This window comes from Enterobacter sp. FB (assembly GCF_000805795.1).
Classification (GTDB): Bacteria; Pseudomonadota; Gammaproteobacteria; order Enterobacterales; family Enterobacteriaceae; genus Enterobacter; species Enterobacter roggenkampii.
The window spans coordinates 1-92,669 of sequence record NZ_JSZC01000018.1; the positions used below are offsets into that span (position 1 = coordinate 1).

The following is a 92,669-nucleotide window of genomic DNA, read 5'->3' on the forward strand; positions in this document are numbered from 1 at the left end:
AGGATCTGGATTTCGATCACGGCACGATCATCGTGCGGGAGGGCAAGGGCTCCAAGGATCGGGCCTTGATGTTACCCGAGAGCTTGGCACCCAGCCTGCGCGAGCAGCTGTCGCGTGCACGGGCATGGTGGCTGAAGGACCAGGCCGAGGGCCGCAGCGGCGTTGCGCTTCCCGACGCCCTTGAGCGGAAGTATCCGCGCGCCGGGCATTCCTGGCCGTGGTTCTGGGTTTTTGCGCAGCACACGCATTCGACCGATCCACGGAGCGGTGTCGTGCGTCGCCATCACATGTATGACCAGACCTTTCAGCGCGCCTTCAAACGTGCCGTAGAACAAGCAGGCATCACGAAGCCCGCCACACCGCACACCCTCCGCCACTCGTTCGCGACGGCCTTGCTCCGCAGCGGTTACGACATTCGAACCGTGCAGGATCTGCTCGGCCATTCCGACGTCTCTACGACGATGATTTACACGCATGTGCTGAAAGTTGGCGGTGCCGGAGTGCGCTCACCGCTTGATGCGCTGCCGCCCCTCACTAGTGAGAGGTAGGGCAGCGCAAGTCAATCCTGGCGGATTCACTACCCCTGCGCGAAGGCCATCGGTGCCGCATCGAACGGCCGGTTGCGGAAAGTCCTCCCTGCGTCCGCTGATGGCCGGCAGCAGCCCGTCGTTGCCTGATGGATCCAACCCCTCCGCTGCTATAGTGCAGTCGGCTTCTGACGTTCAGTGCAGCCGTCTTCTGAAAACGACAAACAGCCAGAAAGGCTGTTACAGGCGATTTGATCTGCAACCTATTGGTTAAATTAATGTATCAAAAACGATGGTTTTTGTGACAGTCTTGAAAAGTCCTGACTTCTCCCGAAAAATGACTCCCCTCATGTAACAAAACTCGTTACTGTATCAACATAACAATAACCCCATAACTAATTAGCGAGAAAAGAATGAAAATCGGCTATGCACGTAAATCTACGGGCACTGTTGCAAAGTTAGCGATGAGGCAGCCTTTTGTCTTATTCAAAGGCCTTACATTTCAAAAACTCTGCTTACCAGGCGCATTTCGCCCAGGGGATCACCATAATAAAATGCTGAGGCCTGGCCTTTGCGTAGTGCACGCATCACCTCAATACCTTTGATGGTGGCGTAAGCCGTCTTCATGGATTTAAATCCCAGCGTGGCGCCGATTATCCGTTTCAGTTTGCCATGATCGCATTCAATCACGTTGTTCCGGTACTTAATCTGTCGGTGTTCAACGTCAGACGGGCACCGGCCTTCGCGTTTGAGCAGAGCAAGCGCGCGACCATAGGCGGGCGCTTTATCCGTGTTGATGAATCGCGGGATCTGCCACTTCTTCACGTTGTTGAGGATTTTACCCAGAAACCGGTATGCAGCTTTGCTGTTACGACGGGAGGAGAGATAAAAATCGACAGTGCGGCCCCGGCTGTCGACGGCCCGGTACAGATACGCCCAGCGGCCATTGACCTTCACGTAGGTTTCATCCATGTGCCACGGGCAAAGATCGGAAGGGTTACGCCAGTACCAGCGCAGCCGTTTTTCCATTTCAGGCGCATAACGCTGAACCCAGCGGTAAATCGTGGAGTGATCGACATTCACTCCGCGTTCAGCCAGCATCTCCTGCAGCTCACGGTAACTGATGCCGTATTTGCAGTACCAGCGTACGGCCCACAGAATGATGTCACGCTGAAAATGCCGGCCTTTGAATGGGTTCATGTGCAGCTCCATCAGCAAAAGGGGATGATAAGTTTATCACCACCGACTATTTGCAACAGTGCCCGTGAAACGCCTTGATTCCGTGATACGACTCTGCAAAGCACCCCCAGAAAAAACAGGCGTACTTTACAGTAAAATGCAGTGTTAAAAAAGGGTGTTAGAAATTTAATCTCATGAATCCATGAGGCGGCTATTGGCACCTACTGTCACACCGCCACGGCGAAGATAACGCATCAGTGTTTCGGGCTTCTTCCATGTACCTTCCTGCATAATTTCAACCATAGACACCTGTTTTTCAGCCATATCTATGGCAGCACCAACACGCGCACTGTGGCCTGTCCACGTCCGGTAACGGCCTTTATTGGGGGTGGCATCACTCTTACCCAGCAGCGCCCAGGCGTCACTGAAAATCTTCTCCATCGCGGGCGCGGTTAGTGGCGTGGTAGTGATCCGCGCTTTGTTGCTCCGGTGTACTGGCGGGAAAAGTATCGCATCCGGGTGATCACGTAGTCCGGACGCGTCCAGCCAGTCATTGAGAACCGCAGTTGTCCGGCGGGAGAGCACCTTATCAAGTCCGGCGGCGGTCGTGATGGTTTTGGTGTGGGATACGTGAAGCGTTACAGTGTCACCAGTCTGTTCCAGATCGCGAACACGCACGCGGGACATTTCAGCCATACGCAACAGGGTATTGTAGGCCAGGAACAGAAAAGCCCGGTTGCGCAGATCCACCAGCCTGTCAGAGCGGGAGAGCAGCACGTCGAGAAGTTTCAGGTCATCCCAGCGCAGGGGCACTGCCTGGCCTGTGCGTTCGCCTTTTTCGGTTGCAGCTTCGCGCCGGATGCGCCGCATCGCCAGGGATACGCTTTTGTCATCAGATAGTTGCGGCAGTCCGCATTGTGACAAAAGCATATTGAGCATGGCGTAATGCTTTTCAATGGTGGTTGAAGCCAGATCCGCATCATGCAGTTGAAGCAGGTATTCGCGGGCAGCTTCCGGGGAGATCGGAAACCACGCAAGACCACGAGCGTGACACCAACGCGCCCAGGAGTGAAAGACCAGGCGCAGATCGCGCAGTGTATTAGGTGAGTAAGCACCCTGGTCATTAAGGAACTGCATGAAATTTTTGGCGGCTTCCTGGTACTCAGCACCAATATCACGAAGAAACATGCCAGAATTACCGGGGATAATAAGTTTACTCATGTAATCATTTCACCTCTATAAATTGGTGTCGCTACGCGAAAAAACAAAAAATGACAGGCTAGTTATCCGTGAGAATTTAAAATTTAAGCCCTTGATTCGAACCATGACTTTTTGAGCCTGTCAATACTGTTCATTTGATCAGTATCATATACTAACTTTAAATAATACTAATTATTTAAAGTTAGAAGGGGAAGATTTTTTTTGATACAATGGATCAAGTGAACAAAAAAGAAACCGTTTGATAAGCGGGATTTAGCAGCGTAAATCCAGGGTTTTGAAGAAGGTTTTCTAAATAAATTGACAATAAACTATAAGTTGATCCTTTACTCATTGTGTTGGGTGATGCTGCCAACTTACTGATTTAGTGTATGATGGTGTTTTTGAGGTGCTCCAGTGGCTTCTGTTTCTATCAGCTGTCCCTCCTGTTCAGCTACTGACGGGGTGGTGCGTAACGGCAAAAGCACCGCCGGACATCAGCGCTATCTCTGCTCTCACTGCCGTAAAACATGGCAACTACAGTTCACTTACACCGCCTCTCAGCCCGGTACGCACCAGAAAATCATTGATATGGCCATGAATGGCGTCGGATGTCGCGCCAGTGCACGCATTATGGGCGTTGGCCTCAACACGGTTTTACGTCACTTAAAAAACTCAGGCCGCAGTCGGTAACCTCGCGCATACAACCGGGCGGTGATGTGATTGTCTGCGCTGAAATGGACGAACAGTGGGGATACGTCGGGCTAAATCGCGCCAGCGCTGGCTGTTTTACGCGTATGACAGGCTCCGGAAGACGGTTGTGGCGCACGTATTCGGTGAACGCACGATGGCGACGCTGGGGCGTCTTCTGAGCCTGCTGTCGGCCTTTGAGGGGTCCGCTTGGAAAACGGAATCTATGGTCACTCCCGTTTTTGCAACACCGATTTTGACGACAAGTTGGCTTGCTTGAATCTATCCGGCGTCTGAATGGGATTTTATTCCCGCGCCTTGATGAGTTCCGCGCCTGATGAACCTCCAGAAAATATACGGCTTCAATGAGCCTTTCCGTTTTACAGGTTCCTCAACAGGCCGGTGGGCCGTTAGTATCATCAATATCAGTATTCGCAAAACCAGATCAGTAATTCTTTAAACCGGTGTATTTCTGCCGTTATGCTACATAAGTTTGCTGTCGTGCCGTTAGGGCCCAGGCTATTCTGGCCAGCTTGTTTGCCAGAGCACAAGTGACGACAAAGTTGCTTTTCCGGCACAGTAAATCCCTGACCCAATCGGCCAATTTGCCAGACTGGTGGGCTTTGTTGAATAAATCGAACTTTTGCTGAGTTGAAGGATCAGATCACGTATCTTCCCGACAACGCAGACCGTTCCGTGGCAAAGCAAAAGTTCAAAATCACCAACTGGCCCACCTACAATAAAGCCCTCATCAACCGTGGCTCCATAACTTTCTGGCTGGATGATGAAGCTATTCAGGCCTGGTATGAGTCAGCAACACCTTCTTCACGAGGCAGACCTCAGCGCTATTCTGACCTTGCCATCACGACTGTGCTGGTCATTAAACGCGTGTTCAGGCTGACCCTGCGGGCTGCACAGGGTTTTATTGATTCCATTTTTACACTGATGAATGTTCCGTTGCGCTGCCCGGATTACACCAGTGTCAGCAAGCGCGCAAAGTCGGTTAATGTCAGTTTCAAAACGTTCACCCGGGGTGAAATCGCGCATCTGGTGATTGATTCCACCGGGCTGAAGGTCTTCGGTGAAGGCGAGTGGAAAGTCAAAAAGCATGGCCAGGAACGCCGCCGTATCTGGCGTAAGCTGCATCTCGCCGTTGACAGTAAAACACATGAAATCATCTGCGCTGACCTGTCGCTGAACAATGTGACGGACTCAGAAGCCTTCCCGGGTCTTATCCGGCAAACCCACCGGAAAATCAGGTCAGCCGCCGCCGATGGCGCTTACGATACCCGGCTATGTCACGATGAACTGCGGCGTAAGAAAATCAGCGCGCTTATCCCTCCCCGAAAAGGTGCGGGTTACTGGCCCGGTGAATATGCAGACCGTAACCGTGCAGTGGCTAATCAGCGAATGACCGGGAGTAATGCGCGGTGGAAATGGACAACAGATTACAACCGTCGCTCGATAGCGGAAACGGCGATGTACCGGGTAAAACAGCTGTTCGGGGGTTCACTGACGCTGCGTGACTACGATGGTCAGGTTGCGGAGGCTATGGCCCTGGTACGAGCGCTGAACAAAATGACGAAAGCAGGTATGCCTGAAAGCGTGCGTATTACCTGAAAACACAACCCGCTACGGGGGAGACTTACCCGAAATCTGATTTATTCAACAAAGCCGCCAGGCACGGACAGCGTGACGGTCTGGGTGGCGGCCCACACGGGGGCAACAACGGCAGCGAGGGCGAGGGCGGCAAACAGTTTTTTCATGATGAACTCCTGTGATTAATAGAAAAATGGCATGACGTAGGGAAATCCGAGCGAGACCAGGACCAGCGCGGCCACGATCCAGAAAATGAGCTTGTAAGTAGCTCGCACTTGGGGAATCGCGCAGACCTCACCCGGTTTGCAGGCTTGCGCCGGGCGGTAGATGCGCCGCCAGGCGAAAAACAGCGCGACCAGCGCTGCGCCGATGAAGATCGGGCGATAGGGTTCCAGCACCGTCAGGTTGCCGATCCATGCCCCGCTGAACCCCAAGGCGATCAAAACCAGCGGCCCCAGGCAGCAGGCCGACGCAAGAATGGCGGCCAGCCCACCGGCGAAGAGCGCGCCGCGCCCGTTTTGTGGTTCAGGCATACGCTTGTCCTTTCAAATTTGGTTTGGATAGCTTAAGCTTACTTCCGTAGTTATGTACGGAGTCAAGCGATATGCAAATTAATTTTGAGAATCTGACCATTGGCGTTTTTGCCAAGGCGGCCGGGGTCAATGTGGAGACCATCCGGTTCTACCAGCGCAAGGGCCTGCTGCCGGAGCCAGACAAGCCCTATGGCAGCATTCGCCGCTATGGCGAGGCGGATGTAACACGAGTGCGGTTCGTGAAATCGGCCCAGCGGCTGGGCTTTAGCCTGGACGAAATCGCCGAGCTACTGCGGCTGGAGGATGGCACCCATTGCGAGGAAGCCAGCGGCCTGGCCGAGCACAAGCTCAAGGATGTGCGCGAGAAGATGGCCGACTTGGCACGCATGGAGGCCGTGCTGTCTGAACTGGTGTGCGCCTGCCATGCGCGGAAAGGGAACGTTTCCTGCCCGCTGATTGCGTCACTGCAAGACGGAACGAAGCTCGCTGCATCGGCGCGGGGGAGTCACGGGGTGACTACGCCTTAGCGTGCTTTATTTTCCGAATTCTGAGACGACCCCTTGATTTGACATAACCTCATGTATTTTAAGGTTTATATCTTTTAATCTGACAGGTTTAGTTAACAAAGGAGCCTGTCCGATAGAGTGTGCATCACTGTATGCGCTGATGAATATGAAAGGCGTGGATCGATTAGGATTCTGACTGCTACTAACAGTTGCATACAGCTCATCACCTGTCATGCCTGGCATTTGTAAATCACTCAGGACAACGTCATAAGGTTTACGCAGAAGCTTTTCCAGGGCTCGTTCAGGCGAGGTTGTAGCCTCGACAATGTATCCAGCATTAGTAAGCAGACTGGAAAGAGACGAACAGGCCATTTCATTATCATCAATAACAAGCAAGCTAAGAACGCCGAAGACATCTCCGGGAGCTGAAGCAGATACCTCAGCTGTTGCAAGGCTGCTATCTCCCAACTTGATAGGTATTCTTACTGTAACAGTTGTACCTACATTTACTTCACTAGATATATGAATAGTACCTTTTAATAGTCTGATTATCCCTGCAACAATAGCGAGTCCCATCCCAAATCCAGGTACAGTGGATTTCGAATCTACAACTCGTGTAAATGGTTTAAATATAAACTTTAGTTTGTCTTTAGGGATTCCCTTTCCGGTATCAGAAATGACAATATTTAACACCTTACCTTTTTCTATAAAGTAATCTACATTGACTTCCCCGCGCTCAGTGTACTTAATAGCGTTACTGGTTAAGTTTTCAATTACTTGATTAAGGCGTAGAGCATCTGTAAAAATCACTGCATCATTATTGTTTTTTATTTTAACTGTGACATCCTTTTTTTCATAAATAGCAATGCAATCCTGCACAGCGTTAGTAACAATTGCTTGCAAGCTATTATAGGTGTTTTTTATCTCTACAGATCCGTTGTCAATTTTTGCAAATTCAGCCAAATCATTTAACTGGCGCTCCATTTTCGAAACAGCAGTTTCAAGTCGTTCTATCTGACCAGATTTAATCCCTCCACTCAGATTATTGGTTACGACATCAATGATAGACACTATTGCCTGTAAAGATGTTCTGAGTTCATGGCCTACCATACCTAAAAATGCATTTTTACTGGCAAAAGCAGCCCGTTCTGATAGTAACAATCGGTTAATTTTACTTATGTAAATAAATAGGACAAAAAGAAGTAAGGAAATCAACCCACCTGTAATAAAAAGCAGAGTCCATAACTGCTGACGTTTGCTCCTGAAATCTTTAAGAGCGTCATTCCTTTGTGCTATTTCAGCCATATCAGCAAGATTTGTAACGGTTTTAGTTAGCGGTTTTATATCAGCTATGATTGTACTTATTTTTTTATAATCAGGGTGATTATGCGAAAGCAGCCCGTCTATGTCTTCAAGCTTTTTGTTTATCGAATCAATTGTTTCTTCATAGCCTTGCTGTTTATATAGAGGTGTAGTCGCCTCACTCTTTACATAAATAACATTCAAACGAGAATAAAGGATATCGAATTTAAGCCTAACATCGTCAATAGTATTATCGCTATTGATTAGCGTGTAAAGCTCATTCAACTGTATAATGAATTTTGCCACTGAGAAACCGTAGTTTTCTTGGGTGCCAGCGACGGTGTATAAATTTTTCTCCGATAAAAGACTGGTGTACTTAACAACACTAGACACAGTGAATGCTATCAACAAAAGCAGAGCAACCAAAATGATAAAGAAATTTTTTTTCATTTGAGCACCGTAATTTTGTCTATCTGCCAAATGAACCGTGCAAGATAGTGTGGCGTGTTAAGCTCAATATAATGTTCATCTAAAGGATATACCAAAAAATAAGGTCCAAAATCCCTTATTTGAAGCCTTTTTCCATCCATTTCTGTAGCCAATAAAATGTTATATTTTTCAACGTCATTCATGTCTACAATGATTTCATAATCATTCAGAGCATGGAATTTTAGCTTTGCTCCATTAGCGCCAGCGAGTTTTAAAACATAACTTAGGTCGACGCCCTTGAATTTTACTTTTTTACCGGTTGGCGTCCAAGGTGTTGTCGTTACGATGGTATCCCGTGGGAACGAATCAAACTGCTTTTCAGTAATCACATAACCTTTATCACTGTTAGCATTAGCGATTGAACCATCTATAACTATATCCCCAATATTGCTATATGCACTAATTGACAAAAGCATTAGGGATAAGAATGATATTATTTTAACCATAAAGATACTCCCTGTAATTATTTTCCACCATTTTAACCAGTTGGAAATCTTCACTACTCTGAATTTTTTCTAATCTTTTATTCCCAACATAAATCGACTTACAATTACTGTAATACTTTGTTCTTAATTCTGGCGGTATTGTATTAAACACGCATTCAGTAGGTACACCAAATCCAGCGGCTATATGCAATGCAGAGGAGTCACAAGTATAAACGTTGCTAGCATACTTAATTAGCGCTATGAAATCTTTCGTATGGGGTGAATACTTTGATATGTTAATATAATTTTTATGATTCACATCCACGAAACCTAGTACCGTTTTTCCTTCGCGCCTAGAAAGCATATCAACTATGTCATAATAGAACTTCGACGGTATACTTCTTATTTTTGTGCTAGCAATAGGTGCAAAAAGTGTGTAGTTTTCAAAAACTGGCGCTCCGAGATCAATATTGCCTAACCATTTATTAGATAGCTCATTATGGTTAACATCATCAAGTTTCACGCCAAGACCTTGGATAAAATAATCATGCATTTCCATAATATGGAAATCTGGAGAATATAGCTGATTTCCCACATCAATATTCAATGCAGTACAAGGCAATTTCTGAATATGAAAAGGCATGTAATGAAGCTCATCTATAACCGAGGATGCTAATTCATACAGTTCCTCAACATATGACGGTGCAGTCTCCGGTCGAATAAGCTTAATTTTAATCTTGGGATTCTTTTTTTTGATTGCTGACAGCACAGAAATCCCGACGATAGAATCACCTAATGTCACTCCCATGCCATTGATCACATTTAGGTGTTCTATTTCAGAGTAATCACTTGAGAATTTTTGTATATTCCAGTTTTTTATAAGACCATTGTTTAATGGTAAAATATTTTCATAGCTTAGCTTCTGATAATCGTAAGGTGCTACGATCAAACTATCGTTACTTATCAAGCTACCGGAATATTCAAGTAAATTTCTCATAATCTATCTGGCGAAATATTTTTCAATGTTAGATTTGATGATGCCTGATTTAATCGGCTTTTCGTATGGTCCCACAATGTCATAATCATGAATTGACTTTACAATTTCATCATCTTTTATACCAGATAGTTGACCTGTAAGAACGATTATCATTGCATTTTTATTTTTTGACGACCTTATAGCTTTAACCAACTTAAAGCTTGTTTCATCACCGATGATCCAGTCCAAAACATATGCGTCATACGGATTTGTTGCGACAGCTTGAGTAAGTTTTTTCAAGTTATCATAAGTATCTACTTGATAATAATCGTTCGAAAGGATTTCTTTTAAGCTTTCGGTGATATTAGCATCGTCATCAAGTAGTGCAATTCGATACTTAGTGCTGCTAATTACCTTTGGATTTATGACAATACTTTCTATGCTTCGTTTTGATTCATAAAGCAGTTCATCTTTTAAATCATTTGTCGGAAAAATGTTCCATTGGTCAGCTACTTTCAGTGCTGAGTATTCTGTGTTTACTTCCGAACCTTCAGGATAGAGGCATACCTTACAAGAGTGTTCACTGCGGCCATCGTTCCAGATCGCATCTTGAATTTCTTTATTATCCTCATAATAAATACGGAAAAACTCAATCATATCCATGCCAACGGATTGGACTACTTTTATGAGTTGCTGAACCTCCCACTTGGTCGCACCATTCAACTTCTTATAGCCCGCTGATGTAGTGATCTGTAGCACCTTACTTATGTAACTATTGTGCTTTACCTTGGAAATACCTTTTTTGGTCAATACCTTCGCCAGTACCTCTATCACTTTTGCATCATCGAGATCTTGCATTTTTATTACTCTGAATTTGGAGATTTTCTTGATTTTATCCTGCCAGTATTTTTTTTCAATTTTTTCAAACATCTCCAACATTTTACACTGCTGAAAAAGTCCTAAAAATTGGAATCATTCTTAAATCGATAATATAAGTTATAATTCTATTGAATACCCAACTTATAAGCGCTATTGTATTAATCAAATCATTAGCTCTTTAATAACCTAGCAGCGGCGTTCCCCGGTCAGGATAAGGAGGTGTTTTCTGTGACTGCGTAAAGAGATGACGTGCCGCGCCTGTAATGGGTAACACTCTCACTCCTCTGTATCGTTAAGCCTCCCGTTTAATCCTTCCCTGTCTCCCACTGTGCACCGCACGCGGGTGGCTTACTCATACCCAGGAGAAACAGCCATGAGCATGCAAACCGTCCACCGTAAGGCGCTGCGTCAGAATCCTTATTCAACTCTCGGCAAGCCGCCGCTACGCTCCTCCCGTGACCGTATCACGCGTGCCATTAATGGCACCTGGTCGCTCAGGGAGCTGCCGGATAACGTCCGAGAATTGCTAATTGAACGGGCAGCCCTGCGGGCAGAAATCACTACCCTGACTGTGAAAGCGCAGGGACTCAAAAAATCCGATGTATCCGTACTTATTGCCGACAGGCTGCGACGTATCGATGCAATCACCTCACTGCTGGAAAATAGGAAATGTAATGCCTGACATCACGCCTGCTCCGGCCTCACTGCTTGAAGCCGTATTCACCCCCATGACCGAGTACACGCACAACGTGTATTCGGTGAAGGGTGATCGGCTGGCAATGACGCTTACAAAAATCGGTGTTGCCCAAGCTAACAGCCAGGGCGACATTCAGTTATTTATCAACCCGGACTGTGCCACCGGTAAGGTACTGCTCTACAGAAAGGACTGACTATGTTAACCACTGCCGCGTTGTTTCAGCTCGCAATGCAGTGTGCTCCCGCCGTTCACCCCGATACCATCCACGACATCACCCGCACCGAATCCGGCTTAAATCCATATGCCATCGCTGAGATTGTCCCGGTAAAGGGCGGCAGGAGCCGCGTGATTTCTCATCTGCCTTCGTCGAAAGACGAGGCGCTAAAAATTGTGGAGGCCATAAAGCAGAAAAAGCACCGTTATTCAGTAGGGCTGATGCAGATAACCAGCACCAACTTCCCGCAGTTCGGCGTAAGCGCCGAATCCATGTTTAACCCCTGTGACAACATGACTGTTGCCGCGAAAATCATCACCGACTGCTATCAACGAGGAGGAACATTACAGCGCGCCCTGAGCTGCTATTACTCAGGCAATTTTGAAACCGGCCAGCGCCCGGAAAGCGCGTTCGGCAACACAAGCTACGTACAGCGTATTGGCTACGTTGTGCCCTCAACGCGGGCAGAACAGCAGACAGCATCTCCCTCATCCGGGGAAGCGCCTGCCGTCCCGTCCGACAACACTGTTTACCCGGATAGCGTCATACGCGGCGTAATTCCGGCACCCGACACCACCCCGACCAGCATCGCTGCTTATCCGCCACATGTCGTGCGCGGCGGCCTCGCTGTGTCTTCTGATTAAGGAAGAGATCATGACTTTACGTACTATCAAAACCGCTGCAACCCGCCTGATTGCCGCATTTTCCGCCCTGTCTGCTGTTCCAGCAATGGCGGCCAGCGCTGACCAGGCATTTCAGAAAGGCAGTGACGCCATTAACTGGGTCTTCCTCGGCCTAACTGGTATGTCAGTCGTCACGATCAGCTGTGCGGTGGCCTTTATCGCCTACAAGATGCTTGTTGACGGCAAGGCCTGGCACGATCTCCAGCGCGTGTTCTGGGCGGGTGTCCTGCTCGCCGGGGCGTCCGGGTTCGGTGCCTACTTCGCCGCCTAAGGAGGCAGCATGGCCATCCTCAACAAGGCGCTGACCCGACCGGCGGCGCTGTGGGGGGTCCCGCTTGTCCCCCTGCTGTTCACCCTGTGCATCCTTACCCTGGCGGCCGTCTGGTCACGTTTTTACTGGCTTCTCCTGCTTCTCATACCTGCCTTTATCGAGCTGAGACGGCTGGCAAAAGAGGACATTCATTTCTTTGACCTGAAGTTGCTGGCGTTTAAAACGCGCGGCAACCGCGCGGCGACCCGGCATTTCGGGACAAAGGCGCTTGTCGCAAACCAGTACGACGCCATAGACGTTACGGAGTTTATAAAACATATGCGGCTCAACGAGAGTATCCCGCTGTCCCGCTATCTCCCCTGGTCTTCCCACCTGCACGAGCAGGTGGTGAAGAACAAAAAAGGTGACTTTGTCAGCACCTGGGAGATCGGCGGTACCATTTTTGAATGCGAGGATGAACATTACCTCGCCACCCTGGACATGCAGCTCAACAACGTTATCCGCTCCTTTGAGGGGCTACCCGTTACCTTCTATACCCATCTGGTGAGCGACGAATTTACCGACACGCTTGAATGTGAATCCGGGATTCCGTTTTCAGATGAAATCGCGCGTCTGTTTTACGCCTCCCGCGAGGGCAAACCTTTCTACCAGCGTCATCTCTTCTTCACCGTCTGCTTCAATCCGCACACCGGCATTGAGCGGGCGACCATGAAACAGAAGTCCCTGGGCGAACGTAAAACCCTGCTCGACAATGCCCTGCAGGTGATGCAGGAGCACCGGCAAGCGATTGGCACGGCGCTGTCACGCTACGCGGCGCGGCCGCTTGGCACTTATGAGGAGAACGGGCACGTGTTCTCCTCCCAGCTGGCGTTTTACAACTTTCTGATCACCGGCAGGTGGCAGAAAGTCCGCGTCACCCGCACGCCGTTTTATGACGTGCTGGGCGGCACGGATATTTTCCCTTCCACCGACATTGGCCAGGTCAGCCACACCGACGGCCAGAGCTACTTTCGCGGGCTGGAAATCAAGGATTACAGCACTGAAACCATCACCGGGCTGTATGACTCGCTTCTTTATGCCCGCTGCCGGTACGTGTTCACGCAGTCCTATACCTGCATGGGTAAGGATGAAGCGCGGGGCTGCATCCGCACCATCGAGAAACGCCTGAAGTCTGCCGAGGATGATGCGATCTCCCAGCAGGAAGACCTGAAGGTCGCCCGCGACATGCTTCAGTCCGGCATTATTTCATTCGGGAAATATCACCAGACGCTTATTGTCAGCGCCCCAACCAGCGAGCAGGTTATCCGGGACACCAACACTCTGGCGGATACCCTGAAGGATCTCGGTTTCATCATGACCCTGTCCCGCGAGTCGCTGTCGGCGGCGTATCTCGCGCAGTTGCCGGGTGTGTATCACCTGCGCCCGCGTCTGGTGCCGGTGAGCAGCCTCAACTACGCCGAAATGGTGTCGTTTCACAACTTTCACCCGCACAAGCGGGACGGGAATGCCTGGGGGGAGGCGATTGCCGTTGTTCCGACCCCGTCCGGGGGGTGTCAGTACGTGAATCTGCACAACAGCCAGGCCGATGTTGACGAGTTCAGCGAGAAGCCGCCGGGTAACACCATGCTGCTCGGCAGTACCGGGACGGGGAAATCGACCCTGCTGATGATGTTCCAGCATCTGATGCAGAAATACCGGCGTCCTGAGTCGTTTGCGCCGGGGGCGACGAAAAAGCGCTTCACCTCGGTGGTCTTTGATAAAGACCGTTCGGCGGAAATGTCGATACGCCTCCAGGGCGGCTCGTACTTCCGTTTCCGTTCAGGCGAGAAGACCGGCCTTAACCCGTTTGCGCTTGCTCCAACGAAACGTAACCGCAACTTCCTCAAGAAGCTGATGCGAATGATTTGCACAAGGGACGGCAAACCGCTCGACCCGCGCGATGAAGAACGCCTCAGCGAGGCAGTGGACACCATCATGCTGGACTACCCGCCTGAGCTTCGTCGCAACGGCATCACCCGCATGCTGGAAGTGCTGCATGAAGCCCCGACGAAGGACGCACGGATGAACGGGCTGCGCATCCGTCTCCAGCAGTGGGCGCAGGGCGGGGAGTTTGGCTGGGTGTTTGATAATGACGTGGACACCTTTGATATCGACAATATTGATAATTTCGGCATCGACGGCACGGAGTTCCTGGACGACAAAGACGTGCGCAGCCCGCTCACCTTCTACCTGCTCTACCGCGTGACCAGCCTCCTCGATGGCCGCCGCCTGGTCATTTTCATGGATGAATTCTGGAAATGGCTTCAGGACCCGGAGTTTTCAAAATTCGCCCTCGACATGCTGAAGGTCATTCGAAAGCTCAACGGCATTTTCTTCCCGACCACGCAGTCGCCGGAGGAGATGTGCAAGCACGAGATCTCGGCGGCCATTATCGAGCAGTGTAGTACCCGCATCTTCATGGCGAACCAGCAGGCGAAGGAGTACGACTACGTGGACATGCTGCGGGTGCCGAAAGCGGTTTACGACATCGTGACCACCCTCGACCCCTACGCCCGCCAGATGGTGATCATGAAATCTCCGCTGCGGCGTGGTGACGTGCGCCCGTATATCGCACAAATCACCCTCGACCTCTCCGGGCTAGGTCGCTACACGAAGCTGCTCAGCGCCAGTGCGGACAACCTGAAAATTTTTGACGAGATCTGGCAGGAGGGTATGAAGCCGGAAGACTGGAAAGACGAAATGCTGAGACGTGCCGTTTAATCACAAAAGGATAACACCATGAAACTGAAAACCACCCTGACGGCGCTGACCGTCGCCTTGTGTCTCTTTCACGTCCCGGCTCAGGCCGGTATTCCCGTTTTTGATGAAGTAGCCAACGCCAGCAACATCCAGCAGTGGGCGGAGAAGCTCCAGCAGTGGCAGCAGACGGTTCAACATTATCAGTCGCAGATGAACGCTTATAAACAACAGCTGGCAACGGCCACCGGTATTCGGGACGTCCAGGCATTCCTGAATCAGGCAAAAAACCTGACGGCTGACATTAAAAATCTGAAAAACAGGGGGATTTCCTTAAACGATCTGTTAACCGGCTCAGGCGGGTCTTATGCTGGGGAACTAAACAGGCTGTATGACAAATACAAACTGTTCGACAACTGCCCGGAGAACGCCAGCGAGGCGTACCGGGATAGCTGCAAACAGATGCTCCTCAATCAGGCGGTGTCCGTCGAGGACACTTCTGACATCCAGGAAAAAATTTCCGACACGCTGAGCGATATTAGTAATCTCGCCAGTCGCATCGAGAATGCGAAGGACAGTAAAGAATCGCAGGATCTGGCGAACGTAGTGTCCGCGAGGAGTATCCAGCTGAACGCCCTGACCACTCAATGGGAAATGTCGGTCAAACAAAGTGAGATGCGCAACCAGCTGCTTGCCGAACAACGCCGCAAGGCGCAGGCCGAGCAAATGCGCACAGCTCCAATCGCAGACCTTAACTAACAGGTGACCCCATGAAACTGAAGACACTGACCTTTATTGTTCTGGCCTCAGTGGCCGCGCTTACTGGCTGCAAGGATAAAACCTCCGTAGACTGGTATATGGCACACCATGACGACATGCTGGCGAAATACAGGGAGTGCATTTTTAATCATAATTTTGTGCCCACCGATTGCCAGAATGCACGCTCCGCCCTTCACCGTGAAAAAGCTAAACCTGATGTTGCCGAAGGATATAAGCAAATCCTGAAAGACCTTGATAAAGCTCGCGTGCAAGAGCCTATTGCTGACCTGAATTAGCGACAGGAGAACGCACCATGAGTGGAATATTCGTCGGATTAAACAGCCACATCATGGAGGGGTTTGACAGCGTGCTCACCAGCGTGGCCGCCGATACGGGGGGTGGATGGCACACCTGTTCTCCGTCGCGGTGCTCTCGCTGTACATCACGTGGCGCGCCTACCAGACGATGGCAGGCAAGCTTGTCCGCCCCTTCGAGGAGATCGTGTGGGACGTGAGCCGGATGCTCATCATCATGATTTTCGTCACCAACGCCGGAGGCTATCTCGATCTGGTTTCGGATGCCATCACCGGCCTGCGGGACGGATTCAGCGGCGACGCGTCGATCTGGGCGCGGCTGGATACGGTCTGGGAAAAGGCTCAAGCACTTGGGGAGAAGCTTTACTCTTATGATGATTCAACCTATGTCGCTCTAAAAGGCACTCTGGCGCAGTTTCTGGTCTGGGCAGGCGTCATGTTACTGGTAGGCATCACGGCCATCATTAACCTGATAGCCGAACTGGTGATGCTGCTGATGCTGGCGACCGCCCCGATCTTTATCTACTGCCTGATGTGGTCGTGGTTCCGGGATATGTTCAGCAACTGGCTCAGAATTATTCTGGGCTGCATCCTTACATCCCTGTTCAGCGGCATCGCCCTGACGGTGGTAATGGATTACCTGGACTACATCCTGGCGGGCGCCACAAAAGCATCCGATGCCAACTACCTGACTCTGGCCGTTCAGGTCTTCCTCGGCACGGCGGGTGCCGCCGCCGTGATGGTCCTGACCTATAAGCTGGCCGAGGCGCTTGCCGGTGCATCCGCACAGGGTGCCGCGCAGGCACTTGCCGCGTCGGGAATAGGTTCAGCCCGTCAATCCGCCTCCTCCGCAGCCGGTGCGGTGGGGATAAAGCCTCACAGAACCTTAACAGTACCGGCAGCGCAACGGCCTCGTCTGCCTCCACGGCCTCCCACGCCACCGGCGATGCGCGCAGCCGCAGCCGCGCCGCCGTTCAGCGGATGCAGGAACGCTACCAGAGATAACCCAGTCTGACTGAACTGCGGACGCCGCAACGGCGTCCTGCGGCTTCGTCACGTCTTTACCACAGGAAAAACACCATGAAATACGGCATCACGCTGCTGATGCTGTGCCTGCTTGCAGGCTGCGCACAGCGAAACACCCAACTTCCGCCCGTGTCGGGCAACCCGGAGCCGGTCAATTCCCCGGCCATTATTCAGGAGTTAACCCCCATGTCTGAACTTACCGCCAAAGCCCTGAGCGACTCGCGCTCGTTTGAGAACGCCATTCTTGAGCGGGATATGCGCATGAAAAAGGCGGGCTGGATCGTGGCGGCGCTCGCCGGTCTGCTGCTCGTCTTCGCCCTTGCCGCCCTTATCCTGCTGCTACCGCTCAAAACCACCACCGTGGAGCTGTACACGCTCGACCGTCAGACCGGGCGCATCGAGCGCGTCACCACCGTCGGCGAGGACAAGCTGGACACCTCCGAGGTGCTCAATCTCTCGCAGACTGCGTCCTACGTGAAGCGCCGCGAGGGGTACAACTATTTCGCCCTTCAGCAGGACTACAGAGAGACGCAGATGTTCAACAGCGACGAGGTCAACAAGGAATACCTCGACTGGTTTAACAGCCCGGACGCGCCGGACGCTGTGTTTCAGCAGGCGGCCTATGTGGTCACGGTGGAAGTCCTCTCCAACGTACCGTCAGAGGGCACCGGCTCCAGCATGGTGGAGATGCTGCGCATCAAGCGCACCATTCGAAAGGTCAAGGACAACACCGAAACGTATGATTACTGGACGGTGCGCATGACCTACCGCTATTTCCCGCAGAAGAAAATGACGGCCTCCGAGCGCGAGGTGAACCCGTTCGGCTTCATCGTCACCAGTTACCAGCGGTTTAAGGAGAAAAGCGATGAATAAGGTACTGATGTGTGCCCTCCTGCTGACCGCCGCGTCAGCATGGGGTGCGGCGACACCGCACGGCAGCGCCTATGACAGCCGCATGCAGAACATCCCCTACAACAGCCAGAACACGACAGTGATTAACACGCGGGCGGGTTACATCACGACGCTGGTTTTTGACGCCGACGAGGAGGTGATCACCGCCACCGCTGGTTTTCCGCAGGGCTGGACGATCACATCCGACCGTAACCGCGTGGGGATTAGCCCCGCGCCGGTGAAGCAGCCGGTAACGGATGCGGACGGCAAAACCGTCCAGAAGATTTTCACCCCCACGCAGCAGGACTGGCAGACCAACCTGTTTGTGACCACCACAAAGCGCGACTACAGCCTGATGCTGAACGTGATCGATAACGATCGCGAGGCGGGAAATCTGGCCTTTGTGGTGCGCTTCAGCTACCCCGACGATACCCGCAGGCAGAACGACGCAGCCCGCCTCGCCCGTCAGCAGGAGCTTCAGGCCGCGCAGGAGAAAGAACGCATTCAGTTTGCCCTGAAGAAATCCACTGCGCCGCGCAACTGGAACTACACCCGCAGGGTGGCGGCAGGTTCGGAGTCGATCACCCCGGATTTTGCGTATGACGACGGCCGGTTTACCTATCTCGGCTTTTCACCGCAGAAGCTGATCCCGTCGCCGACCGTCATCGTCGGCGGCAGCGAGCAGGTGATCACCCCGACCTTCAGCACCGAGGGTAACTACCGGGTGATGGTACTGCGCTCTCTTTCTCCACGCTTTGTGCTGCGCTACGGCAGCCAGGTCGTGGGGATTGAAAACGGCAGTTACGGGAAAGTCACCGTGGCGAACGGCAGCACCGTCTCACCGGATGTGAAACTGGAGAGCAAATGATGAACGAACAGGAAGACATTAAAACCGCCGCCGAACTGGAGGCGGAAGCCCGCGAGCGGGCGCGGGCAGAGATTGACGGCGATAAACCCGCCGCAGGCGCGGTGCCACCCGGACAGCCACAGGTGGTGCAGCACGCGAAACGCCGCAGCCGCCGCACGCTCGTGCTGGCCGCCATCAGCCTGGTGTTACTGGTCATTATCGCCACCGGCGGGGATTACCTGATGGCGAAACTGAAGGGTGACGGCAGCGGGAAAAGCGCGAGCCATGAACCGGAATCGCACGCCACCTCCCCCGCCCGCGAGCGCAATAACCTCGGACGGGATCTGAACCCGCTGGGACAGCTGGCAGACACAACCGGCCAGGAGAAGACTACTCCGACTGATACCGCCGCGCCACCGCAGGCATCACCGCCCCCCCTGACGTTTGACAAGGTCAGCGCCCTGGCAGACAGCGCCCCAACCACTGCAAGCAGCGCCCCGAAAAGCACGGCCAGCAGTAACGTATCACCTGCGGGCAGCGCGTCCGCGCCAGGCTCTGCAACACCCGCCGGGCAGTCGCAGGATAACGGGCTGGCGCGCATTACCGGCGTGAAGCGGCTCGGCCTCGATCCGGATTTGTACATTCCGGCCGACCGGCATATCCCCTGCGCGATGATGCAGCGCTTTGTATCGGACGTGGGCGGGCGCTTTAACTGCCTTATCAGCGAGGACATTTACAGCGCCAGCAACGCCGTGCGCCTTATCCCGGCAGGCACTGAGGCGCGCGGCCTGTACCGCACCGGCACGCTGAAAAACGGGCAGGGGCGTCTGTTCCTCGCCATCACCGAGCTACGCACGCCGGAACCCGGCCGCCTGGTTATTCCGATGGTTGACAGCCAGGCCGTGGGGGCGCTGGGCGAGAACGGCGTCGCGGGCTGGATAGACAATCACTGGCTGGAGCGGATAGGTAATACCCTCCTGCTCGGCACGGTACAGGACTTTGCCGCTGCGGCCTCCGGCTCGTCGCCGGGCAAGGATCGCAACACGGACTACACGGAGAACACCCGCGCGGCCACGGCGGAAATGGCAAAAACGCTCCTGGAAAACAGCATCAACATCCCGCCGACGATGTACCTCAACCAGGGTGACGTGATTGGCCTAGTCACGGGGGCGGACATTGATTTTTCAGACGTCTACAGACTGCGCATGAGGTAAGCGATGGACGATAAACTGACTGATACCCCGTCAGAGGGCAACGTCGCGCTGTCACACCTGCGCGTTCTGTTGTTCGGGGACTACCTGAGCCGGGAGGGGCTGACGGAAATTGCCATCAACCGCCCCGGAGAGCTGCACACAAAAATCAACGGGGCGTGGGAAATGCACGCCTCGCCGGTCACGCTGCGCCAGTGCTCGTCCTTTGCCAGGGCGCTGGCCGTGTGGAACAACGACACCATTGATGAAACGTCGCCTATCCTCTCGGCCACGCTCCCTACAGGAGAACGCTGCCAGATAGTGGTGCCCCCGGCCTGTGAGCGCAACACCATCTCAATCACCCTGCGTAAGCCGGACTACTTCCAGCGCACCCATCAGTCGTATATCGATGCCGGGTTTTATGACCGGGTGCAGGGTACAGAAAAGGTGGAATCAAAAGACGGGGAGCTGAGCCGCATATACCTGTCCGGGAATATCCCGCTTTTTATGGAAAAGTGCGTGGAGTACGGCAAAACGCTCTTTGTGGTGGGGGAAACAGGCTCTGGGAAAACCACCTACATGAAGATGCTGCTGCACTACATTCCCGAGACGCTGCGCCTTATCACCATCGAGGACAACCCGGAGCTGAAGTTTTACAGCCAGAAAAACTACGTTCATCTGTTCTACCCGGCGGACGCCGGAGAGGGCGCAATAGTCACCTCTGATCGCCTAGTGCGCGCGATTTACCGTATGAACCCCGACCGCCCCCTGCTCGCCGAGGTGCGTGGCCGCGAGGCGTGGGACGCACTCAAGCTGATTGAGTCCGGGCACGAGGGGTTTATGTCCTCCCTGCACGCGGGCAGCCCGCGCGAGTGTATCTCCGGGCTGATAGACCGCTGCTACGAGCATCCGGCGTGCCGGGGCATGCCGGTTGACGTGCTGCTGCGCAAGGTACTGCACTGCGTCGACGTCATTGTGAGCGTGGACGTTCACGGCAACGTGCGCCGCATGAGCGACGTCTATTTTAAACCCCTGCACATGCAGGCTATGAAGGAGAGTTTCAATGATGCTGCCTAAACTGACCGGCCTGACGGCGATCGTCGTCCTCCTGGCGGGCTGTTCTTCGCCGCCGGAGCCTGCGGCCGTTGACTGGTCACAACCGGCGCAGCCGGTAACGACCACCCGGCCGGTATGGGAACCCAACCGTCTTATCGTGGCCTCGCCGGTGACGGAAGGGCACTGGTCGCAGGTGCTTGCGCGTTTTGAACCCGGCGGGATTTACCCGGCCGCACAGTGGTACGCGGTTGCGCACGCCTCGCGCGCGGTAGTAAATGCCCCGGACGGCCAGCGCTTCTTTGCGGCCAAAACCTGGCTCCGCGAGGGCGGCTACAAGGGTGTGGTGGAGTTTCGCCCCCCGCTCCGGCTGCCTGACCTGCGACACCTCAGAAATCGTCTTCTACCGATAACGGCGGCGACGGTCTGAGTCCTTCAGACCGTCACCGGCGTTGAACAACCAACGGGCGTTAGCGCCCTGCTTCCCTTCAGAGGAAATCATCATGAAACACACCGTAATCACGGCGGCGCTGCTGTGCGCCCTTACTTCTCCGGCGTTCGCCGCCGATGGCCAGAATGCCGACCCGAATGACCCGTGCGCGATGGTGCTGTGCCTGGCCGGAAAGCTCGACGGCAGCAGTCCCGCCGAGTGTGACCCGATGTACAAAAATTTCATGAGCATCAAAAAGAAAAAAAAGGGGTCGTTTTTACCCGATCACACCGCCGCAGCGCGGCAGAAAAAACTGAGCGCCTGCCCGTCCGCTGACAGCGCCATTGTCGGCAAGATCATCCCGAAATTTGGCCGTATGAACGGTTGGTAAAACGGCAGCCGTAAAGGAGACACCACGTGATTAATCAAACCGTTTCTATTAATAACTTTTCCGGGCTGCTGAAAGATGAGGAGCTTCCTGCAGGTGATTTGCAGACGGTGCTGCTCGTTTTGTCGGAAATCAGCCAGAAACAGGATCATTTTCAGGCCAACACGTCCGAACTCGTCCAGCTCGCCGCGCAGCACTCGCCGACCTTCCAGGCATTACCAGCAGAACGTCAGTCGTTCTTCCGCTCCGTGCTCAGTATGCCGGTCTTCTTTTACACCGTTCCGCTGAGCGACGACGAGGCGGCGGAATGGGAAAAACTCGACGATAAGGATGCACTCCAATGGCAACAAAAACCGGATTTATAGCCCCGCCGTGGCCGCATGTGCGTGGTGATTCCGTTAGTGCCGCGAGCCTGATTTCTCGCATCGAGAAAGAAGCGCATCGCGGCTGCGGCCTGCATTACGAAATCTACCAATATCGCGCCCTGTGCGAATTGCACGATGTTCTGACCAATCTCAGCGTCCGTGATGCTGAGACGTTCATGACAGTAGCGGCGGATCATGGCTTTAGTCTGTCTGATAACGACTTTCAGGAAAGTCGAATGATGTACTTCGAAACGATGGATGAAATCAGGAGAGATCAAGAATGAGACTGTGGATTGCAGAAAAACCCGCAGTCGCGAGCGATATCGCGAAAGCGCTGGGCGGCAACTTCACCCGGCACGACGGCTATGCCGAATCGGCGACCGATATCGTGAGCTACTGCGTCGGCCACGTGCTGGAAATGGTGCCCCCGGAGACGATCAACCCGGCCTACGCCACCTGGTCGCTCGACACCCTGCCGCTGAAGCTGTACCCGGTACAGCTTCAGCCAAAAGCGAGCGTGGCAAAGCAGGCTAATACCCTGGTGAAGCTGATTCGTCGCCCGGATATCAAAATGGTTGTCCACTGCGGCGACCCGGACGACGAGGGGCAGCTCCTGGTTGACGAGGTGCTGGAGTTCGCCGGAAACACCGCGCCGGTGAAACGGGCGCTTATTAACGACAACACCGCGCCAGCGGTGAAAAAAGCCATCAACTCCCTGCGCGATAACAGCGATTTTCGTGGGATGTACCTGAAAGCCCTGATGCGCAGCGCAGGAGACGCGATTTTTGGCTTCAGTATGAGCCGCTGTTACACCCTCAAAGCCCGCGATAAGGGCTATAAGGGCACGATTTCGGTTGGCCGCGTCCAGACGCCGGTGCTGGGAATGATTGTGCGCCGGTGGCGCGACAATCAGGCGCACAGCGAGGCGTTTTACTACCAGCTCGCAGGGCAGTTTATCAGCGGTACGGACGTTGTCTGCGCCCGCTGGCAGACGTCCGAATACGCGCCGGTGGACGATAAAAAGCGGCTGACGGATAAGGCCTGGGGGGAAGGACTCGCGAGGGCTCTGGCCGGAAAACCGGCCAGCGTGCTCGCGGCCGCCACCGACCGGGGAAAAACCACTGCCGCACCGCTGCCGTTTAACCTGCTGCGCCTCCAGGTGTATATGAACCGCAGGCACAAACTGACCGCGCAGCAGACGCTCGATATCACGCAGAAGCTCAAGGACAGTAAATACATTACCTACAACCGCTCTGACTGTTCTTATCTGTCCGATGAACAATTCAACGACGCGCCACAGGTGGTGGCGGCCTTAAAAACGCTCGACGTTTTTAACGGCCTTACCACCGACACGGCGCAAAAAAGTGCGGCGTTTGACAGTAAAAAAGTCACCGCCCACACCGCCATTATCCCGACGACGAACATGCCGGATTTAAGCCGCCTTACCGACAAGGAAAAGGCGGTTTATCTCGCCATCGCGCAGTTTTATCTCGCGCAGTTCGTGGCGAAAAAGCGCTATGACGAGTCGATCGCGGAGATTAAATGCGGTGACGAGATGTTTAAAGTCTCGGCGCGTAAAACCACGGATGCGGGTTTTACGACGTTCCTGAACGACGCGGAAGAAGACGACGAGGAGGACGAAAACAGCACCGCGTTTGAGGCCATCAGCCGCCTGCAAACCGGGGCGACATTAACCTGCCGCGAGGTGGTGATTTCGGAGAAAAAAACTAAACCGCTGCCGCTGTTTACCGAGGCGACCCTGCTCGCTGCCCTCGTTCGCGTGGCCGATTTTGTCGCCGATCCGCGCATTAAAAAATTGCTCAAGGAGAAGGATAAAGACAAAAAAGATGAACACGGCGGCATCGGCACACCGGCGACCCGCGCGGCCATTATTGAGACGCTGAAAACCCGCGATTACATCACCGTGGAAAAGGGCAAATTTATCCCAACTGCCGCCGGGCTGGCGTTAATTGATGCTCTGCCCGACTCGGTGACGCAGCCGGATATGACCGCCGTATGGGCTGAAAAACAGGCGGCGGTTGAAACCGGCGAAATGACCATCGAGCGCTTTATTGATGGTCTTTACGCGGAAGTTTCCCGCCTGGTTGAGAGCGCCGATATTGCCATCAGCGCGACGGAAAAACAGCCCGTTAAAACGGCGCTTAACCGCCTCGCGGTTAAATGTCCGTCGTGCGGTTCTGAGCTGGTTATGACGCCGAAAACCTGCGCCTGTACGGGCTGTCAGTTCAAAATATGGCTGGAAGTGCGCGGCAAAAAGCTAACGGAAAAACAGGCCGAGAAGTTAATCGGCAAGGGCAAAACCGACGTTATTAAAGGTTTTAAATCGAAGAAAAACGACGACACCTATTCGATGATCGTCACGCTGAAAAACGCGCAAACCGGGGAACTCGGTTTTGAATATCCACCACGCGATCCGCTGAAAGGATTGAACGTATCTATGCCGAAGGAGCTGAAATTATGAACCGTATCCAGGACGAATTAACCTCAGAGCGCGCGCTGAAAAAGTTTTTACGTGAAAGTGATTTTGCCTTTCTGGAGATGCTGAGTGCACGTATTTCAGCAGCACTTGATGAAAAACGCGCAGAGCATATCGAGCAGGAAAAGCTACGCCGACAGCGGGAAGAAAAGCGCAATGAATTGCTGGCGCTGATTGAATCGGAGGGCTTTTCACCGACAGAGCTGGTTAGTACAAGTCCCGCCAAAAAGTCGGCAAAACGCAAAGCTAAATATCAGTATTTTGAAAACGGCGTGCATAAAACATGGTCAGGCGTCGGACGCGTGCCGGTTGTAATTCAGCAAGAACTTGACGCCGGAAAACCTCTTGAATCCTTCCTTATTACCACCGACTAACAACGGCACCGGGTCGGTTTTGACCTGGCTTTTCAGGCTTCGAAGACTGGCGAGCATGGCGATTCAATTTTGAAAAAATTGCTAATCGACAGGCCGCCTGAGTCTGCGAAGTGGCAGGAGGCGAGTAAATTCAATTTCGAAGAAATTGCTAATTTGCGTCGCCGATTCCACTTTTTGAGCGCTCACCCCAAGTGAGCCGAAAAAAGCCGGGGGGGGCCGAATAAATTTTGCCGCCCCAGCGAGCAAAAAGACGCGCCCACGCGTCGGTTTATTTGGGGGGCTTGCCCCCCACACCGTCGTGCCTAAGTCTCCGGCCAAAAGCCGGTAGCGTGGCGCGACCACCCCCTAAAAAGCCTAGTTTCCCTTTAATTCGTCTTGTGAGGAACGAACAAGGCGAAGAAAAGGGCTAAAACAGGCGTCTTTTAGGGGGTGGTCGCGCGTAGCGCGCGACGGTGTGGCCTCTTTTGACCTTGGGGGTTTTGGCCGGGCGTTCAGCCAGGACATTACCCCCATGCGACATGCAGTAAGGGCGTCCAGCCCGCACGTAATGCCGCACGCCGTTAGATCGCGGGAGTGTACCTCCTGCGATCATGGCCGCTTGGCGGCCACTTCTTTTGCAGCATGGAATCGGTCAGTCAGAACGATCACAACCTGTGACCGTTCTGACTGACCGATGGTGCTGACCGAATTTAAGTGAAGGAGAATATCGTGATATTCGACAAACTGAATCATTTGCTGTCGCCGATAGCAAATGCCGTCCTGGCCTTTATCGCCTTTTTGCAGGCGCATCAGCTGGCGTTAGCACTGCTGTCCGGCGTCATGCTGCCTTTTATATTTTCTGCGAAACACGGCGGTCAGGAAAAGCCGACGTTTCTGCAAAGGATCTTAATTCTGCTTTCCATGATCTGTTTTGTTTTCGGCTCGATAGCGCCAGTGGCCGTTTGGTTTTTACAGCGCATTTATGGCCGGGAAGATATCGCCAGTCCGCCGCTGCTTACCTGGACAATGGCGCTACTGTTTACCGTCGCCGGTTTTATTCTGCACGTGGTTTTACGGCGTTTGATCTCGCCTGAATTTGATAAGGTCAAACGCGGCATGGTGAAAAAAACCAGCATGGAGCGCGACCGCAGAACCGACGTTCGCAGGGTAAAAGAAATTTTACCCGTCACCACCGAATACGATCCGATGGATTACATCGATCTGACTAAGGGGATTTTTATCGGGCTGAGCCGCGAGGGTGAGCCGCAATATATTCCGTTAAAAGAATGGCAGACCCAGCACGCCGACATTATCGGCACCACTGGTGCCGGTAAAGGCGTCGTAACCGGTATTCTGCTTTATCAGAGCATCCTCGCCGACGAGGGCGTTTTTGTTCTCGACCCCAAAAACGACGAGTGGGCACCGCACCTGTATAAAAAAGCGTGCGCGGACGCCGGAAAACCCTTTGTGCTTATCGACCTGAATAAACAGGAATACCAGATGAACCTTATCGACGGTATCACCGCCGACCATCTGGAGGAATTATTCGTGGCCGGTTTCAGTCTGGCGGAAAAAGGCGAGGCGGCGGATTTTTACCGTATCGACGACCGCAAGGCGGCGAGAACGGCGGCGCAGTTCGTGAAGGATAATCCGGGCGCAACCGTGCGGGATATTTATAACGGCGATTATGTTCAGGGCATTGGCGAGACGATTAAAGCCTTTCACGGTAAAACCGAGGAGCTGGCAATGCTCAACAGCATTAACGCGCCAGGCGGTTTTGCGCTGAAGGAGATTTTCGACAAGGGCGGCTGCTGCTACATCATCGGTTCGATGCGTAACTCTAAAATCATTACCGCGCAGCGCATGATTTTAGTTCGCCTGTTCCAGCTCGCGGAATTGCGCGACCGCGTCGCGGGAATATCCGCCCCATCGCCATCTTTAAGGACGAGGTGAAATATCACCTTTCCAAACCGGCGCTCGAAGGGTTAGGCGCGGCACGCGATAAAGGCGTCCATATATTAATGGCGCACCAGTCAATTGCCGACCTGCGCGACTGTCCGGCGGATTTAAACGGCGACGCCGTGGTTGGGGCGGTCGTGGAAAACTGCAAGTTTAAGCTGGTATATAAACTTCAGGATCCAGACACCGCCGAATGGATTGCGCGCATGTCTGGCACGATTTTAGTCGATGATGAAAGCCGAAAAGTCACCACCACGGCGGTGCTGACAGAAAAAGTCGATAACGAGCGCATGCTTCGGCAGGCGGAAAGCTATTACATCGACAGCAATATGCTCCAGAACCTGCCGAAGTTCGTCAGCTATATCTTCAGCCAGAACGCGCTCGCGTTCCCGTCGTTAATCTCACCGCTCAAGGTTAAAAAAGCCCCACTCGAGCTGTTTACCCTGCCGCCGGTCGCAGTCGCTACGGTGGCAGAAGTTAAACCGGTGCTGGATCTGGATTTTGATAAAACGGTTCCGGCAGTTCCGGCACCTGACATTATTCCGGTCAGCGCAACAACCACCAAAAAACCCTCAGCAACGCCAATACCCACTCCGCCGGTGCAACCTGACGAGGAGTGGCTGATGGCATCACAGCCCGCTCCAAATGACGAAATACATTCGTTGCTGGATTTATAAAATAAGGAGTTTCTATGCTTATTTCGTCGTATCAGGAACGTTATGCACGCAGCACTGAAAAAATTCGCGTACTGCTGAATTTTCTCAAGGAGGAAACCTACAGCGATTTTCAAATCATAAAGCTGCTTTTTGATTTTAAATCTGACCGCCCTCTCTACCGGTTGTTGGAGAAGGTGGAGAAAATGGGGCTGATTCAGAAACACGTGCATGAATCCCGCGCGTCGAGAATATCCCTGTGGGGCATTACCGCCGACGGGCTGGCCGTTATCCTCACGGCGGACGACAACATAATGCCCGCCCGCTTTGAACCCTACCGCCTGACCGGCTGGTCACTCGACCATCACCTTGATAACCAGCTAGTGCGCCTTACGCTGGAGAAGAACGGCGCGACAGGGTGGATTAACGGCGACCGTTCAACGTTCCTCAGTCAGTACAGCGTCAAACACCGTCCCGACGGGCTTATCAGCCTGCCGGACGGCAGGCTGATCGCCGTTGAAACCGAACGACGTATCAAAACAAAGGCGCGCTATCAGTCCATCATGGCGAGCCACCTGCTGGCTATCAGCGATAAAAAATGGCGGTACGCGTTTTACGTCGCCCCGGACGAGGCGAAAAAGCGCGCCCTGAAGATTATTTTCGACAGCATCGCCAGCGTGATCGTGAAAAACCAGCATGTGCAACTGGAGGCAAAACACCGCGACGTCTTCCGCTTTTACACCCTCGATGAACTGAAAAACCTGGAGCTGGACAACTATGCGTAAAACCACCCTTCTGGTGCTGGCCGCCGCCCTCTGCGTGCCCGCGTTCGCCACCGCCGCGCCCGTCCTGACGGCGGGTTTTTCGCCGTCTGACGGGCGCCCTGCTCTTGAAATCGTGCTCGGCGCCATAAACAACGCCAGGCAGAGCATTGACGTCGCGGCCTACAGCTTCACCAGTAAGCCGGTCGCGACGGCGCTCGCCGGTGCTAACCGGCGCGGCGTGGCCGTGCGCGTGGTGGCCGACGAAAAGGCGAACAGCGACCGCTACACCGCAGTGACGTATCTGATAAACCAGGGCGTGCCGGTGCACCTTAACGGCCGTTACGCCATCATGCACAACAAGTTTATGGTGATCGACGGCAAAAACGTCCAGACCGGGTCGTTTAACTACACGGCAAGCGCCGTTTCACGCAACGCGGAAAACGTGCTGCTGATCGAGGATGCGCCGCAGCTGGCGGAGACGTACCAGCGAGAATTTAACCGCCTGTGGGATGAGGGCACCCCGCTGAATGCCCTGTACTGAATCAGCCCCGTCTGCGGACGGGGCTTTTTTTTTTACTCCACTTCCAGCCAGGCTTTGCGCCCTTCAAGATGCAGCGCTTTCAGCATGGCGATCACGTCTTCTGCTGAACGTCCGCCATAGTTGAGACGGGTCTGCTCCCCTTCAAACTCCACCACGATAATGGTGTCCAGCGTCACCGACAGCAGCTCGCGGAGATCACGTAGCGTCTGCCCTGTACTGCGTGAATGCATGCACTGGGTTATCCGGTTGGCCGCCTCCTGGCACAATCCCTCTACGGCCTCGCGATATGCCAGACGCTGATCGAGGTTGCCCTCGATGTCGCTGATCAGTTTAACCACCGCCGTTTTGACGGTTTTGATTTCAGGAAATTTCGTTTTTGGGGAGCCTGACTGCTCCAGCGGGGATACGCTGGTCGCCGGTGCAGCTTTAGGGGCGGTTGTCGGGGTGTGCAGGTTCATCGTCATGGTCGTTTCTCCGTCAGTGTGAATTTCGTCTTCGTATCGCCTGACGGTTCGGCCTGCCCGGAGTCGTTCTGGTCAGCAAGGGCGCGCAGCGTGCCATTTACCCTTGCTGACCAGGTTGTGACGGGGGACGATTACCGGAAGCTGATACGCAGGAGAAAGGCATCACAGGAGAAAATGACGATGTGCACACCCGGACTTACCGCCCCTTTAGCTGCGGCGGCGAAAGCCGTTACGTCATTTTTTACGTAAGACATCGCGCCGTTACGTATCCCAGATACGTAACGGCTGCCGCCTGAAAAAGGGTTCATTTTTTTTGAATCTGTCCTGTTTTTTTTCCCGTGCCGGCATCAGCTGCAGGACGTCCTGCAGCTGATGCCGGCCGCGTTACAGAATTATAAAAAACAGTGACTTATATAATTCCCTCCCTGATTCTCTCTCTTTCAAAAATTCTGAAGCCCTGCACCGCAGGGCTCCAGCTGTCAGCAGTCCATCAGCCAGCGGTGCGCTTTTGAGGCCGCTGCCGCCGCTTTAAAGATGTAGCGCTTGTCTCCCTTCAGGGCTTTCAGCCAGGACGCGATATAGCTTTCATGCTGCACCTCTCCCGTAATTCCCAAATCCGCCATCAGAAACGCGCTGCCCAGCTCGGCGATCAGTTCCTCAAACGCATACGCCTCAGAGCCAAACTTATTGTCTTTTTCACGATTGAGGCGGGACGCTGCCCCCGTCCAGTGAACCAGCTCATGCAGGCCGGTGGCGTAGAAGTTCGCCGCGTCCGCGAAGCGGAACCGCTCTGGCAGGACGATTTCATCGGTGGCCGGACGATAGAACGCCTTTACGCCCTGCTCGGTGATTTTTGCCCCGCTCCGGGTCATGAGTGCTTCCGCCTGCGGCAGCGGATCGAAACCGGCAACCGGCTGCGGCACGCTCTCGATGCTCAGGCCGTCGATTTGCTCCACGTTAAACACGGTAAAGGCTTTCAGCATCGGGATTTTTTCGATTTCCCCGTCCTCGTCCTCTTTCTCCAGAGTCTTGTAAAAGATGGCCGTCGTGCCGTGTTCACCTTTACGAACCTGGCCGCCCAGCTCCTGCGCCTGTTTGTAGGTCAGCCAGCGCTCGTCCTGAAAACCCTGTTTTGCCGCACTACACCACAGCAGCATGATATTAATTCCGCTGTATGCCGTGCCGGTGCTGAAGTTGGCCGGTAATCCCGCCGCTGCGCCGTTGCGAACCCACGGGCACACCCACGGTTTAACGCCGCTTTCCAGGGCTGCAATGATGCTGTCCGTTACGGTCTGGTAAAGGTCTGTTTTGACTGCGCCAGCACGGGCTTTGCTTTTGCCCCTGGAAAATTTCGTTTTTGAGGAGCCTGACTGCTCCAGCGGGGATACGCTGGTCGCCTGTGAAGCTTTAGGGGCGGTTGTCTGAGTGTGCAGGTTCATCGTCATGGCTGTTTCTCCGTCAGTGTGAATTTCGTCTTCGTATCGCCTGACGGTTCGGCCTGCCCGGAGTCGTTCTGGTCTGCAAGGGCGCGCAGCGTGCCATTTACCCTTGCTGACCAGGTTGTGACGGGGGACGATTACCGGAAGCTGATACGCAGGAGAAAGGCATCACAGGAGAAAATGACGATGTGCACACCCGGACTTACCGCCCCTTTAGCTGCGGCGGCGAAAGCCGTTACGTCATTTTTTACGTAAGACATCGCGCCGTTACGTATCCCAGATACGTAACGGCTGCCGCCTGAAAAAGGGTTCATTTTTTTTGAATCTGTCCTGTTTTTTTTCCCGTGCCGGCATCAGCTGCAGGACGTCCTGCAGCTGATGCCGGCCGCGTTACAGAATTATAAAAAACAGTGACTTATATAATTCCCTCCCTGATTCTCTCTCTTTCAAAAATTCTGAAGCCCTGCACCGCAGGGCTCCAGCTGTCAGCAGTCCATCAGCCAGCGGTGCGCTTTTGAGGCCGCTGCCGCCGCTTTAAAGATGTAGCGCTTGTCTCCCTTCAGGGCTTTCAGCCAGGACGCGATATAGCTTTCATGCTGCACCTCTCCCGTAATTCCCAAATCCGCCATCAGAAACGCGCTGCCCAGCTCGGCGATCAGTTCCTCAAACGCATACGCCTCAGAGCCAAACTTATTGTCTTTTTCACGATTGAGGCGGGACGCTGCCCCCGTCCAGTGAACCAGCTCATGCAGGCCGGTGGCGTAGAAGTTCGCCGCGTCCGCGAAGCGGAACCGCTCTGGCAGGACGATTTCATCGGTGGCCGGACGATAGAACGCCTTTACGCCCTGCTCGGTGATTTTTGCCCCGCTCCGGGTCATGAGTGCTTCCGCCTGCGGCAGCGGATCGAAACCGGCAACCGGCTGCGGCACGCTCTCGATGCTCAGGCCGTCGATTTGCTCCACGTTAAACACGGTAAAGGCTTTCAGCATCGGGATTTTTTCGATTTCCCCGTCCTCGTCCTCTTTCTCCAGAGTCTTGTAAAAGATGGCCGTCGTGCCGTGTTCACCTTTACGAACCTGGCCGCCCAGCTCCTGCGCCTGTTTGTAGGTCAGCCAGCGCTCGTCCTGAAAACCCTGTTTTGCCGCACTACACCACAGCAGCATGATATTAATTCCGCTGTATGCCGTGCCGGTGCTGAAGTTGGCCGGTAATCCCGCCGCTGCGCCGTTGCGAACCCACGGGCACACCCACGGTTTAACGCCGCTTTCCAGGGCTGCAATGATGCTGTCCGTTACGGTCTGGTAAAGGTCTGTTTTGACTGCGCCAGCACGGGCTTTGCTTTTGCCCCTGGAAAATTTCGTTTTTGAGGAGCCTGACTGCTCCAGCGGGGATACGCTGGTCGCCTGTGAAGCTTTAGGGGCGGTTGTCTGAGTGTGCAGGTTCATCGTCATGGCTGTTTCTCCGTCAGTGTGAATTTCGTCTTCGTATCGCCTGACGGTTCGGCCTGCCCGGAGTCGTTCTGGTCTGCAAGGGCGCGCAGCGTGCCATTTACCCTTGCTGACCAGGTTGTGACGGGGGACGATTACCGGAAGCTGATACGCAGGAGAAAGGCATCACAGGAGAAAATGACGATGTGCACACCCGGACTTACCGCCCCTTTAGCTGCACGGGTGAAATCGCCCTTCAGCGTCCGGAGGACAGGTAAAAAAAGCACTGACGACGTCAGTGCTGCCTTTGTGGTGTGCGGTGTTACACTGCCGCAGCCGGTCAGTTCGCCCTTCCTGAATCCGGGGGCGGTTTGTTTTCGGGGACGTTCTGACCGGCACTCCCCCATCACTTGCAGAAATTTCACCGCCCTTTATGTCGCGGTAGGGATACCCGTTACCGGATACCCCCCGCACAGATCCCGGCGTGCGCGATTTACGCACCGGGCTCCTGCCTCGGGTGTCTGGCGGTGAACCGCTCCACAGGCCATGGATGAAGAACCCGAACCCTTGGTAGCCATGCGGCTGCCAGTTTGTTTGCTTTCGTCCAGGTCGTATCATCCTTCTGGCTCCTGCGCCTGAGCGCCCGGCGCCAGAGGTTTGTTACGTGTGTCCTGAACTTCTGCATGGTGGGGAAGTTGCCCGGTACCGAGTGATAGTTCAGGTATCCCTGAACCACTCTCCTGAGCCATTTTCCCTGTTCGGGGATTGAGTAATGCCAGCGCCTTCGCAGACCGTCTTTGATGGCTTTCAGAGTTGCCGTCATCCGATCCCGGCGGGTCTTTCGTATCAGCATGAACCTGCCGTTGCGATCTTTCCCGCTGATGTGCGTGAACCCGAGGAAGTTGAACGTTTCTGGTTTGCCTTTTCCCCTGATGGCACGGTTTTCGACAGCGAAGCGGCCGAACTCCATCAGACGGGTTTTCTCCGGGTGAACCGTGAGTCCGAACTCCCTCAGTCTGCGCTGCATGGCTATACGGAAGCGCCGGGCATCGTATCGTTTGTCGAACCCGATGACGATGTCATCGGCGTATCTGACCATTACCACATTGCCTGTGGCATAGCGACGTCGCCACTGATGCGCCCACAGATCGAAGACGTAGTGGAGGTATATGTTTGCCAGCAGCGGTGAGATGACCGCACCCTGTGGGGTGCCTTCCTCCGTTGCTCGCCATTGACCATCCTCCGACGTCCCGGCTGTGAGCCACTTACGTATGAGCCTGATTACCCTCCGGTCGCCGATCCGATGCTCTGTGAACCTGATCAGCCATTCGTGGCTCACCCTGTCGAAGAACTGACTGATGTCGGCATCCAGTACCCAGTTTACGTTAGTGCGTACCAGCCCTGTGGCCAGTGCGTCCAGTGCATCGTGCTGGCTTCGCCCGGGTCTGAACCCGTATGAGAACCCCATAAAGTCGTTTTCATAGACTGCGTTCAGGATTTTCACCAGCGCATACTGGACGATCTTGTCCTCCAGCGAGGCGATGCCGAGCGGGCGTTGTTTTCCATCCGCTTTTGGGATGTAGTGACGCCTGCCGGGCTGCGCCCTGTAGCTGCCCTGATGTAGCCTCCGGTGCAGATCTGTTATGTTGTTCTTCATGTTTCCGGCGTAGTCCATCCACCTGATGCCATCCACTCCGGCGGCCGCTTTCCTGCTCAGGGAGAGGAATGCGGCTTCCAGTGCTTCGACTGTCAGCAGGTGGAACAATGCTGTAAACCGTTCTTTCTTCCGCTGCTTCGCAGCTTCCCGCACGCGTGACAGCCTCTGTGACATGCTTTCCCGGCTCTGTGTCCGGCGCATGTGTGGCTGTTCCGCGTTCCCCTTGGCCCCGCTCCTTCGCTCCACTGACTCCGCTCCTTTCGGGTTGTTCGCCTGCTTCGCCGCTACTATGAGCGAGTCCGACTTCTCCTCTCCGTACATCACCGGCTATGACTCCTCGTCTTCCCGGTGCGGGCCATCTCCGACACTGGCAGATGGTCAGAGGGGAGATCTCCCGGTTCCCGCGTAGAGATCGTATTGACATGCCAGGGTCTCAGACCCCGCCGGGTCCATGTGGCACTCGCAGTATCGCACCCTATGATGTTGCCTTCCGTTAACAGTACAACGTCGGCACCCGGTAATTTAATATACATTTCGTGGCTCAATGGCTGGCCTGTCAACACCCCTGTCAACGCTTCGCCCCATACCTCGCGGTATGCCACGCATGACTCGGGGACCTTGTGGATTGCTGGTCCTTCAATGGTCGGGGACTTTCACCCCTTGATCTCTACCGGTCTCCCGGCGCACACTGTATGTATATGGGTCTTCCCCGATCATGGTGGGAAGGCTCAGAACGCCATATTCAGCTTTCCGTAGTGGAACATCACCCCCAGTTTAAAGCGCTCCCGGTTTCGGTATCCCCTGGCTTTTATCCTCAGCAGCCTGATCTTGCTGTTAAGTGCCTCCGCATTTCCGTTTGAGACACTGTGTCGCATCGCATTCAGGATCCCGTACAGCCTTTTTCCTATCGTTTTCGCGGCATTTTTCATCATGGGAACGTCACTGTTAGCCGCCAGCGCCAACCATCTCTGCCAGTCACTCCGTCTTTCCTCGCTCCATGGCCTGTTCCAGATATCCTTTGCCAGCTCTTTCAGCGCCCAGCACTGGCTCGTCAGCTTCATCTGTGCACGCAGCCACATCAGCTTTTCCTGCCGGGATTCGGTCATCCACTTATCGCTGTACTGCCACAGGAAGCGGGTTCCTTTTGCCTGGTGTCGGCTTTCAACAGGGAGGTGCGGATGTTCATTCTGACGGGTTTTATCAACTACCTCGCCCAGTTGCTTCGCCACATGGAAGCGGTCAAAGGCGATTTTCTCAACCGCACTGGGTAAGTGGATACGCGCTGCTCTTATATAGCCCGCGTTCATGTCCATTGAGAGCGTTTTGATAGCCAGCAACTGCCCATCAGTGAGCGTGCGAAGATAGCCGGCAAGACTCTCTGTGCCGCGATCATCCGTTAAGGCCAGCGCCCGACCATCGCGATCGGAGATCACCGTTATGTAACGATGTCCTTTTTTAAAGGCGACCTCATCCACATTCATATGACGGGCGGATAATGGCTTTTTTATCCGGGCAAGACCTCGCTTAACTGCCCGGGTCATAATGCCGTCAACCGCATTCCAACTGAGCTTAAGTTGCTTCCTGACAGCATCAACGGTGCTGATTTTCAGCCATGAGAGAACGAACGATTCGAATAGCAACGTATACCGACTTCCGGGGCCAGCCCACGGAACAGGCAACGTCAGGCAGCCATGCTCCGGACACATAATTCGTGGAACATCGGCTTCAACAATAGTGGTGAACTGGCAGGTATCAAGATGGCGCCATTTACGATGACGGTGATCGTGAACAGAACAGGATTTACCGCAGGTCGGACAGGCTAGCCGGGTGTTTTCAGCGATCTCAATAGTGACAGTAACAGAACCGGCATTTTCATCGAGAGAAAGGGACTTTACCTGCCACGGATCGGACAGGTTGAGAATATGAGCGTAGAGGGACTTTTCGTCCATGGCGGTGACCTCTGGCGATTAAATACACCATTATCATGCCTTCAGCCACCACAACAAGGGAAGACCCATGTATATACAGTATAAAGAGGTAAATCTGATGCCACGACGCTATGAAATTGACGCTGCCTGGCGTGCGGCCATCACCCGCGAACAGGATGGCCGTCAGACCGTCACGACCGCAGCCTTTGTCCGGGAGCTTCACAAGTTCAACTGGCACTGGACGCCCCGCCAGGCTAACCAGTGGATAGAAACGTATGTGACGGTGTTCCGGGACGTCTCGCCCAATGAGGGAGAAAACCGGACGTTCCAGCTGTTTAATCCGAACGGAGGGCGCTGATATGGGGTTTCCGTCACCGGCAATGGATTACCAGGAAAGCCGCCTCTCGCTGGATAGCTACTGTAAAACCGGGCGTCCGGGCGTGTTCCTATTTCGTAGCGACTGCACCTCGTTCCGGGAGGGCATCAGGCCGGGTTCGCTGCTGATCGTGGATTTCGGCGCGCGGCCGGTTGACGGCACCCTGGTGCTCTACGTGCTGGAAGATGAATTCAGGATCATGCGACTGCGTCTCCATCCGGCAAGATGTCTACAGGAGCTGGACAGGCCGGAGAACGTCCGCGCCCTGCCGGATAATGAGGATGAAGGTATCGAGATCAGGGGCGTGGTGACGCACATCGTTACCGATGCCAGAACGGGGGAGTTCGAGGATTTCCCTGTAATTTAGCAATACAATACAACGCAATTAACCGTACACATAAGGTACTCTTTATGTACTATTAATGTACATTTTAAGTGCGCATATTATTGTTTTTCGCCTTGCGCCTTCCCTTGAAACACAATTTATTTGCAGAAAAGTGTTTCGCTAAGAGAAACGCGTGGTATAATGTTTCCCGTTGAGAAACAGGGAATCAATAATGATAAAAAGTTTCAAGCACAAAGGGTTACAAAAGCTCTTTGAGAACGACGATCCGAGCGGAGTACAGGCAAAGGATGTGGAGAGAATAAAACTTCGCCTCCTGATGTTAGACGAAGCGACGACAACAGAAGATTTCCGCGCCTATCCGGGATTTAAATTTCACCCCCTGAAAGGCGATAAGAAGAATCTTTATGCGATCACCGTTCGGGCGAACTGGCGAATCACCTTTGAGTTTACAGATGGTGATGCCTACATACTGAATCTGGAGGACTACCACTAATGACGATGCTCAACCCACCACACCCAGGGGGATTGATTACCGAATACCTGGAGGATAACGAAATCAGCTTACGAGCCCTTGCCCGTAACCTCGATGTTTCCCCTTCTGCGCTGAGTAAAGTCTCGGCAGGTAAAGCGGCAATCAGTCCTGAAATGGCTCTTAAACTTGAGGCAGGTTTAGGAATCGCAGCTCGACTCTGGCTGGCAATGCAGGCGACCTATGACCTTAGCCGCGCCCGCAAGGAGATCGACCTCTCCCATGTGGTGCCTGTTACAGTCAAAAGTGACTTTGCCGTACATTGATACCGAATAAAAAAAGCCGCATAAGCGGCTTTTTTATTAGGTGGTTCTACACTTAGAACAGGTGCGGAGTGACCAGTAGCGCCAGCAAGATTAGGCACAGAACGATGGTCAGCACCTGAGTTATACGCGGCGCTTTTATGAAAGCAGTCAGCACTTCAGCCATAGACTTAATCCATATTGCAGGTTGCAAGAACTACCGGCTCACGTTGACGTAGAATCACCCCAGGGGTAACATTACTTCGCTATAGTAACGACAACGTGAACTTCGGTACATGTTTCGGGCAGCAGCAGCGACTGCGAATCGCTGACTGAGGCGAAAAAGAGAACCCTTCGGGGTTCTTTTTTTTGCCTTATCATCCCTCTGACAGCGTTTTAGAGCATCCGGAACGGAGAATCTGCGAAACCCTCCTTCCCTTCATCCCTACAACACCTACAGCAAAGCGATCATATCACAACTCAAAATCTACGGAGTAAGGTGGAGATGTAAAAGATGCGTATGAAATCAGCATTTAGTTTAGCTCTCTATCTTCACCCGGTCGGAACAGAGAGGATCTGCCCCATACGTCCTTACCCTAAAACGGGCTTTGTTAATGGAATGGTCGCCTCCCATCTCTTGTGCCACAGTGGGACGATAAATCGTCACTCATTGAACGGAGCGCTGCTATCATGAACGTTAAAACTATTGGAATCGATTTGGCAAAAAACGTTTTCCAGATCCATGGGGTTGACGAGCACGGAAAACGGTTGTTCAACAAACAACTCAGACGGGCACAAATGGCCTCCTTTTTTGCCAACATCCCACCCTGTTTGATCGGCATGGAGGCCTGTGCATCTGCTCATTTCTGGGCCAATAAACTGATATCGATGGGCCATAATGTCAAACTGATGGCCCCTCAGTTCGTCAAACCCTATGTTAAAACCAATAAGCATGATGCTGCAGACGCTGAAGCTATTTGTGAAGCCGTCACTCGACCTAACATGCGGTTCGTGCCGGTCAAAACCGCTGAGCAGCAAGCCGTATTGGCACTTCACCGGAGTCGTCAGAGCTTCATCAAACAGCGAACCGCACAAGCCAATCAAATCAGGGGGTTATTGGCCGAATTTGGCATTGTCGTCCCCCGAGGTATCCAGCAGCTACAGCGACGATTACCTGAGCTCGTGGAAGATGCGGATAACCCGTTACCCGTCCTGTTTCGTACACAGCTGAGTCTACTACAGCACCACATGGCGTACCTGTTCGATGTCATCGCTACACTCGACAAGCAGATTGAGCAGTGCTATCGGCAAAATGCTCTCTGCCAGCGTATCGGCAAGATCCCTGGTATTGGCCCTGTTACCGCCAGCGCGCTGATTGCGACCATTGGTAAAGCCAACAATTTCGAGAATGGCCGACAACTGGCTGCCTGGCTCGGATTGGTTCCACGTCAGCACTCCAGTGGGGGTAAACAAGTCCTGCTCGGGATAAGCAAGCGAGGTGATACCTATTTGAGGACCTTGCTTATCCATGGTGCCAGGGCGGTATTGCAGTCGGCCAAACATAAACAGGATGCCGTATCGAGCTGGGCTAACCAGCTAATGGCGCGCCGGAATAACAACATTGCCTCGGTAGCATTGGCTAACAAGAATGCGCGGACTGTGTGGGCGCTCCTGGCCAAAGAGCGGGAGTATTGTGCACCAATAATAAGCGCTTAAGTTGCTTAATCAGTAAGACAGAAACAACACCACCGATTGCCCAGGCAAGCATGAAGTGATGGCAAGACAGGTCAGACCGCGATGGGGAAAACCCGGTTTATTCAAGGCTCCTGAAAGAGCGCTTTGTTGATAGAGGCCTCCATCAGCGTATTCCATCAGGGACAGAGGTATTTTACATCACCTCGGCAAAGTCCGGATCTATGGCTGCAATCGATGACCAGTAAAGCCACCACAACATATTTAGCTTGGCAAACAGGAGGCGACCATCTATGAATAAATCGAACTTTTGCTGAGTTGAAGGATCAGATCACGCATCTTCCCGACAACGCAGACCGTTCCGTGGCAAAGCAAAAGTTCAAAATCACCAACTGGCCCACCTACAATAAAGCCCTCATCAACCGTGGCTCCCTCACTTTCTGGCTGGATGATGAAGCTATTCAGGCCTGGTATGAGTCAGCAACGCCTTCATCACGAGGCAGACCTCAGCGCTATTCTGACCTTGCCATCACGACTGTGCTGGTCATTAAACGCGTATTCAGGCTGACCCTGCGCGCTGCGCAGGGTTTTATTGATTCCATTTTTACACTGATGAATGTTCCGTTGCGCTGCCCGGATTACACCAGTGTCAGCAAGCGCGCAAAGTCGGTTAATGTCAGTTTCAAAACGTTCACCCGGGGTGAAATCGCGCATCTGGTGATTGATTCCACCGGGCTGAAGGTCTTCGGTGAAGGCGAGTGGAAAGTCAAAAAGCATGGCCAGGAACGCCGTCGTATCTGGCGTAAGCTGCATCTCGCCGTTGACAGTAAAACACATGAAATCATCTGTGCAGACCTGTCGCTGAACAATGTGACGGACTCAGAAGCCTTCCCGGGTCTTATCCGGCAGACTCACAGAAAAATCAGGGCAGCATCGGCAGACGGCGCTTACGACACCCGGCTCTGTCACGATGAACTGCGGCGTAAGAAAATCAGCGCGCTTATCCCACCCCGAAAAGGTGCGGGTTACTGGCCCGGTGAATATGCAGACCGTAACCGTGCAGTGGCTAATCAGCGAATGACCGGGAGTAATGCGCGGTGGAAATGGACAACAGATTACAACCGTCGCTCGATAGCGGAAACGGCGATGTACCGGGTAAAACAGCTGTTCGGGGGTTCACTGACGCTGCGTGACTACGATGGTCAGGTTGCGGAGGCTATGGCCCTGGTACGAGCGCTGAACAAAATGACGAAAGCAGGTATGCCTGAAAGCGTGCGTATTACCTGAAAACACAACCCGCTACGGGGGAGACTTACCCGAAATCTGATTTATTCAACAAAGCCCCTTCATTCATAAAACCCGGAGGGCAGACTGATGTTCGCCCTGGCAGACGTCAACTCCTTCTACGCCAGTTGCGAGAAGGTTTTCAGGCCGGATTTGCGCGGCAAACCTGTCGTCGTTCTCAGTAACAACGATGGCTGCGTTATTGCCCGGAGTGCTGAAGCCAAACGGCTGGGTATAAAGATGGGAACCCCCTGGTTCCAGCTCAAAGAGGCGCAGTTTCCTGAAAAATTGTACGTTTTTTCCAGCAACTACGAGCTCTACGCGAGCCTGAGTAACCGTGTGGTCGCCCTGCTGGAAGAGCTGTCGCCCCGCGTCGAACAATACTCAATTGACGAATGTTTCCTGGATGCCCGGGGAATTGGCCACTGTATGGATCTGGAGGATTTTGGCAGGCAGCTGCGTGGGCATGTTCTCAGTGGAACCGGACTGACGATCGGTGTCGGCTTCGGCGCCACAAAAACACTGGCCAAATCGGCGCAGTGGGCGTCAAAGGAATGGCCACAATTCAGTGGGGTGCTGGCGCTGTCGCCCGAAAATCCACGCAGAACGGCAAAATTACTCAGCCTGCAGCCGGTGGAAGAAATCTGGGGCGTAGGGAACCGGATAGCGAAAAAGCTGCACGTTATGGGGATCACCACTGCCCTGCAGCTGTCGCTGACGAACCCTACATTTATCCGGAAAAACTTCAACGTAGTGCTGGAGCGCACGGTACGTGAGCTGAACGGCGAGAGCTGCATTTCGCTGGAGGAAGCGCCGCCGCCGAAACAGCAGATTGTCTGCAGGCGCAGCTTCGGGCAGCGGATCACCACCTACGAAGAAATGCGCCAGGCCGTCTGCCAGTATGCCGAGCGCGCGGCGGAAAAGTTGCGCGGTGAGCGACAGTACTGCCGGCATATCAGCACCTTCATCAAGACATCCCCTTTTGCGGTTAATGAGCCGTATTACGGTAACGTGGCCACGGAAAAACTGAACACCCCTACCCGTGACACCCGGGACATTATCGCGGCAGCGGTCAGGTCTCTGGACAGGATCTGGCTCGATGGCCACCGCTACGCAAAAGCGGGGATAATGCTCAATGATTTCAGTCCGAACGGCGTCGCGCAGCTGAATCTGTTCGATGACGTGCAGCCACGGCCGCACAACGATGCGCTGATGAAGGTACTCGACGGCATTAATCATTCCGGACTCGGGAAAGTCTGGTTTGCCGGACGGGGTATTGCGCCGGACTGGCAGATGAAACGGGAGATGCTGTCACCGGCATATACCACCCGCTGGAAGGAGCTGCCGGTTGCCCGTTTCTGACCGTCGAAATGACAGACGGGACTTGCCGCAAGAGCTTACTTTACCGATCATACAGATGACTTGTCTCAGGGGGGAACCATGACAAATATCATTCTGTGTGATGTGACTGCCAGCATCAGCGAACTTAAAAACGATCCGGTGGCCACCGCCAGTGCCGGCGGCGGCTACCCGGTCGCGATTATTGACCGCAACCGCCCTGTTTTTTATTGTGTGCCCGCGGCTCTGTATGAACAAATGCTCGATGCGCTGGACGAAAAAGACCTGGTGCAATTGATAACAGAACGTCAAAACCAGCCGCTGCGTGAAGTGGATCTCAATCAGTATCTGTGATGTGCTCCGGTGCGAGGAGCAAGGAATGTATTAAATCAATATTAAGGAACAATATGGGTAGCAAAATCGCAGGTGTGGTTTTCTTATTCTTCTCTGTCTGGGGAATGGCTTCAGTGATTGAATTGCAGTACTGGCGTAACGCTGATACCTATCCTGTCTGGCTGACAAAACATCTCCGGATCTCTCCCGAAAATAACGAAAAGAGCCTGATAAGGATAGGAATGGAAACCTTTGACAAGGTATGTGGTGATAACAGGGGCCTCCTTGCCGTCACCCAAAAACAAAACGGTATGTTTATGCGCTGTAATGATTCCCCGGATTTTTTTCATGGTTCAGCGGCGTTTACAAAGTCAGTTAATCAGATAACGTGTTGGACTTTCAATATGTTACCCACACGGTTATCCCCAGTTACTGTGAATAATCAATATATTGTGTCTCAGACAGCTGCTTTTTCTACCATATGTTGTGTCCCTGATATCCCCTCGGACGGCGTGACAAACGACATCACACTGGAGACGCTGATGACGGGACCATGTTCATCCAGGGTCGTAAGAACGGCCGGGACTGGTTACCGTCCGGACGAAGGACCGGCCAACGCGCAGCGGCGGCAGCTGGTTTTAAAAATGCTGGCGGAAATTTAAAATTAAGCCTCACACCCCGCGAAATTTTGCAAATTTCACTCAACATGCTTCGTTCAGATCCCAACAGAGCTTTCACCATCACCTGTAATAGCCGCCCTGCTGCGTGATTACTCCGCTCAACAGGTTGCTGGCGACAAGCCAATACCTGTTCGTGACAGGCATTGCTTAACCGTTGTCCCAAACTAATAATGTGCCGACGATGCAGGTGGGACCGTGGTCCCAGGCAGATTACCTGACCGACGATGCAGGTGGGACCGTAGTCCCAGGCAGATTACCTGACCGATGACGCAGGTGGGACCGTGGTCCCAGACAGATAACCTGACCGACGACGCAGGTGGGACCGTGGCCCCAGACAGATAAGCTGACCGATGACGCAGGTGGGACCGTGGTCCCAGACAGATAAGCTGACCGATGACGCAGGTGGGACCGTGGTCCCAGGCAGATAACCTGACCGACGACGCAGGTGGGACCGTGGTCCCAGTCAGATAACCTGACCGATGACGCAGGTGGGACCGTGGTCCCAGACAGATTACCTGACAGATGACGCAGGTGGGACCGTGGTCCCAGACAGATTACCTGACAGATGACGCAGGTGGGACCGTGGTCCCAGACAGATAACCTGACCGACGACGCAGGTGGGACCGTGGTCCCAGGCAGATAACCTGACCGATGACGCAGGTGAGACCGTGGTCCCAGGCAGATAACCTGACAGACGATGCAGGTGGGACCGTGGTCCCAGAGAGAATATTCAGGCCAGTTATGTTTTCTGGCCTGTGAGAAAGGAAATGAAGTAAAGGGAGATAACCGTAGACTAAAGCGTGTCCGCATTAGACTCCTGGTTTCTCAAGCTCCTTAAGAATGGCTTCTATTTTCTCTATACACTCCGCAGGAATGCGGGACCGATCTAGGTTAAGCACCATTTTATCGCCCTTATACAATGCTGTTGCCCCTGGAGCAAACTGATGACGTGAGCTCAGATTAACTCTTGATGCGCAAGATTGTTTCAGTACGGATGTTAAAAGACTAATGACCTCTTCAGCTTCAAAGATTAGTCCCGCTTTCTTCTGATCGTGGAGAGTCTCAGCCTGCTGCTTCAGTAATTCTTCTTTATCTGCAAAAGCCTTCTGAAGGGCTTCACCTGACCGGGCAGACAGTTCTCCAGGATGTGCAAACAGGGCAACAACTGATTTAGGCAGTTTGGCCGTATTGATACAGCGGGTAATGATCTTACGAGAGATGTTTTCCGCATCGGCAAGCGCAGAAATATTTCCGGCAAACTCATTCTGCAGCCGGCTTGTATAACGCAGGCCACGTTCATAAGCACTCGTCGGCCGATAATCGTTACCCAGCCGGGACAATGCAGCCATCTGCTCGTCGTCCAGTTCACCAACCAGAATGCGATAATCACTTTCCGTCAGGATTGCGGCTTTACGGCGACGGCTGCCGTCTGCAATTTCTATGACATCAGAAACCCGGCGGCCGAAAGCTGGAGTCTGCTGACCGGTCAGTAAAAATGAAGGTATGAGATCATCCAGAGCATCTTCGGTAAGTAGTTCCTGATCACGCTCATTTCCTGACCATACGCGTGAGGCGCCCTCAACAGAGTCTCCCCGGAGCACCTCAAGGGTAAATTTTACTTCCCGTCCACATACCGGAAGAGAGATAGCATTACCGCGGGCCATAGCACCCACGCGCGCAATTAATGAATCCACCATCGGCGCGGCCGGCGCCGGTGATGAAGTATCTTCAGTCGATTGAGTATGTGTGGTATGCCTTGGAATGACAGGGGCACGCTTCATTATCTAATCTCCCAGCGTGGTTTAATCAGACGATCAAAAATCTCATTACAAACAGGTTCCCAGATTGAAAGTGCGTTTCGCCATGCGCCGGTCGAAGAACGTTGATCAATCGCCTGTTCGAAAACGGTTCTCATGCGGATCTGGCCTTTACCAACTTCATCGGTTTCACGTACCACATTTTTAAGAACCATGCTTCCCCATGCATCGCGAATTTGTTCTTCCATCCACGGTGACTGCGAACCATTGTTATTACTGTATTTGGTAAGCAGAATACGGACATCCGGCTCAAAGCCTTTAAGATCCACATTCCTGAGCAGATCACGAAGCATATCGAAAAACTGCAGTGCAGAAGTGTAATCGAACAGCTCTGCCGGGGTGGGAACAATCAGCACATCAGCAGCGCATACGACATTGATCGTGCCAATACCGAGGTTCGGTGCGCTGTCGATAACAATCACATCATAGTCATGAGCGACCGTTTCAATAGCAAGGCGGAGCATCAGATGCGGGTCGGTGGGCAGTTTTCCTTCATCAAATTTGCCCATCAGTTCAGTTTCAATGCGATGCAGTGCCAGGCAGGACGGAATGATATCAAGGCCAGGCCAGCAGGTTGGTTTTATCGCATAACTGGCATCATCCTTTTCACCAAGATAAAAGGGCAGGAGAGTATCTTCCGCGTGTATATGAAGATCGGGCACCCATCCGTGATACATCGAGGCTGTGCCCTGAGGATCATTACCCTCGACAAGCAGAACGCGTAATCCTTTCAGGGCCAGGTCCTGAGCCAGGTGAACAGAAACGGAGGTTTTGTAAACACCACCTTTGTGAGCAGCCACACCAATCACCGGCGGAAACGCATCTTCAGCACGGCGCAGTCGTGTACCAAATACATCCCGCATGTGATTGATTTGCTCGATGGTATAACCAACGCGTTGCTCAACTCTTCCACGGGTTTCCATATCAGGGTGAGGCAGCCGGCCAGCTTTCTCGGCATCCCTGATAGCCTGAGATGACACGCCAACTAAATCAGCTGCTTCACCAATCCTCCAGCGCCGGGTTATTTTCCGGGCTTCCGGACTGTCATCATTAAACTGCGCAATGGCGATTGCTTTCGTCATTTCATGACCAGCACTTATGCACTGGTTGAGTGTATCCATGAGTCCCATACTGAACATCCTTTAATCATCACTTTGCATTATTTTATTAAATCTTGGAATTTATTGCAAAGCAACAATAAAAACGCAAAGTGCACGAAAAAGTGCAAAGTGAACCGCATTGGGTGATGCAAAGACCGCAGGGGAGTACAAAAGAGTACATACCGCAGCCAATATTAATCACTGCCGCTCGCCGCAGTAAGCGATCTCACGGAGTGAGAAAGCGGCGAGGAAGCGGAAAATCACAGAATTCACAGATTGCACGTACGTCGGGTTGCTTAAGATGGCTCGGGATCAGCCAGTTATAATGAAATTGACTGCGATATGTAATATATTGACTGTGGCATGATACTTACTGTATCTGTGTCGAGAAAGAGGAAAGACGACTCAGCATACCGCAGTCAATGTTTCATTGTTGTACCTGTAGATCTCAATCTTCCAGAGCGTATTCAGGAAAATCAGGCCAGGGTTCTGGATACCTGGTGTGGCGCTTCCGGCCTTGTATCTGAGTTATTCAAGGTCTCGATCCAATAATTGATCCCAAGGAGATCATAGTGAGATCCAAAAGAGATCCCCGGATCGCTCCAGCATGCGCTGTAACTGGCTTTAACGTCTGTCTGGATCGACTGCGGAATGTAAAATGTTGACTGTTATATGCATAATCTAATACTGTGATATGCAACGGTATTTACTGAGGTATGTATATCCGTTGACTGCGATACGTATTACTACATCCTTTTGTGGATAACTGTTGAGGATCAAGATGACGAGCGAAAATAACAGCTTACTTCTGAACCTTCAGGAAGTTGATAAGACAACCGGCGAAGTTGTTAAGCTGGATGTCAACAGCACCAGTACCGTGCAGCCAGTAGCGCTCATGAGACTCGGTCTCTTCGTCCCAACTCTGAAATCAACAGGGAAGAGCAAGGCGAACCGGAAAAACGTTACAGACGCGACTGAGGAGCTTGTACAGCTGTCTATTGCCAAAAGCGAAGGGTACACTGACGTTAAGATCACCGGTTCGCGTCTTGATATGGACACGGATTTTAAAGTCTGGCTGGGGATAATTCGCTCCATGTCGGAGTATGGGGTAAAAAGTGACACCCTGGAACTGTCGTTCGTCGAATTCGTTAAGATGTGCGGATTTAACTCCCGTCGTTCAAACAAAAAAATGCGCGATCGCATCAGTAATTCCCTGTTTAAACTTGCCTCGGTTACGCTGAAGTTCCAGAGCGAGACCAAAGGATGGACCACCCATCTGGTGCAGTCAGCCTATTATGACATCACCGAGGATATCGTTGAGATAAAGGCTGAACCTAAGCTGTTTGAGCTTTACCACATGGACAGAAGGGTACTGCTGCGGCTGAAAGCCATTGACGCCCTGCAGCGCAAGGAATCAGCCCAGGCGCTTTATACCTACATCGAAAGTCTTCCCCAGAATCCTGCACCTATTTCCATGAAACGGATGCGTGACCGGCTAAATCTCACCTCAAATGTCTATACGCAGAACCACACGGTGCGTAAGGCGATGGAGCAGCTGCGGGATATTGGTTATCTGGATTACACCGAGTTTAAACGTGGCCGAGCCACCTATTTCAGCGTGCATTATCGCAACCCCAAACTCATCAGTGGTCCTGTGAAGGTTCCGCGCAAAGAGGAAGAAGAGAAGGCGCCAGAGCAAAATTATGACGAAGTCATTAAGGCGCTGAAGGCTGCTGGCATCGATCCTCTTAAACTGGCTGAAGCCCTCTCAGCGATGAAGCCAGAAAATTGACTGCGATATGCATATCATGACTGCCGTATGCCGCTAAGGACATTCCATTGACTGTGATATGCATCACGCATACCGCAGTCAATATTTATTCTCTATCATCTCTGCCCGGATCGAACAATATTGACTGTAATATGTGATCTGGGGTCGTGATACGCAGATATTGACTACGGCATGCGGGTAAAATGGGGGTAATCCCTGGTCTGTTAACCATTCCATGGGTGATAACATGCCACAGTCAATTTTTCAGTAAAGCTCTATACACCTTATGAAAATCTCAATCGGGTGCTGAGACGGTCATGTTACCTGACGGTATCCGTTCCCCTGTGTACTGCAGGTTTAGCCCGGCAGGATGAGACTGCAGCTGTCTGTATAACCCGGCGCCAGCTTCACACTGCTAAATGCGATTAGGAAACGGGAGCCGGATGGCAGAAAGGTGTTGGCCACAGATGGTGAATGACTTTCGCGGTTAACGGGATGATTTGCTGAGCTTCCAGGAAAAACGCACAGTGGGATGCACGGCCAGTATGCCTGCATTGTGCCCTGTCTTGACTGCGGTATGTTGATGCCTGCAGGATTGCAGGTCACCGGGTAAGACCATGGCGGTTCAGTCATCAGCATGATGGCCTGGTGTGCTAGAGCAGGGAGGGGGCTGAATGCTCTCTGCTCCTGTATTCCGTATTAGGGGTCGGTTCCGGCTGAGGGCGAAATGACACCCTAAGCTTTCGGTTCCTTGGGCCAAAGATATTCGCCAGTCAGTAGAATGTGCGCCCAGCCCAATGGGGATATGTGGGGAAGAAATTCAGGGGGAACATCCAACCCTTCGTTCCGCCGCTCCGTGACGGCATGACCAAGATGGACGGTATTCCAGTAAATGATCACCGCAGTCAATAAATTGAGCCCAGCGATTCGGTAGTGCTGCCCCTCTGTCGTGCGATCGCGAATTTCCCCCTGCCTCCCGATACGGAGCGCATTTTTGAGCGCATGGTGGGCCTCTCCCTTGTTAAGACCGATCTGAGCACGCCGCTGCATGTCCGTATCCAGGATCCACTCAATAATGAAAAGGGTCCGTTCAATACGACCAACTTCACGAAGCGCAACTGCAAGGTTGTTTTGTCGTGGGTAAGAAGCGAGCTTGCGCAGGAGTTGGCTGGGCCTGATTTTGCCAGCGGTCATCGTCGCGGCACAACGGAAAATATCAGGCCAGTTCGCAACGATAAGATCCTCCCGGGCTTTTCCACCTACCAACTTGCGTAACTCCCTGGGGGTCGTATCGGGATTAAATACGTACAACCGCTTCGATGGCAGATCCCTGATTCGCAGAACGAGATTGTAGCCGAGCAGGCTACTGGCTCCGAACAAATGGTCGGTGAATCCTGCTGTATCGGCATACTGTTCGCGAACATGGCGACCGACCTCGTTCATCAGTAGTCCATCGAGAATATACGGTGCCTCGCTCACGGTCGCCGGGATCGACTGACAAGCGAATGGCGCGAACTGGTCGCTTACGTGAGTATACGCTTTGAGGCCGGGAACAGAACCATATTTGGCATTGACCATGTTCATGGCTTCGCCATGCCGCGCTGTCGGGAAAAACTGACCATCGCTCGATGCTGACGTGCCCATCCCCCAGACGCGTGACATCGGCAGTTTACCCTGCGCGGCCACCACAATTGCCAATGCCTGGTTCATGGCTTCGCTTTCAACATGCCAGCGGGCAAGGCGTGAGAGCTGCCAGTAATCATGCGTGTTTGTAGCTTCCGCCATCTTACGCAGGCCCAGATTGAGCCCTTCAGCGAGCAGGACGTTGAGCAGACCGATCCGGTCGCGACATGGAGCCCCGGTTCTCAGATGGGTAAACGCATCTGTGAAACCAAGGGCTGCATCAACTTCAAGCAGCATGTCGGTAATCCGAACGGACGGCATTCGGCGATACAGATCCAGTATGAGTGCCTCGGCACCATCCGGCACGTCTGCTGTCAACCTGTCGATCCGCAACGTTCCATCTTCTATGCTACCGTGCGGAATAGTGCCGTTACGGGCAGCCCGGGCCAGCCGCTTAAGAGCGATCGTGAGTCGCGCCTTTCTGTCTGCCAGCCAATCCTGTGGGTTGGAAGGCACGGCCAGTTTTGCATTTTCCTGCGCCGCGATCATCGGCACCAGTACCTGCTTGAGGTCACCATAGCGGCGCGAATGAGCGAGCCAGACATCTCCGGAACGAAAAGCATCCCGGAGGTGAAAGAGTACCGCCACTTCCCAAAGACGGGTATCTCCTTTTTCCTGAGCTCGTAAATGACGGTTCCATTTGGAGCTGGGCCGCAGGAAACGCCTTTCTGGCGATGCAACACCTTTCATCTCTCCGATCGACAAAGCTGCTGCTACCAATGGTCCGGCGACCGGCGCGGCTTCGAGCTTCAGACAGCGCAACATGCGGGGCGCATAACGACGAAAGCGATGGTATCCCTGCCCGACATATGCAAGAGGCTCATCGGCTAGCGTGTTGCTGAGTTGAGTCCCTGTCGCTACCAGTTGAGCGAGCCGGTCCCATGCAACCGAACTGGCGACAGCCATCTCCAGCGGGGTTCCGTCACTGCGGGCCTCAAGCAACGAAGTTCCCAGCGCGGTGAAGGTACGGATCGTATCCGTGAGTGTGGCTTTAGAGCCGGAAATTGTTTCGTCATGCTGGCGCTTCGCTTCCCGCCAGGTTTTTCCTACGATCCTGTCATGGGTTTCGACTATGGCATCAGCAATCGCCGCTTCCCACTCCACAACACAGACGGCAAGGATCGCCCAGCGGCGGTCCGAAGTGATGTCACGCAAACCGTCGGTGAAGTAGCGTTCACCCTGCCGACGCAGCCGGGCAATGCGATGGGCAGGTATGCTGGCCAAAGCACTATGATTGATATTCAGGGTACGCAGAAATTCGGGCACTGTTGCAAATAGTCGGTGGTGATAAACTTATCATCCCCTTTTGCTGATGGAGCTGCACATGAACCCATTCAAAGGCCGGCATTTTCAGCGTGACATCATTCTGTGGGCCGTACGCTGGTACTGCAAATACGGCATCAGTTACCGTGAGCTGCAGGAGATGCTGGCTGAACGCGGAGTGAATGTCGATCACTCCACGATTTACCGCTGGGTTCAGCGTTATGCGCCTGAAATGGAAAAACGGCTGCGCTGGTACTGGCGTAACCCTTCCGATCTTTGCCCGTGGCACATGGATGAAACCTACGTGAAGGTCAATGGCCGCTGGGCGTATCTGTACCGGGCCGTCGACAGCCGGGGCCGCACTGTCGATTTTTATCTCTCCTCCCGTCGTAACAGCAAAGCTGCATACCGGTTTCTGGGTAAAATCCTCAACAACGTGAAGAAGTGGCAGATCCCGCGATTCATCAACACGGATAAAGCGCCCGCCTATGGTCGCGCGCTTGCTCTGCTCAAACGCGAAGGCCGGTGCCCGTCTGACGTTGAACACCGACAGATTAAGTACCGGAACAACGTGATTGAATGCGATCATGGCAAACTGAAACGGATAATCGGCGCCACGCTGGGATTTAAATCCATGAAGACGGCTTACGCCACCATCAAAGGTATTGAGGTGATGCGTGCACTACGCAAAGGCCAGGCCTCAGCATTTTATTATGGTGATCCCCTGGGCGAAATGCGCCTGGTAAGCAGAGTTTTTGAAATGTAAGGCCTTTGAATAAGACAAAAGGCTGCCTCATCGCTAACTTTGCAACAGTGCCGCGCGACGAGCAGCAGCACCAGGAGCAGAAGCACGTCGAGAAAAAGCAACAGCAGATCGAGCAGCGCCCACGGCGGGCCGCTCGCATCGGATAAGTCGAAAAATCCGGCTAAAGTGGCCGAGCTGCACATCAGGCCGCGCGGTTTTCCTCCCTGATCGCCGGCGCGGTTTCTTCCTCCCTGAACCGCATGCAGACTTGCCGCCTCGGACACCCCGAGGCGGTTTTTTTTCGCCTCGCTCGAGCATCGCCGCATCCGACGATGCCGAGACGACCAGGCCGCGCACGTCGAGCTGCAGCATCGCCATTGCCGACGATGGCACCAGGTCGCCGGCGGTGGCCACCGACCTCGAGCTCGCATCGCCACATCCGACGATGCGCGCCGGCGTCGACCATCGCCAGGTCTGACGATGGCGGCCGCCCTGCCCTGGATCTCGCATCGCCATTTCTGGCGATGAGATCCACGGAGCGGCCATTTAGACCCGCCAATAACGACCCGGCCAAGATAAATCGCATGACGGCCTTTTTGGCCGGGGGTAGCATGACCGGACACTTTGCGTATGCCCAAAGGAGCCCGCAAGTATGCGCAGGACGAAGCCAGTAGCCGCGCCGATGGTGGCGCGGGTCTATCTGCGCGTCAGCACCGACGCGCAGGACTTGGAACGCCAAGAGGCGATCACTACGGCCGCGAAGGCCGCCGGCTACTACGTCGCCGGCATCTACCGTGAGAAGGCATCCGGCGCACGCGCCGACCGGCCTGAGCTGCTGCGCATGATCGGCGACCTACAGCCCGGCGAGGTGGTCATTGCCGAGAAGATCGACCGCATCAGCCGCCTACCTTTGCCCGAGGCCGAGCGCCTGGTGGCCTCGATACAGGCCAAAGGCGCAAGCCTGGCCGTCCCTGGCGTGGTCGATCTATCCGACCTAGCGGCCGAGGCCCAGGGCGTCGCCAAGATCGTGCTGGAAGCCGTGCAGATCATGCTTTTTCGCCTGGCCTTGCAGATGGCCCGCGACGACTACGAGGACAGGCGCGAACGCCAGCGCCAAGGCATTGAGTTGGCCCGCCAGGCCGGGCGGTACAAGGGCCGCCGTGCTGATCCGAAGCGCCGCGCCCAAGTTGTCGCGCTGCGCAAGTCCGGCTACAGCATCAACAAGACCGCCGAGCTGGCCGGGTACAGTGCGGCCCAGGTGAAACGGATATGGGCCGAGGTCAGCCAGGCCGAAGCGAAGCAGCACGGCGCGTTCGTGGAGGACGCATTGACGGAAGCCGATGCCCTGGCCGCTGTCGGCCAGGATGAGCGCCAGGAGGAAAGGGCATGAAGAAGCCGAACCAAGACGACGAGCCGTTTTTCATCACCGAGGAGATTGCGGCCGAAATGATCGCCGGCGGCTATGAGTTCGAGCTGCCGCCCATTCCTTGCACCATCCGCCTACGCGACGTGCTGGAGCGCATGACCGATGCTGAGCTAGCATTGCAGCCGGGCGAGATCGCCGACCAGGAGCGTGAACGCTGCCGGCGCAAGCCGTGTTCAACCTCATGATCTGGTCATGGTATTTTTCATGGCACTGAGCCTGATAGTTCTTGCAAATTGTTGTCACTAAAGGGTTTTGTGTGCTTGTTTACAATCGAGTGGGAGTGACGGGCACTGGCTGGCAATGTCTAGCAACGGCAGGCATTTCGGCTGAGGGTAAAAGAACTTTCCGCTAAGCGATAGACTGTATGTAAACACAGTATTGCAAGGACGCGGAACATGCCTCATGTGGCGGCCAGGACGGCCAGCCGGGATCGGGATACTGGTCGTTACCAGAGCCACCGACCCGAGCAAACCCTTCTCTATCAGATCGTTGACGAGTATTACCCGGCATTCGCTGCGCTTATGGCAGAGCAGGGAAAGGAATTGCCGGGCTATGTGCAACGGGAATTTGAAGAATTTCTCCAATGCGGGCGGCTGGAGCATGGCTTTCTACGGGTTCGCTGCGAGTCTTGCCACGCCGAGCACCTGGTCGCTTTCAGCTGTAAGCGTCGCGGTTTCTGCCCGAGCTGTGGGGCGCGGCGGATGGCCGAAAGTGCCGCCTTGCTGGTTGATGAAGTACTGCCTGAACAACCCATGCGTCAGTGGGTGTTGAGCTTCCCGTTTCAGCTGCGTTTCCTGTTTGCCAGCCGGCCCGAGATCATGGGGTGGGTGCTGGGCATCGTTTACCGCGTCATTGCCACGCACCTGGTCAAGAAAGCGGGCCATACCCACCAAGTGGCCAAGACGGGCGCGGTCACCCTGATCCAGCGTTTTGGATCGGCGCTCAATCTGAATGTTCACTTCCACATGCTGTTTCTCGACGGTGTGTATGTCGAGCAATCCCACGGCTCAGCGCGTTTCCGCTGGGTCAAGGCGCCGACCAGCCCAGAGCTCACCCAGCTGACGCACACCATCGCCCACCGGGTGGGTCGCTATCTGGAACGGCAAGGCCTGCTGGAACGGGATGTCGAAAACAGCTATCTGGCCTCGGATGCGGTGGATGACGACCCGATGACACCCCTGCTGGGGCACTCGATCACTTACCGTATCGCTGTCGGTTCACAGGCGGGGCGAAAGGTGTTCACTTTGCAAACTCTGCCGACCAGTGGTGATCCGTTCGGTGACGGGATTGGCAAGGTAGCCGGGTCCAGCCTGCACGCCGGCGTGGCGGCCAGGGCCGATGAACGCAAGAAGCTCGAACGGCTGTGCCGGTACATCAGCCGCCCGGCGGTATCCGAGAAGCGGCTGTCGTTAACACGAGGCGGCAACGTGCGCTACCAGCTCAAGACGCCGTACCGGGACGGCACCACGCACGTCATTTTCGAACCATTGGATTTCATTGCAAGGCTGGCCGCCCTGGTACCGAAGCCCAGAGTCAACCTAACCCGCTTCCACGGGGTGTTCGCACCCAACAGTCGGCACCGGGCGTTGGTCACGCCGGCAAAACGGGGCAGGGGCAACAAGGTCAGGGTGGCTGATGAACCGGCAACACCAGCACAACGGCGAGCGTCGATGACATGGGCGCAACGGCTCAAGCGTGTTTTCAATATCGACATCGAGACCTGCAGCGGCTGCGGCGGCGCCATGAAAGTCATCGCCTGCATTGAAGACCCTATAGTGATCAAGCAGATCCTTGATCACCTGAAGCACAAAGCCGAAACCAGCGGGACCAGGGCGTTACCCGAAAGCCGGGCGCCACCGGCTGAGCTGCTCCTGGGTCTGTTTGACTGACGAGCCTGAAGGCCAACGATACCAATCAAAATGCTGCGTTCACAGCGCCGCGGCAGGGATCCGCCGTGCTGGTTGTCGGAAAAGGAGCCGCTAGTGGGAAAGAGGAGGGTAAATTTTCAGCGTTGCTGGCTCCCCGTCAGCCGGATTGGGTTGCATCGCAGGGGTGTCGAAAGAGTCAACTGCGGTCCAAAGCTGTTGGACTTGGGTGAAAAGGGCGTTTATTCTTCCTATACGTGCCGCGTTCCAGGCGGCGACTATGAGGGCTATGTCGATGCCCATGTGCGCCGGCTGGAGGCGCTACGCCGGGCCGGTATCGTCGAGCGGATCGACGCCGACCAATGGCGCATCCCCGATGATCTGGTCAGCCGTGCCGCCGCCCATGACGCCGGCCGAGACAGTCAGGCCAGCGTTCGCGTCCTTTCCCCGGTCGATCTGAACAAACAGATCGGATCGGACGGCGCGACCTGGCTGGACCGGCGGCTGATCCACGGCGAGACGGCCGACCTTGCGCCAACCGGCTTCGGGCAACAAGTCCGCGAAGCCATGGACCAGCGCCGCGAGCACCATATCGAACAGGGCGACGCCACCCGCAGCCGGGACAGCCGCGTCTTCTACCGGCGCAACCTTCTCGCCATCCTGCGGGAGCGCGAGGTAGCCGGCGTCGGATCGGATATGGCTTTGAGTAAGGGCCTGCCGTTCCGCGCCGCCACGGACGGCGAGAGCGTCAGCGGCAAGTTTACCGGAACCGTGCATCTATCGAGCGGCAAGTTCGCCGTGGTCGAGAAATCCCATGAGTTCACCCTTGTCCCGTGGCGGCCGATCATCGACCGCCAACTCGGCCGCGAGGTTATGGGCATCGTGCAGGGCGGGTCGGTGTCGTGGCAGTTAGGGCGGCAGAGGGGGCTGGAACGCTGAGTGCGCCCATGCCGCATTGCGAAGCAAAAGATAATCGGATAAAATGTAGCAATTCATATTCGTAAGCGTGGAGTAATCAGATGGGAAATTCCAAGTCAGCAGACAAGTAAGCCGCAACAACCAGTATTGTTGTTGCGGCGCTCTGTAAGGCTAGTCTCATCTGATTGCTGACGAGCAGACGTCGCCCGGTATTCCTTAATCGAGGGTTGATTCGTCATGACCACCACACGCCCCGCGTGGGCCTATACGCTGCCGGCAGCACTGCTGCTGATGGCTCCTTTCGACATCCTCGCTTCACTGGCGATGGATATTTATCTCCCTGTCGTTCCAGCGATGCCCGGCATCCTGAACACGACGCCCGCTATGATCCAACTCACGTTGAGCCTCTATATGGTGATGCTCGGCGTGGGCCAGGTGATTTTTGGTCCGCTCTCAGACAGAATCGGGCGACGGCCAATTCTACTTGCGGGCGCAACGGCTTTCGTCATTGCGTCTCTGGGAGCAGCTTGGTCTTCAACTGCACCGGCCTTTGTCGCTTTCCGTCTACTTCAAGCAGTGGGCGCGTCGGCCATGCTGGTGGCGACGTTCGCGACGGTTCGCGACGTTTATGCCAACCGTCCTGAGGGTGTCGTCATCTACGGCCTTTTCAGTTCGATGCTGGCGTTCGTGCCTGCGCTCGGCCCTATCGCCGGAGTATTGATCGGCGAGTTCTTGGGATGGCAGGCGATATTCATTACTTTGGCTATACTGGCGATGCTCGCACTCCTAAATGCGGGTTTCAGGTGGCACGAAACCCGCCCTCTGGATCAAGTCAAGACGCGCCGATCTGTCTTGCCGATCTTCGCGAGTCCGGCTTTTTGGGTTTACACTGTCGGCTTTAGCGCCGGTATGGGCACCTACTTCGTCTTCTTCTCGACGGCTCCCGTGTGCTCATAGGCCAAGCGGAATATTCCGAGATCGGATTCAGCTTTGCCTTCGCCACTGTCGCGCTTGTAATGATCGTGACAACCCCGTTTCGCGAAGTCCTTTGTCGCCAGATGGGGCATCGCAGGATGCGTGGCGCGTGGGATGGCGTTGCTTGTTTGCGGAGCGGTCCTGTTGGGGATCGGCGAACTTTACGGCTCGCCGTCATTCCTCACCTTCATCCTACCGATGTGGGTTGTCGCGGTCGGTATTGTCTTCACGGTGTCCGTTACCGCGAACGGCGCTTTGGCAGAGTTCGACGACATCGCGGGATCAGCGGTCGCGTTCTACTTCTGCGTTCAAAGCCTGATAGTCAGCATTGTCGGGACATTGGCGGTGGCACTTTTAAACGGTGACACAGCGTGGCCCGTGATCTGTTACGCCACGGCGATGGCGGTACTGGTTTCGTTGGGGCTGGTGCTCCTTCGGCTCCGTGGGGCTGCCACCGAGAAGTCGCCAGTCGTCTAACCGACGACTGGTAGCAGGCCCGCTCCGATGCGGCGCACTAACCATCGAAACCTCGTGAATGTCGGTATCCTGTCTGGCAGGATACCGCTCATTTCCCTTGTTCAGTTCATCGCCGTCGCCGAGCATCTGAATTTTCGGCATGCGGCCAAGGCACTTGGTATCAGCCAGTCGAGCGTCAGCGCGCGTGTGAAAGCGCTGGAGGATAACCTTGGTGTCCTGCTATTTGAGCGCCATGCGCGGGGCGTTCGGCTAACAGACGCAGGCAGGCACTTCATGGAGCGTGTCACGGCGGGTGTCGATCAACTCGATCACGCAGTGAAGACCGCGGAGTGACGGGCACTGGCTGGCAATGTCTAGCAACGGCAGGCATTTCGGCTGAGGGTAAAAGAACTTTCCGCTAAGCGATAGACTGTATGTAAACACAGTATTGCAAGGACGCGGAACATGCCTCATGTGGCGGCCAGGACGGCCAGCCGGGATCGGGATACTGGTCGTTACCAGAGCCACCGACCCGAGCAAACCCTTCTCTATCAGATCGTTGACGAGTATTACCCGGCATTCGCTGCGCTTATGGCAGAGCAGGGAAAGGAATTGCCGGGCTATGTGCAACGGGAATTTGAAGAATTTCTCCAAAGCCCGCGACGCAGCGCCGGCAGGCAGAGCAAGTAGAGGGCAGCGCCTGCAATCCATGCCCACCCGTTCCACGTTGTTATAGAAGCCGCATAGATCGCCGTGAAGAGGAGGGGTCCGACGATCGAGGTCAGGCTGGTGAGCGCCGCCAGTGAGCCTTGCAGCTGCCCCTGACGTTCCTCATCCACCTGCCTGGACAACATTGCTTGCAGCGCCGGCATTCCGATGCCACCCGAAGCAAGCAGGACCATGATCGGGAACGCCATCCATCCCCGTGTCGCGAAGGCAAGCAGGATGTAGCCTGTGCCGTCGGCAATCATTCCGAGCATGAGTGCCCGCCTTTCGCCGAGCCGGGCGGCTACAGGGCCGGTGATCATTGCCTGGGCGAGTGAATGCAGAATGCCAAATGCGGCAAGCGAAATGCCGATCGTGGTCGCGTCCCAGTGAAAGCGATCCTCGCCGAAAATGACCCAAAGCGCGGCCGGCACCTGTCCGACAAGTTGCATGATGAAGAAGACCGCCATCAGGGCGGCGACGACGGTCATGCCCCGGGCCCACCGGAACGAAGCGAGCGGGTTGAGAGCCTCCCGGCGTAACGGCCGGCGTTCGCCTTTGTGCGACTCCGGCAAAAGGAAACAGCCCGTCAGGAAATTGAGGCCGTTCAAGGCTGCCGCGGCGAAGAACGGAGCGTGGGGGGAGAAACCGCCCATCAGCCCACCGAGCACAGGTCCCGCGACCATCCCGAACCCGAAACAGGCGCTCATGAAGCCGAAGTGCCGCGCGCGCTCATCGCCATCAGTGATATCGGCAATATAAGCGCCGGCTACCGCCCCAGTCGCCCCGGTGATGCCGGCCACGATCCGCCCGATATAGAGAACCCAAAGGAAAGGCGCCGTCGCCATGATGGCGTAGTCGACAGCAGCGCCGGCCAGCGAGACGAGCAAGACCGGCCGCCGCCCGAAACGATCCGACAGCGCGCCCAGCACAGGTGCGCAGGCAAATTGCATCAACGCATACAGCGCCAGCAGAATGCCATAGTGGGCGGTGACGTCGTTCGAGTGAACCAGATCGCGCAGGAGGCCCGGCAGCACCGGCATAATCAGGCCGATGCCGACAGCGTCGAGCGCGACAGTGCTCAGAATTACGATCAGGGGTCTGTTGGGTTTCACGTCTGGCCTCCGGACCAGCCTCCGCTGGTCCGATTGAACGCGCGGATTCTTTATCACTGATAAGTTGGTGGACATATTATGTTTATCAGTGATAAAGTGTCAAGCATGACAAAGTTGCAGCCGAATACAGTGATCCGTGCCGCCCTGGACCTGTTGAACGAGGTCGGCGTAGACGGTCTGACGACACGCAAACTGGCGGAACGGTTGGGGGTTCAGCAGCCGGCGCTTTACTGGCACTTCAGGAACAAGCGGGCGCTGCTCGACGCACTGGCCGAAGCCATGCTGGCGGAGAATCATACGCATTCGGTGCCGAGAGCCGACGACGACTGGCGCTCATTTCTGATCGGGAATGCCCGCAGCTTCAGGCAGGCGCTGCTCGCCTACCGCGATGGCGCGCGCATCCATGCCGGCACGCGACCGGGCGCACCGCAGATGGAAACGGCCGACGCGCAGCTTCGCTTCCTCTGCGAGGCGGGTTTTTCGGCCGGGGACGCCGTCAATGCGCTGATGACAATCAGCTACTTCACTGTTGGGGCCGTGCTTGAGGAGCAGGCCGGCGACAGCGATGCCGGCGAGCGCGGCGGCACCGTTGAACAGGCTCCGCTCTCGCCGCTGTTGCGGGCCGCGATAGACGCCTTCGACGAAGCCGGTCCGGACGCAGCGTTCGAGCAGGGACTCGCGGTGATTGTCGATGGATTGGCGAAAAGGAGGCTCGTTGTCAGGAACGTTGAAGGACCGAGAAAGGGTGACGATTGATCAGGACCGCTGCCGGAGCGCAACCCACTCACTACAGCAGAGCCATGTAGACAACATCCCCTCCCCCTTTCCACCGCGTCAGACGCCCGTAGCAGCCCGCTACGGGCTTTTTCATGCCCTGCCCTAGCGTCCAAGCCTCACGGCCGCGCTCGGCCTCTCTGGCGGCCTTCTGGCGCTCCTGCTGCGGCGTCCGCTCGTGGGCCGTGGCGCGGGTCCGCGCGCCGGCCTCGTGCGCCTGGCGCTCGCGGGCGAGGTCCAGGGCGGCCGTCTTCACGTTCTGCCTTGCGCAGATGAGATAGATCTAGCGTGGACTCAAGGCTCTCGCGAATGGCTCGCGTTGGAAACTTTCATTGACACTTGAGGGGCACCGCAGGGAAATTCTCGTCCTTGCGAGAACCGGCTATGTCGTGCTGCGCATCGAGCCTGCGCCCTTGGCTTGTCTCGCCCCTCTCCGCGTCGCTACGGGGCTTCCAGGGGTCGTTTGCGGGAAGGGGCGGAATCCTACGCTAAGGCTTTGGCCAGCGATATTCTCCGGTGAGATTGATGTGTTCCCAGGGGATAGGAGAAGTCGCTTGATATCTAGTATGACGTCTGTCGCACCTGCTTGATCGCGGCCGCGATAGCTAGATCGCGTTGCTCCTCTTCTCCATCCGCGTTCCAAGCTGCGGAAAGGCACCCATAAGCGTACGCCTGGTCGAGCAGGCGACGCGGATCGACGTCCAGCGCACGAGAGAATGCGTCCGCCATCTGTGCAATGCGTCTAGGATCGAGACAAAGGTCGTCTCTGTCAGCCGGATCGTAGAACATATTGGCGGCGCCAAAGCCCACTTCACCGACCAGACCGACGGGATCTATCACCAGCCAGCCGCGACTGGAGAACATGATGTTTTCATGATGCAGATCGCCATGTAGCCCACGCAGTTCCGAGGCATTGCTCATCATTTGATCGGCTATAATCGCCGCGTGGACGTAGTCAGTTTGACAACCTGCGTTTTGATCATCGCGCGCCCGCTGAAACAAAGCTGCAAAGCGATCCCGGATCGGGAGAAGGGCAGAAGGCAGGGGTTCCTCAGATGCGGCATACAGCTTCGCCATTAGTTCCGCTGCAATTTCGGTCGCCTGGTAGTCGCCGTGCTCGGCAACGATGTGAGAGAGCATTCGCTCCCCGGCATATTCGAGCAACATCAGATTGTTCTCACGACCGAGCAACCGGACTGCTCCCCTCCCATTGCGCCATACCAGATAGTCGGCCCCGCGCAGTTCATCAGCAATGTCTTCTATAGGTTTCAATCCCTTGACGATTGCAGGAGTCCCGTCTGGCAATGAAACTTTCCAAACGAGGCTGGAAAAGGTGTCCGCAATGAGAACAGGTTGCGAAACGTGCCAATGAGCAGGAAAAACAGGCGGCATGAACATCAACCCCAAGTCAGAGGGTCCAATCGCAGATAGAAGGCAAGGCGTTCGCGGTCGGGGGCTTCGATCCCCAATACATTGAATAGGACAGCGAAGGCGCGCTCTGCTTCATCTGGCGCTGCCCAGTTCTCTTCGGCGTTAGCAATCATGAGTGCCAAATCGGCATAGCGATCTGCTGTTCCGAGCCGCCCAAGGTCGATCAGACCCGTGCATTGAAGAGTTTTAGGGTCCACCATGAAGTTCGGCATGCAGGGATCACCATGGCAAACAACCATATCGGTGCGCTCTTGGTCGAGCCGCACCGGTAGCTCTCGTTCGACACGAGCCAAAAGATCGAGCTGCGGCGTACTCTTGTCCTCGTCCGGTAAGAAGTCGGGATTGACGGCATTGCGGGACACCACATCAACGGCGCGTCCGAACATTCGCGACAGCCTGCGCTCAAACGGACATTGATCAACCGATAGGCTGTGAACAGCGCCAAGTTGCTGCCCCATTGACGGCCACGCTTTGAGCAAATCCGCTCCAGACAGATCAGCCGCCGGTACTCCCGGAATTGCCGTTATCACCAAGCATGCACCCTCCTGTTCCTCCTGCCAGTTGATGACCTCGGGGCAAGCCACACCTCGACCTTTGAGCCAAATGAGGCGGTCACGCTCTCCAGCGAGCTCACCGCGGCGGGAAGCAGGTGCGATTTTCGCGAAGGCATGCCCGTCACCACGTCGAAAAACAAAATCACCAGATTCTCCGCCTCTGACAGGCAACCAGTCAGAATGCGATTCACCAAAAAAAATATTAGTTCGATTCAATGGAGGTTCCTTCAGTTTTCTGATGAAGCGCGAATATAGAGAAATATCCCGAATGTGCAGTTAACGAATTCTTGCGGTTTCTTTCAGCGCCGCCAATACCGCCAGCCCGTCGCGCAAGGGGCGCGGCTCGTGTGTGCGGATGAAGTCAGCTCCACCTGCGGCGGCGGCAAGCTCTGCAGCGAGTGTCGCGGCCCCGACATCCCCCGGACCACGGCCTGTGAGCGCGCGCAGAAAGGATTTGCGCGAAACAGACAGAAGCACCGGCAAATCGAAGCGCAGCCGCAATTCATCGAACCGCGCCAGCACCGAGAGCGAGGTTTCGGGAGCAGCCCCCAGAAAAAACCCCATGCCGGGATCAAGGACAAGGCGGTTGCGTTTGATACCGGCACCCGTCAGCGCCGCGATGCGCGCGTCAAAGAACGCCGCAATGTGATCCATGATGTCGCCAGCGGGTGCCTCGCGCCGATCTGCCTGCCCGTCTTGCACCGAATGCATAACGACGAGTTTGGCAGATGATTTCGCCAATTGCGGATAGAACGCAGCGTCTGGAAAACCGCGAATATCATTGAGATAGGCCACACCACGCGACAAGGCATAGGCTTGCGTCGCGGGTTGATAACTGTCGAGCGAGACGGGAATGCCATCTGCCTTGAGCGCGTCCAGCACCGGCGCGATACGCGCGATTTCTGTGTCGGACGAAACAGGCGCGGCGTCGGGATTGCTGGATGCCGGACCGAGGTCGATCACATCTGCCCCCTCGGCCATCAGCTTACGCGCCTGCGCAATGGCTGCGTCTGGCGCCAGATACCGGCCTCCATCGGAGAAACTGTCCGAGGTTATGTTGACGATGCCGAAAATGATGAGCGATTTATTCATGGGGGCTTCTATAATAATAATAATCGAGCATGAGTCTCATACGGATGCTCGGGTCGAAAGGGAATCCCCAGGCGAGTAACCTGTTTGCGGTGATCCATTAGCTGCAGGAGCAGAATAGCATACATCTGGAAGCAAAGCCAGGAAAGCGGCCTATGGAGCTGTGCGGCAGCGCTCAGTAGGCAATTTTTCAAAATATTGTTAAGCCTTTTCTGAGCATGGTATTTTTCATGGTATTACCAATTAGCAGGAAAATAAGCCATTGAATATAAAAGATAAAAATGTCTTGTTTACAATAGAGTGGGTATCGGAGACGAAGAAGGACAAGGTACATGCTGACCGATACCAAGCTGCGCAATCTCAAGCCCAGGGACAAACTCTACAAAGTGAATGACCGGGAAGGTCTCTATGTGGGGGTCGCCTCAGAAAACGGAATCTATGGTCACTCCCGTTTTTGCAACACCGATTTTGACGACAAGTTGGCTTGCTTGAATCTATCCGGCGTCTGAATGGGATTTTATTCCCGCGCCTCGATGAGTTCCGCGCCTGATGAACCTCCAGAAAATATACGGCTTCAATGAGCCTTTCCGTTTTACAGGTTCCTCAACAGGCCGGTGGGCCGTTAGTATCATCAATATCAGTATTCGCAAAACCAGATGAATGATTGTTTAAACTGGTGTATTTCTGCCTTTATGCTTCGTAAGTTTGCTGTCGCGCCGTCAGTGCCCAGGCTATTCTGGCCAGCTTGTTTGCCAGAGCACAGGTGACGACAAAGTTGCTTTTCCGACACAACAACTCCCTGACCCAGTCGGCCAACTTGCCAGACTGGTGTTCCAGTTTTTGTATGAATACCCTGGCACACTGAACCAACAAAGTTCGGATCTTTTTGTTGCCCCGCTTGCTAATCCCTAACAATGTCGTCCGACCTCCCGTGCTGTACTGTCGGGGTACCAGCCCTGTTGCCGCCGCAAAGTCACGGCTGCTGGCGTACTGCTTCCCGTCGCCAATCTCAGTTGAAATAGTACTGGCAGTCAGCGTTCCAACGCAGGGAATACTCAGCAAGCGCTGTCCAACCTCATCTTCGTCCAACTTTCGTTTCAACTGAGATTCCAGATCTTTAATCTGCTCAACAAGATAGTGATAATGCTGTTGTAATTTCAGCAGTAACTGGCTGAGATAAAGAGGCAAACTACTGTCCTCAAGAAGGGTACTCAGTCGACTAATAACGGCAGCACCTCGCGGAACGCTGATACCAAATTCCAGCAGAAAAGCATGCATCTGATTAGTTGTTTTCACCTTATCCTGAACCAGGGATTCACGGACACGATGCAGAGCTCGCATTGCCTGCTGAGATTCGGTTCTAGGCTGCACGAAACGCATAGATGGACGTGATGCTGCTTCACAGATAGCTTCAGCATCAACGAAGTCATTTTTGTTGCTTTTAACGGCACTGTTGCAAAGTTAGCGATGAGGCAGCCTTTTGTCTTATTCAAAGGCCTTACATTTCAAAAACTCTGCTTACCAGGCGCATTTCGCCCAGGGGATCACCATAATAAAATGCTGAGGCCTGGCCTTTGCGTAGTGCACGCATCACCTCAATACCTTTGATGGTGGCGTAAGCCGTCTTCATGGATTTAAATCCCAGCGTGGCGCCGATTATCCGTTTCAGTTTGCCATGATCGCATTCAATCACGTTGTTCCGGTACTTAATCTGTCGGTGTTCAACGTCAGACGGGCACCGGCCTTCGCGTTTGAGCAGAGCAAGCGCGCGACCATAGGCGGGCGCTTTATCCGTGTTGATGAATCGCGGGATCTGCCACTTCTTCACGTTGTTGAGGATTTTACCCAGAAACCGGTATGCAGCTTTGCTGTTACGACGGGAGGAGAGATAAAAATCGACAGTGCGGCCCCGGCTGTCGACGGCCCGGTACAGATACGCCCAGCGGCCATTGACCTTCACGTAGGTTTCATCCATGTGCCACGGGCAAAGATCGGAAGGGTTACGCCAGTACCAGCGCAGCCGTTTTTCCATTTCAGGCGCATAACGCTGAACCCAGCGGTAAATCGTGGAGTGATCGACATTCACTCCGCGTTCAGCCAGCATCTCCTGCAGCTCACGGTAACTGATGCCGTATTTGCAGTACCAGCGTACGGCCCACAGAATGATGTCACGCTGAAAATGCCGGCCTTTGAATGGGTTCATGTGCAGCTCCATCAGCAAAAGGGGATGATAAGTTTATCACCACCGACTATTTGCAACAGTGCCCTGTTTAGAGTACTATATGCGCCTGCAACAGTGGGCCACCGAAAATATTAAAAAACTGCTTTATCTCGCGGGGGATGACGCGGTGATTAATTACGGGAAAATGCGGCTGGAATTTTTGCAGAAAGCACTGGCGCAGGATACCTCCGGTGACTTCTGCTTTCGTGTGCTGCATCCGGAAGTGTCTGGCCCGCCGGATATGAAAAAGGCTTCCGCCGGGTACCGTGACTTTATTATCGGTAACAGAGCGTTGCTGGATCTGGTGAATTCAGCCGGTGAAGGGGCTCCGGTTGCGCATTATTCCGCTGATGAAATTCAGTCATTATTTTCGGCACAAATACAGGGGTCGGTGGATAAATACGGCGATAGTTTCCTGACGGATGATCCGTATGTGCTGGCGGAAGACAAGCTGCAAACCTGTCAGATGGAAATTGATTTAATGGCGGATGTGCTGAGAGCACCGCCCCGTGAATCCGCAGAACTGATCCGCTATGTATTTGCGGATGAGTGGCCGGAATAAATAAAACCGGGCTTAATACAGATTAAGCCCGTATCGGGTATTATTACTGAATACCAGACAGCTTACGGAGGACGGAATGTTACCCATTGAGACAACCAGACTGCCTTCTGATTATTAATATTTTTCACTATTAATCAGAAGGAATAACCATGAATTTTACCCGGATTGACCTGAATACCTGGAATCGCAGGGAACATTTTGCCCTTTATCGTCAGCAGATTAAATGCGGATTCAGCCTGACCACCAAACTCGATATTACCGCTTTGCGTACTGCACTGGCGAAAACCGGTTATAAGTTTTATCCGCTGATGATTTACCTGATCTCCCGGGCTGTTAATCAGTTTCCGGAGTTCCGGATGGCAATGAAAGATAATGAACTGATTTACTGGGAACAGTCAGACCCGGTCTTTACTGTCTTTCATAAAGAAACCGAAACATTCTCCGCACTGTCCTGCCGTTATTTTCCGGATCTCAGTGAGTTTATGGCGGGTTATAACGCGGTAACAGCAGAATATCAGCATGATACCAGGTTGTTTCCGCAGGGAAATTTACCGGAGAATCACCTGAATATATCATCGTTACCCTGGGTGAGTTTTGACGGATTTAATCTGAATATCACCGGAAATGATGATTATTTTTCCCCGGTTTTTACAATGGCAAAGTTTCAGCAGGAAGGTGACCGCGTACTATTACCTGTTTCTGTACAGGTTCATCATGCAGTCTGTGATGGTTTTCATGCAGCAAGGTTTATCAATACACTTCAGCTGATGTGTGATAACATACTGAAATAAATTAATTAATTCTGTATTTAAGCCACCGTATCCGGCAGGATTGGTGGCTTTTTTTTATATTTTAACCGTAATCTGTAATTTCGTTTCAGAAGGCACTGTTGCAAAGTTAGCGATGAGGCAGCCTTTTGTCTTATTCAAAGGCCTTACATTTCAAAAACTCTGCTTACCAGGCGCATTTCGCCCAGGGGATCACCATAATAAAATGCTGAGGCCTGGCCTTTGCGTAGTGCACGCATCACCTCAATACCTTTGATGGTGGCGTAAGCCGTCTTCATGGATTTAAATCCCAGCGTGGCGCCGATTATCCGTTTCAGTTTGCCATGATCGCATTCAATCACGTTGTTCCGGTACTTAATCTGTCGGTGTTCAACGTCAGACGGGCACCGGCCTTCGCGTTTGAGCAGAGCAAGCGCGCGACCATAGGCGGGCGCTTTATCCGTGTTGATGAATCGCGGGATCTGCCACTTCTTCACGTTGTTGAGGATTTTACCCAGAAACCGGTATGCAGCTTTGCTGTTACGACGGGAGGAGAGATAAAAATCGACAGTGCGGCCCCGGCTGTCGACGGCCCGGTACAGATACGCCCAGCGGCCATTGACCTTCACGTAGGTTTCATCCATGTGCCACGGGCAAAGATCGGAAGGGTTACGCCAGTACCAGCGCAGCCGTTTTTCCATTTCAGGCGCATAACGCTGAACCCAGCGGTAAATCGTGGAGTGATCGACATTCACTCCGCGTTCAGCCAGCATCTCCTGCAGCTCACGGTAACTGATGCCGTATTTGCAGTACCAGCGTACGGCCCACAGAATGATGTCACGCTGAAAATGCCGGCCTTTGAATGGGTTCATGTGCAGCTCCATCAGCAAAAGGGGATGATAAGTTTATCACCACCGACTATTTGCAACAGTGCCCATCGGCGTAGTAGTGGATGTGGTCGATGACAAAGCCGGTGCGGGTCAGCGTGCGCCGGAGGATCGGCAGAAAATCGACCAGGAACGAAGTAGCGCGTGTGACGACGGCCGGTACGCCGACACGCGCCACGGCCTCGGCCCAGCGCGCGGCCGGCGGTTGGAGCAGGCCGTTGTGCACCGAACCGTGGTAGGTGCCGACCGCCAATGTGAGCCAGCGCTCTAGCTCGCGCAGCGTCAGGGCGGCCTTGTTTTCGGAATCGTAGTCGCCGCGCTGGTCAGGGTTGGAGAAGGTCGTTCCCGGCAGTTCGTCGTGAATCATCTGCATCGCCGTGCCGATGATCCGTTCCACGATGCCGCCATAGTGCGGCTGTCCCAGCGGGCGATAGTCCAGCCGGATGCCATGCTGCTCGCAACCCCGGCGCAGGGCCTCGCTCTTGAACTCGGCCGCGTTGTCTAGGTAGAGCAGCAAGGGCTTGCCGCTCATCTGCCAATCCATTTCCACGTTCAGTCCTTCCAGCCAAGGGCGCTTGTCGCAGGCGACATGCACGAGGCACAGGCCAACCGAAACGGCAGACGGCGCTTCCAGCGTGACGACCATGCCGAGCACGCAGCGGGTGAACACGTCGATGGCGAGGGTCAGGTACGGGCGGCCAATAGGTTGCCGGTCGCGGTCATCGACCACGATCAGGTCGATGACCGTATGGTCTATCTGCACCTGCTCCAGCGGCGCGGTCACGGCAGGAGGCTCGCCGCCCACACCTTGTAGGTCACGAGCGGCATCCTGGCCTTCCCGCCGGCGGATGACCTTGCGCGGGTCAAGGCTAGCGATCCGTAAGGCCACGGTATTGCGCGCCGGCACTCGCAGTTTTTGAGCCTTGCACACCTGAGTGACTTCGCGGTGAAAGGCCGCTAGGCTGCGCTTCTGCTTGGTCAGGAACCGCTTTTGCAGTAGCTCGTGGATGACGCGCTCGACCGGTTCCGGCAAGCGCCCCTTACCTTTACCTCCACCGGACTGGCCGGGCACCAGATCCGTCACGAGGCCGCTGCCTTGCCGGGCACGCCGGATCAGAACGTATACCTGGGCCGAGGACAAGCCCAGCGCCTGAGCCGCCATATCGGCCGCTTCGTGCCCGACCGTCTCCGACTGCGCCAACGGACTGATGATCTCCGCACGACGGCGCGCACGCTCCCAAGCCTCATCAGGCAGAGTGGCCACGCCTTGTTCTGGAATCCGTGGGGTGTCCGTCGCCATGCTCACCTCGCTTTGGTGCACACGAGTATTGAGCATAGTCGAGATTGGTGCAGATCACTTCTGATATTGAACTGTCAGGAGCTGGCTGCACAACAGCCATTACGCCCAATCAACTGGTGCAGTCGTCTTCTGAAAATGACATCCATGCCCAGCCCGTGCGCGAGCTGGATCACCGCCCGCACGATAGTTTGGTCACGGGCATCATCCGGGAGCCTGGCGACAAAGGATTGGTCGATTTTCAATGTGGTGATGGGGCAGCATTTCAGATGTTGCAGGCAGGAATAGCCGGTGCCGAAGTCGTCGGCGGCGAAGCGCACGCCGATGGCGCGCAAGGCGTCGAAACTGGCGAACAGGGCTGGATTGCCGAATGCGACCGATTCGGTCAGTTCGATCTCCAGAAGCTCGGCGGGCAGGGCCATATCGGCCAGCACCCGCTTTACCTCGTCGTCGAACGTTGGCCCAACCTGGCTGGCGGACACATTGATGGCAAGACGGAACGGTTGCCATGCCGGTCCTTGCCACTTGTGCATCTGGCGACAGGCCTCGCCCAGCACCCACGCGCCTATTTCCGGCATCAGGCCGAACGACTCGGCCAGCGGCAGGAACTGGCCGGGCGGCAACAGGCCAAGCCTCGGATGCCGCCAGCGCATCAACGCTTCCGCGCCAGCGATCCGGTGATCGCGCAGATCGACCAGCGGCTGGTAATGCAGGTCAAGCTGTCCGCGCGCCGCCGCCTGCGCCAACTCGGCCGCCGTCCATCCGGCGGGCTGCGAACTCGTCATGATCCGCCCCGGAAGGCGCGCAGCAGCCGCGTTACGGCCAGAACGAACAAGCCGGTCAGCGCGAGCGCGGCAACACCCCAATGCTCGCCAAGGAAGGCACCGGCGGTCGTCCCGGCCAGCACGGCGGCGAGAATCGGCAGATGGCAGGGGCAGGTCAACACGGCCAGCGCACCCCACAGGTAGCCGGAAACGGGTTGGCGCGTCTCGGGCGGCAGTTTGTCAGGGGCGTTCACGGCAATGCCTCCTCGTGCGCCCGCTCGGCTGGCATGGAGGCCAGTTGCGCGTCCAGATGGGCCAACGCCGCGCGCCGCCGCTCGACCAACTGGCGCAGCACGGCAAGCTGCGCTGCGGCTTGTGCGCCGTCCGCTGCGTCGAGCGCACGGCACAGCCGCGCCAGGGCATCCAGGCCGATACCCGCCTCGAAGGCCGCGCGCACGAAGCACAGCCGTTGCAAGGCCGCATCGTCGAACACGCCGTAGCCGCCCGTGGTGCAGGCCACCGGCCGTAACAAGCCGCGCACCAGGTAGTCGCGCACGATATGTACGCTCACCCCAGCGTTATGGGCCAGTTGCGATACCGTGTAGGCGCTCATCGCACACCTCCTTGTCCTCACCCGGCGCAGCAGGAAAGCTGCTTCACATCCTTGTTGAAGGTCTGCGCCGCGAGCTTCAACCCTTCGACCATCGTCAGGTAGGGGAACAACTGGTCGGCCAGTTCCTGCACCGTCATCCGGTTGCGAATCGCCAGTGCGGCCGTCTGGATCAGTTCGCCCGCTTCCGGGGCCACTGCCTGCACGCCGATCAGTCGTCCGCTGCCTTCTTCAACCACCAGTTTGATGAAGCCGCGCGTGTCGAAGTTGGCGAGCGCGCGCGGCACGTTGTCCAGCGTTAGCGTGCGACTATCAGTTTTGATGCCGTCATGGTGCGCTTCCGCCTCGCTGTAGCCTACGGTCGCCACTTGCGGGTCGGTGAACACCACGGCCGGCATCGCGGTCAGGTTCAGGGCCGCGTCACCGCCGGTCATGTTGATCGCGGCGCGAGTGCCGGCCGCTGCCGCCACATAGACGAACTGCGGCTGGTCGGTGCAGTCGCCTGCGGCGTAGATGTGTTCCACGCTTGTACGCATGCCGGGGTCGATGACGATAGCGCCTTGCGGGGTGAGCGTGACGCCCGTCGCATCCAGTGCCAGCTTGCGTGTGTTGGGCGCGCGGCCGGTGGCGACCAGCAGCTTGTCGGCGCGCAGTTCGCCGTGCGCCGTGGTGAGCACGAATTCGCCGTCCCCTTCACCATTGATATACGCGACCTGGCTGGCCTGGGTGTGTTCCCTCACCTCGATGCCCTCCATGCGGAATGCGGCCGTGACGGCTTCGCCTATAGCTGGGTCTTCGCGGAAGAACAGCGTGCTGCGAGCCAGGATCGTCACCTTCGCTCCGAGTCGGGCGAACGCCTGCGCCAGCTCCAGCGCCACCACTGATGAGCCAATCACGGCCAGGCGCTTAGGAATCGTCTCGCTGACCAGCGCTTCAGTGGAAGTCCAGTACGGAGTGTCTTTCAGGCCGGGAATCGGCGGCACGGCCGGGCTCGCGCCGGTGGCGATCAGGCAGCGGTCGAATGCCACCACGCGCTCGCCGCCGTCGTTGAGTTGCACGATCAGGTTGCGATTGTCCTTAAAGCGGGCGGAGCCGTGCAGCACAGTGATCGCCGGATTGCCCTCCAAGATGCCTTCGTACTTGGCGTGGCGCAGTTCATCGACGCGGGCCTGCTGCTGGGCCAGCAGCGCCGTGCGCTGGATGGTCGGCGTGGTAGCGGCGATGCCGCCATCGAACGGGCTTTCCCGGCGCAGATGGGCGATATGGGCGGCGCGGATCATGATCTTGGACGGCACACAACCGACATTGACGCAGGTGCCGCCGATGGTGCCGCGCTCGATCAGCGTGACACGTGCGCCTTGCTCGACGGCCTTCAGCGCCGCTGCCATCGCGGCCCCGCCGCTGCCGATGACGGCGATATGCAATGCGCCGCTGCTACCCGTCTTGTCGTTTCTGCCCAGCAGATCGCGCATCTTGTCGAGCAATCCGCCCGGCGTCGAAACTGAGGGGGCATCGGCCAGCGTGGCCCGATAACCGAGTCCAGCTACAGCGGCCGTCAGCGCGTCGGGTGACGTGCCGACCTCAATGGCGAGCTTGGCGCTGCCCTTGGCGTAGGAGACATCCGCTGATTGCACGCCGGGCACTTTCTCCAGGGCGTCCTTGACATGCACTGCGCACGAGTCGCAAGTCATGCCGGTGATTTTGAGAGTGCTCATACCATCGTTCCTTATTCGTGTGGGCCGCCGTGTCGCACGGTCAGCCGTCTTTCACAAGCGCTTGGCGGGGAGTTCGCAGCCGTCCAGTCCGCAACGGCGATGCGCCGGCGACACGAAGTCCCAGATCGACACCCCAATCATCAAGGCCAGGCCGACGTACATCAGGTTCGCCGTCCACCAGTTGCCGAGCAGCCAGACCGTGGCCGCAAACACGATGGCCGGGCCGATCATGCCGAGCAGACTGCGCAGCCATTGCCGATGACTGAACCAACCCAGCGCGTTCGCCAGGAAGGCCAGCGCGGCAAACAGCGGCAGCAGGCGGCTGATGAACAGTCCCTCGTACTGGCTCAAGAAGCCCAGCCCGATGGCCGCGCCGAAGCTGGCGAGGGCTGGAAAGCAGGCGGCGCAGCCCATCGCGGAAACGACGCTGCCGAGCGCGCCGGTTTTATCGGCAATGCGTGTCATCAGTCCCATGAAGCGGCTCTCGCTGTTGTCGTTGGCTTGCTGGCTCACTGCTTGACGCTGGACGGATAGCCGGCGTCTGCGGTGGCCTTGGTCAGCTTCTGTACGCTGGCCTTGGTGTCGTCAAAAGTGACGACGGCCTCGCGCTTCTCGAAGCCCACATCGACCTTGCTCACGCCTTCGACCTTGGAGAGCGCTTTCTTGACTGTGATCGGGCAGGCGGCGCAAGTCATGCCGGGAACCGCTAGCGTGACGGTCTGGGTAGCGGCCCACACCGGGGCAACAGCGGCGGCGAGGGCAAGGGAGGCAAACAGTTTCTTCATGATGAACTCCTGGTTAATAGAAAAATGGAACGACATAGGGAAATCCAAGCGCGACCAGGACCAGCACGGCCACGATCCAGAAAATCAGCTTGTAGGTGGCGCGCACCTGCGGAATCGCGCAGACCTCACCTGGCTTGCATGCCTGCACGGGCCGGTAAATCCGCTTCCAGGCGAAGAACAGCGCCACTAGCGCCGCGCCGATGAACAACGGTCGATAGGGTTCCAGCACCGTCAGGTTGCCGATCCAAGCACCGGAGAAGCCCAGGGCGACCAGTACTAGCGGCCCCAGGCAGCAGGTCGATGCAAGAATGGCGGCCAGCCCGCCGGCGAAGAGCGCACCGCGCCCGTTTTGTGGTTCAGACATACGTTGGCCCTTTTGAATTTGGATTGGATAGCGTAACCTTACTTCCGTACTCATGTACGGAGTCAAGCGATATGGAAAATAATTTGGAAAACCTGACCATTGGCGTTTTTGCCAAGGCGGCCGGGGTCAACGTGGAGACAATCCGCTTCTATCAGCGCAAGGGCCTGTTGCGGGAACCGGACAAGCCTTACGGCAGCATCCGCCGCTATGGGGAGGCGGACGTGGTTCGGGTGAAATTCGTGAAATCGGCACAGCGGCTGGGGTTCAGTCTGGACGAGATTGCCGAGCTGTTGCAGCTCGACGATGGCACCCACTGCGAGGAGGCCAGCAGCCTGGCCGAACACAAGCTCAAGGACGTGCGCGAGAAGATGGCCGACTTGGCGCGCATGGAAACCGTGCTGTCTGAACTCGTGTGCGCCTGCCATGCACGAAAGGGGAATGTTTCCTGCCCGTTGATCGCGTCACTACAGGGCGAAGCAGGCCTGGCAAGGTCAGCTATGCCTTAGCGTGCTTTATTTTCCGTTTTCTGAGGTGCCCCCTAATAGTGTTCTTCCATTTCGGTAAAAATCCCTACCATGGATTCCCACTCGTCCGGGGAGTAATGACTCCAACTTATTGATAGTGTTTTATGTTCAGATAAGGGGTCTGACGCTCAGTGGAACGAAAACTCACGTTAAGGGATTTTGGTCATGAGATTATCAAAAAGGATCTTCACCTAGATCCTTTTAAATTAAAAATGAAGTTTTAAATCAATCTAAAGTATATATGAGTAAACTTGGTCTGACAGTTACCAATGCTTAATCAGTGAGGCACCTATCTCAGCGATCTGTCTATTTCGTTCATCCATAGTTGCCTGACTCCCCGTCGTGTAGATAACTACGATACGGGAGGGCTTACCATCTGGCCCCAGTGCTGCAATGATACCGCGAGACCCACGCTCACCGGCTCCAGATTTATCAGCAATAAACCAGCCAGCCGGAAGGGCCGAGCGCAGAAGTGGTCCTGCAACTTTATCCGCCTCCATCCAGTCTATTAATTGTTGCCGGGAAGCTAGAGTAAGTAGTTCGCCAGTTAATAGTTTGCGCAACGTTGTTGCCATTGCTGCAGGCATCGTGGTGTCACGCTCGTCGTTTGGTATGGCTTCATTCAGCTCCGGTTCCCAACGATCAAGGCGAGTTACATGATCCCCCATGTTGTGCAAAAAAGCGGTTAGCTCCTTCGGTCCTCCGATCGTTGTCAGAAGTAAGTTGGCAGCAGTGTTATCACTCATGGTTATGGCAGCACTGCATAATTCTCTTACTGTCATGCCATCCGTAAGATGCTTTTCTGTGACTGGTGAGTACTCAACCAAGTCATTCTGAGAATAGTGTATGCGGCGACCGAGTTGCTCTTGCCCGGCGTCAACACGGGATAATACCGCACCACATAGCAGAACTTTAAAAGTGCTCATCATTGGAAAACGTTCTTCGGGGCGAAAACTCTCAAGAATCTTACCGCTGTTGAGATCCAGTTCGATGTAACCCACTCGTGCACCCAACTGATCTTCAGCATCTTTTACTTTCACCAGCGTTTCTGGGTGAGCAAAAACAGGAAGGCAAAATGCCGCAAAAAAGGGAATAAGGGCGACACGAAAATGTTGAATACTCATACTCTTCCTTTTTCAATATTATTGAAGCATTTACCAGGGTTATTGTCTCATGAGCGGATACATATTTGAATGTATTTAGAAAAATAAACAAATAGGGGTTCCGCGCACATTTCCCCGAAAAGTGCCACCTGACGTCTAAGAAACCATTATTATCATGACATTAACCTATAAAAATAGGCGTATCACGAGGCCTGTGGGAGGAAAATAAAGTGTCATCCTAACTACAGGACCCTGCAACGTAGCAATTCCTGCAAAAATCCATTTAAAACAATGACTTATTTCAATTCTGCCATCTGCAAGCGTTTTGTGGGGATGGAGGCCGGAATCATTAAAGTATCATCCTAATTTTCGCTCAACCTTGGAAAATGCTGAGAATCGTAAAAATAAAGTTTCATCCTTTCCGCTACTAGTTCAAGGCTTTCTTCCGGCCGCCGGCAACAACGCTGCTTGGCTGAGGCGATCCACTTGCGCTACCGCTCACTGATCAGATCGAACTTGAACTCGACGAGCAGCCAACCATCAGGCCGAGCGTGATCGCCAAAAAAAACGGATCATGCGAAATCCTTCGTTGAGTTTGGCGCGGGTTTTAGCAAATCAGCTGGCCCGCGATCCGGTTGAGAGTGATCCGAAGCGGTCCTTGACGACCGGCACAAATCGGCCGATTCTGTTGAAAAAGTAGCTTTAGCGGCAGCCTGCCGATCAGGTGTGCCTGCTGTCGAAGTGGCTGCAAGCCACTTCAAGTTGCCTTCCGGCGTTTCACTGAGCGTCCTTGCTCAGGTTTAAGGGTTAATTTGAGGGTTTCTGCTCGTAGCAGGCATACCTATCCCGTCAGCGGTGGCCCTTGAGGCAAAAGCTTGGCCATGCGGCGCAGGTTCTGCACCATCGCAGCCAAGGTGAATTCGTCAGTGGCACCCGTTAGGCCACGCAGTCGTAAACGGTCGAGTTTCATGATCCGTTTGAGGTGGGCGAAAAGCATCTCCACCTTCTTTCGTTCGCAGCGAGAGACGAGGTACTCCGGTGTCTTGGCGATGCGTCGAGCCACGTCGCGGGCAGCCTCATGGATGCTGCGGACGATCTTCCGATTCGGCGTGTTGGGGCAGCATTTCGCTTTCAACGGGCAGGTGGCGCAGTCGGTTTGGCTGGAGCGGTAAATGACGGTTTTGGCCTTAGTTACCCGCGACCTTTGCTGGGTGAAGGCGCGCCATTCACTGCGTAGCGGTTTGCCGGCTGGGCAGCGATATTCATTGGCGTCCTGACTCCAGTGAAAGTCGTTACTGGAGAGGCTGTCGTCCTTGCGCTCGGTCTTGTCCCACACCGGCACATGCGGTTCGATGTCCTTTTCTTCGACCATCCAGGCCAGCATCGGGGCGGTGCCATAAGCGGTATCGCCGATAAGGCGTTCCGGTGTGAGATCGAACTGCGCCTCGACACGCTCGACCATCGTCCTAGTCGAATCGACTTCGGCGGTACGGTGCGCCGGGGTAGCTTCCACGTCCATGATCACACCGTGCTCAGTGTCGATCAGGTAATTCGTGGAGTAGGCAAAAAAGGCCGGGCCACCTGGCGCTGCTGTCCAACGGGACTGAGGATCAGTGAGCGAAATTTTCTTGGGAAGAGCCTCAGCCAGCGCCTCTTCATCAAGGGCTTCGAGGTACTCGCGCACTGCGCGGCTGCTGAGCTTTGGATCGTTCCAATCGACCTCATCTCCCGCCACCCCACGTTGCCGGCTGGCATCCGCCTTAATGATGCTGGCGTCGACGGCGAAACCTTCACCCTTGACTAGGCCGGCTGCCATGCAGCGCCGCAGCACCTCATTGAATAACCAGCGGAATAGATCGCTGTCACGAAAACGCCCATGGCGATTCTTCGAGAAGGTCGAGTGATTGGGGACTTCGTCTTCCAGACCCAACCGGCAGAACCAGCGATAGGCCAGGTTCAGGTGCACCTCTTCGCACAATCGCCGCTCGGAACGAATGCCATAGCAGTAGCCGACGACCAGCATGCGCACCATCAACTCCGGGTCAATCGAGGGACGCCCGATGGGGCTATAGAAATCTGCCAGGTAGGCACGTAGATCACTGAGATCCAAGCACTGGTCGATGCTGCGCAGGAGATGTTGGGCCGGGACGTGATCTTCCAGATTGAACGAGTAGAACAGGCGCTGCTGTCCTCCCGGTAACTGTCCCATCATGCTGTTCGCCCCCACGCTCGCTGACAAAGCAATTTTGCCAACGGCATGGGGAGGCCGCTACTTTTTCAACAGAATCGGCCGCACACAGCCATTCGGCTCAACAGAACCCTGCCTTTACCCCACCAAACTCCGGAAACTCGCCCGGTAGTCCGTCGGCTTGAGATGCACATGTTGGCTGAGGTCGCCGGGTAGCGTGAACAGGCGCGGACCGTCCCGAAACTGGAACACGCGATACAGATGGAATTGATCGCCCGCCTCCTTGGAGAATTCGAGTTCGTTGTGGCTGACCAAGAAAGACGAGCCTACCCCGCCATTGGTGGTTTTCACCTCGATGAAGCGCTCATGGGCGTCCTCTTCGAACGACAGGATGTCGAACCCCGCACCGTCTCCCTGGGTGTCGGACACCCAATCCAGCCGCTGAAAAAGCTCTGGGTGGCCGAGCTCGGTCAGGCGTTGCTGTTCGTAGCCAATCACCCACTGCTCCCCTGCCCGGCCCAGCTTGCGGTTGGCTTCATCGCGAGCGGCATAATCGAACTTTCGCGGTAGGCGTTGCCGTAGAGATGCCGGGGTACGCACAAGCACTTCACGGGCGGGTGGTTCTACCAAAGCCGCTCGGTAGGTTTTGTCACCCGGAAGTTTTACCTCCTCCAGGGCATCGACAAGAGCGCCGACCGTCTGCTGATGTTCCAGAACGTAGGCGTGTACGGATTTACGCAGCAGCAGTTGGCTGTTGCCGCGTGGCTTGTAGCCGTTGATATAGGGCAGGCCCAGGGCATCGAGTACGGCGCTAATGTTCTGGTGCTTGAGCTCGACTGAAGACTTGCTGCGACCGTTCAGCAGTTGGCGCAGTGCCTGGTTGTGCTCGGACTTGTGGTACGGCTCCCCAGCCGCCTCGGCACGCAGCATGTCGAAATAGTCTTCGACCGTGGCCAGGACCTCTTCTTCGGACCAGTCTTCGCCGATGCGAATGATGCGAAACCCGAGCCGCGTCAGCGCCGGAACGACGGTCGTCTCGCCACCGGAGAAGCTGTCAGCAGTGAGCGGGCCCTGCTCGGGAAATTGCTTGCCGAAGGCCACACCGGCGATGGCCTTGGAATCGCAATCGGTGCCGGTCTTCGGATCACGTACCAGGAAGTCGCGGGACTTGCCGTAGCCGTGGCGCGCCAGGAATTTCGTGCGGCCCAGTTGCACGAACTCATCGATGGCAGCCTGCACGGCGGCGGGGCTTCGAAGCTGGGAGAGTTGAGACACAGGGTCCTTCCTTACTGTCATGGTGTGCCGGGAACCGCCGAGCCACGAGATTATGAGTAGCCCCTGAACAGAAACGTCACGATAAAAGCCGTGAACGCCACCAGGCCCATTAAATCCCTTGCGTATTTGCAGCCCGTGCTGTCCAAACCTGTACCAGGTCCGATCAACACGCTCCAACCATTGAGGTACGAAAACACCGCCTGACCGAACAAAAAATGCGTGATAGCCGCCGCAGCCATGACGCCGGAATCGTCAGACAGGCTGTAGCTGTTGACCATTGCCCTGTACGCCTGCATCTGAAATGGCTATTGCCCTGATGGGAGCCGGCTTTTCAGCCACCGACACCAGCGATGCCGTCAATATTCTTTACCCGATAACCATGACCGTACAAGCTAACAAGGCCTGGCAAGCCAGCGGACTTAAAAAGTCTTTTTTTCTACCATCCCACAAAAAAGTTCGTGGTGGAGAAAAGATAAGCTATGCAAGGCTTTAGGAGACGTGGTTTTTCAGGATGACGAAGAACGATTCGGCGCTAGGTGCAACATAGGTGCATCGCACGAGCGCTAGGAACGGCGAAAAAAGGCGGACGTGGCGAAATCGGTAGACGCAGCAGACTTTAAAATTGGAGTGCCCGCGGGGAAATCCGCGGAGTAGAACCGCTCAAAGTCGGGGAACGCTAACGGGCAATACCCTAAGCCAATCCCGAGCCAAGCCCCTTCGGGGGAAGGTGTAGAGACTGGACGGGCGGCGCCTAAAGCCTTCGGGCAATGGCGAAGGGACAGTCCAGACCACGAACGTCATCAGACGGCGGCGAAAGTCGAGGTGGTACGAAAATCTGCTTCTCTGTGAGAGTACGGGTTCGAGTCCCGTCGTCCGCACCACAAAGCCAAACATCCCTGCGATGATCGACCTCTGGGCGTTTGGTCGTGAGCCCGCCACCCTCGCGCTACGCTTTGCGCAGGCGTCGAAGGCGATCAGGTGCGCCCATCGATTCCGTCGAGCACCATCGCTGCGAGTTCATCGCTGGTGTGTGCACCACTATCGAGAACACGGGTTGTGCATGGAAGCCGTTCCCTTGCGGCCAAGCATCGGGCGACATTCGCTAATCGCCACTCTCGAATCTCCGCATTTCGATTCGGGTCAGGATGCATGGTCTGGTTCGCGATCCGGTGACGCAATAGGTCCTCGTTGAGCGTCAGAAAGATGTGCAGCAGCTGATCGTCGATCCGCCTTACCCCGTCGAGTATCTCAGTCAGATAGTCCGGGTGCACGAGCGTCATTGGGATGATGATGTCCTGCGAGTAATTCCTTCGAATCTCCCTGACCGCCGCGATCGTAAGTCCCCTCCACAAGGGGAGATCCTGATAGTCTCCGCTCGCTGGCATGGGGACCGTTTCTTTCACCACGAACCCGATTTCCTCGGGGTCAAAGATCAGCGATTTGGAACGCCGATCGCGCAGCCGCTTAGCGAGCGTCGTCTTTCCGGCGCCGAAAGGTCCGTTGATCCAGATTATCATTGTCGACGGCCTCTAACCTGAAGGCTCGCAAGAGCGCTCGACGGCCTCGTGCGGAGGCACGATCGGAGTGGTTCCGAAATGCTTCTCAAGATAGGTGACGCCGAACGTCACGATGTCCTGCGCGTCGAACAGGTAGCACTGAGCAAAGCCCACGACACCTTCTCGATGGCGACCGAGCTTCACGTAAGCATTTGCTATAGTTTCAACCGCATCCGGCTTTCCTTCGATAGCAAAGCAATCGAGAATGCCGTTTGAATCGTAATCCGATGCCGTTTTCCAGGCGACTTCACCGTCTCTTCCAAGCATCGGCATCTCATACGTCACCCACCGTTTGTTGGGGATATCGGCAACCGCCTCGGCGTAGTGCAATGCGGTAACGGAGTTTAGCGGCGCACCCAACAGCAGGGCCTTCCCGCCAAGGCGAACGAACCGCTCGACGGGCGATCCTTCCCCCAAGGCGTGACCGAGTTCGTGAGGCTCCGTCAGCGTTTCAGCCAGCGGACCAACCGCGACCATCGATGCATCGGGGTGCGCGCTGCGCCGCGCGCCGGGGGCTTGAACCAGAAATTGATTCAGCAGGCCGAACCCACGGTAAGTCCCGGCTGTTGCGGGATCGAACGGCAGCCAGGTACGGCGGGCTTCGTCATCCAGCCGAGCGCCATTCAGAGTCTCCTCGTAGGGTGATCGGTCCCACGACGCGTATCCCATCACAGTGCCAGTCGGCCCAACCGCGGAGCGTAACGCGGCAACGACCGTCTCCGCTCCTCCTTCGACCGGACCAATCGCTTTAAGTGAGGCATGCACCATCAAGAGGTCACCGGTTTGGACTCCGAGTTTTTGAAGCGCCTCCGTTATTGCCTTCCGCGTATGCATCGCGATATCTCCTCTAAACTGCAAAACACTATACGGGGTCTGACGCTCAGTGGAACGAAAACTCACGTTAAGGGATTTTGGTCATGAGATTATCAAAAAGGATCTTCACCTAGATCCTTTTAAATTAAAAATGAAGTTTTAAATCAATCTAAAGTATATATGAGTAAACGGCACTGTTGCAAATAGTCGGTGGTGATAAACTTATCATCCCCTTTTGCTGATGGAGCTGCACATGAACCCATTCAAAGGCCGGCATTTTCAGCGTGACATCATTCTGTGGGCCGTACGCTGGTACTGCAAATACGGCATCAGTTACCGTGAGCTGCAGGAGATGCTGGCTGAACGCGGAGTGAATGTCGATCACTCCACGATTTACCGCTGGGTTCAGCGTTATGCGCCTGAAATGGAAAAACGGCTGCGCTGGTACTGGCGTAACCCTTCCGATCTTTGCCCGTGGCACATGGATGAAACCTACGTGAAGGTCAATGGCCGCTGGGCGTATCTGTACCGGGCCGTCGACAGCCGGGGCCGCACTGTCGATTTTTATCTCTCCTCCCGTCGTAACAGCAAAGCTGCATACCGGTTTCTGGGTAAAATCCTCAACAACGTGAAGAAGTGGCAGATCCCGCGATTCATCAACACGGATAAAGCGCCCGCCTATGGTCGCGCGCTTGCTCTGCTCAAACGCGAAGGCCGGTGCCCGTCTGACGTTGAACACCGACAGATTAAGTACCGGAACAACGTGATTGAATGCGATCATGGCAAACTGAAACGGATAATCGGCGCCACGCTGGGATTTAAATCCATGAAGACGGCTTACGCCACCATCAAAGGTATTGAGGTGATGCGTGCACTACGCAAAGGCCAGGCCTCAGCATTTTATTATGGTGATCCCCTGGGCGAAATGCGCCTGGTAAGCAGAGTTTTTGAAATGTAAGGCCTTTGAATAAGACAAAAGGCTGCCTCATCGCTAACTTTGCAACAGTGCCGGATTGAATATAACCGACGTGACTGTTACATTTAGGTGGCTAAACCCGTCAAGCCCTCAGGAGTGAATCATGACCGTAGTCACGACCGCCGATACCTCCCAACTGTACGCACTTGCAGCCCGACATGGGCTCAAGCTCCATGGCCCGCTGACTGTCAATGAGCTTGGGCTCGACTATAGGATCGTGATCGCCACCGTCGACGATGGACGTCGGTGGGTGCTGCGCATCCCGCGCCGAGCCGAGGTAAGCGCGAAGGTCGAACCAGAGGCGCGGGTGCTGGCAATGCTCAAGAATCGCCTGCCGTTCGCGGTGCCGGACTGGCGCGTGGCCAACGCCGAGCTCGTTGCCTATCCCATGCTCGAAGACTCGACTGCGATGGTCATCCAGCCTGGTTCGTCCACGCCCGACTGGGTCGTGCCGCAGGACTCGGAGGTCTTCGCGGAGAGCTTCGCGACCGCGCTCGCCGCCCTGCATGCCGTCCCCATTTCCGCCGCCGTGGATGCGGGGATGCTCATCCGTACACCGACGCAGGCCCGTCAGAAGGTGGCCGACGACGTTGACCGCGTCCGACGCGAGTTCGTGGTGAACGACAAGCGCCTCCACCGGTGGCAGCGCTGGCTCGACGACGATTCGTCGTGGCCAGATTTCTCCGTGGTGGTGCATGGCGATCTCTACGTGGGCCATGTGCTCATCGACAACACGGAGCGCGTCAGCGGGATGATCGACTGGAGCGAGGCCCGCGTTGATGACCCTGCCATCGACATGGCCGCGCACCTTATGGTCTTTGGTGAAGAGGGGCTCGCGAAGCTCCTCCTCACGTATGAAGCGGCCGGTGGCCGGGTGTGGCCGCGGCTCGCCCACCACATCGCGGAGCGCCTTGCGTTCGGGGCGGTCACCTACGCACTCTTCGCCCTCGACTCGGGTAACGAAGAGTACCTCGCTGCGGCGAAGGCGCAGCTCGCCGCAGCGGAATGAGCGAACGTCGATATAGCCCGCTCGCGACGCTGTTCGCGGCGACCTTTCTCTTCCGGATCGGCAACGCGGTGGCGGCCCTCGCGCTTCCATGGTTCGTCCTGTCTCATACAAAGAGCGCGGCCTGGGCGGGCGCCACGGCCGCTAGCAGCGTCATCGCGACCATCATCGGCGCGTGGGTTGGTGGTGGCCTCGTCGATCGGTTCGGGCGCGCGCCCGTCGCATTGATCTCGGGTGTGGTGGGCGGCGTGGCCATGGCGAGCATCCCACTGCTCGATGCCGTTGGCGCCCTCTCGAACACTGGGCTGATCGCTTGCGTGGTGCTCGGTGCCGCGTTCGACGCACCCGGTATGGCCGCGCAGGACAGTGAGCTGCCCAAACTCGGCCACGTCGCCGGGCTCTCCGTTGAGCGCGTCTCGTCACTGAAAGCGGTGATCGGGAACGTCGCGATTCTAGGTGGCCCGGCCCTTGGGGGGGCCGCAATCGGCCTGCTTGGCGCTGCGCCAACGCTCGGGCTGACGGCGTTCTGCTCCGTCCTTGCAGGTCTGCTCGGCGCGTGGGTGCTTCCCGCGCGTGCCGCTCGGACGATGACCACGACGGCGACTCTCTCCATGCGCGCCGGCGTCGCTTTTCTCTGGAGCGAACCCCTGCTGCGCCCTCTCTTTGGTATAGTGATGATCTTCGTGGGCATCGTTGGCGCCAACGGCAGCGTCATCATGCCTGCGCTGTTTGTAGATGCAGGACGCCAAGTAGCAGAGCTCGGGCTGTTCTCCTCAATGATGGGGGCTGGTGGTCTCCTTGGCATTGCCATTCATGCGTCGGTCGGCGCCCGGATATCAGCGCAGAACTGGCTGGCGGTGGCATTTTGTGGCTCTGCGGTGGGCTCGCTTCTGCTTTCACAGTTGCCAGGCGTGCCGGTGCTGATGTTGTTGGGCGCGCTCGTGGGACTGCTGACCGGCTCAGTCTCTCCCATTCTCAACGCTGCCATCTACAACCGCACGCCGCCAGAACTTCTCGGCCGGGTACTCGGCACGGTCTCGGCGGTGATGCTGTCAGCCTCGCCCATGGTTATGCTTGCGGCCGGCGCGTTTGTCGACCTTGCTGGTCCGCTCCCTGGCCTCGTTGTATCGGCCGTGTTTGCGGGGCTCGTGGCTCTACTCTCGCTCCGTCTTCAATTTGCTACAATGGCGGCGGCAGCCACAGCCTCCGCCCCAACCCATACAGAAGGTGAACACTGATGCCCCGCCCCAAGCTCAAGTCCGATGACGAGGTACTCGAGGCCGCCACCGTAGTGCTGAAGCGTTGCGGTCCCATAGAGTTCACGCTCAGCGGAGTAGCAAAGGAGGTGGGGCTCTCCCGCGCAGCGTTAATCCAGCGCTTCACCAACCGCGATACGCTGCTGGTGAGGATGATGGAGCGCGGCGTCGAGCAGGTGCGGCATTACCTGAATGCGATACCGATAGGCGCAGGGCCGCAAGGGCTCTGGGAATTTTTGCAGGTGCTCGTTCGGAGCATGAACACTCGCAACGACTTCTCGGTGAACTATCTCATCTCCTGGTACGAGCTCCAGGTGCCGGAGCTACGCACGCTTGCGATCCAGCGGAACCGCGCGGTGGTGGAGGGGATCCGCAAGCGACTGCCCCCAGGTGCTCCTGCGGCAGCTGAGTTGCTCCTGCACTCGGTCATCGCTGGCGCGACGATGCAGTGGGCCGTCGATCCGGATGGTGAGCTAGCTGATCATGTGCTGGCTCAGATCGCTGCCATCCTGTGTTTAATGTTTCCCGAACACGACGATTTCCAACTCCTCCAGGCACATGCGTAAACGGAGGTGTGCAGAGTCCCTGCGGCAGGCGACGAACACGACCGTCGTCGATTAGTACCGGTACGGTCGGTGGTATCGAAGTCTTGATCACCACTCAGGTCTACGGCTTACAAATGGTGACCATCCCGATACTTGCGTCAGAGCACCGGGCCGATTCTTTGACAGTGAATCACTCCCGTAAGGTTGTGCCGGTGTGGGTGTCCCGGGTCGAGACGATACTCCGCCAATGCGCCCAGCAAACAACCTGGCCATCGCAGGTGGTGGGGAGCGGTGTGGCGGATGAGTTGGACAAGTTGGTGTAGCAGCACGAGCACGGCGAGATAACATCGCAGGAGTTCGACATGCTCAAGAGACAGCTGATTGCGAATCGCGATGCAGATTCATAACCCGATTGCGGGTTGGCTTCACTCCACCATCACCGAGCAGACTAGCACGGCGGGCTCTGTTGCAAAGATTGGCGGCAGTCAGAGGTAGGCTGTCGCTCTGCGCCGATCAGGCGGCTGCTGCGAAATGGTGGTTGAGCATGCCCATGGCCTCCGTCAGCGCCGAGGGCCCAATGCCAAAAGCTCTCTCCACAAGGCGCACCTCGCCCCTGATGCCGGGCTGCAGGCACCAGGGGCGAGCCTGTCCTTTGCGCAGGGCTCGCATGACTTCGAATCCCTTGATCGTGGCATAGGCCGTGGGGATCGATTTGAAACCGCGCACCGGCTTGATCAGTATCTTGAGCTTTCCGTGATCGGCCTCGATCACGTTATTGAGATACTTCACCTGCCGGTGGGCCGTCTCCCGGTCCAGCTTTCCTTCGCGCTTCAATTCGGTGATCGCTGCACCATAGCTCGGCGCTTTGTCGGTATTGAGCGTGGCAGGCTTTTCCCAGTGCTTCAGGCCTCGCAGGGCCTTGCCCAGGAACCGCTTCGCTGCCTTGGCGCTGCGGGTCGGCGACAGGTAGAAATCGATCGTGTCGCCCCGCTTGTCGACTGCCCGGTACAGGTAGGTCCACTTGCCCCGCACCTTGACGTAGGTTTCATCCAGGCGCCAGCTCGGATCAAAGCCACGCCGCCAGAACCAGCGCAGCCGCTTCTCCATCTCCGGGGCGTAGCACTGGACCCAGCGATAGATCGTCGTATGGTCGACCGAAATGCCGCGTTCCGCCAGCATTTCCTCAAGGTCGCGATAGCTGATCGGATAGCGACAATACCAGCGCACCGCCCACAGGATCACATCACCCTGGAAATGGCGCCACTTGAAATCCGTCATCGTTCCGTCCGTCCAATCTCCGCCAAGCATGCTCAAGCTTCACGATTTTTGCAACAGAGCCCACACGAGTATTGAGCATAGTCGAGATTGGTGCAGATCACTTCTGATATTGAACTGTCAGGAGCTGGCTGCACAACAGCCATTACGCCCAATCAACTGGTGCAGTCGTCTTCTGAAAATGACATTTGGTATCTCTCATAAACGGATGTTTTTGAGAGAACTATCTTCGGCCTTCACACGCACGAAAGGCGGCGAAGCTCCGCCGTTAATCCGTCCGCCGGAGATCTCGCCCAGGCAGGCTGAAGGCCGAGCAAGCCTGACAGGCCCGAAAAGCCCGGCACGGGCGTCGGCGGCGATGACGGCGGCGGCATTATCCAGGGTTGATGATGGAAGTGGAGGATATCGACAACCTCTCGCGCAACCAAGACATCGCGGTCGGACTGCAAGTGATCTTGAAGCCACGGGCCCGTCCCACCCCGACATGGACCTCGATGCCCGAACGGACGTTAGATTTCGAGTTCTAGGCGTTCTGCGATGAAGGTTGGATCCCAGCCGGGATTGAAAGTGTCGACGTGGGTGAATCCGAGCCGCTCGTATAGGCCACGCAGGTTCGGGTGGCAGTCGAGCCGCAGCTTGGCGCACCCCTGCGTTCGCGCGGCATGGCGGCAAGCCTCGATCAGCGCGGAGCTGACACCCCGGCCCGCATGTGTCCGTCGCACCGCGAGCTTGTGCAGATATGCGGCCTCCCCCTTGAGGGCGTCGGGCCAGAACTCGGGATCCTCGGCCGACAAGGTGCAACAGCCGACGATGCCGTCGCTGCAACTCGCGACTAGGAGCTCGGATCTCAGGACGAAGGTCTCCGCGAATGTCCGGTCGATCCGCGCGACGTCCCAGGCGGGCGTTCCCTTGGCGGACATCCACGCCGCAGCGTCGTGCATCAGCCGCACAACCTCGTCGATATCACCCGAGCAGGCGACCCGAACGTTCGGAGGCTCCTCGCTGTCCATTCGCTCCCCTGGCGCGGTATGAACCGCCGCCTCATAGTGCAGTTTGATCCTGACGAGCCCAGCATGTCTGCGCCCACCTTCGCGGAACCTGACCAGGGTCCGCTAGCGGGCGGCCGGAAGGTGAATGCTAGGCATGATCTAACCCTCGGTCTCTGGCGTCGCGACTGCGAAATTTCGCGAGGGTTTCCGAGAAGGTGATTGCGCTTCGCAGATCTCCAGGCGCGTGGGTGCGGACGTAGTCAGCGCCATTGCCGATCGCGTGAAGTTCCGCCGCAAGGCTCGCTGGACCCAGATCCTTTACAGGAAGGCCAACGGTGGCGCCCAAGAAGGATTTCCGCGACACCGAGACCAATAGCGGAAGCCCCAACGCCGACTTCAGCTTTTGAAGGTTCGACAGCACGTGCAGCGATGTTTCCGGTGCGGGGCTCAAGAAAAATCCCATCCCCGGATCGAGGATGAGCCGGTCGGCAGCGACCCCGCTCCGTCGCAAGGCGGAAACCCGCGCCTCGAAGAACCGCACAATCTCGTCGAGCGCGTCTTCGGGTCGAAGGTGACCGGTGCGGGTGGCGATGCCATCCCGCTGCGCTGAGTGCATAACCACCAGCCTGCAGTCCGCCTCAGCAATATCGGGATAGAGCGCAGGGTCAGGAAATCCTTGGATATCGTTCAGGTAGCCCACGCCGCGCTTGAGCGCATAGCGCTGGGTTTCCGGTTGGAAGCTGTCGATTGAAACACGGTGCATCTGATCGGACAGGGCGTCTAAGAGCGGCGCAATACGTCTGATCTCATCGGCCGGCGATACAGGCCTCGCGTCCGGATGGCTGGCGGCCGGTCCGACATCCACGACGTCTGATCCGACTCGCAGCATTTCGATCGCCGCGGTGACAGCGCCGGCGGGGTCTAGCCGCCGGCTCTCATCGAAGAAGGAGTCCTCGGTGAGATTCAGAATGCCGAACACCGTCACCATGGCGTCGGCCTCCGCAGCGACTTCCACGATGGGGATCGGGCGAGCAAAAAGGCAGCAATTATGAGCCCCATACCTACAAAGCCCCACGCATCAAGCTTTTGCCCATGAAGCAACCAGGCAATGGCTGTAATTATGACGACGCCGAGTCCCGACCAGACTGCATAAGCAACACCGACAGGGATGGATTTCAGAACCAGAGAAAGAAAATAAAATGCGATGCCATAACCGATTATGACAACGGCGGAAGGGGCAAGCTTAGTAAAGCCCTCGCTAGATTTTAATGCGGATGTTGCGATTACTTCGCCAACTATTGCGATAACAAGAAAAAGCCAGCCTTTCATGATATATCTCCCAATTTGTGTAGGGCTTATTATGCACGGCTTACAGCAGGCAAAATTTAACCAGAAAAAAGCCGCTGAATTACTGGGGCTGACTTACCATCAGCTTCGCGCTTTGCTGAAAAAACACCAGATTTAACGCACATTTGCAGATGTCATATTGGCGGATTTGACGCATAACCCCATCAGGGTTTACCATGACGCCATTACTGTATAAAAAAACAGGTACAAATATGGCTCTGGCACTCGTTGGCGAAAAAATTGACAGAAACCGTTTCACCGGTGAGAAAATTGAAAATAGTACATTTTTTAACTGTGATTTTTCAGGTGCCGACCTGAGCGGCACTGAATTTATCGGCTGTCAGTTCTATGATCGTGAAAGCCAGAAAGGGTGCAATTTTAGTCGTGCGATGCTGAAAGATGCCATTTTTAAAAGCTGTGATTTATCCATGGCGGATTTTCGCAATGCCAGTGCGCTGGGCATTGAAATTCGCCACTGCCGCGCACAAGGCGCAGATTTCCGCGGCGCAAGCTTTATGAATATGATCACCACGCGCACCTGGTTTTGTAGCGCATATATCACGAATACCAATCTAAGCTACGCCAATTTTTCGAAAGTCGTGTTGGAAAAGTGTGAGCTGTGGGAAAACCGTTGGATGGGTGCCCAGGTACTGGGCGCGACGTTCAGTGGTTCAGATCTCTCCGGCGGCGAGTTTTCGACTTTCGACTGGCGAGCAGCGAACTTCACACATTGCGATCTGACCAATTCGGAGTTGGGTGACTTAGATATTCGGGGCGTTGATTTACAAGGCGTTAAGCTGGACAACTACCAGGCGTCGTTGCTCATGGAGCGGCTTGGCATCGCGGTGATTGGTTAGCATTCACGGAGCGGTAAGTACCGCTCCCGCCCTTATACAATAGTGTCCGCCCTTGCCTTAAAAGTCACTTTCGACGCACAGAGCGTAAACGTTAGAGGGTTCCGGTCCCCCCATCAGAACACCAGACCTGACCAGACGTATAGCTGTTCTCCCGAGCGGCCAGGGTGACATAAAGCGGCGCGATTTCCACCGGTTGACCAGGGCGTCCCAGCGGCGCATTTGCCCCAAATTTCTCCACCTTTTCCTGCGGTTGACCACCACAGCACTGCAGTACAGTCCAGTATGGACCCGGCGCGACGGCATTGACACGGATCCCTTTCGGGGCCAGCTGTTTCGCCAGCGATTTAGTAAATGCCACGATAGCTGCTTTAGTCTGAGCATAATCAAGCAAGATTTCACTTGGCTCATAAGCCTGTACGGAGGAGGTATTAATTATCACGCTGTCTGGTGAAAGATGGGGTATGGCCGCTTTGGTGATCCAAAACATAGCGTAAACATTGGTTTTGAATGTTGCGTCGAAGTCTTCTGTGGTGAGTTCCTCAATTGACTCACAAAATTGCTGACGACCCGCATTATTGACGAGGATATCCAACCCTCCCAGTCCTTTTACCGCCTGTGTTACCAGATGACCGCAAAAAGCCTCATCACGGATATCGCCGGGGATGGCCAAAACATTTCTGCCTGCTTTTTTATCAGATCGACCACTTCACGCGCATCGTCTTCTTCTTCAGGTAAATAGTTAATCGCAACATCAGCGCCTTCACGAGCATAGGCAATAGCAACAGCACGACCAATCCCTGAATCCCCACCGGTAATTAATACCTTGCGCCCATTCAGGCGACCGCTTCCCTGATAGCTGTCTTCTCCATGATCGGGGCGCGGTTGCATTTTCCCCGCCAGCCCGGGAAAGGGCTGCTGCTGCTGTTGAAAAGGCGGCGCCGGAAAACGCGCAGAATTGGTTTTATTGATGGTCTTTTTTTCCTTGTTTAAGCCAGCCATTCAATTACCTCTCATTATTTATCACAAAGACTAATAATCGTAGACCAAAATGAATGGTATGACCTATATTATCCAGCTACACTTAATTTTCTCGGAATATTACCCTCCCTACTTTCCTCTACCGTTGCGCTTATATCCCCACCAACGTTAGATTTAATTTAAAAAATATTATTTGAGACTTATCCAGTTCGCAGTGTTAATAAATAGCAACCACACTTAACATCTCAATCTGGGGTATAGGAAGTATAAACCACCTTTTTGCTCCTCATCCGAAGTATCTTACCTGAAATTCCCTCACTCGTTTACCGCTCAAGCCCCAATTTTAACTGCCGGTCCAGCCTAAACCGCTCTAATAAGGTTCGATTTGGCGGTAAAATCTCTAGCCTGATAGCTCGAGAGATACAAACTGCCCCACCGCCCCGTTTAAAAGTTGGCAGTGTTGAGCAGTGTTGGATTTGGGGTCGTCAGTCAAAGAGACGACTCTGTGATGGATCGAACAGGCTGGGAGTCAGTGGCGGCGCTCGTTCTGGTGGCAGCTCACGCTGCTTGGCGGCATTCGCCTTGGCTGTTTTCTGTTTCAGATGCTTGAGAATCTGCTCAATGACCTTCGGATCTTCGATGCTGGCAATCACTTTGACGTGACCGCCGCAGTGTTCGCAGACTTCAATATCAATATTGAAGACTCGCTTGAGGCGTTGCATCCAGGTCATGGCGCGGTGGCGCTCTGCAGGACTCTTGTCACGCCAGTTAGTATCGAGACCTTCCGATTTGTCGGGCTTCTTGCCCCGCTTGGCGGGTGTTACTTGAACTCGGTGTTTGCTGTTCGGTGCAAAGACGCCGTGGAAGCGTGTGAGGTTGACTCGCGGCTTAGGTACCAACGCAGCGAGTTTGGCGATGAAGTCCAGCGGCTCGAAGATCACATGGGTGGTGCCATTGCGGTACGGAGTTTTGAGCTCGTAACGCACCTGCCCATTGGCGGTTAATGCCAGACGTTTTTCTGAAACCGCTGGCCGACTAATGTAGCGACACAAGCGCTCAAGCTTATCCCGCTGATGCGCTTCGGCCATCACACCGGCGTGTAGCGAGAAACCAGCATGGTTGGCTACTCGACTGCTTGAGTCGGCTTTATCCTCACGCCCTGGCAAGGTTTGCAGGGTGAAGACTTTGCGCCCTTGCTGGGGGCCGACGGCAATGCGATACGTAACCGAAGCACCATGTAATTGAGTCAGCGTATCGTCTTCGCCCTCTTCCAGTGTCAACCACGTATTCTCGGCATCACGCTCCAAAATCCCACGCTTTTCCATGCAGCGAGCGATGCGATGGCTGAGGGTGTGAGCGAGCGTATTCAGCTCATCGTAAGTGGGTGCCTTGACACGATGGAAGCGTTGCTTGCCATAGTCATCTTCGGCATAGACACCATCGAGAAACAGCATGTGGTAGTGGACATTGAGATTTAGCGCGGAGCCAAAGCGTTGGATAAGAGTCACTGAGCCAGTTTGTGCAGAGGCTTTGGTGTAACCGGCTTTTTTGATCAGATGAGTTGAGAGTGTACGATAGACGATACTCAAGACCTGGCCCATCAGCTGGGGATGGCGAGCCAGCAAAAAGCGTAGCTGGAAAGGAAAGCTGAGCACCCACTGGCGAATGGGCTCCTTGGGGAAGACTTCGTCTATCAGCAGCGCCGCACTCTCGGCCATCCGGCGGGCACCGCAGCTAGGGCAAAAGCCGCGTCGTTTACAGCTGAAGGCGACCAGACGCTCGTGATGACAATCCTCGCAGCGAACCCGCATGAAACCATACTCCAGACGGCCACATTGGAGGAGGTCGTTGAATTCTTGTTGGATGTAGCGAGGCAGGTGTTGACCTTGGGCTTCGAGTGAGGCTTTGAAGGCTGGGTAGTGCTGCTCAACCAGCTGGTAGAGCAGCGTCTGGTCGGGTTGGTGGCGTTCGTAACCGTTTGTTTGAGTGGGCGATTGACTCGCCGTGGCGTTCCTTGCCAGCGACATGGGTATCCTCCGCTGATACTGTGGTTATGTACAGTATCAGCGGCTTGCGTTCAGACGTCCAGTCTGGCCCTAGACATCGCTAAATGCTTAACCCGCAATAGCCCTCACGAGTTGTTATCAGCCACTACCGGTTGAGCGAGAAGGTTTTGGGTTCAGGGTGCTATTGCTCCACCAATCACAATACTGAAGCCCCAACTGTTATCAGTTGGGGCTTTTTCTTGTCTGTTTGCGGCGGTTGCGTTTTATCGGTAGTCGTCGAGCTCTGCACCATCCCACATAAGAGCTTAACGGTGCGATCTTCAACGCCATCACACAAAACTTTCTTTTTCACGCACAGTCAACTTATTGGATGTTTTATTAACAACCCAAAAGGAGATATTTAGCGGGCGGCCGGAAGGTGAATGCTAGGCATGATCTAACCCTCGGTCTCTGGCGTCGCGACTGCGAAATTTCGCGAGGGTTTCCGAGAAGGTGATTGCGCTTCGCAGATCTCCAGGCGCGTGGGTGCGGACGTAGTCAGCGCCATTGCCGATCGCGTGAAGTTCCGCCGCAAGGCTCGCTGGACCCAGATCCTTTACAGGAAGGCCAACGGTGGCGCCCAAGAAGGATTTCCGCGACACCGAGACCAATAGCGGAAGCCCCAACGCCGACTTCAGCTTTTGAAGGTTCGACAGCACGTGCAGCGATGTTTCCGGTGCGGGGCTCAAGAAAAATCCCATCCCCGGATCGAGGATGAGCCGGTCGGCAGCGACCCCGCTCCGTCGCAAGGCGGAAACCCGCGCCTCGAAGAACCGCACAATCTCGTCGAGCGCGTCTTCGGGTCGAAGGTGACCGGTGCGGGTGGCGATGCCATCCCGCTGCGCTGAGTGCATAACCACCAGCCTGCAGTCCGCCTCAGCAATATCGGGATAGAGCGCAGGGTCAGGAAATCCTTGGATATCGTTCAGGTAGCCCACGCCGCGCTTGAGCGCATAGCGCTGGGTTTCCGGTTGGAAGCTGTCGATTGAAACACGGTGCATCTGATCGGACAGGGCGTCTAAGAGCGGCGCAATACGTCTGATCTCATCGGCCGGCGATACAGGCCTCGCGTCCGGATGGCTGGCGGCCGGTCCGACATCCACGACGTCTGATCCGACTCGCAGCATTTCGATCGCCGCGGTGACAGCGCCGGCGGGGTCTAGCCGCCGGCTCTCATCGAAGAAGGAGTCCTCGGTGAGATTCAGAATGCCGAACACCGTCACCATGGCGTCGGCCTCCGCAGCGACTTCCACGATGGGGATCGGGCGAGCAAAAAGGCAGCAATTATGAGCCCCATACCTACAAAGCCCCACGCATCAAGCTTTTGCCCATGAAGCAACCAGGCAATGGCTGTAATTATGACGACGCCGAGTCCCGACCAGACTGCATAAGCAACACCGACAGGGATGGATTTCAGAACCAGAGAAAGAAAATAAAATGCGATGCCATAACCGATTATGACAACGGCGGAAGGGGCAAGCTTAGTAAAGCCCTCGCTAGATTTTAATGCGGATGTTGCGATTACTTCGCCAACTATTGCGATAACAAGAAAAAGCCAGCCTTTCATGATATATCTCCCAATTTGTGTAGGGCTTATTATGCACGCTTA

Annotated in this window: 87 protein-coding genes and 15 pseudogenes; 55 read left to right on the top strand and 47 right to left on the bottom strand. The window is 55.2% G+C overall.

The window, feature by feature from the left end:
• Positions 1–548, top strand: a pseudogene (gene intI1 / locus PI91_RS23595) (class 1 integron integrase IntI1); the annotation flags it as partial.
• A gap of 474 nt (positions 549–1,022) precedes the next feature.
• Here the strand turns inward: intI1 and PI91_RS23600 are convergent.
• Positions 1,023–1,727 carry an IS6-like element IS26 family transposase gene (locus PI91_RS23600; protein ID WP_001067855.1) on the bottom strand — a complete coding sequence of 235 codons (705 nt, stop codon included), beginning with the start codon at positions 1,725–1,727 and terminating at the stop codon, positions 1,023–1,025.
• 171 nt (positions 1,728–1,898) lie between these two features.
• Positions 1,899–2,927 carry a tyrosine-type recombinase/integrase gene (locus tag PI91_RS23610; RefSeq protein ID WP_039002937.1) on the bottom strand — a complete coding sequence of 343 codons (1,029 nt, stop codon included), beginning with the start codon at positions 2,925–2,927 and terminating at the stop codon, positions 1,899–1,901.
• A 393-nt stretch (positions 2,928–3,320) separates the two neighbouring features.
• Here PI91_RS23610 and PI91_RS25425 point away from each other — a divergent pair.
• Positions 3,321–3,816, top strand: a pseudogene (locus PI91_RS25425) (IS1 family transposase); the annotation flags it as partial.
• Positions 3,817–4,071: 255 nt separating this feature from the next.
• Here the strand turns inward: PI91_RS25425 and PI91_RS25935 are convergent.
• A pseudogene (locus PI91_RS25935) lies at positions 4,072–4,209 on the bottom strand (IS110 family transposase); the annotation flags it as partial.
• 35 nt (positions 4,210–4,244) lie between these two features.
• On the opposite strand from PI91_RS25935, the gene PI91_RS23630 reads away from it, so the two are divergent.
• Positions 4,245–5,213 carry an IS5 family transposase gene (locus PI91_RS23630; RefSeq protein WP_072199635.1) on the top strand — a complete coding sequence of 323 codons (969 nt, stop codon included), beginning with the start codon at positions 4,245–4,247 and terminating at the stop codon, positions 5,211–5,213.
• Between the two features lie 56 nt (positions 5,214–5,269).
• Here PI91_RS23630 and PI91_RS25150 read toward each other — a convergent pair.
• Positions 5,270–5,359, bottom strand: a pseudogene (locus tag PI91_RS25150) (mercuric transport protein periplasmic component); the annotation flags it as partial.
• Between the two features lie 15 nt (positions 5,360–5,374).
• Positions 5,375–5,725, bottom strand: a complete 351-nt coding sequence (gene merT / locus PI91_RS23635) for a mercuric ion transporter MerT (protein WP_039267225.1) — start codon at positions 5,723–5,725, stop codon at positions 5,375–5,377.
• Between the two features lie 71 nt (positions 5,726–5,796).
• On the opposite strand from merT, the gene merR (PI91_RS23640) reads away from it, so the two are divergent.
• Positions 5,797–6,252, top strand: coding sequence for an Hg(II)-responsive transcriptional regulator (gene merR, locus PI91_RS23640; protein WP_001166628.1), 456 nt, complete (start codon positions 5,797–5,799; stop codon positions 6,250–6,252).
• Between the two features lie 6 nt (positions 6,253–6,258).
• Here the strand turns inward: merR (PI91_RS23640) and PI91_RS23645 are convergent, their stop codons facing one another.
• The 4 genes from PI91_RS23645 to PI91_RS23660 are packed head-to-tail and all read right to left on the bottom strand — an operon-like array spanning position 6,259 to position 10,362.
• Positions 6,259–7,983 carry a hybrid sensor histidine kinase/response regulator gene (locus tag PI91_RS23645; RefSeq protein WP_039267226.1) on the bottom strand — a complete coding sequence of 575 codons (1,725 nt, stop codon included), beginning with the start codon at positions 7,981–7,983 and terminating at the stop codon, positions 6,259–6,261.
• A complete protein-coding gene (locus PI91_RS23650) occupies positions 7,980–8,468 on the bottom strand; it encodes a molybdopterin-dependent oxidoreductase (protein WP_000238872.1) in 489 nt (162 codons plus the stop codon). The genes PI91_RS23645 and PI91_RS23650 overlap by 4 nt, the downstream gene beginning before the upstream one ends.
• Complete coding sequence (locus tag PI91_RS23655; RefSeq protein ID WP_039267228.1) at positions 8,461–9,444, bottom strand: hypothetical protein; 984 nt, start codon at positions 9,442–9,444, stop codon at positions 8,461–8,463. The genes PI91_RS23650 and PI91_RS23655 overlap by 8 nt, the downstream gene beginning before the upstream one ends.
• Before the next feature lie 3 nt (positions 9,445–9,447).
• Positions 9,448–10,362, bottom strand: coding sequence for a helix-turn-helix domain-containing protein (locus PI91_RS23660; protein ID WP_000891983.1), 915 nt, complete (start codon positions 10,360–10,362; stop codon positions 9,448–9,450).
• Between the two features lie 313 nt (positions 10,363–10,675).
• On the opposite strand from PI91_RS23660, the gene PI91_RS23665 reads away from it, so the two are divergent.
• The 21 genes and pseudogenes from PI91_RS23665 (at position 10,676) to PI91_RS23765 (ending at position 28,933) form a co-directional block, all read left to right on the top strand.
• Positions 10,676–10,984 (top strand): hypothetical protein, encoded by a 309-nt coding sequence (locus PI91_RS23665; protein WP_001776105.1) that lies wholly within the window; start codon positions 10,676–10,678, stop codon positions 10,982–10,984.
• The gene (locus PI91_RS23670; RefSeq protein WP_001112907.1) at positions 10,977–11,192 is read left to right on the top strand and encodes a hypothetical protein; all 216 of its coding nucleotides are present in this window, start codon (positions 10,977–10,979) and stop codon (positions 11,190–11,192) included. Before PI91_RS23665 ends, PI91_RS23670 begins: the two co-directional genes overlap by 8 nt.
• A gap of 2 nt (positions 11,193–11,194) precedes the next feature.
• Entirely contained in the window at positions 11,195–11,857 is a 663-nt protein-coding gene (locus PI91_RS23675; RefSeq protein ID WP_000958205.1) for a lytic transglycosylase domain-containing protein, read from the top strand.
• Between the two features lie 10 nt (positions 11,858–11,867).
• Entirely contained in the window at positions 11,868–12,167 is a 300-nt protein-coding gene (locus tag PI91_RS23680; protein WP_000175462.1) for a TrbC/VirB2 family protein, read from the top strand.
• Between the two features lie 9 nt (positions 12,168–12,176).
• Positions 12,177–14,927, top strand: coding sequence for a VirB3 family type IV secretion system protein (locus tag PI91_RS23685; RefSeq protein WP_039267230.1), 2,751 nt, complete (start codon positions 12,177–12,179; stop codon positions 14,925–14,927).
• An 18-nt stretch (positions 14,928–14,945) separates the two neighbouring features.
• Complete coding sequence (locus PI91_RS23690; protein WP_000770034.1) at positions 14,946–15,662, top strand: type IV secretion system protein; 717 nt, start codon at positions 14,946–14,948, stop codon at positions 15,660–15,662.
• Between the two features lie 11 nt (positions 15,663–15,673).
• Positions 15,674–15,958, top strand: coding sequence for an EexN family lipoprotein (locus tag PI91_RS23695; protein ID WP_001776107.1), 285 nt, complete (start codon positions 15,674–15,676; stop codon positions 15,956–15,958).
• Positions 15,959–16,064: 106 nt separating this feature from the next.
• Positions 16,065–16,991: a type IV secretion system protein gene (locus PI91_RS23700; protein WP_232764488.1), complete on the top strand. Its 927-nt coding sequence runs from the start codon at positions 16,065–16,067 to the stop codon at positions 16,989–16,991.
• A 197-nt stretch (positions 16,992–17,188) separates the two neighbouring features.
• A complete protein-coding gene (locus PI91_RS23705; RefSeq protein ID WP_001293055.1) occupies positions 17,189–17,875 on the top strand; it encodes a virB8 family protein in 687 nt (228 codons plus the stop codon).
• Positions 17,868–18,761 carry a P-type conjugative transfer protein VirB9 gene (gene virB9 / locus PI91_RS23710; RefSeq protein WP_039267231.1) on the top strand — a complete coding sequence of 298 codons (894 nt, stop codon included), beginning with the start codon at positions 17,868–17,870 and terminating at the stop codon, positions 18,759–18,761. Before PI91_RS23705 ends, virB9 begins: the two co-directional genes overlap by 8 nt.
• Positions 18,758–19,954, top strand: coding sequence for a VirB10/TraB/TrbI family type IV secretion system protein (virB10, locus tag PI91_RS23715; protein WP_039267233.1), 1,197 nt, complete (start codon positions 18,758–18,760; stop codon positions 19,952–19,954). Before virB9 ends, virB10 begins: the two co-directional genes overlap by 4 nt.
• A 3-nt stretch (positions 19,955–19,957) precedes the next feature.
• A complete protein-coding gene (gene virB11 / locus PI91_RS23720) occupies positions 19,958–21,007 on the top strand; it encodes a P-type DNA transfer ATPase VirB11 (RefSeq protein WP_023338069.1) in 1,050 nt (349 codons plus the stop codon).
• Positions 20,994–21,413 carry a cag pathogenicity island Cag12 family protein gene (locus PI91_RS23725; protein ID WP_232764490.1) on the top strand — a complete coding sequence of 140 codons (420 nt, stop codon included), beginning with the start codon at positions 20,994–20,996 and terminating at the stop codon, positions 21,411–21,413. Before virB11 ends, PI91_RS23725 begins: the two co-directional genes overlap by 14 nt.
• 73 nt (positions 21,414–21,486) lie before the next feature.
• Positions 21,487–21,804, top strand: a complete 318-nt coding sequence (locus PI91_RS23730) for a TrbM/KikA/MpfK family conjugal transfer protein (protein ID WP_039267234.1) — start codon at positions 21,487–21,489, stop codon at positions 21,802–21,804.
• 26 nt (positions 21,805–21,830) lie between these two features.
• Positions 21,831–22,166, top strand: a complete 336-nt coding sequence (locus PI91_RS23735) for a hypothetical protein (protein WP_001776113.1) — start codon at positions 21,831–21,833, stop codon at positions 22,164–22,166.
• A complete protein-coding gene (locus PI91_RS23740) occupies positions 22,142–22,450 on the top strand; it encodes a hypothetical protein (protein WP_001776114.1) in 309 nt (102 codons plus the stop codon). The genes PI91_RS23735 and PI91_RS23740 overlap by 25 nt, the downstream gene beginning before the upstream one ends.
• Positions 22,447–24,648 carry a type IA DNA topoisomerase gene (locus tag PI91_RS23745; RefSeq protein WP_001776115.1) on the top strand — a complete coding sequence of 734 codons (2,202 nt, stop codon included), beginning with the start codon at positions 22,447–22,449 and terminating at the stop codon, positions 24,646–24,648. Before PI91_RS23740 ends, PI91_RS23745 begins: the two co-directional genes overlap by 4 nt.
• Positions 24,645–25,037 carry an H-NS family nucleoid-associated regulatory protein gene (locus PI91_RS23750; RefSeq protein ID WP_001776116.1) on the top strand — a complete coding sequence of 131 codons (393 nt, stop codon included), beginning with the start codon at positions 24,645–24,647 and terminating at the stop codon, positions 25,035–25,037. Before PI91_RS23745 ends, PI91_RS23750 begins: the two co-directional genes overlap by 4 nt.
• A 708-nt stretch (positions 25,038–25,745) precedes the next feature.
• Positions 25,746–27,652: pseudogene (locus tag PI91_RS23755) on the top strand (type IV secretory system conjugative DNA transfer family protein).
• Positions 27,653–27,666: 14 nt separating this feature from the next.
• On the top strand, positions 27,667–28,413 hold the full coding sequence (gene mobC, locus PI91_RS23760) for a MobC family replication-relaxation protein (protein ID WP_001776118.1): 747 nt from the start codon (positions 27,667–27,669) through the stop codon (positions 28,411–28,413).
• On the top strand, positions 28,406–28,933 hold the full coding sequence (locus PI91_RS23765; protein ID WP_001776119.1) for a phospholipase D family protein: 528 nt from the start codon (positions 28,406–28,408) through the stop codon (positions 28,931–28,933). Before mobC ends, PI91_RS23765 begins: the two co-directional genes overlap by 8 nt.
• Positions 28,934–28,965: 32 nt before the next feature.
• Here the strand turns inward: PI91_RS23765 and PI91_RS23770 are convergent, their stop codons facing one another.
• From PI91_RS23770 to PI91_RS23790, 5 genes are all read right to left on the bottom strand, one after another.
• A complete protein-coding gene (locus PI91_RS23770; RefSeq protein ID WP_001776120.1) occupies positions 28,966–29,397 on the bottom strand; it encodes a hypothetical protein in 432 nt (143 codons plus the stop codon).
• A 479-nt stretch (positions 29,398–29,876) separates the two neighbouring features.
• A complete protein-coding gene (locus PI91_RS23775) occupies positions 29,877–30,842 on the bottom strand; it encodes an ArdC family protein (RefSeq protein WP_039267236.1) in 966 nt (321 codons plus the stop codon).
• 479 nt (positions 30,843–31,321) lie between these two features.
• Complete coding sequence (locus PI91_RS23780) at positions 31,322–32,287, bottom strand: ArdC family protein (protein WP_039267236.1); 966 nt, start codon at positions 32,285–32,287, stop codon at positions 31,322–31,324.
• A 469-nt stretch (positions 32,288–32,756) separates the two neighbouring features.
• Positions 32,757–34,244 carry a group II intron reverse transcriptase/maturase gene (gene ltrA, locus PI91_RS23785; protein WP_172692276.1) on the bottom strand — a complete coding sequence of 496 codons (1,488 nt, stop codon included), beginning with the start codon at positions 34,242–34,244 and terminating at the stop codon, positions 32,757–32,759.
• 404 nt (positions 34,245–34,648) lie between these two features.
• Positions 34,649–35,869, bottom strand: a complete 1,221-nt coding sequence (locus PI91_RS23790) for an ISL3-like element ISKox3 family transposase (RefSeq protein WP_000343760.1) — start codon at positions 35,867–35,869, stop codon at positions 34,649–34,651.
• Between the two features lie 97 nt (positions 35,870–35,966).
• Here PI91_RS23790 and PI91_RS23795 point away from each other — a divergent pair, with 97 nt between their 5' ends.
• The 9 genes and pseudogenes from PI91_RS23795 (at position 35,967) to PI91_RS26675 (ending at position 42,367) form a co-directional block, all read left to right on the top strand.
• On the top strand, positions 35,967–36,206 hold the full coding sequence (locus PI91_RS23795) for a hypothetical protein (protein ID WP_017694266.1): 240 nt from the start codon (positions 35,967–35,969) through the stop codon (positions 36,204–36,206).
• A 1-nt stretch (position 36,207) separates the two neighbouring features.
• A complete protein-coding gene (locus tag PI91_RS23800) occupies positions 36,208–36,591 on the top strand; it encodes a S24 family peptidase (RefSeq protein ID WP_039267239.1) in 384 nt (127 codons plus the stop codon).
• A 190-nt stretch (positions 36,592–36,781) separates the two neighbouring features.
• Entirely contained in the window at positions 36,782–37,063 is a 282-nt protein-coding gene (locus PI91_RS23805) for a type II toxin-antitoxin system RelE/ParE family toxin (RefSeq protein WP_021312774.1), read from the top strand.
• Complete coding sequence (locus tag PI91_RS23810; protein ID WP_001698908.1) at positions 37,063–37,365, top strand: HigA family addiction module antitoxin; 303 nt, start codon at positions 37,063–37,065, stop codon at positions 37,363–37,365. The genes PI91_RS23805 and PI91_RS23810 overlap by 1 nt, the downstream gene beginning before the upstream one ends.
• Before the next feature lie 666 nt (positions 37,366–38,031).
• Positions 38,032–39,057 carry an IS110 family transposase gene (locus tag PI91_RS23815; protein ID WP_001101446.1) on the top strand — a complete coding sequence of 342 codons (1,026 nt, stop codon included), beginning with the start codon at positions 38,032–38,034 and terminating at the stop codon, positions 39,055–39,057.
• 294 nt (positions 39,058–39,351) lie between these two features.
• A complete protein-coding gene (locus PI91_RS23820; protein WP_084635663.1) occupies positions 39,352–40,320 on the top strand; it encodes an IS5-like element IS903 family transposase in 969 nt (322 codons plus the stop codon).
• A gap of 87 nt (positions 40,321–40,407) precedes the next feature.
• Positions 40,408–41,679, top strand: a complete 1,272-nt coding sequence (locus PI91_RS23825; protein ID WP_039267241.1) for a Y-family DNA polymerase — start codon at positions 40,408–40,410, stop codon at positions 41,677–41,679.
• 78 nt (positions 41,680–41,757) lie between these two features.
• Positions 41,758–42,009, top strand: a complete 252-nt coding sequence (locus PI91_RS23830) for a type II toxin-antitoxin system Phd/YefM family antitoxin (RefSeq protein ID WP_004118488.1) — start codon at positions 41,758–41,760, stop codon at positions 42,007–42,009.
• 53 nt (positions 42,010–42,062) lie between these two features.
• Positions 42,063–42,367: pseudogene (locus PI91_RS26675) on the top strand (hypothetical protein).
• 1,110 nt (positions 42,368–43,477) lie between these two features.
• On the opposite strand, the gene PI91_RS23845 reads toward PI91_RS26675, so the two are convergent.
• Together PI91_RS23845 and sopA are read right to left on the bottom strand one after the other, a co-directional pair.
• Entirely contained in the window at positions 43,478–44,449 is a 972-nt protein-coding gene (locus PI91_RS23845; protein ID WP_039267244.1) for a ParB/RepB/Spo0J family plasmid partition protein, read from the bottom strand.
• Complete coding sequence (gene sopA, locus PI91_RS23850; RefSeq protein WP_000523813.1) at positions 44,449–45,615, bottom strand: plasmid-partitioning protein SopA; 1,167 nt, start codon at positions 45,613–45,615, stop codon at positions 44,449–44,451. The genes PI91_RS23845 and sopA overlap by 1 nt, the downstream gene beginning before the upstream one ends.
• A 751-nt stretch (positions 45,616–46,366) precedes the next feature.
• On the opposite strand from sopA, the gene PI91_RS23855 reads away from it, so the two are divergent.
• Entirely contained in the window at positions 46,367–47,377 is a 1,011-nt protein-coding gene (locus PI91_RS23855; RefSeq protein ID WP_000200071.1) for a RepB family plasmid replication initiator protein, read from the top strand.
• 714 nt (positions 47,378–48,091) lie between these two features.
• On the opposite strand, the pseudogene PI91_RS23860 reads toward PI91_RS23855, so the two are convergent.
• Positions 48,092–50,299, bottom strand: a pseudogene (locus PI91_RS23860) (Tn3-like element Tn5403 family transposase); the annotation flags it as partial.
• A 64-nt stretch (positions 50,300–50,363) separates the two neighbouring features.
• On the opposite strand from PI91_RS23860, the gene PI91_RS23865 reads away from it, so the two are divergent.
• The 8 genes and pseudogenes from PI91_RS23865 to PI91_RS25940 all read left to right on the top strand — a co-directional run.
• Positions 50,364–51,068, top strand: a complete 705-nt coding sequence (locus tag PI91_RS23865) for an IS6-like element IS26 family transposase (RefSeq protein WP_001067855.1) — start codon at positions 50,364–50,366, stop codon at positions 51,066–51,068.
• A gap of 631 nt (positions 51,069–51,699) precedes the next feature.
• Entirely contained in the window at positions 51,700–52,437 is a 738-nt protein-coding gene (locus PI91_RS23870) for a recombinase family protein (RefSeq protein WP_001446887.1), read from the top strand.
• Complete coding sequence (locus tag PI91_RS23875) at positions 52,434–52,658, top strand: hypothetical protein (RefSeq protein ID WP_000743213.1); 225 nt, start codon at positions 52,434–52,436, stop codon at positions 52,656–52,658. The genes PI91_RS23870 and PI91_RS23875 overlap by 4 nt, the downstream gene beginning before the upstream one ends.
• A 210-nt stretch (positions 52,659–52,868) precedes the next feature.
• Positions 52,869–54,362 carry an IS91-like element ISVsa3 family transposase gene (locus PI91_RS23880; protein ID WP_001120888.1) on the top strand — a complete coding sequence of 498 codons (1,494 nt, stop codon included), beginning with the start codon at positions 52,869–52,871 and terminating at the stop codon, positions 54,360–54,362.
• A 30-nt stretch (positions 54,363–54,392) separates the two neighbouring features.
• The gene (locus tag PI91_RS26535; RefSeq protein ID WP_001447541.1) at positions 54,393–55,277 is read left to right on the top strand and encodes a DUF3363 domain-containing protein; all 885 of its coding nucleotides are present in this window, start codon (positions 54,393–54,395) and stop codon (positions 55,275–55,277) included.
• Between the two features lie 216 nt (positions 55,278–55,493).
• Positions 55,494–56,708 (top strand): annotated as a pseudogene (gene floR, locus PI91_RS23890) (chloramphenicol/florfenicol efflux MFS transporter FloR).
• 27 nt (positions 56,709–56,735) lie between these two features.
• Complete coding sequence (locus tag PI91_RS23895) at positions 56,736–57,041, top strand: LysR family transcriptional regulator (protein ID WP_001255015.1); 306 nt, start codon at positions 56,736–56,738, stop codon at positions 57,039–57,041.
• A gap of 111 nt (positions 57,042–57,152) precedes the next feature.
• Positions 57,153–57,362: pseudogene (locus PI91_RS25940) on the top strand (IS91 family transposase); the annotation flags it as partial.
• Here the strand turns inward: PI91_RS25940 and tet(A) are convergent.
• Positions 57,308–58,507, bottom strand: a complete 1,200-nt coding sequence (gene tet(A) / locus PI91_RS23900) for a tetracycline efflux MFS transporter Tet(A) (RefSeq protein ID WP_000804063.1) — start codon at positions 58,505–58,507, stop codon at positions 57,308–57,310. The pseudogene PI91_RS25940 and the gene tet(A) overlap by 55 nt on opposite strands.
• Positions 58,508–58,612: 105 nt before the next feature.
• Between tet(A) and tetR(A) the strand changes: the two genes are divergently transcribed.
• Positions 58,613–59,263, top strand: a complete 651-nt coding sequence (gene tetR(A) / locus PI91_RS23905; RefSeq protein WP_000164043.1) for a tetracycline resistance transcriptional repressor TetR(A) — start codon at positions 58,613–58,615, stop codon at positions 59,261–59,263.
• A 31-nt stretch (positions 59,264–59,294) separates the two neighbouring features.
• Here tetR(A) and PI91_RS23910 read toward each other — a convergent pair whose 3' ends face one another.
• From PI91_RS23910 to sul2, 4 genes are all read right to left on the bottom strand, one after another.
• Positions 59,295–59,537: a transposase gene (locus PI91_RS23910; RefSeq protein ID WP_000844627.1), complete on the bottom strand. Its 243-nt coding sequence runs from the start codon at positions 59,535–59,537 to the stop codon at positions 59,295–59,297.
• Positions 59,538–59,842: 305 nt separating this feature from the next.
• A complete protein-coding gene (locus PI91_RS23915; RefSeq protein WP_000480968.1) occupies positions 59,843–60,679 on the bottom strand; it encodes an aminoglycoside O-phosphotransferase APH(6)-Id in 837 nt (278 codons plus the stop codon).
• Positions 60,679–61,482 carry an aminoglycoside O-phosphotransferase APH(3'')-Ib gene (gene aph(3'')-Ib, locus PI91_RS23920; protein WP_001082319.1) on the bottom strand — a complete coding sequence of 268 codons (804 nt, stop codon included), beginning with the start codon at positions 61,480–61,482 and terminating at the stop codon, positions 60,679–60,681. Before aph(3'')-Ib ends, PI91_RS23915 begins: the two co-directional genes overlap by 1 nt.
• Positions 61,483–61,542: 60 nt before the next feature.
• Entirely contained in the window at positions 61,543–62,358 is an 816-nt protein-coding gene (sul2, locus tag PI91_RS23925) for a sulfonamide-resistant dihydropteroate synthase Sul2 (RefSeq protein WP_001043260.1), read from the bottom strand.
• A 329-nt stretch (positions 62,359–62,687) separates the two neighbouring features.
• Between sul2 and PI91_RS26540 the strand changes: the two are divergent.
• Positions 62,688–62,792: pseudogene (locus tag PI91_RS26540) on the top strand (Arm DNA-binding domain-containing protein); the annotation flags it as partial.
• A 253-nt stretch (positions 62,793–63,045) separates the two neighbouring features.
• Here PI91_RS26540 and PI91_RS23935 read toward each other — a convergent pair.
• Together PI91_RS23935 and PI91_RS23940 are read right to left on the bottom strand one after the other, a co-directional pair.
• Positions 63,046–63,801, bottom strand: a pseudogene (locus PI91_RS23935) (IS110-like element IS5075 family transposase); the annotation flags it as partial.
• A 52-nt stretch (positions 63,802–63,853) separates the two neighbouring features.
• Entirely contained in the window at positions 63,854–64,558 is a 705-nt protein-coding gene (locus tag PI91_RS23940; RefSeq protein WP_001067855.1) for an IS6-like element IS26 family transposase, read from the bottom strand.
• A gap of 79 nt (positions 64,559–64,637) precedes the next feature.
• Here PI91_RS23940 and PI91_RS23945 point away from each other — a divergent pair, with 79 nt between their 5' ends.
• A complete protein-coding gene (locus PI91_RS23945; RefSeq protein WP_001239317.1) occupies positions 64,638–65,138 on the top strand; it encodes a hypothetical protein in 501 nt (166 codons plus the stop codon).
• Between the two features lie 149 nt (positions 65,139–65,287).
• On the top strand, positions 65,288–65,929 hold the full coding sequence (locus PI91_RS23950; RefSeq protein ID WP_001011939.1) for a type A-2 chloramphenicol O-acetyltransferase CatII: 642 nt from the start codon (positions 65,288–65,290) through the stop codon (positions 65,927–65,929).
• A 143-nt stretch (positions 65,930–66,072) separates the two neighbouring features.
• On the opposite strand, the gene PI91_RS23955 is transcribed toward PI91_RS23950, so the two are convergent.
• The 9 genes and pseudogenes from PI91_RS23955 to PI91_RS23995 form a co-directional block, all read right to left on the bottom strand.
• A complete protein-coding gene (locus PI91_RS23955; protein ID WP_001067855.1) occupies positions 66,073–66,777 on the bottom strand; it encodes an IS6-like element IS26 family transposase in 705 nt (234 codons plus the stop codon).
• Between the two features lie 64 nt (positions 66,778–66,841).
• Positions 66,842–68,092: pseudogene (locus PI91_RS23960) on the bottom strand (transposase family protein); the annotation flags it as partial.
• Positions 68,093–68,226: 134 nt separating this feature from the next.
• Positions 68,227–68,874: pseudogene (locus PI91_RS23965) on the bottom strand (EAL domain-containing protein); the annotation flags it as partial.
• On the bottom strand, positions 68,871–69,107 hold the full coding sequence (gene merE, locus PI91_RS23970) for a broad-spectrum mercury transporter MerE (RefSeq protein ID WP_000993386.1): 237 nt from the start codon (positions 69,105–69,107) through the stop codon (positions 68,871–68,873). The pseudogene PI91_RS23965 and the gene merE, both read right to left, overlap by 4 nt.
• The gene (merD, locus tag PI91_RS23975; RefSeq protein ID WP_001277456.1) at positions 69,104–69,466 is read right to left on the bottom strand and encodes a mercury resistance co-regulator MerD; all 363 of its coding nucleotides are present in this window, start codon (positions 69,464–69,466) and stop codon (positions 69,104–69,106) included. Before merD ends, merE begins: the two co-directional genes overlap by 4 nt.
• A 17-nt stretch (positions 69,467–69,483) precedes the next feature.
• A complete protein-coding gene (merA, locus tag PI91_RS23980; protein ID WP_000105636.1) occupies positions 69,484–71,178 on the bottom strand; it encodes a mercury(II) reductase in 1,695 nt (564 codons plus the stop codon).
• 51 nt (positions 71,179–71,229) lie between these two features.
• On the bottom strand, positions 71,230–71,652 hold the full coding sequence (merC, locus tag PI91_RS23985; RefSeq protein ID WP_001447540.1) for an organomercurial transporter MerC: 423 nt from the start codon (positions 71,650–71,652) through the stop codon (positions 71,230–71,232).
• A gap of 35 nt (positions 71,653–71,687) precedes the next feature.
• Positions 71,688–71,963 carry a mercury resistance system periplasmic binding protein MerP gene (gene merP, locus PI91_RS23990; RefSeq protein ID WP_000732292.1) on the bottom strand — a complete coding sequence of 92 codons (276 nt, stop codon included), beginning with the start codon at positions 71,961–71,963 and terminating at the stop codon, positions 71,688–71,690.
• A 13-nt stretch (positions 71,964–71,976) separates the two neighbouring features.
• Complete coding sequence (locus PI91_RS23995; RefSeq protein ID WP_001294663.1) at positions 71,977–72,327, bottom strand: mercuric transport protein MerT; 351 nt, start codon at positions 72,325–72,327, stop codon at positions 71,977–71,979.
• Positions 72,328–72,398: 71 nt separating this feature from the next.
• On the opposite strand from PI91_RS23995, the gene merR (PI91_RS24000) reads away from it, so the two are divergent.
• Positions 72,399–72,833: an Hg(II)-responsive transcriptional regulator gene (gene merR, locus PI91_RS24000; RefSeq protein ID WP_039267254.1), complete on the top strand. Its 435-nt coding sequence runs from the start codon at positions 72,399–72,401 to the stop codon at positions 72,831–72,833.
• A gap of 281 nt (positions 72,834–73,114) precedes the next feature.
• Here the strand turns inward: merR (PI91_RS24000) and PI91_RS24005 are convergent, their stop codons facing one another.
• From PI91_RS24005 to PI91_RS24020, 4 genes are all read right to left on the bottom strand, one after another.
• Positions 73,115–73,975, bottom strand: coding sequence for a broad-spectrum class A beta-lactamase TEM-1 (locus PI91_RS24005; RefSeq protein ID WP_000027057.1), 861 nt, complete (start codon positions 73,973–73,975; stop codon positions 73,115–73,117).
• An 820-nt stretch (positions 73,976–74,795) separates the two neighbouring features.
• Positions 74,796–76,166: an IS1182-like element ISCfr1 family transposase gene (locus PI91_RS24010; protein ID WP_000971921.1), complete on the bottom strand. Its 1,371-nt coding sequence runs from the start codon at positions 76,164–76,166 to the stop codon at positions 74,796–74,798.
• Between the two features lie 114 nt (positions 76,167–76,280).
• Positions 76,281–77,417 carry a DUF3883 domain-containing protein gene (locus tag PI91_RS24015; protein ID WP_000080861.1) on the bottom strand — a complete coding sequence of 379 codons (1,137 nt, stop codon included), beginning with the start codon at positions 77,415–77,417 and terminating at the stop codon, positions 76,281–76,283.
• Positions 77,418–77,467: 50 nt separating this feature from the next.
• Complete coding sequence (locus PI91_RS24020) at positions 77,468–77,695, bottom strand: hypothetical protein (RefSeq protein WP_000248278.1); 228 nt, start codon at positions 77,693–77,695, stop codon at positions 77,468–77,470.
• A 23-nt stretch (positions 77,696–77,718) separates the two neighbouring features.
• Here PI91_RS24020 and PI91_RS24025 point away from each other — a divergent pair, with 23 nt between their 5' ends.
• Positions 77,719–77,910, top strand: a complete 192-nt coding sequence (locus PI91_RS24025; protein ID WP_000951934.1) for a hypothetical protein — start codon at positions 77,719–77,721, stop codon at positions 77,908–77,910.
• Positions 77,911–78,391: 481 nt separating this feature from the next.
• Here the strand turns inward: PI91_RS24025 and PI91_RS24030 are convergent, their stop codons facing one another.
• Together PI91_RS24030 and aac(3)-IId are read right to left on the bottom strand one after the other, a co-directional pair.
• Entirely contained in the window at positions 78,392–78,934 is a 543-nt protein-coding gene (locus tag PI91_RS24030; RefSeq protein ID WP_000587837.1) for an AAA family ATPase, read from the bottom strand.
• 12 nt (positions 78,935–78,946) lie between these two features.
• On the bottom strand, positions 78,947–79,807 hold the full coding sequence (gene aac(3)-IId, locus PI91_RS24035) for an aminoglycoside N-acetyltransferase AAC(3)-IId (RefSeq protein ID WP_000557454.1): 861 nt from the start codon (positions 79,805–79,807) through the stop codon (positions 78,947–78,949).
• A gap of 232 nt (positions 79,808–80,039) precedes the next feature.
• Here aac(3)-IId and PI91_RS24040 point away from each other — a divergent pair, with 232 nt between their 5' ends.
• The 4 genes from PI91_RS24040 (at position 80,040) to mphR(A) (ending at position 83,590) form a co-directional block, all read left to right on the top strand.
• On the top strand, positions 80,040–80,744 hold the full coding sequence (locus PI91_RS24040) for an IS6-like element IS26 family transposase (protein ID WP_001067855.1): 705 nt from the start codon (positions 80,040–80,042) through the stop codon (positions 80,742–80,744).
• Between the two features lie 121 nt (positions 80,745–80,865).
• Positions 80,866–81,771 (top strand): Mph(A) family macrolide 2'-phosphotransferase, encoded by a 906-nt coding sequence (locus tag PI91_RS24045; protein ID WP_000219391.1) that lies wholly within the window; start codon positions 80,866–80,868, stop codon positions 81,769–81,771.
• Entirely contained in the window at positions 81,768–83,006 is a 1,239-nt protein-coding gene (gene mrx(A), locus PI91_RS24050; protein WP_000004159.1) for a macrolide resistance MFS transporter Mrx(A), read from the top strand. Before PI91_RS24045 ends, mrx(A) begins: the two co-directional genes overlap by 4 nt.
• Entirely contained in the window at positions 83,006–83,590 is a 585-nt protein-coding gene (mphR(A), locus tag PI91_RS24055; RefSeq protein ID WP_001137892.1) for a macrolide-binding transcriptional repressor MphR(A), read from the top strand. Before mrx(A) ends, mphR(A) begins: the two co-directional genes overlap by 1 nt.
• A gap of 492 nt (positions 83,591–84,082) precedes the next feature.
• On the opposite strand, the gene PI91_RS24065 is transcribed toward mphR(A), so the two are convergent.
• From PI91_RS24065 to PI91_RS24080, 4 genes are all read right to left on the bottom strand, one after another.
• A complete protein-coding gene (locus PI91_RS24065) occupies positions 84,083–84,847 on the bottom strand; it encodes an IS6-like element IS6100 family transposase (RefSeq protein WP_001389365.1) in 765 nt (254 codons plus the stop codon).
• 506 nt (positions 84,848–85,353) lie between these two features.
• Positions 85,354–85,854, bottom strand: coding sequence for a GNAT family N-acetyltransferase (locus tag PI91_RS24070; protein WP_000376623.1), 501 nt, complete (start codon positions 85,852–85,854; stop codon positions 85,354–85,356).
• Positions 85,855–85,981: 127 nt separating this feature from the next.
• Positions 85,982–86,821, bottom strand: a complete 840-nt coding sequence (gene sul1 / locus PI91_RS24075) for a sulfonamide-resistant dihydropteroate synthase Sul1 (protein ID WP_000259031.1) — start codon at positions 86,819–86,821, stop codon at positions 85,982–85,984.
• Complete coding sequence (locus PI91_RS24080) at positions 86,815–87,162, bottom strand: quaternary ammonium compound efflux SMR transporter QacE delta 1 (protein WP_000679427.1); 348 nt, start codon at positions 87,160–87,162, stop codon at positions 86,815–86,817. The genes sul1 (PI91_RS24075) and PI91_RS24080 overlap by 7 nt, the downstream gene beginning before the upstream one ends.
• A 25-nt stretch (positions 87,163–87,187) precedes the next feature.
• Between PI91_RS24080 and PI91_RS25225 the strand changes: the two are divergent.
• Both PI91_RS25225 and PI91_RS24085 read left to right on the top strand, forming a co-directional pair.
• Positions 87,188–87,298, top strand: a pseudogene (locus tag PI91_RS25225) (helix-turn-helix domain-containing protein); the annotation flags it as partial.
• A 94-nt stretch (positions 87,299–87,392) separates the two neighbouring features.
• Positions 87,393–88,037 (top strand): quinolone resistance pentapeptide repeat protein QnrB6, encoded by a 645-nt coding sequence (locus PI91_RS24085; RefSeq protein WP_001749994.1) that lies wholly within the window; start codon positions 87,393–87,395, stop codon positions 88,035–88,037.
• 91 nt (positions 88,038–88,128) lie between these two features.
• Here PI91_RS24085 and PI91_RS24090 read toward each other — a convergent pair.
• From PI91_RS24090 to PI91_RS24105, 4 genes and pseudogenes are all read right to left on the bottom strand, one after another.
• Positions 88,129–89,036: pseudogene (locus PI91_RS24090) on the bottom strand (SDR family oxidoreductase).
• Between the two features lie 464 nt (positions 89,037–89,500).
• On the bottom strand, positions 89,501–91,042 hold the full coding sequence (locus tag PI91_RS24095) for an IS91-like element ISCR1 family transposase (protein WP_000050481.1): 1,542 nt from the start codon (positions 91,040–91,042) through the stop codon (positions 89,501–89,503).
• Between the two features lie 404 nt (positions 91,043–91,446).
• Positions 91,447–92,286, bottom strand: coding sequence for a sulfonamide-resistant dihydropteroate synthase Sul1 (gene sul1, locus PI91_RS24100; RefSeq protein WP_000259031.1), 840 nt, complete (start codon positions 92,284–92,286; stop codon positions 91,447–91,449).
• Positions 92,280–92,627, bottom strand: a complete 348-nt coding sequence (locus PI91_RS24105; RefSeq protein ID WP_000679427.1) for a quaternary ammonium compound efflux SMR transporter QacE delta 1 — start codon at positions 92,625–92,627, stop codon at positions 92,280–92,282. The genes sul1 (PI91_RS24100) and PI91_RS24105 overlap by 7 nt, the downstream gene beginning before the upstream one ends.
• Between the last annotated feature and the right edge of the window lie 42 nt (positions 92,628–92,669).

What these genes read in the sequence shown, in the direction of transcription:
- PI91_RS23600 (WP_001067855.1), bottom strand. Translation starts at nt 1,727, where the DNA reads ATGAACCCATTCAAAGGCCGGCATTTTCAGCGTGACATCATTCTGTGG.
- PI91_RS23610 (WP_039002937.1), bottom strand. Translation starts at nt 2,927, where the DNA reads ATGAGTAAACTTATTATCCCCGGTAATTCTGGCATGTTTCTTCGTGAT.
- merT (WP_039267225.1), bottom strand. Translation starts at nt 5,725, where the DNA reads ATGCCTGAACCACAAAACGGGCGCGGCGCGCTCTTCGCCGGTGGGCTG.
- merR (WP_001166628.1), top strand. Translation starts at nt 5,797, where the DNA reads ATGCAAATTAATTTTGAGAATCTGACCATTGGCGTTTTTGCCAAGGCG.
- PI91_RS23645 (WP_039267226.1), bottom strand. Translation starts at nt 7,983, where the DNA reads ATGAAAAAAAATTTCTTTATCATTTTGGTTGCTCTGCTTTTGTTGATA.
- PI91_RS23650 (WP_000238872.1), bottom strand. Translation starts at nt 8,468, where the DNA reads ATGGTTAAAATAATATCATTCTTATCCCTAATGCTTTTGTCAATTAGT.
- PI91_RS23655 (WP_039267228.1), bottom strand. Translation starts at nt 9,444, where the DNA reads ATGAGAAATTTACTTGAATATTCCGGTAGCTTGATAAGTAACGATAGT.
- PI91_RS23660 (WP_000891983.1), bottom strand. Translation starts at nt 10,362, where the DNA reads ATGTTGGAGATGTTTGAAAAAATTGAAAAAAAATACTGGCAGGATAAA.
- PI91_RS23665 (WP_001776105.1), top strand. Translation starts at nt 10,676, where the DNA reads ATGAGCATGCAAACCGTCCACCGTAAGGCGCTGCGTCAGAATCCTTAT.
- PI91_RS23670 (WP_001112907.1), top strand. Translation starts at nt 10,977, where the DNA reads ATGCCTGACATCACGCCTGCTCCGGCCTCACTGCTTGAAGCCGTATTC.
- PI91_RS23675 (WP_000958205.1), top strand. Translation starts at nt 11,195, where the DNA reads ATGTTAACCACTGCCGCGTTGTTTCAGCTCGCAATGCAGTGTGCTCCC.
- PI91_RS23680 (WP_000175462.1), top strand. Translation starts at nt 11,868, where the DNA reads ATGACTTTACGTACTATCAAAACCGCTGCAACCCGCCTGATTGCCGCA.
- PI91_RS23685 (WP_039267230.1), top strand. Translation starts at nt 12,177, where the DNA reads ATGGCCATCCTCAACAAGGCGCTGACCCGACCGGCGGCGCTGTGGGGG.
- PI91_RS23690 (WP_000770034.1), top strand. Translation starts at nt 14,946, where the DNA reads ATGAAACTGAAAACCACCCTGACGGCGCTGACCGTCGCCTTGTGTCTC.
- PI91_RS23695 (WP_001776107.1), top strand. Translation starts at nt 15,674, where the DNA reads ATGAAACTGAAGACACTGACCTTTATTGTTCTGGCCTCAGTGGCCGCG.
- PI91_RS23700 (WP_232764488.1), top strand. Translation starts at nt 16,065, where the DNA reads ATGGCACACCTGTTCTCCGTCGCGGTGCTCTCGCTGTACATCACGTGG.
- PI91_RS23705 (WP_001293055.1), top strand. Translation starts at nt 17,189, where the DNA reads ATGTCTGAACTTACCGCCAAAGCCCTGAGCGACTCGCGCTCGTTTGAG.
- virB9 (WP_039267231.1), top strand. Translation starts at nt 17,868, where the DNA reads ATGAATAAGGTACTGATGTGTGCCCTCCTGCTGACCGCCGCGTCAGCA.
- virB10 (WP_039267233.1), top strand. Translation starts at nt 18,758, where the DNA reads ATGATGAACGAACAGGAAGACATTAAAACCGCCGCCGAACTGGAGGCG.
- virB11 (WP_023338069.1), top strand. Translation starts at nt 19,958, where the DNA reads ATGGACGATAAACTGACTGATACCCCGTCAGAGGGCAACGTCGCGCTG.
- PI91_RS23725 (WP_232764490.1), top strand. Translation starts at nt 20,994, where the DNA reads ATGATGCTGCCTAAACTGACCGGCCTGACGGCGATCGTCGTCCTCCTG.
- PI91_RS23730 (WP_039267234.1), top strand. Translation starts at nt 21,487, where the DNA reads ATGAAACACACCGTAATCACGGCGGCGCTGCTGTGCGCCCTTACTTCT.
- PI91_RS23740 (WP_001776114.1), top strand. Translation starts at nt 22,142, where the DNA reads ATGGCAACAAAAACCGGATTTATAGCCCCGCCGTGGCCGCATGTGCGT.
- PI91_RS23745 (WP_001776115.1), top strand. Translation starts at nt 22,447, where the DNA reads ATGAGACTGTGGATTGCAGAAAAACCCGCAGTCGCGAGCGATATCGCG.
- PI91_RS23750 (WP_001776116.1), top strand. Translation starts at nt 24,645, where the DNA reads ATGAACCGTATCCAGGACGAATTAACCTCAGAGCGCGCGCTGAAAAAG.
- mobC (WP_001776118.1), top strand. Translation starts at nt 27,667, where the DNA reads ATGCTTATTTCGTCGTATCAGGAACGTTATGCACGCAGCACTGAAAAA.
- PI91_RS23765 (WP_001776119.1), top strand. Translation starts at nt 28,406, where the DNA reads ATGCGTAAAACCACCCTTCTGGTGCTGGCCGCCGCCCTCTGCGTGCCC.
- PI91_RS23770 (WP_001776120.1), bottom strand. Translation starts at nt 29,397, where the DNA reads ATGACGATGAACCTGCACACCCCGACAACCGCCCCTAAAGCTGCACCG.
- PI91_RS23775 (WP_039267236.1), bottom strand. Translation starts at nt 30,842, where the DNA reads ATGACGATGAACCTGCACACTCAGACAACCGCCCCTAAAGCTTCACAG.
- PI91_RS23780 (WP_039267236.1), bottom strand. Translation starts at nt 32,287, where the DNA reads ATGACGATGAACCTGCACACTCAGACAACCGCCCCTAAAGCTTCACAG.
- PI91_RS23790 (WP_000343760.1), bottom strand. Translation starts at nt 35,869, where the DNA reads ATGGACGAAAAGTCCCTCTACGCTCATATTCTCAACCTGTCCGATCCG.
- PI91_RS23795 (WP_017694266.1), top strand. Translation starts at nt 35,967, where the DNA reads ATGCCACGACGCTATGAAATTGACGCTGCCTGGCGTGCGGCCATCACC.
- PI91_RS23800 (WP_039267239.1), top strand. Translation starts at nt 36,208, where the DNA reads ATGGGGTTTCCGTCACCGGCAATGGATTACCAGGAAAGCCGCCTCTCG.
- PI91_RS23805 (WP_021312774.1), top strand. Translation starts at nt 36,782, where the DNA reads ATGATAAAAAGTTTCAAGCACAAAGGGTTACAAAAGCTCTTTGAGAAC.
- PI91_RS23810 (WP_001698908.1), top strand. Translation starts at nt 37,063, where the DNA reads ATGACGATGCTCAACCCACCACACCCAGGGGGATTGATTACCGAATAC.
- PI91_RS23815 (WP_001101446.1), top strand. Translation starts at nt 38,032, where the DNA reads ATGAACGTTAAAACTATTGGAATCGATTTGGCAAAAAACGTTTTCCAG.
- PI91_RS23825 (WP_039267241.1), top strand. Translation starts at nt 40,408, where the DNA reads ATGTTCGCCCTGGCAGACGTCAACTCCTTCTACGCCAGTTGCGAGAAG.
- PI91_RS23830 (WP_004118488.1), top strand. Translation starts at nt 41,758, where the DNA reads ATGACAAATATCATTCTGTGTGATGTGACTGCCAGCATCAGCGAACTT.
- PI91_RS23845 (WP_039267244.1), bottom strand. Translation starts at nt 44,449, where the DNA reads ATGAAGCGTGCCCCTGTCATTCCAAGGCATACCACACATACTCAATCG.
- sopA (WP_000523813.1), bottom strand. Translation starts at nt 45,615, where the DNA reads ATGGGACTCATGGATACACTCAACCAGTGCATAAGTGCTGGTCATGAA.
- PI91_RS23855 (WP_000200071.1), top strand. Translation starts at nt 46,367, where the DNA reads ATGACGAGCGAAAATAACAGCTTACTTCTGAACCTTCAGGAAGTTGAT.
- PI91_RS23865 (WP_001067855.1), top strand. Translation starts at nt 50,364, where the DNA reads ATGAACCCATTCAAAGGCCGGCATTTTCAGCGTGACATCATTCTGTGG.
- PI91_RS23870 (WP_001446887.1), top strand. Translation starts at nt 51,700, where the DNA reads ATGCGCAGGACGAAGCCAGTAGCCGCGCCGATGGTGGCGCGGGTCTAT.
- PI91_RS23875 (WP_000743213.1), top strand. Translation starts at nt 52,434, where the DNA reads ATGAAGAAGCCGAACCAAGACGACGAGCCGTTTTTCATCACCGAGGAG.
- PI91_RS23880 (WP_001120888.1), top strand. Translation starts at nt 52,869, where the DNA reads ATGCCTCATGTGGCGGCCAGGACGGCCAGCCGGGATCGGGATACTGGT.
- PI91_RS26535 (WP_001447541.1), top strand. Translation starts at nt 54,393, where the DNA reads ATGCTGCGTTCACAGCGCCGCGGCAGGGATCCGCCGTGCTGGTTGTCG.
- PI91_RS23895 (WP_001255015.1), top strand. Translation starts at nt 56,736, where the DNA reads ATGCGGCGCACTAACCATCGAAACCTCGTGAATGTCGGTATCCTGTCT.
- PI91_RS23915 (WP_000480968.1), bottom strand. Translation starts at nt 60,679, where the DNA reads ATGTTCATGCCGCCTGTTTTTCCTGCTCATTGGCACGTTTCGCAACCT.
- sul2 (WP_001043260.1), bottom strand. Translation starts at nt 62,358, where the DNA reads ATGAATAAATCGCTCATCATTTTCGGCATCGTCAACATAACCTCGGAC.
- PI91_RS23940 (WP_001067855.1), bottom strand. Translation starts at nt 64,558, where the DNA reads ATGAACCCATTCAAAGGCCGGCATTTTCAGCGTGACATCATTCTGTGG.
- PI91_RS23945 (WP_001239317.1), top strand. Translation starts at nt 64,638, where the DNA reads ATGCGCCTGCAACAGTGGGCCACCGAAAATATTAAAAAACTGCTTTAT.
- PI91_RS23950 (WP_001011939.1), top strand. Translation starts at nt 65,288, where the DNA reads ATGAATTTTACCCGGATTGACCTGAATACCTGGAATCGCAGGGAACAT.
- PI91_RS23955 (WP_001067855.1), bottom strand. Translation starts at nt 66,777, where the DNA reads ATGAACCCATTCAAAGGCCGGCATTTTCAGCGTGACATCATTCTGTGG.
- merD (WP_001277456.1), bottom strand. Translation starts at nt 69,466, where the DNA reads ATGAGCGCCTACACGGTATCGCAACTGGCCCATAACGCTGGGGTGAGC.
- merA (WP_000105636.1), bottom strand. Translation starts at nt 71,178, where the DNA reads ATGAGCACTCTCAAAATCACCGGCATGACTTGCGACTCGTGCGCAGTG.
- merC (WP_001447540.1), bottom strand. Translation starts at nt 71,652, where the DNA reads ATGGGACTGATGACACGCATTGCCGATAAAACCGGCGCGCTCGGCAGC.
- merP (WP_000732292.1), bottom strand. Translation starts at nt 71,963, where the DNA reads ATGAAGAAACTGTTTGCCTCCCTTGCCCTCGCCGCCGCTGTTGCCCCG.
- PI91_RS23995 (WP_001294663.1), bottom strand. Translation starts at nt 72,327, where the DNA reads ATGTCTGAACCACAAAACGGGCGCGGTGCGCTCTTCGCCGGCGGGCTG.
- merR (WP_039267254.1), top strand. Translation starts at nt 72,399, where the DNA reads ATGGAAAATAATTTGGAAAACCTGACCATTGGCGTTTTTGCCAAGGCG.
- PI91_RS24005 (WP_000027057.1), bottom strand. Translation starts at nt 73,975, where the DNA reads ATGAGTATTCAACATTTTCGTGTCGCCCTTATTCCCTTTTTTGCGGCA.
- PI91_RS24010 (WP_000971921.1), bottom strand. Translation starts at nt 76,166, where the DNA reads ATGATGGGACAGTTACCGGGAGGACAGCAGCGCCTGTTCTACTCGTTC.
- PI91_RS24020 (WP_000248278.1), bottom strand. Translation starts at nt 77,695, where the DNA reads ATGGTCAACAGCTACAGCCTGTCTGACGATTCCGGCGTCATGGCTGCG.
- PI91_RS24025 (WP_000951934.1), top strand. Translation starts at nt 77,719, where the DNA reads ATGGCTATTGCCCTGATGGGAGCCGGCTTTTCAGCCACCGACACCAGC.
- PI91_RS24030 (WP_000587837.1), bottom strand. Translation starts at nt 78,934, where the DNA reads ATGATAATCTGGATCAACGGACCTTTCGGCGCCGGAAAGACGACGCTC.
- PI91_RS24040 (WP_001067855.1), top strand. Translation starts at nt 80,040, where the DNA reads ATGAACCCATTCAAAGGCCGGCATTTTCAGCGTGACATCATTCTGTGG.
- PI91_RS24045 (WP_000219391.1), top strand. Translation starts at nt 80,866, where the DNA reads ATGACCGTAGTCACGACCGCCGATACCTCCCAACTGTACGCACTTGCA.
- PI91_RS24065 (WP_001389365.1), bottom strand. Translation starts at nt 84,847, where the DNA reads ATGACGGATTTCAAGTGGCGCCATTTCCAGGGTGATGTGATCCTGTGG.
- PI91_RS24070 (WP_000376623.1), bottom strand. Translation starts at nt 85,854, where the DNA reads ATGGACAGCGAGGAGCCTCCGAACGTTCGGGTCGCCTGCTCGGGTGAT.
- sul1 (WP_000259031.1), bottom strand. Translation starts at nt 86,821, where the DNA reads ATGGTGACGGTGTTCGGCATTCTGAATCTCACCGAGGACTCCTTCTTC.
- PI91_RS24080 (WP_000679427.1), bottom strand. Translation starts at nt 87,162, where the DNA reads ATGAAAGGCTGGCTTTTTCTTGTTATCGCAATAGTTGGCGAAGTAATC.
- PI91_RS24085 (WP_001749994.1), top strand. Translation starts at nt 87,393, where the DNA reads ATGGCTCTGGCACTCGTTGGCGAAAAAATTGACAGAAACCGTTTCACC.
- PI91_RS24095 (WP_000050481.1), bottom strand. Translation starts at nt 91,042, where the DNA reads ATGTCGCTGGCAAGGAACGCCACGGCGAGTCAATCGCCCACTCAAACA.
- sul1 (WP_000259031.1), bottom strand. Translation starts at nt 92,286, where the DNA reads ATGGTGACGGTGTTCGGCATTCTGAATCTCACCGAGGACTCCTTCTTC.
- PI91_RS24105 (WP_000679427.1), bottom strand. Translation starts at nt 92,627, where the DNA reads ATGAAAGGCTGGCTTTTTCTTGTTATCGCAATAGTTGGCGAAGTAATC.